Source organism: Desulfovibrio intestinalis (genome assembly GCF_014202345.1).
GTDB lineage: Bacteria > Desulfobacterota > Desulfovibrionia > Desulfovibrionales > Desulfovibrionaceae > Desulfovibrio > Desulfovibrio intestinalis.
Genome location: NZ_JACHGO010000003.1, coordinates 287,236 through 388,706, shown reverse-complemented (window position 1 = coordinate 388,706; position 101,471 = coordinate 287,236). Strand labels below are relative to the sequence as shown.

The following is a 101,471-nucleotide window of genomic DNA, read 5'->3' as shown; positions in this document are numbered from 1 at the left end:
AAGTTTCCGGCATCGCAAGTCAAAGTCATTATTCAGTTTTGTATGAGCGAGGGAGACTTATGCTCCTCTTTTCGAACCCCGTCAATCACTTTTTTCGACTTCGCGAAACTTTGTTTCGCTTGTGTGTCGTTTTGAAGTCACCGCCGTTGCGCGAAACGAGAAGATAGGAGAACAGCCCCAAAGAGTCAAGGCTAATCTTGCTTTTTTTCAACATTCCCTGCAATTGCCTTCAAATAGGCCCCATATCTCCCCTACGCAAGCGCAACCCGCGCAGCACAAGTACCAACCCACATCCGGCCAGCGCGCCCTGCCAGGGGGCTGCCCCACCATACATAAGGACGGCCAGCGTCAGCATTGCGCCCAACGCCGCAGCGGTTGCGTAAAGATCTTCTTCCACAAAGCGCGCACTGTCGCCCAAGGCCACATCGCGAACAACCCCACCAGCCAGGGCGGACACTACCCCTAATACAAGGCAGCCTGTAATGCCCAGACCAGAAAAGAATCCGGCAACGGCTGCGACTGCGGCTGCCAGCGACAAGCCCAGGCTATCCAGCCAGTAAAAGGCCCGCCACGAATGCCGGCTGCGGGCAGCAAGCACGCCAATCAGGCTTCCTGCAACAGAGATGGCAAGGTAATCACCACGGTTCAAGGCCAGCACTGGGTGCCCCAGCAAGCTTTCACGCAGAAGCGGCGCAGCAAGGCCAGCCAAACAGGCCAACACCGCTGCGCCGCTGAAATGTGCCCCGCCCGATCTTGCGCGGCAGGATGCGGCGGCGGCCAGCATAAAGCTGGCCGCCAGATCAAGAACATATAATAAAGGGTCTTGTGCCATACTATATGACCTGTGCCCTGCACCGCGCCAATTTACTTGGCAAGGCCCACAGCCCGCCGTTCGCGGATGACCGTAACGCGGATCTGCCCAGGGTATGTCAGATTTTTTTCAATTTTTTCAGCTATATCCTTACACAGGACATAGGTGGTGTCGTCATCCACCTGGTCAGAATTGACCATCACGCGGATTTCACGTCCGGCCTGAATGGCGTAAGCCTTGCTGACGCCGTCAAAGCTGGTGGCAATGCCTTCCAGATCTTCCAGCCTCTTCACATAGTTTTCAAGCAGTTCCTTACGAGCGCCAGGACGTGCGCCTGAAATGGAGTCCGCTGCCTGAACCAGTACAGCCAAAGCCGTGGACGGGCGCTGGTCTTCGTGGTGGGCGGCGATGGCGTGTATGATCTCCTGGCTTTCATTATACTTCTTGGCCAGGTCTGCACCAATGAGCGCGTGCGGGCCTTCTACTTCATGGTCCACAGCCTTGCCGATGTCATGCAGCAGGCCGGCGCGCTTGGCCTTCTTCACGTCCATGCCCAGTTCCGCTGCCATCATGCCGCACAGGGCGGACACTTCCAGCGAATGCTGCAACACATTTTGCGTAAAGGAGGTACGGTAGCGCAGCTGCCCGAGAAGACGCACGATTTCGGGGTGGATGCCGTGTACGCCAGCGTCGAAAGTGGCCTGTTCGCCAACTTCGCGCACCTGGGCGTCCAATTCCTGCTCGCATTTCTGCACAATGTCTTCAATGCGGGCGGGATGAATACGGCCATCCTGAATAAGACGTTCCAGAGCCATTTTGGCGACCTGACGCCTTAATGGGCTGTAAGCGGAAAGAATGACGGTTTCAGGAGTGTCATCAATGATGAGATCCACACCGGTGGCGGATTCAAGCGCGCGGATATTGCGCCCCTCACGGCCAATGATACGTCCCTTCATGTCTTCGCTGGGCAGGGCGACGGCTGTGACGGTCTGCTCGTTCACATAGTCCCCCGCATAGCGCTGGATGACATTGCAAAGAATCTCTTTGGCCTTGCGGTCGGCAGTTTCGCGGGCTTCCATCTCGATCTGACGGATCATTTTGGCGGATTCATGCCGCGTTTTGGCTTCTACTTCCGTAAAAAGCTGCGCCTTGGCTTCTTCAGCGGTAAAGCCAGAGATCTGCGCCAAGCGTTGTTCCTGCTCCTCTATACGGGTTTGCAGAAACATCTCGGATTCGGTCAATTGCCGTTCCTTGCGGGCCAAATCTTTTTCAGAAGCGAGCAATTCATGCTCTTTGGCAGTGGCTTTTTCAAGCTTTTCTTCAAGGCGGCCACCCATTTCTTCCAGTTTACGCTCGCGTGTTTTGACTTCACGCTCACGCTCTTTGAACTCATTTTCAAGTTCGCGTTTCTGGTTGAACAGGTCGTCTTGCCCTTGAAGCAAAATTTCTTTTTTCTGCGCCTGCGCCTCTTTGCGTGCCTCGGCCACAATACGCTTGGCCAGGTCATCGGCGTCGCCGATGCGCTTGGTTGTAGACCGCTTATACACCACCGCGCCCAGTGCCGCCCCCAGCAACACGGACGCCAGCAGCGCCACTATGAACAATGGGTCCATGAATCCAGCCTCTCTTTTATCAATACGGGACCAGCCCTAGAACCAGCCCGGCGAACACCGACAGCCCAATACAGGCCGACGTAGCAATGGAGCCCAAAGGGGCTGCTGAAACCCTGGCTGGATGCCGCGGACGCGGCAATGAGGATGGCGTTGCAAAAAGAAATGAAGGCCCCATAGCGGAAGCTGGAATCCCAAACTACTGCTGAAAGCGGCTTTCCCCAGAGAGCCGTGTCATGCATGCGGTACAGAACCTGGATAACCAGGTCGGGAGCCTGTATGCTCTCTTCAGGCGTCCCGGTCGTGGCCGGGCTTGCACACAGAGAACAGAGACGACTCCCTTTTACAATCTTGTCAGGTTAGCACCGAGGCATAAATCACGCGCTCCCCAGGGAAGCGCATAAGGAATCTAAAAAGATTCCTCTATCTTCGAAAGCAGGGTTCCGACGCGTTCATGCGCGTCAGCCTGCTCTTTCTGCGATTGCAACAAATCATCCGCCAGTCCAAGGGCCATAAAGGTCAGCAGAATATCCTTGGTCTGCCCTCCGTGGAACCTCAGCTTCTGGTCAGCAAACCGTTCTTCTACAAGCCGTACGGCTTCGTACACGCGGTCCATATCGGCACCGTGCTTGAAAGCTATGCTCAAGCCAAGAACGGTAAGGTTAATAGCATCCTGATTCACAAAAACCTACTCTACGCTGTCGTGCTCCTGAATGTTGCGCAGCACGGCATCAATGCGCGTAAGCGCCTGAGTACGCAGCTGTTCTTCATTCTCAAGAGCCTCACGCAGTCTGTGGTTTTCTTCTTCCAGAGCGGCCTTTTCCGCCCCCATAGCGGCAGACTCTGCGCTAATACGCGCGTTCTCCGCCTTGAGGCGGTCAAGCCTGGCCAAAAGAGCCCCAACTTGTGTTTCAAGCTGTTCCAGAAGTTCCATGCTTCATAGATAGCATCGCACCAGAGCCTTGGCAAGAATGGATGCGGCAAAATCCAAAAAAAACCGCGCCGTTTCTGACTTGACGGCGCGGGTATATTTTATGGGCCTCAATGGCGGCTTTGCGGCTTTTTTAGCTGAACAGTTTTCGCGTATTCGCCGTAAAATTCAGTCTGAAAACCGTGTGCGAGGCAAGCGCGTGCCTTTCATCGGCCTGGATGGAACGCCACCTTACCGCGCCTGCGATGCTAATACCGCGTCAGTTTTTTCTGCGCGGCAGGTTCTTCTGCTTTTCTCTGGCAATACCAAGCTCACCAGCAGGGACGTCCATTGTGATAACCGATCCGGCCCCCACAAGGGCGTCATCGCCCACGCTCACCGGAGCCACCAGTGCGGTATTGCTGCCAATGAATGCGTGTTTTCCTATCTTGGTGATATGCTTGTTTTTACCGTCGTAATTGCAGGTTATGGTGCCTGCGCCAATATTACTGCCAGCGCCAATATCGGCATCGCCAAGGTAGCTCAGATGGTTGGCCTTGGCGCCCTGCCCCAGTCGTGCCTTCTTCAACTCGACAAAGTTGCCCACATGCGATTCGGCCTCAAGCACAGCGCCGGGACGCAGCCTGGCATAAGGACCTACAAGAGCCCCTTCGCCCACCTGTGCACCCTCAAGATGCGAAAAAGAGCGAATCTGCGCGCCGCTGCTGACGACACTGTCGCGCAGCACGCAATGCGAGGCCACCGAGGCTCCACGCAAGACACGTGAGCACCCGTAAATTTCGCATGGGCCGGTAAGTTCCACACCGGGCTCCACCTCTGCAAGAAGTCCCACGCGCACGCTGTCAGCAGCGTGAATAATAACACCGGACGTCAGCAGGTCGCGCACGCGGCGCGAACGCAGCGTTTCTTCCATACGCTCCAGTTCCAGAGGGGAATTCACGCCCATGAGGCCGTCGTCACGCCCGCAACGTACGCCGAGAACATTATATTTTTCCGCCACGGCCAAACCGACGAGGTCGGTGATATAATATTCGCCGCTCTTGTTGGTGTTGCCAAGGTGGGGCAGCAGGCTTTCCACGGTATCAAGCGCGCAGTAATACATGCCCGCGTTGACTTCGTTGGTAGGCGGGCCATAGAGCGCCGGATCGTAATCCTTGGCTTCCACAATGGCGCGCACTTCGGCTCCTTGCCTGACAACCCGGCCATAGGCTCCGGGATTGTCCAGTTCGATGGTGGCAAAGGCCAGATCGGCCCCCACGGCTTCGGCCAGAAATTGCCGCACAAGAGATTCGGAAAGCAGAGGCGCGTCACCGTTGACAACCAGAAGATGCGTGCAACCTGCCTTGGTCAGGGCAGGCAAAGCCTGTATGAGAGCGTGCCCGGTGCCAAGCTGCTGTTCCTGAAGAACATGCGGCACTTCGGGAAAGGCGGCCTGCACCATATCAGCCCGGTGCCCGGTCACAACCCACACATCATCAGCAAATACGGGGCGCAAAGCCGCAAGCACACAGGCCAGCATGGGTTCGCCCAGCATGGTCTGCAAAACCTTGGGCTTGTCGGAATGCATGCGGGTGCCCTTGCCTGCCGCCAGAATGAGGGCTGCGTTCTTTGGCATTACTGTCTCCTTATCTCTGCACAAAAGCGGAATAACTTCACGCAGTGCAATAGCCTCTTGCGTGAAAAACGGCAAGGCAAATGCACGGGGGTTCTCAGCTGTCGGATGCAGCAAAACGCTGTAAAACGTTCGGAATTCCAGGAACCTGAAGATGCTGCAACATAGCAGAAATCTGGCTGTCGAGTTCCGCCGCGCTGCATTCCGCAAGATAGGGATGGTGGTTTACGAGCAATTTTACAGCCTCAACCGCATCAGGAGTCAGGTCTTCGGCCATAAATCCGGCAGCCTTGATAGCCTGGGCCGGATAATACCGCTCTATGCAGCGCAGATCCGCGTTGCTGCTTTTTGAGCATGCATGCAGACGCTCCGCTTCCTGAACCGCCCGAACAAACATGTCTTGCATTTTAAGCGCAAGCGCCTTGCTGAATGTAATCTGGCTTGCCAAACTGAGGCAGCCGCTGGCCAAGGCCAGCCAGCCAGCCAATTTTTCCTGCGAATCCGTCAGGCGCGACGAAGTCAGCATATTGGCTACAAGACTGCGAAGGGACACCTCATGCAGAAGCATATGTTGCCTGTTGGCGGTGGTGCTTGTTTGATGTCTACGGTAGATAACCAGCCCTTCAGCAGCCAGACCAGCGCGACATCCCGTACTGAAGCAGCGCAGCCAGTATTCATAATCTTCGCAGCCTGTAAGCGACACGTTGAACAGGCCCGCCTGCCGTATGACTTTTTCACGCAGCATGAAGCAGTGAAGGGGCGCAACATTGGAGCAACAGATATGGATGTTCCAATAGCCGCGCATGAGCGGCCACAGGCAATTGACCCCATCGCTGCCGGGTGTGTGATAATCAAAACAGCGGCACAATGACATGTCCAGATGGGGATGTGTTGCAAACATATTCAGGTGGGTAGCCAGAACGTCTTCCATCAGCACATCGTCAGCATCCAGAAAAACGACATAGTCGCCGCGTGCCTTCTGTATGCCTGTATTGCGCGCTATGGACACTCCGCTCTTTTGCTGTCGAACGTACACAATATCCCGCAGCATTGCATGGGCCACTTCCTGCGTATTGTCCGTAGAGCCATCGTCCACCACGATGATTTCCACATCAAGATTGTCAGCCTTTTGGCGCAAGACGCTACGCACGGCTTCTGGCAGAAACCGGGCATAATTATAGCTAGGGATAATGACGGAAACCAGCGGCGGAGATGGCATAGTGCGTCCTGCGGCGTAAGAGTGGCATAAGGGTGGGAATTTGTGCGCCAACGGGTCTCTAAATAGACTGCCGTTGGCGCACTGATAGGCTGGGCCCCTGAAAGGGGGTTATTCTAATCTTGCCAGATAAAGGTAAAGACCTGCTCGACGTCAGGATGCAGGGACAGGTGCACGGGGCAGGAATAGGCGCTCCGCTCTATGCTGGCCTTTTCCTTTTCGGAATAAGACCGCGCAGGCATTTTAAAAACAACCTCAATCTTGCCGATACGGCGGGGACTGGCGCTCATAGTCTTGGTAATTTCCACTTCAGTGCCTGTCACGTCCACACCGTGGTTTTTGCCATAAATGCCAATAATGGTCATGGCGCAGGCACCAACGGCAGTGGCACACAGATCAGTAGGCGAAAAAGATTCGCCTTTGCCCTGGTTATCGCTGGGGGCATCGGTAATAATCTTGGTGCCGCTCTGGTTATGCACGCATTCCATACGCAGATCACCAAGGTATTTGGCGCTCACAGTAGCCATAAGGCCTCCTTGTTCCACACGCGGCTTCGGCGGAACAAGCGAACCAGCCTGTAAGCGTAGCGGATGGATTTGATGTTAAAACACCTGATGCTCACGCAGAATGTTGCAGGCAATAACCAGTAGCGTCAAGCCTCCCACCAGCTCTGCCCAGCCGTTGAGCGCGCAAAGATTGGCCAGCGTCTTGCCCAGAAACACGCCGCCAGCCGTAATTCCCGCGCAAATAATGCCTATCAGGGCCGCCTCGCCCCAAATGGGAGTGCCCAAAATGGCGAGGGAAAGTCCCACAGCCAGGGCGTCAATACTGGTGGCGACGCTCAACACCAAAAGATTGCTTCCGGCAGTGGGGTCTACAGTGGGGCAAGCGCAGGATTCACGATGCCTGAGGGCGCGCAGTCCTGACAGAGCCATTTTGCCGCCTATCCAGCCCAGCAGAACAAAGGCGATCCAGTGGTCCCAGGATTCCATATACTCACGCACAGACAAGCCCAGGTACCAGCCGATAACAGGCATGGCGAACTGAAAGAAGCCAAAAGCGGCTGAAAGACGCACATAATGGCGGGGTTTGGGCCTTTGCAGAGCACACCCCGAAGCCACAGCAACGGCAAAAGCGTCCATAGACAGGGCCACGGCCAGCAGAAATACGGCGAAAAACGTCATACGAAATCTCGTGCGCAGACAGACCGCGCCTTCTGTTTATGGTTTTGACAAGACCCAAGCACTATAGGGTATGCCCCGCCGCCGGACAAGTATGCATATGCTGAAATACAAAATCGGCATACCCGAATCGGTGCCTCCAGTTATGAGGATTGCCCGGATATTCGGCAAGTTCAGCGCATTTACTGGCACGGCAATTCGCATCCTCGCCGGCCGACAGAGCGTGTGAAAGTATTGCTACGGCGCGCTTCACAGGCTACAAGACGGCATGCAAAACATACCTCTGGGACTTTTTTACTGGCAATGGGCCTCCAATATTCTGAGTATCGGCATGAGCGCAGCTGCGGCCCTGCCTGTCATCATGGCCCTGACCCTGCTGGCCGGAAGACGCGGCAACGCCCGCATGTGCATTATGGGTACACAGCGCCTTACGCGCCTTGCCCTGGGGCTCGGCCTGCTCGGCCCCCTGCTGACAGCCGCCGACCTTGCGGGTACGCTTATCAGCCTTGGCGGTTCCCTCAACGGCATGACCCTGTGGGACGATGCGGTGCTGCCCTACACAACCACCGTTCTCGCCTGGGTTGGCGGCCTGTGCTGCCTGTGGGTTGTGGCATATATGGATAAAAGCTCTCCCCTGACCGCCGGGCTGCCCGATGAAGACGCCGCAGCCAGCAAAAGCGGCAAAGGACATTCCTTGCGCAAGGGACGCCGCAATCCGGCCCCCATTGAAGGATCCGGCACATATGACCAGCTGGACGGCGAGGCCATGCGCAGCAGGATGTTCCTGTACCTGCTGGCCGGGGTCTGCTTTTTCGCGGCGCACGCCCTGCCCAACTGGTCCTTTTCCGGCCCGCCACAGGGTATGGAGTGGGGACGCATGGTTTCGGCCGTGCTGGGCACAGCCACCCACAACTACTTTACCAGCTTTGCCCCGGCGGGCGCGTTGGCGCTGCTGTCCATAAGCGTCTTTTACTCGGGGCGCGCACGCTCTTCCGCCGCTACCCCGGACAGCTTTCCCGCTGCCGTGGACCTTGAAAAAGCCGTTCGCTGGTGCGCGCTGTGGGCGTTGATAGGCTACATCCCCCGCTGCATCGACCGATGGGGGCTCTTCATTGGATTCTCGTTCAGCGGTCAGGGACTGCCCGACTGGCTCATGCCGCAGATCACAGGGCTGGTACCGCTGACCCTGGCCGTTGCCTGCTGGGCCATACTGTTTACCTTGCGCTCCCGTCTGCAGGTGCTGTGGCTCAACTGGCTGGCCCTGGCTTTGCTGGCTATTCGCCAAAGCCTTCCCTTCATTACATATTTGCTGAAGAGCACGGCCTGATCCGGCACTTTGCGCAGCCAAGACGTACCACATGAAGTTCATACAAAGTGAGGTTCCAATGCGCTTTTCCCTCTTTCTTCCGCTTCTTTTTGTCTGCGCCCTGAGCATCGGCGCTGGCGATCTGACCGCGCAGGCGGCCTCAGAAACGCCAGCGGCCACATCCAGAGATTTTACCCGCTTTAGCGCCAAGCTGCCCGCAGGTTGGGACGGCGAGGAGCGCACGGGCTTCCGTTCCGGCAATGATGAAGAATGCATGCTGATTCTGGGCCTCAAAGACGAGGCCGAAGACAACTACAGGGCTCTTGTAAGCATCTTTGTTCTGCCCAATGAAAAAGGGGCTACAAGCGAAAACCTTGCTCAAGACCTGACCCAGTTCCAGGCTGACGCCACAGAGCCGCAGCAGGATGGCCATTTCTGGTCTTTCAGCGGCGAGCCGCGCACCCAGGGCTTCAAAGCCTCTGCCCTTACCAGGGTTAACGCCACGAAGGACATGGTGCTTATAGCCATTATTCAAGACCCGGAAAATCTCGGCGCTCTGGAAGTTTTCGACAGTCTGAAGGGTCTCACCCCGCAAACCCGCGAACTTCTTGGCAAGTAATTCTTCAAAAAATGGACTTGGCCATAAGATAAAGCCGTTCATATGCACGATGCATGAACGGCTTTATCTGTTTTCTTGTCACATATAACATACTACTGGCCTGCCATTACAGGCTATGACAAGCCTTCTTTCTAGATGCTTGACTGTTTTTGCAAAATTACCTAGAGCTTTTCTGTCTTATTAATTCTGCTTCAAAGATAAGGACCGTATGGACAGTTTACCCAATAGTAGACAAAACACTGCAATCAGTTTGCCTGAAATAGCACGCCACGGCCAGTAACGGTTCCTTCCCGCTCGCCGCAGCCTGTTTCGGGCATCGGAGGCGAGCTATGAAAATCTCACTCATTCTCTGTATCGCGCTGGCCATAGCCTTTTTCGCCGGCAATCTCTTTCTGGTGCTGACAGCGTCGCCCCGGACTCTTCGTGTTTTTGGCACAGAGCCCGTGGCCTCTAGCGTCATGCCCGCACGGTAGCCATTTCGGCCAGAGAAACAATTTTTCCCTTAACGCGCCTGCGCGTAAACCGCCGCCACAAAGGCAGCACCCCGCAAAGGAGTTCCAAAGCTATGGACCATCCCCCTAGTAGCCCCGCAGCGAATAGCTCTCCAGCATTCGCAGCGGGCATGGCAACCAGAAACTTTTTTACCGCTGTTTCGGCCGCAAGGCTGCATCTCCTCTATTTTCAATAGACAGGGCATGCTTCCGCCGCGCGTCTGAAGCGGCAGGAGGCTATGCCAATGTTTTTCAATTTCTGCAAAAAAATCCGCCATGTGCACACCAGCACGACTCCTTTGGCCATCAATGCCGCTGAAAAAAGCCTCAGCGAACTCATGGCTGGCCTTGACGCAAGCAGCGAAGGCCTGACTGATTTTCAGGCCCAGGCCCGGCTGGAAGCCGAAGGCCGCAATGACGTCGCCCGCGAACGTGCGCCCCACCCTCTGGTTCAACTGGCCAGAGCCTTTAACAATCCCTTTATTTATGTGCTGCTAATCATCAGCGGCGTCAGCTTTTACAGCGACTACTGGCTGCCCCTGGGCGCTGGAGAAAAAACCGATTGCACCGGAGCCGCCATTATACTGGTTATGGTGTTTGTGAGTGGTATCATGCGTTTCTGGCAGGAATACCGCTCCAACAAGGCTGCCGAAGCCCTGCAAGCAATGGTGCACACCACGGCCACAGTCACCCGCCGCAATGAAGAGGACCAGCCCGAAACCAAAGAAATTCCGCTGGCTGAACTGGTGCGGGGGGATATTGTGCGGCTCTCCGCCGGGGACATGATTCCCGCCGACATCCGGCTCATTCAGTCCCGCGATCTTTTTGTCAGCCAGGCGGCCCTTACCGGAGAATCTCTGCCTGTAGAAAAGTACGACACTCTTGGCGAGGTGGCGCAAAAATCCGCCAACATCTCGGGAACCGCCTCTTCTTCCGGGCGCGCGCTTGATTCCGGCAATATGTGCTTTATGGGAAGCAACGTTGTCAGCGGCACGGCCACGGCCATTGTTGTGGCCACGGGAGCCAATACCTACTTCGGCTCACTGGCCAAGAGCATTGTGGGCAACCGCGCCCAGACGGCCTTTGACAGAGGCGTCAACAGCGTGAGCTGGCTGCTGATCCGCTTCATGCTCTGCATGGTGCCCATTGTCTTTCTTATCAACGGCTTTTCCAAGGGCGACTGGAGCGACGCCTTCATGTTTGCCCTGGCCATCGCCGTGGGCCTGACGCCAGAAATGCTGCCAATGATTGTCAGCGCCAATCTGGCCAAGGGCGCTGTGGCCATGTCGCGCCGCAAGGTCGTGGTCAAGCGCCTAAATTCCATACAAAACTTTGGCGCTATGGACATTCTTTGCACCGACAAGACGGGAACCCTGACGCAGGACAAGATTATTCTTGAGCGCCATGTGGACGCATTGGGAAACAGGGACGATGACGTGCTGCGCCTCGCCTGGCTCAACAGTTTTCATCAGAGCGGCATGAAAAACCTCATGGACAGGGCCATTGTTCACTTTGGCGAGCAGCACCCTGAAAACGGCCTGCCACGGCATCTGCACAAGGTGGACGAACTGCCCTTCGACTTTGTGCGCCGCCGCCTTTCGGTCATCGTGTCTGACGACGCCGGGGAACACCTTCTGGTGTGCAAGGGCGCGGTGGAAGAAATGCTGTCCATAGCATCCGGGGTGTATGTGCAGGGGCAAACCCTTCCGATGGACGCGCAGTGGCGGCAAAAGCTTACGGAACTGGCAGAAACCTACAATCGCGACGGCTTCAGGGTGCTGGCTCTGGGCACCAAAACCATCAACGAAAGCGACGCTCAGGAACAGTACACGGCAGAAGCGGAAAAAGATCTGGTCATCAGGGGCTTTCTCACGTTTCTTGATCCGCCCAAGGACAGTGCGGAAGCGGCCATTGCCGCCCTGCGCGAACACGGCGTGGGCGTCAAGGTGCTTACGGGGGATACCCCGGTTATTACGGCCAAAATCTGCCGTTCGGTGGGGCTTGATCCGGGCACGGTGCTCACCGGGGATGATGTGGACATCCTGAACGATCAGGAGATGCTTGTGGCGGCACGGCGGCACGACGTCTTCGCGCGTCTGACCCCCATGCAGAAGTCGCGGATTATCAAAATCCTGCAGCAGGGCGGACACACGGTTGGCTTTCTTGGCGACGGCATAAACGACGCACCCGGCCTGCGCGATGCGGATGTGGGCATTTCAGTGGATACCGCAGCAGATATCGCCAAGGAATCGGCAGACATCATTTTGCTTGAAAAAAGCCTGATGGTTCTGGAACAGGGGGTTATCAAGGGCAGAGAAACATTTGGCAATATCATGAAGTACCTTAACATGACTGCCAGTTCCAACTTCGGCAACGTGTTTTCGGTACTGGTAGCCAGCGCCTTCATTCCCTTTCTGCCCATGCTGCCCATCCAGTTGCTGCTCCAGAATCTTATGTATGATTTCTCGCAGCTTTCCCTGCCCTGGGACACTGTGGACAAGGAGTTTTTGCAAAAGCCCCGCAAATGGGACGCTAAAAACATCGGACGCTTCATGGTCTGGATAGGCCCCACTTCATCCATCTTTGACATCACCACTTACGCCCTCATGTGGTTTGTCTTTGGCGCCACCAGCATTGAGATGCAGTCACTTTTCCAGTCCGGCTGGTTTGTGGAGGGGCTTCTTTCTCAAACGCTGGTCGTACACATGCTGCGCACGCGTAAAATACCCTTTGTGCAGAGCACGGCGGCGCTTCCGGTTTTACTTTTGACCGCAACGGTTATGGCCCTGGGCATTTACCTGCCCTTCTCAGGACTTGGCGCAATTGTAGGCCTTCAGCCTCTGCCCTGGAGCTACTTTCCCTGGCTGGTGGGCACCCTGCTCTGCTACTGCTTTGTGGCGCAAGGAATGAAGGTCGTCTACATCCGCAAGTTCGGCCGGTGGTATTAGCCCTTTTACCTCTGAAAAAGGTTACATGCTCTAACGCGAGCATATGACAAAACCCGACAAGCCCGGAATGGGCTTGTCGGGTCAACAAACAAGGGGCCGCTATGCGGCCCCTTACGCGTTTCACTATCCATCGTACGGTTGGGTTGCCCCACATTCCGCAGCTTGTATGTGCTTTTAACCGAGGCGGCCAGTGTGCCGCCCTTTTGGTTTATTCCTCCCCAAGCTCGTGCTTGAGCCAGGACTTTACTTCAGGGGTTGGAGTGCTGATGCCGCGCCAGTCGCCATGCTCCTTGCGGAAATCTTCCATCAGGTTTGTAGGCAGGGGCAGGCTGATAAGGTCATCGGCCCTTTCGGAGTTACGTCGCACCAGTCGCACCATAGGCGGGCTCTGCCAGCTGTCGACCACAAAGTAGTGGGCCACGTCTTCCTTGGAGCGAACCGGAGGATACTCCGAATGCCAATCGTTATTGCCCCACTCAAGATACATGGTTACAGCATGTTCGGGGGTCAGATTCCAGTCTATATCAAAAAGTGCGAAGTCCTTTAATTGCGACATGGTGTCCTCCTCATTGGCTTATCTTATCAATAATCATTCTTGAAGAATTTGGCAAGACCCAACCCGTAAAAAATACCTCAACCTGCTTGAATATTGGATGAATAACGTGAAAATACCAACTTTCATCGTATTTACTATTTAATATATTAATTTATATATAATACACGCCGTTATGCCCCACAGGGCCGCCCGGCGCTTCCAGCGGCGGCCCCGGCCCCTATTGCCGCCCTATGGCAGCCATGCTAGGAGTAATAGTAACTTACCACCAACTGTGGAGGACATTATGGCTGAAACCATCCGCCAGGTTACCTTCAATCTCTTACGCAAGCTTGAACTCACCACCATATTCGGCAACCCCGGATCCACTGAAGAAACATTCCTTAAAAATTTTCCAAAAGACTTTCGCTACATACAGGTACTTCAAGAAGCATCCGCCGTGGGAGCCGCTGACGGCTATGCCCAGGCCACGCGCAGGCCAGCCCTGGTAAATCTGCACACATCGGCAGGCGTGTGCAATGCCATGAGCAATATTCTTTCGGCTAGCATGAACAAAACCCCGCTTATCATCACAGCGGGCAACCAGACCCGCGAAATGCTCCTTATGGAACCGTGGCTCACCAACGTGCAGCCTGCTGAACTGCCCAAGCCCTGGGTAAAGTGGAGCTACGAGCCGGTGCGGGCCGAGGACGTTCCGGCGGCTATCATGCAGGCCTACGCGATGGCTTTGCAGCCCCCGGCAGGCCCGGTGTTTCTGTCCATTCCCCTTGACGATTGGGACAAACCCGCCAAAAGCGAAGCCATTCTGCGCAGCGTCACCCGCCGCATTGGGCCTGACCCGGCGCGCATTGACGAGTTTGCCGCCTTACTGTCGGCGGCCCGAAACCCCGTTCTTGTTTATGGTGCGGCCATTGCGCGGGGCAACGGCTGGCAGCAGGCCGTGGATCTGGCTGAAAAACTTGGTGCTCCCGTGTGGGCCGCACCCGCCACGGAACGTCCGCCTTTTCCTGAAAGCCACCCCTTGTATGCCGGGACGCTTCCCTTTGCGGCCGCCCCTCTGGCCAAAAAACTTGAGGGGCACGACGTGGCTATCGTCATAGGCGCTCCCGTTTTTCGTTATTATCCCTATGTGCCCGGACCATACATTCCTGAAGGTCTGCGCCTTTTGCACATCTCTGACGATCCCAGTGAAACAGGGCGTGCCCCGGTGGGCGACAGCATGCTCAGCGACCCGGTGCTGGCGCTGGAGGCTCTTGCGGCCCGCGTGCATCCCAGAGATACCCGCCCTGCCCCGGCGCACGCCGCCCCGGTAAAACAAACCACAGCAGCGCACGATACAAGCGGCCTGCTGACCCCACGGGAACTCTACACAGCCCTGCGCGAAGCCGCGCCCGCCGAAGCGGTTCTTGTGGCCGAAACGCCCTCCAACCTTGGGGCTCTGCGGAAAGTATGGACCATCAACACCCCTGATTCCTTCTATACGTTCGCCAGCGGCAGTCTGGGCTGGGGTTTGCCCGCCAGTGTGGGCATTGCCCTGGCCGAACGTGACAGCAAACGCAACCGTCCCGTTGTGGCCGTCATAGGCGACGGGTCCATGCAGTACTCCATCCAGGGACTCTGGACTGCGGCACAGCACGGCCTGCCCGTGCTTTTTGTCATTCCCAGAAACGGACAGTACGCCATACTCAAGTCCTTTGCCGCGCTTGAAAATACCCCCGGGGTGCCGGGGCTTGATTTGCCGGGGCTTGATATTGTCTCACTCGCCAAAGGATACGGCTGCGAGGCTGTTCGCGCGGAAACGGCAGAGGATGTGCGCAAGGCTTGCGCTCAAGCCTTGACCCGCCCCGGCCCCACGGTGCTGGAAGTGCCCATTTCACCCGTGATTCCTCCTCTGATTTAACCCAGTTCACGTCGGAGCATTTCGGCTTTTTAAACTGAAACGCTCCAACGCTGCACAAAAGTGCAGCGCACGGCAACGCGGCGTTAATTCTGCCTAAAACTGCTCGGGCATATGGAATACCACCACAGCAGTACAAACTATAAAAATAGCCCCGGACTATACTGTATGTACAGTCCGGGGCTTTATTAATGAAATTTTCAGCTATTGAGACAGGCGCTTACGGATAGGCAGGATTTGCTTTTGATCCTCTTGCAAGGAAACCTGATCCCCTTGCAAGCCAGGCCGTGCATCGTTCCACAAGAGCACACAGCTTTCACCTGCCAAGTATCGCAGCCAGCCACATAGCATCAAGAAATAAACCGAACGCGATCCTTCAATGGCAAAGGGCCTGCGGCAGGCAGCTGCAAACCCTCGAAGGGCTTATGCCCCCTGCCGCTCTTTCAGCTTGCGCTGCGCCTCGCGGGCGGCAACGGCTTCCCGGCTTCGGCGGGCTTTTTCTTCTTCGGCCCGGCGCTGTCTTTTTACACGCTCAAGCCGTGCCTGCTGGGCCTGTTCCCGTTGCACCCTTGCCTGTTCCAGCAATTTTTCGCGCTTGCCGTCAAAAACAAGGGTAGTGCGCAAGGCCGCAAGACCAAAAGCTACCACAGACACAATGAGGATGAGCACTTTTTGTATGGACCACTGGTCGTCGCCCAAAATTTCGCGCAACCAGCCCAGGCGCAAACTGTCACCCCAGAAAACCACAACAGGCACGCCGATAAAGCAAAGCAGCAGACCTACGATTTCCAGCCACAAAAAGGTTTTGCCCATAGTAAGGCCAAACAGGGTACCATCGCGCACCATGCGCAAAAATTGCAGCCGTTTGCGAAGATTGCGCAGCAGTTCCGCCAGACGTGGCGTATCGGCTTGCGTGCGTTTAAAAGCAGCGGCTTCTTTAAAGTTGCAGGAAAAGGCCCGGTTGATGATGCCCGCACTCTCGTTGAAGTCACGACTGAAATCACGCAAGGCAGTGGGAAAAGGAAACCATGAGGCTTCGTCTCTGACTTCCTGAATAATATCGAGGTAATATTTATATTTATTGCGCAGTTCTTCAACTTCGTGGTTTATGCATTCCTCCAGTTCTTTTTCCAGAACTGGCCGCACTTCCACAACCTTGAGATAGGCAATGTAGTTATTGGTGTTGGCGAGCTTTTCCAGTTGCCGCACCTTTGCCCCAAGCTGCAACTGCACGGGATGCTCTGGCGGAAACCAGTCGTTGAGCCGTGAGTCAAGCGCGGTAATGGCCGCGCCGTCAGCCTCGGCCTTCTTTTTGGCTTCGGCCCACAAGTCATACAGGGAGGAAAGGATAAGCAGCCGCCCCCGCTCCAGAGCCGGGTCCACCAGAACCCGGTTGAAATACGTTGAATCTTCGCGAATAAGTTTGACCAACGCATCCAGTACCGCTTCAGCAAAGCCCATTTTGACCTTGCACACTATTTCGCGGTAGCGAACGTCCTGCCACTGAGGCATGACACGCCATATCTGCCCGTATTGCTCAATGGCCGCGCCAAAATGCCCCTGCTCTTCTTCCAGCCTGGCCTGTAAAAATTCGTTCCAGGCTTGCAGCATTGGGGAAGGCGCGAGCATGGCTGCTTCGCCAAAGGCGCTGGAAGCGCGGGCAAAGTCGTGCCGCTGCACATGACAAAACCCCAAAACCATGCGCAAGCGCGAGTCGCGCTGGTGCCGGCTTATGGCCTGGGTAATCTTTTTTTCAAGGTCAGTCAGTCCCTCGGGCGGGGTGGCAGCCAGTTTGTCCAGCAAGTCCCAGGCAGGGCTATCGTCACGGGCCGGAGGAGTTTCATCAAACTCGGGTTCGCGCATGCGGTACAGCCAGTGCCGGGGCACATTGCGCAACTGGCACGGGCCGTTGATGTCCAGCACCCCCTGCAACACAAGCGCCGCATCGCTGTCTTCGGCCAGCAGTGTGTCATAGCCCGCCACGCCTTGCGCCGTGAGCACCTGCTCGATATGCCGGAAACCCTCGTTAATGGCGTCCAGATCAAGACCGCCCACCTTTTCCCACAGATCCTGGGGGCTGGGCTGGCAGAAACGCGTGGGGCACAGTACAGCAGTGTGACTGTGAATACCGCAGTAAAAGCAACCAGTTTCGGCAGTATCGCCGCCTGTCAGCTGCGAAGGCATGAGCAGCGGTATGGAGCGCTCGCTGAGGCTGTTCTCATCCAGAAGAACATTGCACCAGCTGTCCATGCTCATCTGTTCGCCAGTGTAGCGCAGGTCGCGCACAGTGAACCCTTCGCCGAGCAGATAGGCGTTGCGGTAGCTCAGGTAGGGGAAGTCCGGCATGAGGTTATCCCACTGCAAGCCGATCTTCTTGGGCAAATCACTGTTGAAATTCAAATTATTGCGGTCAGCCACCACGCAAACGCAGGGCCAGCACGCGCCGCCTTCTCCGTTTTCTTTATCGAAACTGTGCAGATAGTCGCGTAAAAACGTGCGCAGCATCAACAGATTGTCCACAGCCAGCATCACAAAAGAGCCGCTGACGATAGATTTAATCTTGAGCCGCTGCAGCAGCACCTCGATTTTTTTGAACATGGAGCTCCAGCCACTCTGGAAGGCCTTGTCCAGCGGGCTGCCCAAGGGATGCAGAATGGCAAACCACGCCTGCGTGGAAGCATAGGGCATGCGCACGTCTACCAGCATGGTGGCCCAGTCCACAGGGCTCATGCCCTGACGGCCAGGGCTGCGCTCAAAATCAATGCCGGGAAGATTTTTTTTGCCTTCGCGGCTCTTGGGGTGCACCCATACTTCAAGGCTGTCGCGCACCAGCATTTCCTGCGCCTGAAGCGCAGCGTCCAGCAGCAGGCTTACATCGCGCTTGCGGCCGAACTGCAATCTGCCAGGAAAAAGCTCAATACTGACAGGAAGTTCATTAAAATTACCCCAGACCATAAGCCGGGCCAAGGCCAGAAAAACATCGTCAGTAAAGAAGAACCACAGGGCCTGCTCTTCTTCTTCGCCCACCAGCATGCCGCCGTAGTTAAGCAGGGTCTGCCCTACAGCCGGGGCCAGTTTGCCATGCCAGCAAACCCAGACAACATGCCCCATCGTGCTCATGCGCATGTCTTGAGTGTCAGGAAGACGGGACAATAACTGTGATAGATGGGCCATGAACAAAATCCTTTATGGAGGCATGGGCCTGGTGTATGCTGCCGGAATGCCACAATCAGATGTGGATCAAACCAAGGCGGTCCATATGGATATTAACAAAACTCTTCAGGAACTCAAAGCCCGTCCCGGCTTCGCCGATCACGTGGGCATGATGCTGGTTCACAACGGCGTGGTACGGGGCTGGTCCCGTAATGACCATGCGCCTGTCAGTGCGGTGCACATCACTCCTGACAGGGAAAAAATGACTGCCATTGTGCACGAAATGGAGCAGCGCCCCGGCATTTTCGCCATTGTTGCCGACGCCGAGGAAGGCTTGCTCAAACCCGGCGACGACGTGCTCTTTCTGGTAGTGGCCGGCGACATACGCGAAAACGTCAAGGCCGTCTTTGCCGAACTGCTGGACAGAATCAAGGCTGAAGCCGTTATCAAGCAGGAACATCTGCAAGCCTGAGGGCAGCATTTTCACCGCGCCAGCAAGCCAATGAAGGAGCGTCCCGCAGGAGGCTCCTTTTCTGTTCTATCGGCTGCAATAACAGAAAAATAAGCCCTGCCCCGATTTTTATCGCCGCATGACTGTGGCGCACGGCGCGCAGCATGGCGCTGGCCGTGCTGTACGGTTCTGCATCAGCAAATTTCATATTTTCCTGCCGGGCCCGCGCCCGCCTGCATTGCCAACCCGGCATTTATGTCTTATTTTAGTGAGATGCCGCCAGCCCCTCAGGCTGCTCAGGACCGTGGGTTCTGAGGTCGCGCTGACGCGCCCTACAGGCGTGCACATTCGGGCCAAAGGCGGTTTGCCAGTGCCCAACAGAGGAGACTTCATGTTCGGCTTTCTTTTCAAGAAAATCTTCGGCAGCAAAAACGAACGTTATTTGCGCCGTCTGCGCCCCCAAGTACAGCGTATCAATGCCTTGGAACCACAAATGCAAGAACTGGCGGACGAGGACTTTGCCGCCCGCATACTTCAGTACAAAAAGGCCGTTCAGGAAGAAGGCCAGAGTCTGGACGCCCTGCTGCCCGAAGTTTTTGCTCTGGTGCGCGAGGCCTCGCGCCGTGTGCTGGGCATGCGTCACTATGACGTGCAGCTCATAGGCGGCATGGTTCTGCACAAGGGCAAGATCGCCGAAATGAAGACAGGTGAAGGTAAAACCCTTGTGGCTACCCTGCCCGTGGTGCTCAACGCCCTGTCTGGCAAGGGCGTGCATGTGGTCACGGTCAACGACTACCTCGCCAAACGTGACTCGGCCTGGATGGGCCAGTTGTACGGATTTTTAGGTTTGTCCACGGGCGTTATCGTCCACGGCCTCGATGATGACGAGCGCAAGCAGCAGTATGCCGCCGACATCACTTACGGCACCAACAACGAATTCGGCTTCGACTACCTGCGCGACAACATGAAGTTCTACGGGCATCAGCTGGTACAGCGCGGCCACAATTACGCCATTGTGGACGAAGTGGACTCCATTCTTATTGACGAAGCCAGAACCCCGCTCATCATTTCTGGCGCCTCCGACGAATCTGTGGGCTACTACCGCGTTGTGGACGAAATTGTCTGCAAGCTTCAGCCCGAGCATTATACTGTGGACGAAAAAGCCCGCACCGCCATGCTTACTGATGAAGGCGTGGCCTACTGCGAAGAGATGCTCAAGCTCGACAACCTCTTTGACCCCGCCAATATTACGGCGCAGCATCACGTGATGCAGTCGCTCAAGGCGCACCAGATATTCAAGCGTGATGTGGACTACATCGTGCAGGAAGATCAGGTGGTCATTGTTGACGAATTCACGGGCCGCCTCATGGCGGGCCGCCGCTACTCCGACGGCCTGCATCAGGCTCTGGAGGCCAAGGAAGGCGTGACCATCGCCGCTGAAAACCAGACGCTGGCCTCCATCACGTTCCAGAACTACTTTCGCCTGTACGAAAAACTTTCGGGCATGACCGGTACGGCTGATACCGAAGCCGTGGAATTTCACCAGATTTACAATCTGGAAGTTCTTTCCATTCCGTCAAACCGCCCGATGGTGCGTAAAGACTATCCTGACCTGATCTACCGCAGCCGTCAGGAAAAATTCGACGCCATTGTGGAAGCCATTGCCGAGCTGCACAAAAACCGTCAGCCCGTGCTTGTGGGCACCATTTCCATTGAAACGTCCGAAATGCTTTCACACCGTTTGAGCAAGCTTGGCATTCCCCACAATGTGCTCAACGCCAAGCAGCATGAAAAAGAAGCGGAAATCGTGGCCCAGGCTGGTCAGGCCGGCAAGGTCACCATCGCCACCAACATGGCCGGGCGTGGAACGGACATTGTGCTGGGCGAAGAAGTGGTAGACCTGGGCGGTCTGCACATTCTTGGCACTGAAAGGCACGAAAGCCGCCGTATCGACAACCAGCTGCGCGGCCGTTCCGGCCGTCAGGGCGACCCCGGCTCCTCGCGTTTCTATCTGTCGCTTGAAGACGACCTCATGCGTCTCTTCGGTTCTGACCGCATCAAGGGCCTCATGGAAAAGCTGGGCCTGCGCGACGGCGAAGCCATTGAAAACGCAATGGTCACCCGCGCGGTTGAAGGCGCGCAAAAGCGCGTTGAAGCGCACCATTTTGAAATCCGCAAAACCCTGCTGGATTATGACAACGTCATGAACCAGCAGCGTGAAGTTATCTACGCGCTGCGCCGTGAACTGATGGTCGAGGAAGATCTTGACCCCGTCTTGGACGAATTCATGAACGACGTGCTGGACGATGTTTACAGCGCGCTGGACAGCGTGCCCGTGGACGATCAGGACGGCGTGCGCCACGCGGCCTTTTCCCGCCTTCGCGACGTGTTCAACCTTGACCGTGTGCTGCCTGAAAACGCCCGCCTGCCCGAACGCGAAGAATGCGGCCCCCTGGTTCACAAAATTCTGGAAGACCTCAAGGCAGAAACCAGCGACAGCTACCGTGATATCCAGCGCTACTTCATGCTGGAAGAACTTGACCGCTGCTGGAAGGAACATTTGCGCAATATGGACGCCCTGCGCGACGGCATTGGCCTGCGCGGTTACGGCCAGCGCGACCCCAAGCTGGAATACAAGCGTGAGGGTTTTGAGCTGTTCCAGGCCATGCTCTTCCAGATTCGCGAAAACGTCTTCCGCGCTCTTACCAGAATTCGCGTAGCGCCAGCCGAACCGATTGTGGACGCCATTGAAGTGGCTCCTGAAGCCGCCGAACCCCAGGGTCAGCCTTTGGCGCGTGAATTCCGCCATAGGGAAGACACCAGCCAGCTCTCCTACTCCGGCGGCGGCGAATCCGCAGAGGCGTCCAATACTCCTGCCAAGGCTGCGCCCCGCATAGGCCGCAACGACCCCTGCCCCTGCGGCAGCGGCAGAAAATACAAAAAGTGCTGCGGCGTGGACAAATAAGAGTTTGTTTTCAGGGCCATGCCTTCCCGGCATATTGGCCTGTTCGTAAGCCAGCAACGGGCGTGAGACAAAACATCACGAAGCCGAGCAGTTGATAGCAAAAGGGGGCCGCGCAAAGCGCGGCCCCCTTTATTTGTACCGAGGCTTGAGCATGGTTTACGGCTGTGTACTGCCAGGGAGGCCCAAGCTCTGGACATTCTGCCTCTGGGGCAGAAGATTTCCTGTAACAACTGCTGCGAAAGTACACGGTTTGGGCTGTGTCGTCCGTACAGCAACATCCCGACAGATTCGTCCTTGCAGTGTCGGGCCGGCAGTGTCTGGACGAATGAATTCTCAATTATATCATAAAATAACAACACGCCTTTTATGCAGGAATGTACTCTGATGGTACTCGACCGCAAAAAAAGCGAAGCTCGACGCAGAAGTATCGGGAAAGGCGTTCGTGACGGCGCTGCACAGAAGATGAAACAAGGGGGAGGAAATCCTTTTACAAAAGGATCCCTCCCCCACAAACCGTTCAAAAGGAAGAAGTTAGCCCATGTCTTCCGTAAGGATCATGTTACGGGCCGCTGCGGTTTCGTCCATACGACGGGCCGGCAGGGTCACAGGAGCATCCAGCAAGGCCTGCGGATTACTCCTGGCCTGCAGCATAATGTCTTGCAGGGCTTGGACGAAGGAGTCCAGAGTTTCCTTGCTTTCCGTTTCCGTGGGTTCGGCCATAAGGCACTCGTGCACGATCAGCGGGAAGTAGATGGTGGGCGCGTGGAAGCCGCGGTCCAGCAGGGCCTTGGCAATGTCCAGAGCGCGGGTGCCCTCGGGAGCCGAAGCTACGAATTCGTGGGCGCACAGCCTGTTGGCATAGGGTATGTCCAGAGTTTTTTCCAGACGCTTTTTCAGATAGTTGGCGTTAAGCACCGCGTATTCCGAAGCTCTGGTGAGGCCTTCGGCTCCCAGACGCAACATGTAGGCAAGCGCTCTTACCATAATGCCAAAGCTGCCATAGAAGGGGCCCATGTAGCCAATGGACTGCGGCACATCGTAATCAAGATAGAAGGCTCCGTCCTGTCCCTTGCGTACACGCGGAGCAGGCAGGAAGGGAACGAGGCATTCGCTCACGCCCACAGGGCCAGCGCCGGGGCCGCCGCCGCCATGCGGGGTGGACAGGGTTTTGTGCACGTTGAGGTGCACCACGTCAAAGCCCACATCGCCCACGCGCATCTTGCCCATAATGGCGTTCATGTTGGCGCCATCATAGTACAGCAGGGCGTCAATCTTGCGCAGTTCGGCCACAATGCGCGGCAGATGCACTTCCATAAGGCCCAGGGTGTTGGGGCAGGTCATCATGAGACCAGCCACATCGTCGCCGTACTTCTGTATGGCCGCCACAATGGCATCCGGGTCTACCATGCCGTCGCGGGATTCAATATTGATGGCCTCAAAACCCGCCAGCGCCGCCGAAGCGGGGTTGGTGCCGTGAGCGGCATCGGGAATGAGCATCTTTTTGGGATTGCGCCCCTTGGCCTTGTGGTAGGCGGCGATGAGCTTGACGCCCACAAATTCGCCGTTGGCTCCTGCCATAGGCTGCAGGGTGAAGGCCTTCATACCGGTCAGTTCGCAAAGCATGTTTTCAGCCTGATAAAGGCATTCAAGCGCACCCTGCGTGCAACCGACGCTGCGGCCCATTTGCGCCAGCATGGGGTGCAGGCGCGTGAAGCCGGGCAGCGAGGCCACGTATTCCGTAAACTTGGGGTTGTATTTCATTGTGCAGGAGCCAAGGGGATAAAAATTGGCGTCCACACAATAGTTGAGTTTGGAAAGACCGGTAAAATGACGCACCACGTCCAGTTCAGAGCACTGGGGCAGACGGGGTTCTTCCTTGCGCAGCAGGCCCGCAGGCAGCATGTCCGCAGCCTTGGGGGCTTCGGATTCTATACAAAAGGCGCTGCGACCGGGCACGGATTTTGCGAAGATGGTTTTCACAACAGACCTCCCACGGTTTCGGCCAGCATGCCGATCTGCTGACGGCTGTTGCGTTCTGTGCAGGCCAGCAGCAACACGTTTTCCATACCGGGATAGTATCGGCCAAGAGGATAGCCGGGCACGCATCCGTGCGCCGCCAGAGCATCTACCAGCGACTGCGCAGGCATGGGCAGGCGCAGGGCCACTTCGTTGCCGTAAGGCGCGTCGTTGAGCAGTTCGATGCCCTTGATGGCGGTAAGGCGTTCCACTGCATAGCGGGTAAGCGCCATGTTGTTTTCCGCCAGCCGCGTGAGGCCGCAGGGGCCAAGCAGCGACATGTAGATAAGGGAGCGCAAGGCGCACAGGGCCTGGTTGGAGCAGATGTTCGACGTGGCTTTGGCACGGCGGATATGCTGCTCGCGAGCTTGCAGGGTGAGCACGTATCCGGTCTTGCCGTCAAGATCGTTGGTGCGGCCCACAATGCGGCCAGGGAACTGGCGGATGTGCTCTTTGCGGCAGGTCATGATGCCCAGATAGGGGCCGCCGAACGAAAGGGGCATGCCGAGGCTCTGCCCTTCGGCCACGGCAACGTCTGCACCCATTTCACCAGGAGTTTTCAGCACCGACTGCATGACCGGGTAAACGGAAATAACGCCGAATGCCTTGTGTTCACGAGCTTTGGCGAACACCTGGGTGTAATCGGCCACAGCGCCGAAGAAGTTGGGGTTCTGCACAATGACGGCTGCAGTGGTGTCGTCAATGGCAGCCATGAGTGCGTCAAGACGGCTCACGCCCTTTTCCTGTTTCACGGTCTTGAGTTCAAGATCAAGGCTGGAAATGTAGGAAGCCAGCATGACCCGCCAGATGGGGTTGACGGCTTCGTCTACCACCAGCACGCGGTGGCGGGTGGCGCGAACAGCCATCATGGCCGCTTCAAAAATGGCGGAACCGCCGTCATAGACAGAGGCATTGGCGCAGTCCATGCCCATGAGGCGGCTTACGGCAGTCTGAAACTCAAAAATAGCCTGAAGAGTGCCCTGTGAGCATTCCGGCTGGTAGGGCGTGTAGGAGGTATAAAACTCGCTACGGCCAGAAAGCGCGTCCACAGCCTTGGGAATGTCGTGGGCGTAATAGCCCGCGCCAAGGAAGGACATGATATCTGGACAGTTTTTGGCGGCCAGCCCTTCAAAGTAGGCGCAAACTGCGGCTTCGGACTGACCTTTGGGCAGATTGAACTGTTTGGGGCGCATTTCCGGAGGAATATCGGCAAAAAGGCCGTCCAGATCGCGCACCCCAACCACGGAGAGCATCTCGTGCAACTCTTCCTGCGTATGGGGGATATATGGCATATCTGCTCCTTGAACATGTTACGCGTGACGTGTGCTTGAGGGGCAAGGGCGTATCCGCTGCAATCAGCTGCGGCTGCGCCCGCCCGCTCAGAGCTGGCGGGCTGGTGCACCGCATCGATAAATCCTGGGCCGCAACCCCGGGGCCGTTACCGGTTCCTCAAGGCGTTGGGTAAGCTCTGAAACAGCCTAGTGCCCTTCAGTGGCGCAAAAAGCTTCGTAGGCAGCCGCATCCATAAGGCCTTCAGGTTTGCGGGAATACTTGACGCGCATGAGCCAGCCTTCACCGTAGGGATCGCCGTTGCATTTTTCCGGGGCCTGCTCCAGAGCGGTATTGATGCCTACAACACTGCCGCTGACCGGAGAAACCAGATCGCTGGCAGCCTTGACGGACTCAACGGAGCCGAACTCCCCTTCTTCGCTCACTTCGTCGCCCACCAGGGGCAATTCCACATAAGTGATGTCGCCAAGGGATTCCTGGGCAAAGTGGGTGATGCCCACCACTGCCTCGTCGCCTTCAAGACGCAGCCATTCGTGACTCTTGCTGTACAACAGATCCGTGGGATTGGTAGCCATGTGTATTCTCCTGAAAGTTGTTGTAAACACAGTGCGCACCGTGGCGGTACGCCAACCATCACAAATTCAGCAAGGCGCAGACATGCGGCTCACCGGGCCGCTGCCCGCGCCACGTTGGGTCAGGCCAGTTTTTTGCGTGCCGTGCCATCCTTGTAGAAAGGAATTTCCACCTTCTGGGCGGGCAGTTCCGTTCTGGCGGCACGAACCACAAAATTTTCGCCGTTCGCATGGGCGGCATCCACCCAGCCAAAGGCAATAACATAGCCAAGGGAAGGCGCAAAAGAGCCACTGGTAACACGGCCCACCACCGTGCCGTCAGGCAGGGCGATGTCGTCGCCGTGACGGGCGGCGCGGCGGCCTTCAATCTTCAGGGGCACCAGAACTTCGCGCACTACCTGCGCTCCTTCCTTGCCCACATAGGCAGCCTGGCTTGTCATCATGCGGCCCATGCCAGCTTCGGCGGGGCTATGGTTTTCATCCAGATCATGCCCGTAAAGCGGCAGGCCGGATTCAAGGCGCAGGGTGTCGCGAGCGCCAAGGCCCACGGGTTTCACGCGCTCGTCAGCCAGCAGGGCCTTCCAGAAGTCTTCGGTTTTGCCAGCGGGCAGATACAGCTCATAGCCCAGTTCGCCAGTGTAGCCCGTGCGGCTGACTAGAACGGGTACGCCCTGCCACTGGGCTTCGCGGAACGAAAAATAGCCGAGGTCATGAAAATTCTCGCCCATGAGTTTTTCAAGCACATCCAGCGAATCCGGGCCTTGCAGGTCCACCTTGCCCGTTTCGTTTGAGATGTCGGTAATATTCACGCTTTCGGGCAACCGGGCGCGCAAGGTGGCCAGATCGTTGGCGGCGCAGGCGGCATTGACCACGGCCATGAAGGATTCCGGGCCAAAGCGGTAGATGATGCCGTCGTCAAGCACTCCGCCCTTTTCATTGAGTAAAAATCCGTAGCGGCATTTTCCGGGGGCCAGGGTTTCAAGGTTGTGGCTCACGGCACGGGACAGGGCTTCTGCAGCGCCCGGCCCTTCAATGCGGAACTCGCCCATATGGCAGATATCAAAAAGCCCGGCATGTTTTCTGGTATGCAGATGTTCCGCAAGAATGCCTTCATACTGAATGGGCATGAGCCAACCCGCGAAAGGAGCCATTTTCGCGCCTTGAGCTTCATGCCAGGAGGTCAGCGGGGTACGCAAATCCGACATGTTTTCTCCTTGATTGGGTGTGATTACAAATAACTGCGGCGTGTAATGCACCAAACGCAGCACCCTAAAGACACCGACAACGCACTGATGAACTAAGGATACCACCTGCGCAGGGCAGGCACAAGAAGCGTGAAAAAATTATCAGCATCCAACGCGGGGGCTGTTCTGGCCGCCAGCGCGAACTATGAGGAAACGCAGCACAATATTTTTCGCCGTAACAAGCTTATTGACCGATTGTGGAGATTAGCCTTGAAATGTAATACATTTCATAGTGGTCATTTTGCCGAAATGTGATTTCGGCAAAATCCACGCTGCGTTGCGGCGCGCCGCACTCTTGTGCCGCGTTAGAGCATTTAACCTTTTTTAACGTTAAAATGCTCTACAGCGCCGTAAAAATTAACAGGCTCTAAAGTTCTCACGGTTGCGCAAAAAACCGTGTCATCACGACAGGGTCACAACCGCTGAAATACCGGGCCATATGGGCCTGCTCCAATGCCTGCTCAAGCTGCGCAGGCTCGCGCGCGATCCCCACAAGGCTTTGCTCCAGATCCTGAATGCCCTCGCCTGCATTGCAGAAAAAGTCTCCCAGAATTTTGCAGGCCGCTATATGCCCGTCTTTTACATCAAGGCGCAACTCTACTGTGCCCCAATCAAACCGCTGCCGCTTGCGCTCGGTAAAATTGGGCATGGCCCCGTAGTTCCAGTTCCACTGCCGGTATTTTTCGTCAGCCAGCTTTTCGGCCTCGGCCATGACGGTTTCTGTCGCCGTGCCGGGCTGATGTGCGCAGTGGTGCAGCAGCGCTTCGGTCAACGCGGCAATATCGCTGCCTGGCCGCCAAAATTCTGAAATATTGCCCACCCGCGAGCGTACCGAGGCAACGCCCTTGGACCGCATCTTTTCCGGGTCTACGTTCAGAGCTTCCACAAGGCGCTCAAAATTGACATCTATGAGCAGCGTGCCGTGGTGCAACACCTTGCCCCGGCGCAGCATCTGCCCGCTGCCGGAAATCTTGCGGCCACCGACCTCAACGTCGTTGCGGCCCGATATTTCGGCCTGCACGCCAAGGTCAGCCAGCGCTGCGCACACAGGTTCCAGATAGCGCCTGAAGTCCACCTTTTCGCGGCCATTGGCGTGTTCAATAAAGGAAAAATTTAGGTTGCCCGTATCGTGGTATACGGCGCCGCCGCCGGTTATGCGGCGTACTACAGGCAGATTTTCGCGCCGGATGAAGTCTGCGTTCACTTCATCGGCAGTGCATTGATGGCGGCCCACAATGACGGAAGGACCATTTTGCCAAAGCAAAAAATAGCCGGGATGGCCGACGGGAAGGGTCTGAAGCAGGACTTCTTCAAGGGCAAGATTGAAGGCCGGGTCTAGAGTCGAAAAAGTCAGGTGTTCCATGCTTCCTCCTCAAACCGAGAATGCCGTGCTTCAGGTGCTGAGGTCAAGGGAGAGGCGGGATATTTCCAAGATTATTGACAAATTTCGCGAAAGCCCGAGGTTTTTCGCCGATCTGTAAAGCTCGCTGCCAGCAGGCGCGGCAAGACGCACATTACTGGCGGGGCAGAAAGGCAGATCAGACTTCATTGCTGCGGATTTGCCCCGCATCGCCAAGGGCACGGGCCAAAGTATCGGCATCTGCCTGCCCGCGCTCAAATGTCTGCCTAACCTGGCCGTCCGTCATGACTATAAGGCGCTCGCCCAACCGCACTGCCTGCTCCGGGTTGTGCGAAACCACCAATAAAGGATACTGGCTGGCAAGCCGCAAGAGCAGTTCTTCAATATCTGCCGTGGCGTGTACATCCAGCGAAGCCGTGGGCTCGTCCAGCAACAGCACGGCAGGCTCCAGCGCCAAAGCCCGCGCCAGACAAAGCCTTTGCTGCTGCCCGCCTGAAAGCCTCGCAGCGGGCATATCAAGACGGTCTTTCACCTCGTCCCACAAACCAACTCCCACAAGGGCTTCCTCAATTTTATGGCGCTGCGCCTTCTGCGGCAGGCCCGCCACCACCTCAAGGGGAAGCGCAAGGTTGCGCTCCACGCTGACAGGCAGCACGTTGGGCGTCTGAAAAACCATGCCCACAAGACGGCGAAGCTGGGCCAGCGGGCGTACGTTCACGCCGGGCGACGGATATATGGCTTCAAGCCCATGCCCCAGATCAAGCTCCACAAGGCCGGAAGTACGGCACTGAGGAAAGGCTTCATTGAGTCGGTTCAGAGCGCGAAGCAAGGTAGTCTTGCCCGAGCCGGAACGCCCGGCAAGCACGGTGATACCCCGCGCAGGAGCTTCAATGCCGATGTGGCGCAGCACCCGGCGCGAGCCGAAATCCACGCACAGGTCGCTGATGCGGACAGCCATAGTCATGATACCCCCTGCCAGCGGCGGCGGAAGCGGTTTTCCAGCCAGCGGGAACACAAAAGCAAGGCCGCTGACAGTAAAAGCAGCACCAGGGCCGCGCCAAAGCCGCGCAGCAGTTCATCATTGTCCTGATACTGCGCAGAGATGTAATAGATGGAAAAGGGCAATGCCTCGAACTTGTCTGCCAGCCCGGCGGGTAATCCGGCATTGGCTACCACTCCCGTAAGCATGATAACCGCCGTGTCTTCCGCCGCCCTGCCCGTAGCCAAAATGATTCCACCCCATATGCCGGGCCCGGCGGCGGGCAGCAAAACCCGGCGGGCGAGCTGCCGCCGCGTGAATCCCAGGGCCGCGCCCGTTATTCGCAGGCTGCCGGGCACAGCCTCCAGCGCCTCACTGGTTGTGGTCACAACCACAGGCAAAACCAGCAGAGCCAGGCAACAGGCCGACAAGAGCAAAGACGTGTTGGCTCCCGGCCAGACGGAGTGACGCAAAAAAAGTATCAGGGTAAAGCCAAACAGCCCCATAACAATGGACGGCGTACCCGCCAGCACGTCCATAGCCAGACGGATGCGCGCTGCCTGACGTGGCGGGGCGAACTCGGCCAGATACAGCCCGCAACCCACACCGGGAAAAAGCGCCAGCGCCATAGTCAGGGCCACAAGGTACAGGGTTCCGGCGCAGGCAGGCCACAGGCCGTCCCAAACAGGACGGCGGCCCAGCAAGGCATCCAGAGGGGGCACAGTATCAAAAAGCAGATGCAGGCCCAGTTGGGGCGCACCCTTAACAATCAGAAAGCCCAGCAAAAAAAGCACGGCCGCACAGGGAATCAGCGCGCAAAGGCGCAGCAGCCAGCGCAGAAGGGCCTGCGAAAAAACGCCGCGCCTCATGCTGTTGCCGCCTGTTTCGCACTGGAACCCGCAGGAGCCTCCCGGCGCACAAGGCGGCGCAAGGCCAGGCTTGCCGCTGTATTGACCGCCAATAGCACAAGCCCCGCCACAAAAAGGGAATTATAGGCAGCCCCGCCCACCTCGTTGGCAGTAACCAGAGCCATGTGCGCTGTCAGGCTGCGCATGCTTTCAGAAAGACCGCCGGGAACCTGCGTGGCGTTGCCAGCCAGCATAAGGGGAATCAGCGTGTCGCCCACGGCTCTGCCAAAGCCCAGAACAGCGGCGCTGGCCAGGTTGCGGCCAGACCTGGGCAGCACAAAGAAGCGCATCAGGTCAAAACGGCTGAACCCCAGCGCCAGCCCCCAAGGGCAAAGCCTCTCAAGCCGGGGGCGCAGACCCGCCATAAGAATCAGCGTCATTGTGGGTAAAACCAGCAGAACCAGCATAAGAGCCGCTGCGGCCAGACACATGCCCGTGCCGCCCAGCGTTGCCCGCGCAAAGGGCGTAAGCAGAAAAACGGCGGCAAAGCCGTAAACCACGGTGGGCACCGTGGTCATGAAACGCACCAGCCCGCTAATGAAGCGAACCAAGGGCAGAAACTTGAAATTTTCTTCGGTAAGCAGCCAGCAACTCAGGCCCACGGCCAAAGGCCAGCCAAGCAGTAATGCCAGAGCTGCCAGCGCCAGCGATCCCACGCACATTGGCAAGATGCCGTACCGCCCTTGCCCGGGCTGCCAGACCCAATCCAGAGGGCTGCCAGGGCCGGAAATCTGTATTGCGGGCAGAGCCGCGGCCACAATCATGACAAAAAGAAGAATTACGGCCAGCACTGCCAGCCAGGCAGACAAACGCAAGACCCAGCCGGGGCTGTCAGTATGGTCCGCCGTTTGCGGACCCGCAGGCGGAAGCGCCGAAGCGCTTCCTGCCTGACAAACTGCGGGCTTCCTACTTTTTGACATAGGGGATGTAGCCGGCCTTGGACACTATCTCCTGCCCGGCAGGCGTAAAGATGTAGTCCACAAAGCCCTTGGTGATGCCCTGAGGTTCGCCCTTGGTGTTCATATACAGCAGGCGGGTGACGGTGTACTGGCCGGAAGCGGCGTTTTCCTGGCTGGGAGCCATGCCGTCCACGTTCACGCCCTTTATGCTTTTGTCCAGATGCCCGATGCCCACATAACCTATGGCATTGGGGTCCTGACTGATGGCGGTTTTCATTGCACCGTTGGAATTGACAACATTGGCCCCGGCGGCGGATGTGCCCTTGTCCATTGCGCGCTCTTCAAAAGTTTCGCGGGTACCGCTGCCGTCTTCGCGCACATAGAGGGATATGGCAGCGTCGGCACCGCCCACGTCCTTCCAGTTGGCTACCTTGCCGGAAAAAATATCCTTGATCTGGGCCTTGGTCAGCCCCGCAACCTTGTTGGCCGGGTTGACCGCAACGGCCACGCCGTCAATGGCGAAAGGAAACGTTACAAGGCCGTATTTTTCCACTTCAGCAGGTTTGAGGGCGCGGCCAGTATTGCCGATCTGCACAATGCCCTCGCCCACTTTCTGTACGCCCACGCCAGAGCCGCCCCCGGCCACGGTAATGCGCACGTCGGGGTTGGCCTCCATAATCTGCTTGGCGGCTTCTTTCATAACAGGAATATGGGCGGTGCCGCCCGCAATGTCTATAACGCCCTTTTGCCCTTTAAAGGCGTCAAGGGGAGTGGCCGGGGCTGCCGCAAAGGCTGTGCCCATGCCGCACAAGAGCAAAAGAGCCGCAAGGATTCCACGTTTCATGACTGTCTCCTACGGTTAGCGTGAAAGGATGGCGCGCGTACGCCGCACTACTCAACAAGCTTGATTCACCTTGAAAAGGTACATCTTCAAAGTTTAGAGCATGTAAATTTTGAAAAATTCAGGTGCATTAACACTGCACAAGAGCGCAGCGCGCCGCAACACACTCTGGATTCAGGCAAAAATCGAATTTTCGGCAGAATGGCACCTTTGAAATGTGGTGCATTTCAAAGGTAATCTGCTCCAAGGCGTGCTTGTTGCCGCTTTTGCCGCGCCAATGAATCGCCCTTGGCCTTCACGGCGGGCGTCAGGCCACGCAGCCGCCAGAGCATTTCAAGCCGAAAATGCCCAAGAAGGCGAGACCACGCCGCCGAAAGTCAGGTGTAAGAAAGAAGCCGCCCTTGCGAACTGTATTTGCAGTAGTTCGCTAACCGAGCACGGGAGACATCCAGCCCCACCTGACAGACGATCAGGTGATGCCGGAAAAACAAGACAGGTATCCTTTGACGGCGGCAGGCTTCGCAAAAAGCGAAGCACTGCTCCGGCACGTTCTCCACAGAGAATTTACCAATGTGTTACAAAGGACAACCATAGCTAAAAGAGTATCTGATGGTTTTTGGCTGGTCAAGCAAGGCGGAAATCCATTTTTCCATACCATTTGTACAGTAAAATATCAGCAGCCCGCTTTTACAGCATGCAATTATACGCCGAAAAACCGACGGGCATTTTGCCCACACATGCGCCAGAGGTCTTCAGGCTCCTCGCCACGCGTTTCGGCCACGGTTCGCGCGGTAAACACCGTAAAGGCGGGTTCATTGCGTTTGCCGCGCCAGGGCAGGGGCGCAAGATAGGGAGCGTCCGTTTCCAGCATGAGACGGGCAGCCGGAATGACGGTCACGGCCTGCCGTAAATCTTCATTGGCTTTATACGTCACCGGGCCGGGTACGGAAATATGCCAACCATTGCGTATGATGCGTTGGGCCAGATCCGGCCCCTTGCCGAAACAGTGCCACAGCAGGGGATAATCTTTAAATCCCTGCGACTCCAGAACCATAAGGGTTTCTTCTTCGGCCTCGCGGCAATGGATGACCACAGGCCGTTCCACTTCGCGCGCCAGCCGCAACTGGGTGGAAAAAGTTTCATACTGCACCTCGCGGGGGCAGTCGTCCCAATAAAAATCCAGACCTATCTCACCCACCGCTTTCAGGCGGGGTTCCTCCCGGAAGGCGCGGCGCATGGCCTCAAGCGTGTCGGGCGTGCAGTCCTGCCCGTGGCATGGATGAATGCCCAGCAGAAAAAACACCTCGGGGTGGTCAGCAAAATAGTGCCGCCTGGAATTGAAATCTTCCGGCCCCAGAAAGACGTTGCCCACATGGGCCACGCCGCAGGCGCGGGCGCGCTCAAGCACGCTCTCCCGGTCCTGGTCAAACTCTTCGCCGTCCAGATGGGCATGGCTGTCCACACCTTCAAGCGGCAACGCCACGGATACGGGATCAATACGGTCAACGGATTTTTTGGACATGCTTACCTCGCGCCGATACATATCAATGCGCGTGGGCAAGGGCAAGCCGGGCCGGTGGAGGCTTGCCGCGAACGATTCCAGACGGCAATCAGCGCCATTGCCAAGCAGGGGCAATAGGACTATGGTTAAGCGTTTTTGTAATCCCAACGTATGATTTAACATCACCTTTCCGGGGGAAATATGCATCTCCGCAAACGTATATTGGTTACGGGGGGTTCAGGTTTTCTGGGCTCTCACCTGTGTGAACGGCTGCTCAACGAAGGGCACGAAGTGCTTTGCGTGGACAACTTTTTTTCCAGCGCCCGCGCCAATGTTGAAGAGTTTCTCGACAACAGAAGGTTTGAACTTATCCGCCACGATGTGACCTTTCCCCTCTTTGTGGAAGTGGACGAAATTTACAATCTGGCCTGTCCGGCCTCGCCCATACACTATCAGCACGACCCCGTGCAGACCATCAAGACCTGCGTTCACGGGGCCATCAACATGCTGGGGCTGGCCAAACGCCTCAAGGCGCGCATTTATCAGGCGTCCACCAGTGAAGTGTACGGCGACCCCGAAATTCATCCGCAGACCGAAGACTATTGGGGCCATGTGAACCCCAACGGCATCCGCTCCTGCTACGATGAAGGCAAGCGTTGCGCCGAAGCCCTGTTCTTCTCCTATTGGCGTCAGGGCGGTCTGCCCATCAAGGTGGGACGCATTTTCAATACCTACGGCCCCAAGATGCACCCCAACGATGGCCGTGTGGTGTCCAACTTCATCATTCAGGCGCTCAAAGGCGAACCCATCACCATTTATGGTGACGGCAGCCAGACCCGCTCCTTCTGCTACGTTGATGACCTCATCGAATGCATGGTGCGCTTTATGGCCTCGCCCGTAGACTTCATCGGCCCGATGAATATGGGCAATCCCGGCGAATTCACCATCCGCGAACTGGCAGAAAAGGTAGTGGAAATGACGGGCAGCAAGTCTGTCATCAGCTACGAACCCCTGCCCGGCGACGACCCCAAACAGCGCAAGCCCGACATTACCCTTGCCCGCGAAAAACTGGGCTGGGAACCTCAGGTCAAGCTGGAAGACGGACTGAAAAAAACCATCACCTACTTTGACGAGATGCTGAAACAGGGCATGGCCTAACCGCCGCCCATAACCCCGAATGCCATGACGCTCTTTATCATAACCCTGCTCATTCTGACGGCCACGTCCGCCGCCACGGCACTGCTGGCTCTACTGCCGCCAACGGCTGGCAGCGGACGGGCTGCCAACCTGCTGGGCTCCTGCGGAGCCACAGCAGGTTGTCTGGCAGGGTTGTGCGCGCTGGCATTTTCTCCGTGGAGCGAAACGGTTTCGTTGAGTCTGCCCTGGGGACTGCCCATAGGGGCTTGTACCCTGGGGCTTGACCCCCTGAGCCGCATCTTTTTGCTGCCCGTATTCGGCCTGGGACTGGTGTGCTCCATATCCGGCGGCATGGCCCTGCGCCACGAACGGCCGCAGGAGCACAATCTGGCGGCGCACTGGTTCTTCTACCTGCTGCTGCTTCTGGGTTTGACCCTTGTCATGGCTGCCCGCGACGCCGTGTTTTTCATGCTGTCCTGGGAACTCATGTCCCTTGCGCCCTTTTTTCTCATTGATTTTTACGACGGCGACCGTCAGGTGCGCGACGCTTCGTGGGTCTACCTTGTGGCAGCCCATCTGGGTGCCGTTGCCCTCATGGCCTTCTTTGTTTTGCTTTGGCAAAGCACGGGAACAACGTCTCTTGAAGTACTGCAAGGCGGCGCTGTCATGCAGGGGGTTGTGCGCGACGCAGGCCCCGGCGTGCTGACCGCCCTTTTTGTGCTGGCGGTTCTGGGTTTCGGGGCCAAGGTGGGCCTTGGCCCAACGCATGTATGGCTGCCGGAGGCTTATCCGGCTGCGCCCATACATGTGTCGGCCCTGCTTTCGGGGGCAATGATCAACGCTGGCCCTTATGGCATCATACGCAGCCTTGGCCTGCTGGCTCCGCCTGGCACAGCGCCCGAATGGTGGGGATGGGCCTTGCTGTTGATCGGCCTGGGCACGGGCGTTGTTGGAATTCTGAAAGCTCTGGGGCAGAGCAACCTCAAGCGCCTGCTGGCATACTCCAGCGTTGAAAATATGGGGCTCATATTTATGGGTCTGGGCGCGGGCCTCATCGGCCTGTCGTGCGGCAACGCCTGGATAGCGACCCTCGGTATGGCGGGTTGCCTCATGCATATGCTGAACCACGCAGGATTCAAGGGGTTGCTATTTCTGTGCGCTGGCGAAGTGCTGTACGCCACGGGCACCGTGCGTATGGAACTGCTGGGCGGATTACAGAAACGCCTGCCTCTGCTGGGGGCTTTTTTTGCTATCGGGGTGGCGTCCATTGCCTGCCTGCCGCCCCTGAGCGGATTTGCCAGCGAGCTTGTGCTGGCGCTCTCGTTTCTTGACGGCCCCAATCTTCCCGGTCTGGAGCGGCAGGTGGGCCTGTTGCTGGCGCTGGCGGGTCTGGCTCTTATCAGCGGCCTTGCCATCGCCCTCTACACCAAGGCCTACGGCATCACCTTTCTGGGGGAACCCCGCACGGGCTTTGCAGCCAATGCCCGCCCCCTGGGCTGGAAAATACTCTGGCCTCTGGCGCTGCTGGTCATGGTCTGCATAGCTGGAGGACTGGCTGCCCCGGCCTTTTTTGATCTGGCCTCCATGACGGGCCTTGCCGCCCTGCCCATGCCCAACGACATGCAGGCGGGAGCCGCCATGGGGCAGGAGCATGCACGCACCAGCCTGGCTATGGTCTCTCTTGTGGGTTCCATTGCCCTTGGGCTTTCTCTGGCTGGAATCATTCTGCGCAAGCGGATGCTCAAGCGGCGCAAGGTTGCTTCCATGCCTACATGGAGCTGTGGCTATCAGGGTGGAAGCCCCCGCATTCAATATACTGACGCCGGATTTTCAGAGCCGCTGGGCAAAGTATTTGCGCCGGGCATGGGCCTTAAGGTGCGTCTGGATCTGGATTCCCGGCTGTTTCCCGAAAGGGCCACTGCCAGCGTCACCGCGCCTGACCGCCTGCGTAACGGCTTTTACACCCCGCTGTTCGAGGGCATAGAGCGCGTGTGCAATGCCTGCAAAATTATCCAGCACGGCAAGATTCACCTCTACATCCTGTATATCCTGGCCACTGTTGTGGGCCTGCTTATATGGGGGTTGAGCGCATGAAACAGAGCATAATCGTTTATTTTGTGCAGTTTGTGCTGGCCCTTGTGCTTGCGCCTCTGCTGCCCGGCATCATCAACAGGGTAAAGGCCAAATTTGCGGGCAGGCACGGCAAACCCATACTGCAAACCTACTATGATCTTGCCAAGCTCATGCGCAAAGGCGAGGTCATCAGCCGCACCACCACCTGGGTTTTTGCCTGCGGCCCCGCCATATCCCTGGCGACAACTTTATGCGCCATAGCCCTGTTGCCTCTGGGCGGCGCAACCTCGCCCCTGGCCTTCACCGGGGACTTCATTCTGGCGGCGTATCTGCTTGGCATGGGGCGCTTTGCCATCATGCTGTCAGCTCTGGACACAGGCGCCGCCTTTGAAGGTATGGGCGCAAGCCGCGAAGCCACGTTTTCCGCCCTGGCAGAGCCTCTTTTTTTTCTGATTCTTCTTGTGCTTACCAGTGTGACTCTGGATATGGGACACAGCCCGTACACGGCGTTTTCGCTTTCGTCCCTGTTTGGCGGGCAAATCGCGGGAGCATGGCTTACGGGCCGGGCAGAGTTGCTGCTTCTGCCCTGCATTTTGTTCATTCTGCTGCTGGTTGAAAACTGCCGTATTCCTGTGGACGATCCCAATACGCATCTGGAACTGACAATGATCCACGAGGCTATGGTACTGGACCACTCTGGCCCAAATCTGGCCATGATCGTCTATGGCGCGGCTCTCAAGCTGTGGTTTTTCGCCGCGCTTATCGCAGGCCTGCTGACGCCCGCCCTGCCCCTGTGGCAACAGGCCGGGCTGCGTGTTGTCATTGTACTGTTGCTGGCAGTCATTGTGGGCATTGTGGAATCCGTCATGGCCCGCCTGCGTATGGACCGTGTGCCCTACCTGCTTGGCGGCGCATCGGCTATGGCAGCCCTGGCCCTTATCCTGACCCAGGCGAGGTAGAGGCATGGAATCCGCACTGCAAAGCTGCCTGTTTATGCTCATGCTGAACAACCTGCTCATGCTGGGTACAACACGGCTCATGTGGCTCATACGCCTGACCGCCTTTCAGGGCATACTGCTGGCGGGCATGCTGCTGAGTCTGGAACATGCCCTGTTGGCCGGAGCTGTGCTGCTTATCAAGGGCGCTCTTCTGCCCAGTCTGCTCTGGCGTACCCGCAAGCGGTTGCATTCGCACCAGCGCATGAAGCCCCGCCTGCATGTGGCAGTGGGGGTACTGGCTGGCATGGGCGGCCTTGTGCTTTCCCTGTGGCTTGAAGCGCGCCTGGTGAATTTGCCCGCCCTCTTTCCGCCGCAGCTGCTGCCCACGGCCCTGACGACCCTTTTTTGCGGGCTCATTCTGGTGGTAGGGCGCACAACGGCCCTGTCTCAGGTCATCGGGTACCTGATGGCTGAAAACGGAATTTTTCTGCTGGGCATGCCCCTCATGACTGCGGGTACCATGTGGTTTGAACTGGCCCTGCTGCTGGACGTGTTTGTGGCTGTTTTTGTTATGGGCATTGCCATCAACCATATCGGCAACACCTTTGAATCCATTGACGTGGGCCGTTTTCGCAGCCTCAGGGACTGATGGACATGCTGGAAGCATTGCTTTTTCTTCCGCTGGGTGCGGGGTGTATCATCCTGCTCGGCACCAAGGCCATGTGCCGGGTTCTTCTGCCTCTGACGGCTCTTGGGCATGTGATTTTGGCCGCCTGGACAACGCATGCCGTTGCCACAGGAGCCGAACCCAAAGCCCTGAGCGGCCTGCTGGCTCCCGACCCGCTAGGCACGCTTTTTCTCATGCTTGCCAGCCTTCTTTTTATGGCGGCTTCTGTTTACGCAGTCTACTACCTGCGTGAAGAAGACCGGCTGGAAGTTCACGCAGATATTCACGGCGGCCCCGGTTTTACCAACGCGCCGCAACGCCGTCTGGCCGCGTGCCTTTGCTTTTTTCTTTCATCCATAACGCTTGTGACCACCACTCCCCATCTGGGCGCTTTGTGGGTGGGCATAGAAGGCACCACGCTTTCCAGCGCGCCCCTCATATATTTTCACAGACATCAGCGTTCCCTTGAAGCCACATGGAAATATCTCATCATCTGCTCTGTGGGTATTGCTCTGGCCATGGTGGGCAACATTCTGCTTTCCGTGGCTTTTTATACGCCTGAAGGTATGGAAGCTATGGTGGAAGGCATGGACCAGCTAGGCTGGTTTGTCAGCCATGCCCGGGCTGCGGAAGAAACGTGGCTCAAAGCGGCCTTTATCTTCTTGCTTGTGGGTTACGGCACCAAAATGGGTCTGGCCCCGTTGCACAACTGGCTGCCCGACGCGCACAGTCAGGCTCCCTCCCTTGTTTCTGCACTGCTTTCCGGCGCGCTGCTCAACTGCGCCATGCTTGGCATCCTGCGCGGTCACCAGATCATGCTGGCCGCCGGACTTGGCGGATTCAGCGGCGGGTTGCTCAGCTTTTTCGGTCTGCTGTCGCTTATTACAGCGGCCATCTTTATTGTGGGGCAGGGCCATTACAAACGCATGCTGGCATACTCCAGCGTCGAACACATGGGCATACTGGCTCTTGGCGTGGGCGTGGGCGGGCTGGCCGTATCAGGGGCCATGCTGCATGCCGTTTGCCACTCGCTGACCAAGTGCATGCTCTTTTTGCTTTCCGGCAATATTCTGGCCCGCTACCATACGTTTTCAAGCTATGACATCCGGGGCATGCGCTGGACCATGCCCGTGACCGGGGCCTTGTGGATGGCTGGTTTTCTGGCCGTAGCCGGTTCGCCTCCCTTCGGCATCTTCATCAGTGAATTCATTATCTTCAAGGGCATGCTGGCAGCAGATTCTCCTCTGATTGCCACAACCTATCTGCTTGCCCTTGCTGTAATTTTTGTCGGCCTTTCCGTAGCAGTGCTGCGCATGGTGCAGGGCAATCGCCCCGTGGATATGCCGCAAAACCAAAAAGAGCCCCTGCTGAGCGTGCTGCCGCCCCTGATTCTGGGGGTAGCCGTTCTTACCCTTGGTTTGTGGATACCGGACTGGCTGTGGAATTTCTTGGGGCAGGCCGCAGCCCTCATAGGTGGTTAGGAGGATATCATGTCGTTCGACTACCGCGAGGCGGTTGATCTGAAAAAAGTAACGCGCTTTTCCGTGGCGGAACTGCGCGAGCATATCCGTCATGCCCTGGCTGGCGGCTGGCGCGTCTTGGCTTTTTTCGGCATACCGGAAGAAAAAACCGTGGATGCGCAGCGCGACGCGGGCATTGCACCCACGCGGCCCGTGCCCATTGTTTTGTGCTGCGTGCTGGCCCATGACGGCATACGCCGCCTCATGGCCCGCTGTACGAATGCGGTGACGGCCTTCATGTCGCTGACGCCCGATTTACCCCAGATGCACTACTTTGAGCGCGAAATTTATGAACAGTGGGGTGTGGAACCAGTAGATCACCCCTGGCTCAAAAGCGTACGGCGCACGCCTGACAGCGCAGAGGCCCAAGCCCGCAATGCGGCAACCGCCGCAGCTGACGGTGAGGCCAGCCCTTCGGCTGAAGGCCTGCCAACCGCCCCTGCAACGGAAAATGCGGCAACGTCCCAGCCCTCGCCGCAGCCCACCGCCCAACCCTATCCCTTTTACCGAGTTGAAGGGGCGGAGGTGCACGAGGTGGCCGTAGGCCCGGTACACGCAGGCATCATCGAACCGGGACATTTCCGCTTTCAATGCTATGGCGAAAATGTGCTGCATCTGGAAGTTGCCCTGGGCTACCAGCACCGCGGGCTGGAAGACATGCTTGTATATGGCCCCGCCGCCCGCCGTCTTCACCTGCTGGAATGCGCCGCTGGAGACAGTACCGTTGCCCACGCCACGGCCCATTGCGTGCTGCTTGAGCGCATGACGGGGCATGAGCCCGGCGAACGCGCCCAGTTGCTGCGACGTATTGGTCTGGAGCTGGAACGTCTGGCCAACCACACGGGCGACCTTGGGGCCCTTGCCGGAGATGCGGGCTTTTTGCCCACGTCGTCCTGGAATGGCCGTATTCGTGGAGATTTTTTGAACATGACCGCCAGCCTGTGCGGCAATCGCTTCGGGCGCGGCCTGCTGCGCCCCGGCGGCGTGGCATACGACCTTGATCCGCTGGAGAGCGCAAACCTGCTCAACCGGGCGCGGGCCGCCTGGCAGGATGTGCGCGGAGCAGTAGATGTCATGCTGGAAGCCGTGACAGTGCGCGACCGCCTTGTGGACATCGGCGTACTTGAAACTGGCACCGCCCGCCAACTGAACACGGTCGGAGTGCCCGCACGCGCCTGCGGTCTGGATGTGGACGCCCGCTTTCACGCGCCGCTCAGCAATTTGCCCTGTGAGGGATGCGCCCCCCGGCTGGAAATTACAGGCGACGTCATGGCCCGCGCCAAAGTGCGCAGCCGCGAACTGGACGACAGCCTGCGCCTGCTGGAACTTGACCTCGCCCGCTTGTCTGCCCTGTCAGCACAGGTAGACGCAACTTCCGACGCGCCAGCAGACCATCAGACGAATCCGCCCACCGCTGCGCCAGAAAAAATTTCTGGCACACCCCGCGATTTTACAGACCTGCCGCCGCACACGCTTGCCGTTGCCCAGGTGGAAGGCTGGCGTGGCGAAGTCTGCCATGTGTCTGTCACCGATTCGCAAGGCCGCTTGCTGGTCTACAAGGCAATAGATCCCTCCTTCCACAACTGGACGGGACTGGCCATAGCCCTGCGCGGCAACCAGATTTCAGACTTTCCCCTCTGCAACAAGAGTTTCAATCTCTCTTATTGCGGGCATGACCTGTGAGGTTTTGACATGCTGCGCATTATCAAGGAACGCATTCACCAGAAGTACCATACTCTGGACTATCCCCGTAAGCAGCCCACGCTGTCACCCCGTTTTATGGGCAGGCCCAGCCTCACGCCCGTTGACTGCGGCGACTGCCGCGCCTGCTACGCTGCCTGCCCCACAGGGGCCTTGCTGCCCATTGAAGGCGCGCCGCACAGCACGCCCACACTGGACATGGGACGCTGCACCTTTTGCGGAGCCTGCCGCGCCGCCTGCCCCAAGCAGGCTATAGCTTTCACGGGTGAGCACCGCATGGCTGCCTTCAAGCGTGAAGACTTGCTGGTAGTTCCGGGGCAGCCTGCGCCACATGAGACCACACCAACCGTGCCCGGCGAATTTTCCATCTTCCGGCGCTCGCTCAAGCTTCGCCAGATCAGTGCTGCGGGTTGCGCAGCCTGTGAGGCCGACTGCAATGTGCTCGGCACCCTTGTTTACGACCTGCCGAAATTTGGCATTGATTTTGTCGCCTCGCCGCGCCATGCCGACGGCGTTGTGGTGACCGGGCCTGTTTCTGAAAATATGCGTTTGGCCGTCCTAGATACCTACAATGCCATGCCCGAACCGCGTCTGGTGGTAGCGGTAGGCGCCTGCGCCATATCGGGCGGGCTTTTCCGCGACGGAGCACAGTGCAATAACGGCATTACGGATATTTTGGCCGTAGATCTTTTTGTGCCGGGCTGCCCGCCTAATCCCTGGACCATACTTGACGGTTTGCTGGCACTGAAAAAGTAACAGCCCGCCGCAAAAAACAGGCGGATCACCTCAAAGAGCATGATCCGCCTTATAGAGAATTTCAAAGTCAAAATGCTCAGGTGGCTGCAAGAGCAGACACCCGCCGTGGAGGCGCAAGCGCAGCGTCAACCCTTGCGGCGCGGGACTCTTCGCTGAAAACACCCCACCAAGACGGCATATCCTGTTTCAACCTTTTGCAGGAATTTTCCTGCCCTGAAACGGGATTTTCCAGGAAGCGACCCTGGTCGAAAAAGCACTTCCTACGCTGCTGCAAGGCCAAAACATTCCAGAGCTAATTAACGCAGACGAACTTTGCGGATACAGCCTTCAAAGTGCCCAAGGCGTTCACTGCGGCGCTTGCCACACCATACCTTGCCCTACTTCCCGTCGCCCAATTTTGCCAGCAGGGTTTTGCGGTTGATGCCCAAGCGGCGCGCGGCTTCACTTTTATTGCCGCCGACCTGTTCAAGGGTATCCTGCACGGCCAGACGTTCAATTTCATCCAGCGTCATGTTGGCAAAATCCAGCCGTGACGGACGCGGGCTTTCTTCTTCGGCTTCGGCAATGGTGGGCGGCAATTCACGCTCGCTGATATATTCGCCCACCAGCAGCACAACGGCCCGTTCCACGGCATTTTCCAGCTCGCGCACGTTGCCGGGCCAGGTATGTTTGACAAGGCGGTCCATAGCCGCAGGGGTGAACCCCTTGACCATCTTGCCGTTGCGCTCTGCAAAAATCTTCATGAAATGCATAGCCAGCAGGGGAATATCTTCGTGCCGCTCGCGCAGGGGCGGCAGCTGCAAGGAAACCACATTGAGCCGATAGTAAAGGTCCTGCCGAAAACGTCCCTCTTCTACCTCAAGAGCCAGATCCTTGTTTGTAGCCGCCAAAATGCGCACGTCTACCTTGAGCGTCTGGTCGCCGCCCACACGTTGCAGCTCACGCTCCTGAATGACGCGCAGCAGTTTGACCTGCATAGACAGGGGAATTTCGCCAATTTCATCCAGAAATATGGTGCCCTTGTTGGCCGCCAAAAAACGCCCTTCACGCCGCTTTTCCGCTCCGGTAAAGGCTCCTTTTTCGTGACCAAACAGTTCGGATTCCAGCAGGGTTTCCGAAAGAGCGGCACAGTTTACCGCCACATACGGCCCCTTGCCCCTGTTGCTGTTGGCATGGATGAGCTTGGCGATGACCTCTTTGCCCGTGCCGGACTCGCCAGTGATGAGCACAGTAGCTTCGGAAGGCGCAATGGCTGAAACCAGACCAAGCACCTGACGCATGGCCGGGCTCTGACCAATGACATTGCGGGAATCAACATTCGCAGCCAGCTCATGCCGCAAGGCGCGCACTTCATCCCGCAGGTTGGCGTGATCCAGCGAACGCTTCAGGGCCAGCTTGAGAGCGTCAAAGGCCAAAGGTTTAGTAAGGTAATCGTAAGCGCCAGCCTTGAGGGCTTCTACCGCGTTGGCCACGTCGGAGTACGCAGTCATAATCAAGACCGGGATAGCCGGATTGTAGCTCTTGATGGCGCGTGTGGCCTCGATACCGCTCATGCCGCCCATGCGCACGTCCATAAGGATGAGGTCAAAGGGGCTTTCCTGACACAAGGCCACGGCTTCTTCGCCGTTATCTACAGTGACGAGATCATAGCCCCACTCTTCAAGCAGGGCGCGCAACATTTCGCGGTGGTTGTGGTCGTCGTCCACCACCAGCAGTTTAACAGCCGAAGTTGCACTCATGAAGGTATTCCTCAATAGTCTTGGTTTATATCAAATGACGCCGGGCCCTTGGCCCGGTGCCCCGAATTTAAAGCAGAGCAAGCTTGAGAAGGTGCATTCGCAAACTTCAAAACACATTCACCACGGCATTTAAGCCCACAAATAAGCAGCCGGACTGGCTTCATCCGAATCTTTTGGAGCAACGGCTGAAGCTGCGCTCACTCAATGGCCAGTTTTTTTAATGTGAGTATACCCTACTTCTGATGCAGGCCCGCCGGGATCGCTTCATCCTTGCCGCGCACCGGAAGCACAAGAATAAATTCAGTGCCTTGTCCCGGTGATGAATTCACGCTGACGCTTCCGCCGTGGCCTTCAACGATCTGATAAACAATAGCAAGGCCAAGGCCAGTGCCCGAAGGCTTGGTGGTAAAATACGGCGTAAAAATGGCCGCCTGAATATCCCGCGGAATTCCGGGGCCATTGTCGCCCACAGTGATGCTGAAAGTTTGCCCGTCCGGCGACAGCCGTGCACCCACACGCAGCCGCCCGCCTTCGCCCATAGCCTGTACGGCGTTGAGAAAAAGATTGAGCAGGGCCTGGGTAAGGCGCTCGGTATTGACACGCACCGGGGGTAAACCGGAAGGCACTTCAAGGCTGACCTGTATATTTCTGGCGCTCACGTCTGCCTCGGCCAGACGCAGGGCACGGCTGATGACCTCGGCAAGGTCGGCATCCGCCGTATTGATGGCTCCCGGCCTGGCGAATTCCAGCAGTTCGGAAACCACACGGTCCAGTCTGTCGACTTCGTCAATCATGCGTTGTGCGGCTTCCTCTTCACGGCCACCCGGCATCATGCGCTTGGCGATGTACAGAGCCACGCCCTTGATGGTGCTCAGGGGATTACGCACCTCGTGCGCCACACCAGCAGCCAGATGCCCCAAGGCTGACAGGCGGTCATTGCGCTGCGCATCTGCCTGCAGACGCTTGACCTCGGTAATGTCACGCAGAATGAACACATTACCCAGAAAAACCCCGTCCTGATTGCTTATGGAGGCTGCGCTGAGGCTAATGACAACGCCCGTGCGCCCGGTGGTGAGCACGCATTCACGTTCAAGCACCTTGCGTCCTCCGGCAAGTTCAGCCACAAGGGCTGTCCAGTCCAGACCGGGCAGCCCTGTCAACGGAGCGTGCACAGCCGTAACACGGTCGAGTTCGAACATGCCGAGGGCTATATCATTGACCATGGCCACTCTGCCTGACGGATCGCTGGTCAAAAGCCCCAGCGGCAGATTGGCCATTACCTCCGAGGCCATCGCCCGCGAGTCGCGCAGCATGCGGCGCGAGCGCCGGTAGTTATGCGCCCAAAACAGGGACACAAAGCCAGCCAGCCCCAAGGCGGCCACCAGTAGGGCCGATATGATGTTGTACCGCAAATCGGCTGCCAGGGCCGCCTCAAAGGGTTTAAGATCAAGGCCGACCACAACGACGCCCTGTTGTTGCCTGGGTTGCCCCGGCTGCAGAGGGGCAGGCCTCCATACGCTGGCTCCCCCTGCGACTTCAGCGCCGCCTCCCGGTCTGACACCAGGCGGAAAACCGCCCATGCCGCCATACATATTTTCACCCATTGGCTGTGCCTGCTCCGAGGGGTCCATTCTTCTGGGCGACATGGGCCCGTGCGGCATATCTGTTCCCATCATCCCCCGGTTTCGGCCCATATGCTGTCCGTGCCCACGCATGGGCATGGGCATGGGAATGGGACGGTCGTCTTCCAGAGGCACAAAAGCCCGGTAAACCTCAAAAACTTTTCTGTCCCCCCACTGACGCAAACGCCACGCGGGCTTTTCCGTCACCTGCACTCCGGTAGGCATAATGAGTGCCAGAGCCTTTTCACCTTGCTGCACCTGCGCGCTGGTTCCGCTGCCGCCAGAGCCTCCTTGCCCCGGTATAAGCGCGTCGACACCGGCCCTGTTTCTTTCGCGAATGCGCAAGGGCACGCTGTATGCCTGTATTTCTCCTGCATTGTCGGCCACAGCCATAAAAACAATGCCGGGCTGTTTGGCTGTTTCTGTCAGCAGTGACTGCAAGCCGTCCGGGGTGCCCAGGGGCGTGCACAGGCCAGTGCGGGCGCCAGCCTCCAGAGCCCATATAAGGGCCTCGGCCCGGTCCATGAGGTTCTGTATCATATAGGTTTTGCCGCGCTGGTTGCTGCGCACGGCCAGGGCTGAAATGGCCAGACCAAGAATGATCGCCATGCCCACAACCATCCAGGGAGAAAGCCCCAAATGCAGGGCTCTTAATCCTCTGGCGGAAAATACTCTCGAAAATCTGCTTTTCATGGGCCGTCCTTACGAAGTGGGATGACTGTATTATGTATTTTTTACCCAGAGGGTCAAGCCCGATGGTAAAAATAGGACACAGGAAATGCAACCTGGGTAAAAAACGGACAAATTACGTTTTCCAACATAACGCCCTCATAGTGTCATATAAAAATAAAACCTTATATAACATTAATTTATAAAAAATGAACAACTTTGGCACGCGCTTTGCCTTATAGGGGGCAAGAGAGCGCGAAAACGCGCAAACAGGTGACAGCGCCACCCAGCCCGGATGCAGGGCGCGCCCGACCTCACCGGGAGGATATATGCATACTTGCAATTTTATGGATTTCTTCGGATTCGGATGGGGCGGCGGTTGGATAGGAATGCTTATTGCGGTCGCGGTACTGGCTCTGGCTATTTACTTTGTATGCCGACTTTTCAGCCGCAAACCCTGTAACTTTGACCGCCGGGATACACTGAACATTTTGAAACACCGCCTTGCTTCCGGCGAAATAACGCAGGAAGAATACGAAAAGCTCAAAAACGTGATCTGACCCTCCTGACAACTGGAAATGGTCAAGACCACCTAACATATAGATAGAACAAAGGAGACTGTAATGAAAACCTCTACCCTCAAGCCTTCCCTGCTTATTGCATCCCTGGCCTTTGTGTTCGCCCTGGCCCTCACCGCTCTGCCCGCCCAGGCCCAAAATGCCGCAAGCACCGGAACTGCCTCTCCCTGGTGCGGCAACGGCAACGGCAACGGTGGTAATGGCTCCCACGGCCCCCACGGACCCCACGGCGGAAATCACATGGGCTGGTAAGCCCCGGCTGCAGACGCCCTGCAAAACCAAGGACAACACATGAGACGCCTTAAAAAAGTTCTTGGCAGATACACACAACAGCGGCGTCACTGTCCGGCTGCAGCGGCCTTAGGGGGTCGGGCTGGCAAGGCAGAAACGGCATATACGGCCCCCGATATTACCCACTTGCAGACACAGTAACGACGCCTGATGGCGGCAACGCCCTCAACGCAAACAAAAAAACTTCGGCCTCTGCCGAAACCCATAAAGGACATCACCATGAAAAGATCCAAACTTGCTTCCACCTCCGCGGCCCTCGCCCTTGTAGCCCTGCTCGGCACCGCTGGCATCGCCAGCGCCCAGGATCAAGCCCCCATGGGACCGATGGGCGGCCAGATGGGTTCCCAGATGGGCCCCCACATGGGACCGCACATGAATATGACCACTGAGCAGATGAACGCCATGCAGGCTATCCATCAGGAATTTGGCCCCAAGATGCAGCCTCTGTTCCAGCAGAAGTATGGCAAACAGGCTGAAATCAATGCCCTTCTTTATCAGGGTGTGAAGGCAGACGACCCCAAAATCCTGAGCCTGCAGAAAGACGTGAAGGACGTGGACAACAAGCTGTATCAGCTTGACAGCGCCATGCGCAAGCAGATGCAGGACAAGGGCGTGCCCTTTATGGGTGGTCACGGCATGGGCCGCGGCATGATGGGTGGTATGGGCGGCATGGACTGCCCCGGCATGGGCGGCAAGGGCATGATGGGCGGCAAGGGCCACGGCGGCCACGGTGGCCCCGGCATACACGGTAACGGCCAGCACATGAACGGCATGATGGACCAGACCACAACCAGTGCGCCCGCTGACGCCAAGAAGAACTAACTTTTCCAGCCCAAGCAAAAAAAGGGCGGCTGTAAAAACAGCCGCCCTCCCAAACAGACCAAGCCAAACCGGACCAGCCATAATTTGCCTGCACTGGCCCGGAATAACAAACCCATAGCAATCCTGAGAAGGCCACTCTCAGAAGAAAAGTTCCCTGAAAGGCTCCGCCAGAACATACCAGCCCACCAATGACTGGCGGAGCCCATTCAAACATGAAGACCCTGACACGCAAGAATTGACACGCAAATCCCTTCACACTCCACTCCCACAAACCAAAAAAGCCGTGAACCCCTGATGTTCACGGCTTTTTTGCATTGCGATGCCAAGGAAAAGCTAGACGTTATAGTCCCCGCGGTTGAATTTGAACTTTTCTGTGGTGGCAAGCACCTCCAGATTGTTCACCAGGGTATCCAGGCCGGGATTTTGCCCGCGCAAGCCCGCAGTGTTTTCCTTCAGTGAGGCAACCTGGCCGTCAATGCCCTGCAAAAGGGCATATGCTTGGCGCAGGGAACCATTATTGCCGGCACTACCCAGAGTGCTGACGTAAGAATCCCACATATCCAATGTGCCGGAAGCCTGATTGAAGGCATCCTGCAGCACATCCTCAGTGGGATTTGTTTCGTCAGCTTCACCGGTTGCGCCCAGCAGCATCTGGCTTATCATGGACGCTTGGGAAGCCTGGGCCGTCTGCATGCTGCCAACAGAGGGCGTGCCCTCGGCAGTAGAAGACGCCCCAACGCCGCCAAACCCCAATTGTTCGGCCAAGGCGGCTTCAAAGCCTGCTCCCTGACCGCCCGGCTTGCGGACTGTGCCGGAGGACTGCTCCTGCTGGCGAAGCAGGGCTTCCAATTGCTCATTATTGATCTTCATGTCGCCTCCAGGGTTGGCGTTCCGCATTTGTCGCCATATTGTGCAAAAAGCCTGCCAAGGCCCTATATTACTCAACTGCCTGATTTTATAACCTTGCCGTGCATTTGAAAGGGAAATTTTTTCCCTTGCCCCAAGCATATGCTCTGCAAAAGACCTTGTCTATTGCTGTAAAAAAACCTAGAATTTAACAAAGATTACGAGAAACAGCCTCAACCCCGCCTGCATGGCGGCCAAACTGAACGTAATTCACAGGCTGTACTTTTTTAACCTTATCATCCCACGGGGAACAGGAGCTTGCCATGAAGGAAATCAAAAAGATTCTTTGCGCGGTAGACCTCTCCGAACACAGCAAGGATGTTGCAGAATATGCCGTGCTGCTTGCAAAGGGATTGAACGCAAGCGTCGTGGTTGTATACACCGCACCCTCGCTGAGCCAGTATGTTGGCTTTCATGTGCCGCCCAACACCATTGAGAACTTTGTGGGCGAAATAGTTTCTGGTGCCGAAAAATCAATGGAATCTTTCGTTGCCGAAAATTTTTCCGGCGTAACTGCCACAGGCAAGGTTCTCATCGGGTATGCCGCTGAAGAAATCCTGGCGCATGCCAAGGAAGAATCAGCTGACGTCATTGTTATGGGCACGCATGGCCGCAAGGGCATTGACAGAATCCTCTTCGGCTCCGTTGCTGAAAAGGTGGTCAAAAACGCCGACATGCCCGTACTGACCGTACGTCCTTCCTAGAAACTACATGCCCCTCCCGCCTGCCACGGCGGTGATGTAAGGCATACCTTTTCGCCGGGTAGTATATGACCCATACGCGGAACAGGGTACCCAGGCAAAACAGCAATCAGGGCCGTGTCTCTATACAAAAGAGGCACGGCCCGTAAACAATCCCCTTGTTGCCGAGAGCCCCGTGCCCGGCTGTGGAGAATACATGTCCCAGATCAGCGTACGGCAGGAAATTCTTGCCCTGAAGGCCTATGTTCCCGGTCTGTCCATTGCCGAAATCCAGCAGAAGTACAATCTTGCCCAGGTCATCAAGATGGCCAGCAACGAAAATCCGCTGGGCATGCCGCCTCTGGCGCGCGAAGCCGTGCAGCGCCACGCAGACATGGGCTTCCGGTATCCCCAGGGGGGCAATCCCCGTCTGGTGGAGGCTCTGGCAAAACGCCACGGGCTTGATCCGCGCCGGGTGGTTGTGGGAAACGGCTCCGACGAAATCATAGACCTGCTCATTCGCATTCTGGCCGAACCTGGCGTGCACAATCTGGTATGCTTTGAACCGTGCTTCAGCATCTACCCCATTCAAGGCCGTATCAGCGGTGTTGAAGTGCGCCGTCACCCGCTCAATGCTGATTTTTCTTTTGACTTTGACGGGCTGCTTTCCAAGGTGGACGCCAATACCCGTCTTGTTTTCATCACCACGCCAGACAATCCCACGGGCTACTGCCCGCCCCGTGACGAGGTGGCCCAGCTGGCAGCCAAGCTCGCCCAAATTGCGCCTGCCTGCCTGCTTGTGATTGACGAAGCCTATATGGACTTTGCTGAAAGCGAACCGGACTCTTCACTTCTTGCCAGTGGAGAACTGCCCGAAAATACGGCTTTCATGCGCACTTTTTCCAAAAGCTTCGGCCTGGCTGGCATGCGCGTGGGCTACGGCATATTGCCCCCAAGCCTTGCGGATTACTGCTGGCGCGCCCGTCTGCCTTTCTCTGTCAATATTCTGGCAGAAGAGGCCGCTCTGGCCGCTCTGGAAGACACAACCTTCTACTCCTTCACCATGCAGACTGTGCGGCAGGGCCGGAACGCCCTTACTGTCGGGCTTACTGCTCTGGGCTGCAACGTATGGCCCAGCGCCGCCAACTTTATTCTTTTCAGCCTGCCGGAAAACACGTTGAGCGCGCACGACTGCTTTGAAACCCTGTTGCGCAAGGGCATCATTATCCGCCCCCTCAACAGCTACAACCTGCCCGGGCATCTGCGCGTCAGCATTGGCAATGAGGCGGAAAACAGAACATTTTTGCTGGCTATGGACGAAATTCTTTTGCAGAACCGCCATGCCGAAGCTTCGGCTGCAAACAGAGAATGCAAATGAGCGCCCGCCTGTCAGTTGTAACGCTGGATGGCCCCGCTGGAGTAGGCAAAACCACTCTGGCCCGCCGCATGGCGGAAAGCCTGGGGCTGGCCTATCTGGATACAGGGGCCATGTTCCGCTGCATAGCCCTCAAACTGGGCCCCGGTGCTGAAAAACTGCCGGAAGAAGACCTGCGTGACCGCTGCGCTCAATGGGTTTTCACCCTTGGCGGTATGGGGCAGCAGTCAACCCTGTTCTGCAATGGCGTTGCCGTGCGCGGCGAAGTGCGCACCGAGGAAGTTGGTATGCTGGCAGCCCGGATTGCCACGGTGCCTGCAGTACGCGACATTCTGCGCCAGACACAAAGATCTATCGGCGAAATGTCGCCTCTGGTGGCTGAAGGGCGGGATATGGGCACAGTGGTTTTTCCTGACGCCCGTTTCAAGTTCTTTCTGGATGCAGCTCCTGAAGTGCGCGCCATGCGCCGCTTGCGCGATTTGAAAGAAAGGGGGGAAGCTGCAGAGCTGACAAGCCTTACCGAGCAGATCCGCCAGCGCGACGCGCTGGACCGCAACCGCGCGGTGGCTCCTCTGCGCCCTGCCCCTGACGCCCTTATTGTGGATACATCACAACTTGATATTGAAGGCGTGCTTGGCGTCATGCTGCACCATATCAATGTACACGGCGGGGCTCAAAGCCTGCACGCCTGAGCTCGGCCTATCTTTTTGCCAGACCCTCTGGCCTCAAGACCATGTCATAATGGAGCAGTCTTGCAGTTGCAGGGCTGCTCCTGACGTATAGGGAGCCATTAAGCCCGGACAGGCATCATTAGCGGCAAAACCTGCTGGCATTTCAAGCATAACGGTTCCAGAGCAGATAGTTGCCATTCTGCCTAAAAATGCGGTTTCCGGCGGCGCAGGAAACCTCTGCGCCGCATACTTCCCGGTACCCGCAAGCCACCCCACTTTTCAAACCAATCAGCTCGCGTCTATCTGCGCACCATCTAATGTAGTGAATAAAATTATTGCGCCCCTTCAAGCATGACAGGCGACCAGTAGGCATTGTCGACGTAGGGCGCCGCAGTAATTTTGGTTACCAGACGCTCAAAATATTCTGTGTCTGCTGAACCTGCCGCAAATGTCGCTTCAACCTCCACCTTTCCGTCTGCAAATGGGCGTACGTCAATATCTGTGGCGTCATAGCCCTCTGATCGAAGCAGGCCCTTCAGCATTGATAAAGATTCCCCGGTTTTCTCGCCAAGAATAATCATATGCACCGACACGGCGCTTTCCAGAGCTTTCATCTGTAACGGCGCGCGGTTGATAGCATTGGCTATGGGCCGCAACAGGGTGTTCGCCAGAAGAACGAAAAGCGCGGCCAGGCAAGATTCGCCCAGCAAGTCGGCCCCGGCGCAGGCTCCTATGGCTGCAACCCCCCAAAGTGTAGCGGCAGTGTCCAGCCCGCTCACCCTGCCCTGATCGCGCATAATAATGCCCGCGCCAAGAAATCCCACGCCGGATATGATGTATGAAATGGCCCTGGCTGCTCCATCCGGCCCAGCAATACAGGCCGCAATATCCACAAAAACAGAAGAGCCAATGGCCACAAGCACATTGGTTCTCAAGCCCGCAGTTCTTTGCCTGTACTGGCGCTCAAAACCGACAATGGAACCAAGAATAAAAGCAACCGTTACGCTGAGGCACGAATCAAGAAAAGACTCGAGCTGAAAGCTCTGTATCGCGGCCAAGGTCATTGCTCTCTCCCATACGGTTTGACTGCCTGCTCTATGAACCCGTTTGAGCCCATCAAGGCCGTAGCGTTTTGCCGAAAAGCAGGTTGCACCCGGCAGGGTGCAACCTGTCAGTACTTGTCAATTACGAGTTTCTCATACCCAAGATTGGCAAAGACTATTTTCAAGATACCAGCAAGCCAATAAAGGAAAGAGGTAAACGGGCATCAGAATGCCAAATTGGTGATTCATAGTCGAGGAAAAATGGCACGGCACACCACCTGAAGCGTTATGTACCGTGGTCGCCAATATGCTGTAACGCTGGGCGGGTTTAAAATGATAATGGGATATTTACCGTATGTGAATATCTATAGCAGCTCATAAAAAACACCGCCACCCAGCAATGAGCACAACACGATCTATCGCGCCACGTCTGCGCCAAGATTTTTGCTGTCGGGCTGCTATAAAAAAACTCCGTACTGGCATTTTTTATCTGGTAAACTCAAATGCGATGACATTTTCTCAAGGGGCTTTTCAAAATCTACCGCCCAGGACGGCAAATTCTGCCGCGCATGCCTGCCCTGCCGAAATTTTGGCGTTCCTAGTACGGCGGCCTTTGCCGCCACCCCCTGCACCACCGCGTACGCCCCAAATCAATACTTTGAATTGATTGCATAATTAAAAATTGGCACGCCCAATGCATATTATTGGGCAAGCCAAAGGCGCATACAGCGCCTTGCGCAAACCAGCTTTCGTTGGGGAGAAAAAAATGAGCAATCAACTGGATTACGAAATCAATAAAGAACTGGGCGAGTGCTATCTTTTCATGGGCGACTTTGACAAGGCCGAAGAATATTACCGCAAAGCCGCCAACAGCAACACCCAAAGCGCCGCTCCCTACATGGGTCTGGCAACTGTGGCTGTGCAGCGTTCCGAACTGGACAAGGCCCTGGTGCTCTACCAGAAGGCTGCCGCTGTGGAAGAAACCGACAAGGCCCTGTGCGGCATTGGCCTGGTTCTTATGGAACAGGGTCAGCACGAAAGCGCTTTTGAACATTTTTCCCGCGCGCTGAACAAAAATGCGGAAAATATCGTAGCCCTGAACTGCCTTGTACGCGAAGCTTATCAGCTGGGTTGCGTTGAAAACGTGCTGCCCTACCTGGAAGACACATTGCGCACCGGCACTGAAGCTGAAGCTGTTCGCGTGACCCTGGCCGGATGCCTCATTTACCTTGGCCGCAGCGAAGATGCCCGTCAGCATCTGGAAACCGTGCTTGGCGCCAACCCCGCCAACAACAGCGCCAAAGAACTTTTCGACACGATGGCTGCGTAGTCATGGCCTCCGGGCCAGGCCGCTGCCAAAACATACTCCCCTCCCCACATGATTTTCCGGCCCTTGGCGGGTGCCGGGGCCGGAAAATCTTTCCCCTGGGGAATGGGCGGCACCGTTTGCCTGCTATGGGGCTTTTTGGTTCCAGTTATGGCAACGCAGCCACAGCGAAAAATCCCTGAAAAGTATTTTCAGGGATTTTTGTTTTATTAGCGTCACCTGCATGCCATGCCTTCGGTTTTCATCGCGAAAAAACGATCACCGCTTCAGTGTCGCAAGCAGCACGCACATGCATTTGAATGAAATAAAAAATGGGCCGCATCCTAGAGCATTTCAACTTTGAAATGCTCAGGTGTCTGCGTGAGCAGACGCCCGCCGTGGAGGCGTAAGCGCAGCTTCAGCCGTTGCGACGCAGAAAGTTACGGATGAAGACAGCACTGCTATTTATTTGCGCGATTAAACGCCGTAACGAGCGTGTATTAAACTTTGAAAATATACATTTTCAAAGTTAATCTGCTCTGGGACACAGCCGTGATATTTTTGACCGCCAGTGCTCTGCAACAGCTTGTTGCGCTTTCAAAGCATAAGGTTCAATTGGCGAACCCTGCTCAAAACAGCCTCACCAGCCTAACGGCCCTGGAGCTGAACAATTTTGAAATACATTGTATTTCAAAATTGTCATTCTGCCTCAAAATACGATTTTCGGCAGACCCCACGCCGCGTTGCGGCGCGCAGCGCTTTTGTGCAGCGTTAGAACATTTAAACTTTCCCAAATTAAAATACTCTAAGAATTGCTGTTGAGCGCCTTAACACTGGGTTTAACTTCAAACCGGCATGTGCGGTCCCCAGTGCACCAGCAGTCAACCTCGCGCACCTCAAATTCCGTGCCGGTCTGGGCAAAAAGCACGCCCGCCAGAAAACCCTCGTCATAATGGCAAACCGTGTGTTCCATATCGGGCAGGCCAGAGCAATCCAAATCTTCAGCCACGGTCAACGTAAAGTGAGAAGCTTCATAATTGGCGCTTTCTACCCGCAGAATTCCTATGCCGAAATCCAGCAAGGCTTTCTGCACTGCTGCCACAAAGTCATCAAATCTCTCGCGGCGGCCAACAAATCTTTCGCAAAATTTGCGCCCTGCAAGTTTGCCGCTTTCACGCATGATCTCTTCAGATGCGGCAGTGCCATAGCGTGACTCAACAATATCACGCATGGTGTACTGAAAGAGCCTATACACTTCGATGCGCGCGTTATTGCCAAGATTGGGCCGGCCATCGTGAATATTGCCGACAAAATCCCAACTGAAAGCATATCGCCGGGTCAACATGAAAAACCGCCTTTGCAGAGTTTGTGCCGTGCAGGTTATGTAGCGATCACGTGCAGCAGCAAAATACTATAAGCTGGCGAGATATAAATTTTCAAACAGCTCGTACCTACAAAGCTACGAGCTGTTTTTCGTGCACAGAGCGCATGCCCCTTCGTATATTCACTCAGGCATGCGGCAGTGTGCGCAAGTATACGATCGACTAACGGCTTATGGGCGCCACATCGCCACTGACCTTGAGCATGGTGCCCAGGTGACGCCGGGCCAAAGCCAGTTCGCCTTCAGTAACTTCGGGCATATCCTTGGACCGCACGCCGTTCATGTCATTGCCTTCTTCAACAATGGCCAAGGCGGCAGCCATACGCCCCATAACACAGAAAAAGCGCACCGGGTCCCAGCCTTGCTGCTGCACCCAGGCTGCTGCCTGCGGCGAGTACATGAAATCCGGCTTGCCGTTGGTCAGTGTAGGATGGGCTTCTTCATTGTTGGCCTTGGCCCAGGCACGAAAATGCGGCAGCACGTCAAGAAAACTCAGCAGTTCCTTGTCAGTGACAGGAGGCTGCTTTTCATAGACAGTAGAAGGCTTGGAGGGTTGTTTTTTCCCCTGGCTGGCAGCCGCCAGAGCCTGCCCGGAAAAAAACTCACCGGGCAAACCGGAAGTCAGGGTCAGGCACAGGACGGCCATTCCCGCCAGCAGCGTACGCATGAAAGAGCCCGCTGCCCACGCCTGAAATTTGGTGGTCAGTGATGCCATCGGGCGCGTCTGCGCCCGAACATTCGACAACATATTATTCATTCAGTACCGAACCGCGCTGAATTTCGAGAGTCTGTCCATATTATGGTAAGACTCCACATACCGCAATGTACCCGTTTTACCGCGCAAAACCAAAGAGTGGGTCACTGCGTATTTTGAGCTGTAGCGCACACCGCGCAGAAAATCACCGCCTGAAATACCGGTGGCTGCGAAGAAACAATCATCGCTGCGCACAAGGTCATTAACGGTGAGCACTTCTCGTGCATCAATACCAGCCTCGTTGATGGCTTCCTTTTCCACATAAGACTGAGGATCAAGCCGGGCAAGTATCTGCCCGCCCATGCCCTTGATGGCGCAAGCAGCCAGCACGCCTTCAGGTGTGCCGCCTGTGCCCATCATGATATCCACTTCAGAGCGCGGGTCTACGGCCATAAGGCCGCCAGCCACGTCGCCGTCAGTCTGAAGCTGAATGCGCGCGCCCGCCTGGCGGATTTCACTGATAAGTTTTTCATGCCGGGGCTTATCCAGCACAAAAACCACAAGGTCCTGCACGCTTTTGCCCATAGCTTTGGCCACATTGGCCAGGTTCACCTTGACGGGCGCGTCCAGATCAATGACATCACGCGCCTCGCGGGCCACCACCAGCTTTTGCATATAAAAGCTGGGGCCAGGATTAAACATGCTGTCCTTGGGGGCCACGCCTACCACAGAAATAGCATTGGGGCGGCCATAGGCCAGAAGGCTTGTGCCTTCCACCGGATCCACGGCCACATCAAGGCTGGGGCCTACGCCCATACCAACCTTTTCACCATTAAACAGCATTGGGGCGTTGTCTTTTTCGCCCTCGCCGATGACTACCAGACCGTCAATATGAAGAGTGGCAAAGCTGATACGCATGGCGTCAACGGCAGCGCCGTCTCCGGCCTCCTTGTCACCGCGCCCGAGCCAGCGAGCCGACGCCAGGGCCGCCGCTTCGGTAATACGCACAATATCCAGGGCCAGATTTTTTTCCGGTGCTTCCACCATATCTTCCTCCACTCGTTCTTCGTTATCCAACACACTGCTCTTACCCCAGCGCGCTGCCGTCTTCAAGAAAAAACCCCTTGTTCTCCCAGCTCCAGGCAGGCCGCCACTATCCCGTGACCAATCTGCCCGTTGTAACAACCCCGCGATCTGATGAAATGAGTGGGACCGCCGGCAAGCTTTGAATTGAACATGTTAACCTTGAAAAAAGTTCACATGTTCTGACGCTGCAAGAAAGCGCAACGCGCCGCAACTGGCCAAGCCAACCCCGCCCCATCAGTTTCACTTAAGCAATAAAACATTGGTCCACACGGCATGGTAAAAAACACTTTTTACCCAGCCCTGTAGCCAGAATACACAGCTTCAACAAAAAAACCGCTACAGAAAGCATTATGGCAGGCGGTAACGCCCCGCAACAGGGGCCTGCCACCCGGCGCCAAAAGGCATACGGCTGATAAAAAGTGCCAAAGGTTCCTGCCTGCGTTTGAATTCCGCCATAAAGAGCTTGCTGCGCACCTCAAGCCGCAGGGGAGAAGAATTGTCACCCACAGGCGGCGCCGCCGGGAGCAGCAGATCTTCAAGCACGGGATCAAGCTCATCGTAAGGCGGCAGGCTGTCCTCATCTTTCTGCCCGGGGCGCAGTTCTGCCGAAGGGGCCTTGTCAAAGACCTGCTGCGGAATAATCTGCTCTCCCTTATGCGCATTGTACCAGCGCGCCACAGCGTAGGTCTGGGTTTTGGTCAGATCACCGATGACGGCCAGCGCGCCCACGGTATCGCCATACAGGGTGCTGTACCCCATAGCGGCTTCGCTCTTGTTGCCCGTATTGAGCACAAGCGCCCCGGCGCGGTTGGCCAGAGAAGACAACAGGGTTCCTCGAATACGGGCCTGAAGATTCTCAAACGTGGTATCTCCCGGGCGGGCTTCAAAAAGATCCAGACCGGGAGCAAGAACCTGTGCAAAGGCTGTCATGGCTGGCTCAATGGGCAGGGTTACCGTCGCGACGCCAAGATTTTGCGCCAGACTGAGAGCATCCGCTACCGAACCTTCGCTGCTGTACGGCGAAGGCATCAGCACGCCAGTGACATTTTCCGCGCCAAGGGCCTCCGCAGCCACGCAGCACACCACGGAAGAATCAATACCGCCGGAAAGCCCCACAATAACCTTTTCGGCCCCGCATTTGCGGACAAAATCGCGAGTGCCGAGGGTAAGCGCCCGCCAGCAGTCTTCCTCAACGCTGGCGCACAGGGGTTCTGGAGCCTTGCCGCCCGACGATGCGCCTCCGGGGGCGCTTGGGGCGGTATCCACCACAAGCACGTCTTCTTCAAAGGCTTTTCCCCGTGCCAGCAGTTGGCCCGTGGGATCAAAAACCAGACTTTGCCCGTTATAAACGCGGCTGTCGTTGCCGCCCACAAGGTTTACCGACAAGAGATGCACATGATGCCGCGCAGCCACATGCGAAAGCATGTGCTCGCCCGCCGCCTGCGCCCCCTCACTATAGGGAGCCGCGGCCATGTGGATGAGCGCGTCAACGCCGCGCTGCACCAGTTCCATAAGAGGATTGTGCCCGCTGGCGTAACGGGTTTTCCAAAAAGCTTCTTCTTCGCTGTGGGCGTCTTCACACAAAACCACGCCCATGCGCCAGCCGCCCAGGGTCAGAATGCCGCAGGAGATGCCCTTATCAAAATAACGGCTGTCTTCTGCATCAGGCCCAGAGCCTTGCGCGCCGCTTTGGCCGCCCTGATAAATCTTGCGCGAAGCCACCTGCCATGTTCCCTTGTGTACAAGCACGGCGGCGTTGGAAAGCAGGCCCGAAGCGTACACGCTGGGCACAGGCGCGCCCACCAGCAAGGCAGGCCCGCCCTTGAGGGTTTCTGCCATATGATCGAGCGCCTTGCGGCAGCCTTCGGCAAAGTCTTCGGCGCACAGGTAGTGCCCAGGGGCGACACCGCACAGCGCCAGTTCAGGGGTCACACACAGCTCTGCCCCGGCGGCGGCAGCCTGCTGCACATCTTCAAGAATGTGCTCCATATTTCCGGCTACATCGCCAGTGACGCTATTGCACTGCAAAAGGGCTATTTTCATGCCGCTGCCTCCCCCAAGTTAAAGGTATCCGTGTAATGGCCCGCCGGGTGCGGCCAGAGCATCCACCGCGCGGGTGGTGGCCGGGTCCTCTTCCAGGGGGGGAGCGTGGAAGGGCTTCAGGCGGGCGTCCATAACAAGCGGCACTTCACATGACCAGTGCTTTGCCCGCGTTTGCGCGCGAGCCCCGTACACATCTGTGGCCGGGTCAGACCGGGTGAAGGCCACCCACAGAAAATTATCCATATCCTGCGCGCAAAATGCCGCGTCATCGGCCACGACAACCAGCGGAAAAGCCTCGCGCCCCGGCCAGTGGGCCAAGGCATCCGCAAGAGTTTCCATCGCCGGGTCTGGTTCATTTCTGCCCAGCGTATGTTTGGGGCCACGCAGCACCAGCAGGCCGGGACCAGCCACGCGCGCGTCACCGAAGCCCTCGGGCAGGGGCGGCAAATCCGCAGCCGAACCTGTCAGTTCCAGGCCCAGTTCACGCCGTTTCTCGCCAGCGGCGGCCCATATGAGCTTGGAGCCCTCATTGAGGCCAAGCCCCGTATAGTCCAGGGTATCATTGGTGCTGTGCGTAATGAAATGCAGATCACGCGCGAAGTCAGTGCGTTCAAGCAGATGGCGTAAAAACTGTGGCGCATGGCTGGCGCTGAGGCCGGGGGCATCCTCATGAGCCGCCACAAGAACGTACTTGGCAAGGGCGGTCTGGGTGGTTCCCAGCAGGTGCAGAGCCATAGTCAGCAATTCACGCGGCCTGCGAGCTGCCTCATAAGGGGTGTAGCGCTCGCTGCCCAGGGCAAGCAGCAGAGGATGCACACCAGCTGCGTCCACAGCGTGGACCTCGCGAACGCCCTGAAATACCTGGGGCACCAGAGGACCGGTAAGCTCGTGGATGAAATCGCCGAAAACCGTGTCTTCCTGCGGTGGCCGCCCCACAGCTGTAAAGGGCCACACCGCTCCCTTGCGGTGATACACCGCATCCACCTTGAGCACCGGAAAATCGTGAGTGAGGCTGTAATAGCCCACATGGTCGCCAAAAGGCCCTTCGGGCTTGGGCGAAGGCATAATGTGCCCGCTGATGCAAAAATCCGCTTCGGCCAGTGCGGGCAAAGGCAGGCCTTCGGCCCGTGCCAGCTCCATGCGCCGCCCGCCCAAAAGTCCGGCGAAGCGCAGTTCGCTCAAGCCTTCGGGCAGGGGCATGACTGCGGCCACGGTAAGGCTTGGCGGGCCGCCCACATACACATGCACGGGCAAGGGACGGCCTGCGGCGATGGCATGGGCGTGGTGCACGCCGATACCACGGTGTATCTGGTAGTGCAGGCCCATTTCATCCGGCGTGTATTCATTGCCGCTCTGCTGTACCCGGTACATGCCAAGATTGGAGGAATCCGCTCCAGGTTTGGCGGGGTCTTCGGTGTAAACGAGCGGTAGCGTGATAAACGCGCCGCCATCCATAGGCCAGCAGGTCAACTGCGGCAAGTCCGCAGGCTTGCAACGGCATTCGAGCACAGGCACATTGCCTCCTTCGCCGCCATTGCCGCGCCGCACCTTGGGCAGCATGTGCCAAAGACCCGGCACTGCGGGCAACGCGCGCCAGGGCTTTTTAAGGGCAGCCACAGGATCGGCCTTGGCGTCCAGCACAGCTTGCACCGCTGGCAGGCTGTCTCTGAAAATATAGTGCAGGCGTTCGCGCGTGCCGAAAAGATTGCACAGCATGGGAAAAGACGTGCCCTTGACCCGCGTGAACAGCAGGGCCGGAGCCTTGGCCCTGAAGGCTCGCCGCTGGATGGCCGCCAGCTCCAGATTCGGGTCCACCTCCGCGTCGATGCGCTTCAGGTGGCCGTGCGCTTCCAGATCGGCGAGGCATTCCTGCATGTTGCGGTAGCCCATCAGCAAATCTCCTTTTCCTGTCCGGCGGGTTCAGTTGGTTTACCCGACTCAGCCAACCCGGCTTGTCCGGCCAACGTAGATTGTTCGGCCAGCGTAACTTGGTCGGCAGATTCTGTGCTTTTTTTCCTACAGCCCTGCATACCGGGCAAATGATGGCAAGCCAGAGGCTGCACCGCAGCCACGAAGCGTTGCCCGGACAACGTTTGCCTGAAATGCTCCAGAATTTCCGCATGATCGAAAACCAGCGGTTCCGGCAGGGCGTCCAGGGGATAGAACGCTGCCTGCGCCGCGTCGTCGCCAGCCTGAATGGCGTCGGGGTTGCGCGCCTTGCCTGTAAAAACCACCGTAAGCGTATGCTGGCGCGGGTCACGCTTGGGGCGCGAATACACGCCCAGCAAGCCTGTCAGCTCAACGTCCAGCCCGGTTTCTTCACGCATTTCACGCATGGCTGCGTCTTCGGCCTGCTCGCCTTCGTCAATAAACCCGCCCGGCAGGGCAAACCCTATGGGGGCATGCCTGCGGCGAATTATCACCACGCCCCTGTCCGGCTCATAGATAACCACATCAGCCGTGGGCGCGGGGTTGCGAAAGCAGGAGTAGGGCTTGCCGCAGTGCGGGCAAACAACGTCTTTTTTCATTCCAGCCTCAGGGTTCTTTGCTTTTGGCTAAAGCCGCAGGCAGACGCATACTAAGCCAGCACGGGCCTGGCCGCAAGAGTTAGCAGCCTGCGGGCTTCAGTTCTTGACAAAAAAGTATGGCTGCCATACACACATGCAATGCACGAAAAAGACATGAGAAAAACCTCTGTGGAACTTCGCATTCAGCAGGCAGTTCTGGACGACCACGACGACCCTGACATCCAGCGGCTGCGCAACAACCACATCTGCTTTGCCCTGCTTTCGCTGGTAAACCAGTTTTATACACTGGAACGCCAATGCCGCAATTTCGGTACTGATGTGGAAATTTATCTGGCTGAAATCCAGATGATCATGACCATCCACAATGCCGAAGGCATTCATGTGAACGGGTTGGCCCAAAAACTGGGAATAACCAAGGGCAGCGTATCTGAAATGCTGCGCAAACTTGAGCGCAAGGGGCTTGTGCGCAAGGAAAAAGATCCGCTAAAATTAACTCGGCTCAATGTCTATCTTACCGAAAAAGGCACTATCGCCCACCAGAGCCACATATCTTTTCACCAAAAACTGGACAGTCTCGTTTTTGAAACCGCGGCAGAACACGATCCTGAAACTGTTAAGGTTTTCGCGCAGTTTTTAAATAAAATTCTTGGCCGCCTTACCGCTTTCAGCAAGGCAGATGCGCAGCCTTTAGCAACGTGCGCAGAGCAGCACCACAAGATTGACGCCTGACGACCACCAGAATCCGCCAACAGGCTGTAGGAACGAACATGAGCGGGCACGATATGATCGGCAAAGGCGAAGCCTTCACTGGCCTGAAGTCGGGCAGACGGTACGAACTCATGGCCAGCGTGTTCGGACTGAACAGCGATTTTTACAGCCGCGCCCTTGGCGACCTGCGTCTTGAGGACGGTATGGCCGCTCTGGACATGGGCTGCGGTACGGGCGCACTAAGCTTCGCACTGGCGCAAAAATCTTCGCGCCGCTGCAACATACACGGAGTGGACCTTTCTGAAGACCAGATAGCCTATGCAAACAAGCGCCTTGAGGCTCAGGGCGGCCCGCTGCATTTCAGCACAGCCTCTATGGACGACGCGCTCTTTCCCGATGCGGGGCTGGACCTGATAATGACCTCAATGGCCTTGCACGAAGCCACGCCGCAAGTGCGCCGCGCGGCTCTGGCCAACACCGCGCGCATGCTCAAGCCCGGCGGCAAATTTCTTTTGGTGGACGTGGCAAAACCACTTTTACGGGGATGGGGCCTGCTGCTGCGCCCGGTCATAGCCATGAGGAAAAAGCACCGCGACAACTGCAACAATGTTTACGCGGATATTTGCGAAAATTTGGGGCTGATTAGGACAGAAGACAGCTATATTACCCCCATCGTGCGCAGACAAATTTTTGTGCGGTTTGAACAGACTGCCAGCAGCAGTCCGCACGCTCCTGAGTAGGGGTGTTGAACCCACGCACGCCAGCCTGAACAGCTGTAACAACAAATAGAAAAGCAGAGTAACGTTGAAATGCTCCACACTTCAAAACTATTCTACTAAAAGTATAAATCTCAAAAATATACGCTGTATTACGATACTCAGCATTCGTGCGCAGCGTTTGAGAATTTAATTTTTTTCAAAGCAAATACGCTCTATTCTTCGACAATAAATCCCGCAGCTTCCAAACACTTCTGACTTACTGCTCCGGCGCGGATTATGCGCAGACGCGGGGCGCGATCCCCTACCCCACCGCCCTCATTTGTCAAAGGTTCCACAAGGGTCGAAGGAAGGCCTCCCTGCGGGCGCGGGGTGTCTGCGACCACACAGGGCACTTGCCCCCTGCTTTCCAGCGCTGCCAGCAACTCGGGGGCCAATTTTTCCACTTCGCATACGGGCTGCCCGCCGTTCAGATTGGCGCTGCTTGCCGTAAGCGGGCCGCCTGCCTCACGGGCCAAAGCAGCCGCCACGGGGTGCGACGTCACGCGCACTGCCACCAGCCCATGCTCATTCACAAGGGCTGGGGGCAGCACGGCTTTCGCGGGCAGCAGTACCGTGAGCGGCCCGGGCCAAAAGGCGGCAAGAGCCTTGGGCATGGCCGCAATATCGGCCACGGTCCACACCTGCTCAACGTCTGCCGCCAGCAGCAGCAACGGTTTGTGGACGGGCCGCCGCTTCAACTGGTAGACTAGATCAACGGCCACGGTATCTGTGGCCAGACAACCAAGACCATAAAACGTTTCCGTGGGAAAAATCAGCGTATGACCGCTGCGCAGGCAGGCGACAGCCTCTTGCAGATTCTGGCAGAGCAATTGGAGAGACATGGCAGGTAAACCCTTACGATATATCAGTGTGGGCAAGGTAAAAACACCTTTCTGGAAGGACGCAGCAGCCCACTATCTTACACGCATCAACCGTTGGCGGCCCCTGGAATATACTGAAGTGCGCGACGGCGACGCCGCCCTGCCCCCAGACCAGCGCAACGCCCTTGAAGGACGCCGCATTATTGAAGCCCTGGCTCCGCAGGACGTGGCCCTTGTGCTGGACGAACGCGGGCAGCGGCTAACTTCGCCTGATCTGGCGGCCCTGCTGCAACAGCTGGATCAGCACGCTCGTGGCCGGGCCTGCTTTATCATCGGCGGGGCATGGGGGCTGGACGATTGCGTACGCCAGAAGGCGTTCAAAATGATTCGCCTTTCAGACATGACCCTGCCGCACGAACTGGCCCGTGTTGTGCTGCTGGAGCAGATCTACCGAGCCGAATGCATACTGCGCAAGGTTCCCTATCATCATTGATGCAATGAGGAACGGCAGTTCCTCTGCCCGGCAGCGGATGCAGCCATCCTGAACAAATATTTGAAGCGTGCGTAAGGTGCAGGAATATATAGCATAAAGTTCATGCACCTTACGCACGCGCTTTCTACAGAACTTCGTAAATTCTGGCAAACACGTTGTCGTACACCAGCTTGAAATATGGTGAAAAACGCGGGTTCTGCGGTTCGCCCATAAGCAGTTGCACCATAAGAGAATTGTACAATCCTTCGTCCATCGCCAGTTTTTCGTCGGTCACGCGATTGAAGAAAAAGTTGATATTGCGCCGCTTTGACAAAAATTCCTGCTGCTGTTGCTGCGTGGCGTTGGGATGTGCGTCGAACCACTCCTGCACATAGTTGCGCCGGGTGACTCCGGTTTCTTCAAACACATTAATGGACGACGCATAGATGGCGCTGGTGCTGCCCTCAAGGCGCACTTCGCCCGTGTCCAGCCGATAGGCCAGTTCCTGCGGCACAATGGAAAGCGCCCCGCCCTCACCCGTGTTTGTAACAAAATTCCAGTTGCCGAAGTTGCTTATCCAAAAACCGAGGCGCAGCATTTCAAAGCTTACCACCAAATAAAGCTTGCCCTTGGCCTCAATGAGCGGCGTTTCGTCAGAGCGAAGCTTATCCATAAGCGCCTGGGCCGAATTTCCGTCCAGCCCGTCAAAAACATTGCCCGGCTCGTTGCCGCGCAAAGCCGTATAGCGGATGAGCTGACGCGCAAAGCGGGCATTATCCGTTGCAAACACGGCGGCGGGCAGATAAAGCGACGGCCCGGCGTGCTGCGCGCCGTCAGCAATGGTGGCGCGGTGTGAAAAATAGTGGGCAGCATAGCCCCAGTCCCACCACAGCCAGAGCATGGAATCCTGGGGCGTCATGGTACGCGCCCGCGTGAGCGCCTCGGCGTGGCGGCGGTTAATCATGGGCCCCTGCGACATGGCGGGGATCATTTCCACAAAGGGAACCACCATCAGCGCTGTAAGCACTGCTGAGGTCAGCAGCCCGGCAACCGCCCCGCGCAAACTGGTACGCAGCAGGCGCTGCAATACCCAGTACAGGGGCAAAGCCAACCCCACGGCAACCACAGGCGCGCCAAACATGACCATACGCCCGCCGAGCTTGGTGCTCAAAATCCCCAGCGCCGCCAGCGGCAGCAAGAAGAGCGCTCCAGGCCGCCGCACTATCACCACAAAAAAGCCCACAAGGCCCAGAATGGCGGCTTCCATCCAGGGATGGAAATACGGGAACAGGGCTGCGAAGCTCAAATCCTGCACTTCGATAACGGACTGGTTCACCGAGGGGTACATGAGCGCCGCCCCTCCACCCGTGCTTTTAACGTCGCCCGCATGCTTCAGGTAGGCATTGACGTGATTCATGAGCGTGGCGAGAATTTCACCGCGCACCAAGAGGCCCGCCACGCCAACCCACAGCAGCGCCAGAACCCACGGGCGGCACAGAAAACGCCGCGCTTTCAGTCCCGGTCTGGTGCCTGCCAGCAACAGCAGCAAGCTGAAAATCAACCCTATGGGCCCGGTCAGGGTTGGCAGGGCATAAGCGAGACTGCCCAAAAGCAACAACGCCCGCCGCCCGCGCGGAGCCATGATAAGGCTCATAAAAGCCAGTAAAAGCACATTGTAGCGAATAAGATAGGGAAAAACCGAATGCCATTCCTGCGTCCACCACGAAATGACGCCGGAACAGCCCAAAAGCACCACCCACTGCCAACGCAGGGGATTGCCCAGATGTTCGGCCTGCCGCAGCCGCCCGGCCAGCACGGCATCGGGCACGCCACGGCTGAACAGCCGCCGGGCCGTCATAATGCCCGAACCAATGGCAAGACGGCGCAAAACCATCTGCGGCAGCAGCATGTAACGCATGGCCCAGCTTGCAGGGGCCAATGTCATAAGCAGCGGAAAAAACAGGGTAACAAGGTCGGTGTCATAGTAGCCGAGTAACGTACGGGCCAGAAAGCCCGGCGCAAGCGATGTGAGCAGCCCGGCGGCCACGCCCGCCTCCATGCTGCCCAAGGCCCATACCCAGGCGAACACAATAAGGGCCACAAGGCTTGCCAGCACCGCCGGAAACCAAAAAGCCACCGCAGCGGGATATGTGCCCAGCGCATCAGCCATCCAGCGAAGCATTTCCGCCATCGGATGCCCCACCGCCAGACCAATTCCCTCGGCCCCTGCTACCCAGTGGTAGGCATCATGCGTGGCCAGAAGCCACTGGCTGCCCAGGCGAAATTCAGGATTTTGCCAGCTGGGCCACTCCAGCATGCGCAGGGCGAAAGCCAGCACAAGCGTCACCACGCCCCAGAAAAATCCTCGCAACCAGTATCCGGCCACATCCGGCCCGGGGGGGAAGCCCAGATGCGTGGCACGCGGCAGGGCCCACGGATGCCCCAGGCCCTGTGCGTGCGTGAGCCGGACGCCCTCCACACTGCCCGCGCCGTTCACGGCATCAGAAGTGGCATGGAGGGTTTTAGGGCTTTCAGATTCTTGGTCCATGCCAGTAAAGGAACTGTTCTCCGTGCTTTCAGCCGGAACAGTTGTTGCGTGGGCATGGTCAGGGGCAGTGCTCTGCTGGGGCATGCTATGCTCCGTCTTCGTGGTGTCCGGTGCTGAATTTCTTGAGATCGCTTTCGGGCATATCAGGCGTGAGCGCCCAGAACCAACGTGCATTGCCCGCAACAACATAGCTGTGCTGCCCGGCCAGACGCCAGGGCGCAGGCAGTTTCTCCGGCGCGGGTTCAAGAGCCAGAATCACAAGAAGCCCCGCACGGCGCAAACGGGGCAGGGTCAGGTCCAGCAGCTGCCGCCAGGGCATGAAGGCCCGGCTTACTATGCAGTCGGCAGGATAGTATTGGCCGTGAAAAAAATGTTCCACCGGGCCACGAAAAACATGCGTGGAGGGCAAATTTGTTTGCGAAAGCACGCTGGAAAGAAAGAGCGCCCGTTTTTCGCGCACTTCAACCATATAGTACGCGCCCTTGCGCCACAACATCCGCAAGGGTATGCCCGGAAGGCCCGCGCCTGCGCCAAGGTCCCAGGTCAGCGGCGCATCGGGCATGGGCAGACTGTCCAGAAAGGACGCCAGATGAAAACTGTCTGCCACAAGGCGGCTGAGTATATCCTGCCAGGAGTGCGGCCCCACAAGATTCATAGCCTTGTTCCACTGGCAGAGCATTTCAAGATATACCCCCAGAGGCTCAATGGCTTCCTGGGGTACGTCCGCACCAGTGGCCGCTGCCAACCGGGCCAGTTCTTTTCTGTCTACCACTTTTCGCTGCATGATCTTGTGCTGCTCCTGTACTGTTTGCCGCCCGGCGTTTTACGATCGTGCCGGGTGCATACTCATAGCCCCGCCGACCGGGACTTGCAAGCCCCGCGCCGATAACGTAAAAAAGAGGGCTTGCGGTTACGCCGCGCCTTTTTTGACCACATGCGGGCCGCCTACCGCGCCCTTGGAGGATACCTTTCGATGTCACAAGCCGTTCTGCTCTTTCCCGGTCAGGGATCACAGGAAGCAGGCATGGGCCGCGATCTGGCCGAAGCCTCAGCCGATGCAATGAATCTCTGGAAACAGGCCGAGCGGGCCAGCAGCCTGCCCCTGCGCGAAATTTACTGGGAAGGCGACGATGCCGCCATGAGCGACACCCGTGCGCTGCAACCGGCTCTTACCGTGGTGAATCTTAACCTCTGGAGCGCCGTGGCTGGCCGCACAAAACCTCTGGCCGCCGCCGGACACAGCTTGGGTGAATTCAGCGCACTGGCCGCCGCCGGGGTGCTCTCGCCCCAAAGCGTGCTGGAACTGACCAGCCTGCGCGGACGCCTTATGGCCGAAGCCGATCCCGAAAGCAAGGGGGCCATGGCCGCCCTGCTCAAGCTGGACCTTGCCCAGGTGGAAAAAATTGTGGCCGATACGGCAGCCGAATGCGGCGAGCTGGTTATCGTTGCCAACTACAACACGCCGGGGCAGCTTGTTATCAGCGGAACCAAGGCCGCCGTGGCCTTGGCCTGCCAGAAAGCCAAGGAAGTAAAGGGCCGGGGCATCGAGCTCAAGGTCAGCGGCGCTTTTCACAGCCCTATGATGGCTGAAGCCAGCAAAGAACTGGCCCCGCAACTGCGCAAGGCCACCTGGAACAAGCCCAAATTCCCCGTCTACTGCAATGCCCACGGCAAGGCTGTTCATGAAGGCGAAAGCGCCCTTGAAAGCCTGCTGGCCCAGATGACGTCATCTGTGCAGTGGATCGACACCATGCGCAATCAGTATGATGCTGGCGCCCGCCGCTGGCTGGAACTGGGCCCCAAGGCGCTGCTCGGCAAGATGGTTTCTCCCTGCCTGGCAGACCGCGCCGAAGCGGACCAGTTGACTGTGGAACTGGTCAATAACGCCGAAAGTGCTGGAACTTTTGCGGGCTAGCCCCGCTGCTGAAAGTCTGCCCGCTTTGCGTGTGTGAAAAAACATGTGCGACTGCGGCAGGCAGGCAAATCCCTGCAGCAGCAAAACGGCCGGAATAGACGCATGGTTGCTACGCCCGCAAGGGTAATCAGGCGATCCCTGACTGGCATTTGAAGTTTTGATAGTGAAATGGTCCGGCCAATGCGCCGGACCAGGCTGACGGAAAAGGACTGAGCGTCCTTTTCCACCGTGGCAACCCGAATCAGAAGAACCTGTATACGTAAAGGATGCGAAAGCACTATGCGCGCCATTGAAACCCTGCGCACGGCCCTGGCGGCCATTATTGAGGAAGAAGGCCTGGCATGGCCCGTCAAGACTGTTATTGAGCCGCCCCGCGACCCCCGCCACGGAGACCTTTCGGTCAATTCGGCCATGCTGCTGGCCAAGGAAGCCAAAACCAATCCCCGTGAACTTGCGCAAAAGTTTGCCCAAAAGCTGCAAGAGCGCTGCCCCGATGTGGAAAAGGCAGAGGCCGCTGGCCCCGGCTTTTGCAATGTAACGTTCAGTCAAGCCTTCTGGCGTGAAACCGTTGCTGATATTGAAAGCGCAGGCCAAAGCTACGGCGAAAGCAAAGAACCCGGGCGCAAGGTGCTTATCGAATATGTTTCGGCCAACCCCACCGGCCCCCTGCATGTGGGACACGGGCGCGGCGCGGCCGTGGGCGACAGCCTGACCCGCCTGCTGCGCAAGGCCGGGCACCATGTGCACACAGAATACTACATCAACGACGCTGGCCGTCAGATGCGCCTGCTGGGCCTTTCTGTATGGCTGCGGGCGCTGGAACTGGCTGGCCGCCCTGTGGAATGGCCTGAAGATTACTACAAGGGCGACTATATTATTGATATTGCCAGGGAAATGCTTGAAGCCAACCCCGGCCTGCCCGATATGCCTGCCGCTGAAGGCGAAGACATGTGCTACGATAAAGCCATGAATGACATCCTCAACGGCATCAAGGACGACCTGCGTGACTTTCGTGTGGAGCACTTGCGCTGGTTTTCAGAAAAAACTCTTGTGGAAAACGGCGCCGTGGACGCTGCCTTTGCAGCGCTTGGCAAATCCGGCTATACCTATGACAAGGACAATGCCTTCTGGTTTGCCACCGAGCAGTTGGGCGACGACAAAAACCGCGTGCTCAAAAAATCCGACGGCACGCTGACCTACTTTGCTTCTGATATCGCCTATCACCACGACAAATTCGAGCGTGGTTTCGACTGGCTTATCGACATATGGGGCGCAGACCACCACGGCTACATTCCTCGCATGCGCGCGGCCATCACGGCCATGGGCAAGGATCAGAGCAGTTTTGACGTGGTCCTCATCCAGCTTGTGAACCTGCTGCGCGAAGGCCAGCCTGTGAGCATGTCCACCAGGGCAGGCACCTTTGAAACCCTTTCCGACGTTATCAAGGAAGTGGGTACAGACGCGGCGCGCTTCATGTTTCTTTCACGCAAGAGCGACAGCCCGCTGGACTTTGACCTGGAGCTTGCCAAACAGCGCAGCATGGACAACCCGGTCTATTACGTGCAGTACGCCCATGCGCGGATTTGCGCAGTGCTGCGCCGGGCAGCCGAACGCGGATTCGACCTTCCCGTCAAGACGGACGCCGCCCTGCTGGCGTCGCTGGACACCTCCGAGGACATGGCCCTGCTGCGCAAAGTCGCCGGCTTTGAAGACATGCTGGGTTCTGCCGCGCAATCACTGGGCGTGCACCACGTGAGCCATTATCTGACGGAACTGGCCGGGCTTCTGCACAGCTACTACGCCAAACATCAGGTTCTGCTGGCCGACGACGCGCCGCGTACCCTGGCCCGCCTGGCCCTGTTGCGGTCAGTGGGACAGGTCGTGCGCAACGGTCTGGACGTGCTGGGCGTCAGCGCGCCGGAAAGCATGTAACAACCAACGTATTTATATTTATATGATGCCGGGCGGGGCATGGGGATTTCCCCAGCCCGCCCGGCATGCCGCAGAAAGAAAGTAAACAAGGATCAGGAATGCCCCCACCGTTACGCAGACCCAGACAAAAAACCGCCGCCAGCCCCGCTGCAAGCGACAAACGGCGATTCACCCTTCGGCTGTCAGCCCCTATGGCCACCGTGCTGGGCGTTGTGCTCATGGCAGCTGTAGGCTGGTCTTTTTTTATGGGCTTTATGGTAGGGCGCGGTCAAAACCCGGAGCAGCGGGTGGAACAAATGACCGGGCTGCAACGGGACAAACAGACGCAACAAGCCCCACAGGGCGGCCCTGACACCCAGAACCCGCCCAGCGCAACACCGCCAGCAGCAACTGACCTGGCCGCCACAGCCCAGAACGGGCAAGGGGCGCAAGGCGCTGACGCCAATACGGCAGGCGCACAAACGGCGGCAGGCCCTGAAGCATCAGCCGCTCCATCTGGCCCGGAAGCTGCGGGCGCAGCAGACGAATCAGCGTATCCCTTTGAGCGGCCCAGCGGCAGCAGCTTGGCAGCCTGGGGCATAAAGCAGCCGCAGGCTGGAGCTCAGGCAGGCGGACAGGCCAGTGGGCAGGCAGCCCAAAAGCCAGCCAGTGCACAGGCTGCGGCGCAAGCCCAAAAACCAACGGCTCCGCAAGCCCCCATGTTTGATTTTGTGTATCAGGTCGCAGCTTTCAAAAATGTTGATGATGCCGACAGGCTGCGCAAAAAACTTGAAGAGCGCGGTATACGTTCACGGCTGCAAAAAAGCGGCAAAGTACAACTGGTCATGGTCAGCCTGCGCGGCACCGAAGTTGACGCAGCCAACCTGCGCGAAGAACTTGGACGTATGAAACTGGGCGCGCCCATGCAAAAGTCCAAAAAAGCGGTTGCTGGCAAAGGCCGCAGCACTGGCCGCTAAGGAGCCCTGATGACGCAGTCTCTATCCTTCACAGGCTTTTTACGCCTTATCGGCGGCCCCTGCTTGCGCGGCATTGAAGCCCTGGGCGGCACGGCCATCTTCATGTTCGATGGGCTGGCCCAGATATTTGCCAGCAGAAAAATCTTTCCGCGCACCATACAGCAGCTTTATATCATTGGTTCCAAATCGTTTTTTCTCATCATGCTCATTGGTGTTTTTTGCGGTATGGTGCTGGGGCTGCAAGGCTACTACTCACTCGTGCAGTTCGGCTCTGTGGGCATGCTGGGCTCTGCCGTGTCCCTGACACTCATACGCGAACTTGGCCCGGTGCTTACGGCCATCATGCTTACAGGCCGCGCAGGGTCTTCAATGACGGCGGAAATAGGCGTGATGCGCATCACCGACCAGATCGACGCTCTGGACGTGATGGACATCAACTCAATGGGCTATCTTGTCAGCCCGCGCCTTGTGGCCTCGCTTATCGCCTTTCCCCTGCTTACGGCGGTTTTTGACGTTATCGGCATCATTGGCGGCTATCTCACAGGCGTGCTCATGCTCGGCATCAACGGAGGCGCGTATTTCTACCGCATTGCCAGCTCCGTCACCATGACAGACGTGGCCGGGGGCTTTATCAAGGCCGTGGTTTTCGGGCTGCTGGTCACCACAATATGCTGCCGCCAGGGGTACTACACCAACAAAAGGCGCGACAGCGTGGGCCCCGAAGCCGTGGGTAACGCCACCACCTCGGCAGTGGTTATCTCCTGCGTGCTGATATTGGCGGCAGACTACGTTATCACGTCTTTCCTGCTGTAATATGCCTAACATCAATACCAAGGGTAACGTTACGGTTCTGGGCATAGATCCGGGTTCGCAGCGCACTGGCTGGGGCGTGGTGCGCGAAGTTTCAGGCGTACTGCAACTGGTGGACTGCGGCGTGGTGCGCACGGCATCGGCAGGCAAAGAATTTTCTGACCGCCTGGCCAAAATCTATCACGAACTTTCAGCCATATTGATTCGCCTCAAGCCGGAAGAAGCCGCCATAGAGCAGGTATTTACCGCCAAAAATGCGGCAAGCGCCCTCAAACTTGGGCAGGCCAGAGGCGTGGCCGTGGCAGCCTGCGCCGCTCAAGGCCTTTCGATAAGCGACTATGAACCCACACTGGTGAAAAAATCTCTGGTGGGTACAGGGCGGGCTGAAAAAGAACAGGTTTCCTTTATGGTGCAACGCCTGCTCAACGTCAAAAACGCCGACTGGGCGCTCGACACTTCAGACGCCCTGGCTGTGGCCATCTGCCACCTCACCATGCGGCGCTTTGCCGCCCTTGCGGGCAAGTAGCCAATTCTTATTTGTTAACACTGCCTGCTTCAGAATCCCGCCTGTCAGCAGCCTGATTTGCAAAAAACACCTCGCGCACAGGGTAGGCCCTAGGCAACTGCAACCCTGCGCTACCGAAAATTCATTTGCTGTTGTTGCAATGCTGGTAAAACAGCGTTGTGAAACAGCTTCCATCGCAAGTCCTGCGCCGCGCCATCAGCAGCAACCTCTGAGCATAACAGCATTGAAAAAGGGCCTTGCGGCCCTTTTTCAATGCTGCGCGCAGGCGCAGACAATCAACTTGCAAACAAATTATTCAACCACAACGGCTTTTTTCACGATGACATTTCCCATCGGCACGTCGTCATAGTAGCCCTTTTTGCCAGTGGTAACGGCAGCAATCTTGTCCACCACTTCCTGGCCCTTGATCACCTTGCCAAAAACCGCATAGCCCCAACCCTGGGGAGTCTGGCTTTTGAAATCCAGAAAATCGTTGTCCTTGGTGTTGATGAAGAACTGGGCGGTGGCCGAATGCGGTTCGCCAGTACGGGCCATGGCTATGGTGTACTTTTTGTTCTTGAGGCCGTTATCCGCCTCGTTACGGATGGCGGCGCGGGTTTCCTTCTGCTTCATATCAGCGGTGAAGCCGCCGCCCTGAACCATGAAATTCTTGATAACGCGGTGAAATACCGTGCCGTCGTAAAAGCCAGATTTGACGTACTGAACAAAGTTGGCTGTGCTGATAGGTGCTTTGCGGGCGTCCAGACGCACAATGATCTCGCCATAGTTGGTCTCAAGCTTCACAGCCGGGTCAGGGGTAGCGGCGTTAGCCGAAGAAGTCCCAAGCCCCGCGGCCATAAGGGGAGCCGCCATCAGGCAAAGAGCCAGAGCAAAAGCGCGAAACATGACGCCGGAACGGAAAAATTTCATATGTAACTCCTTACGTTGCTTCGGTATGAATACCAGACTCCAGTCCGGCATTCGTAAAGGCTATCACGGCAATCCCCGGCCATCAAGATACTGCCAAATAGCGGCGCTGTGCCCTGCCGCAATACAGTGTAACACAAATGTCACACACTGCCCCACGCGGCCCCAAACGCTGCCCTTTCGTTTTTCTGATGTATGCGCGTTCAGGATTACTGGCAATAGCGGAGGGGTGGGCACTTGCTAAACCGGGCTTGTGTCATATAGTATATGAAAGAAGACAGGATATACGGCTTGTCCGGCATACAGAAGGACAAAACCTCATGGCAGTGCCATGCGGCGGTTCTGAAAGGTGTACCGGAGCCGGTCAGGCTTCAACAGTTTTTCGGAGGATCTAATGTCGAATACCCGCAGTGTCGCGCAAAGCGGCGTCAATAGCGTTGCTTCCCTTTACATGCGCCAGGTTTACCAGTGGATGACCGTGGGCCTTGGCGTCACCACCCTTGTGGCCTGGTTTGTCGCAAGCACGCCCGCCGTGCAGCAGGTCATTTTTGGCAATTCGCTGATCATGATCGGCCTTATCGTGGCCCAGTTCGGCTTGGTTATTGCCATTTCAGCAGCCGTGCACAAAATGTCCGGCAGCACGGCCACTGGTCTGTTCTTGCTGTATTCGGCGCTGACCGGGGCTACACTGTCGTCCATTTTTGTTATCTACCCCATCGCGTCCATCACCAACGCCTTTCTGGTCACCACAGGCACCTTCCTGGCCATGACCGTGTACGGCACCGTGACCAAGCGCGACCTGACGGCTATGGGCAGCTTTTTGTTCATGGGCCTCATCGGCATTGTTATCGCGATGGTGGTTAATATCTTCCTGCAAAGCGCCATGATGGACTTCATCGTGAGCTGCCTTGGAGTGCTTATTTTTACGGGCCTTACCGCCTATGACACGCAGAAGCTGCGCCAGTTCGGCGAAAGCGCCCCTCTGGACGATGCTACGGCCCTGCGCCGTGGCGCTATCCTGGGTGCGCTGACCCTGTACCTGGACTTTATCAATCTTTTCCTCATGATGCTGCGCCTTTTCGGCGGCAATCGCGACTGATAGCCGCAACTTGGGCACAGCCTGAGAGCAAGTACGCAATGGGGGCGAAAGGTCTGGCCTTTTGCCCCTTTTTCGCGCCTTGCAGAGTGAATTAATTTTATGAAAAAACAGAAGAAACTTCGCGGTAGCACCAGTGCTGCCGCAAGCACTAATGGCTTTCCTTCTCATAACGAACTGCTGCAAACACTTGCCGCCCAGAACCGCCCTATGCGTCTGGACGGCCTTTTGCGCGTTATGGGCCTTGCCCGCCGGGACAGAAAGCAACTGGAAGCAACCCTTGAAGACCTTGAACAGCAAGGCCGCACCCTGCGCTTGCGCGGGGGTCTGTGGACGCGCCCGGAAAGTCTGAAAAGCATCACCGGGCGCTTTAGCGCCCTGCGTGAAGGTGCGGGCTTTGTAACACCTATGCGCCTTGCCAGCGATGAAGATCCCGGCGACTCACGCTGGCAGTTTTCTGGCGACAAGGACATTTACATCCCCGCTGCCCTGAGCGGCGGCGCATGGCACAAGGATATGGTGCGTGTGGCCCTTGCGCCCGGCGCGCAGCGTGGCCCTTCGCCAGAAGGCCGCGTCATTGAAGTGCTTGAGCGCGGCCTCAAGGAAGTGCCCGCACACGTCATAAGCCGCCACGGCAACAGCATCTTCTGCCGCCCGGCAGACAGCCGCCTGCCTGCCGACTTCAATGTGGAGCTGCCCGAGGGCACGCCGGCCCCGGCTCAGGGAACCCTTGTGCTGCTGGCTCCCATAAAATCTCTGGCCTCCGACCTGTGGAGCGCCCGCCTTTTGGGCGACTACGGGCGTGAAGACGATGTGGCTGTCCAGGAAGAACTGGTCAAGCTCAACCATGAGGTGCCACGCGACTTCCCCGCCGGCGTTCTGGCCGAGGCCGAAGCCCTGCCCGGCGAACCGGAAGAAGCCGACTTCAAGGGGCGGCAGGACGTGCGCCATCTGGCGCTCGTTACCATTGACGGCGCAGACGCTCGAGACTTTGACGACGCCATCCATGTGGAAGAGCAGCCCGGGGGCAAGGGCTGGGTTTTGCGTGTGGCCATTGCCGACGTAAGCCATTATGTGCGCCCGCGCGGACGTGGCTGCCCCGGCGCGCTCGACGCCGAGGCCCTTTCACGCGGCAACTCGTGGTATTTTCCCCGTTCTGTGGAGCCAATGCTGCCCGAAGTGTTGTCCAACGGACTGTGCAGCCTGCGCCCGCACGTGAACAGGCTGGCCGTGCTGGCCGAAATTCCTTTTACCGCCACGGGCAAACCGGGCAAGCCGCGCTTTTCGCAGGCAGTCATGCGTTCTGCGGCGCGTCTGACCTACGATCAGGTCAAGGCATGCCTGCTGGACAAAGATGCAGCGGCCCTCGCCGACCTGAGAGCGCAGGAACGCGGCGAAGAAGTGCTGGCCATGCTGGACAAGGCTTTTGCGCTTTACGCCGTTTTGCGCGATGTGCGCCGCCAGCGCGGCACGCTGGACTTTGATCTGCCCGAAGCGGAATGCAAGCTGGACGACCTTGGCCGCGTTGCATGGCTTGGGCACCGCCAGCGCCACGACGCCCATCGCCTTATTGAGGAATTCATGATTGCGGCCAACGAGGCCGTGGCCCGTCATCTGCGCGATGCGGAAATCCCCTTTCTCTACCGCGTGCATCCCGAGCCAGATCCCGAAAGGCTGGAAACCCTTTTTGACACGCTGGAAGCCGTTGGGTTTGAAAACCTGCCGCCCCGTCCAACAGCGGCCTCAATGCAGGGCGTGCTGGTCTCTGTTCAGGGCACGCCGCAGGAGTTTCTGGTCAACCGCCTCTGCCTGCGGGCCATGCCCCAGGCACGCTATATGCCCTTCAACGAGGGCCACTTTGGTCTGGCTTCCGTGGCCTACTGCCATTTTACCTCGCCCATCCGCCGCTATGCCGACCTTTTGACCCACAGGGCACTTAAAATGTCTTTGGGGCTGGATGCCGGACCATTGCCTGCTGGTGAAAAACTCCTGCGCATCGGCGATCAGCTGAACCGGCGCGAGCGAGCGGCTATGGCCTGCGAACGCGAGATGGACCGCCGCCTTGGCTGCCTTGCCCTGCTGCCTCGCGTGGGCGAGCATTTCAGCGGCATTGTGGCAGGCGTTATGGACTTTGGTGTTTTTGTGGAACTGACCGACATGCCTGTGGAAGGCATGGTTCGTGTGGAAGATCTGGGTGACGACTGGTACGACTTTGACGCCCGCACAATGAGTCTTGTGGGGCAGCATTCAGGCATCATCTGGCGCATGGGCCAAAAACTGGACGTCGCCCTGGCCGAAGTGAATCTGGGCCGCCTCGAAATCCGCCTCATGCCGCTGGAACTGCCCAAGGGAATCGGCAGCCGCGGCCCGCGCGGAGCGCGTGGCAAAGGTTCACCTACCAGCCGCGCTGCTGCAGGCCGCAAGGGTTCGTCCTCTGGCTGGAAGCTGGTTTCACCCGGCGACGGAGAAAGCCGTGGTAAAAACGGTAAATCAGGCAAGCCCGCCAGAAACGGTAAAAAGAACGGCGCAGACAAATCAGCCCAACCCGGAAGACCGTCGGCCCGCAAAGGCAAAAATGGTCAGGGCGGCAAAAATACCACGGGCGCACCCGGAAAATCCGGCAGGCCCGGCAAAAAATCAGCAGGAAAGCGCGGCTGATGGGTCTACTGTCTGCAAAGCAGCGTATGGGTGCGGCGGCCCTTATTCTGGCCGCCAGCACCATTATTTCGCGTCTTATGGGCCTTGTGCGCGACAAGGTCATCTCGTGGCAATTCGGCGCCGGGGGAGAGGCGGACATGTACTTTGCCGCCTTTGTGGTGCCAGACATCATCAATTACATGCTGGCTGGCGGCTTTATGTCCATCACCATCATCCCCCTGCTGTCACGCCGCTTTCAGGAGGATGAGGACGACGCCTGGAGCTTTTTTTCCTGCGTGTTCTGCTGGATGGCTACGGCTTCCATTGCGCTGACATTCGTAGGCATGCTGGCCGCCGAACCTTTGGCCCGCCTGATAGCCCCCGGCTTTACGCCGGAGCAGTGGCTGCGGCTCGCCTTTTTCATGCGTATTGTGCTGCCTGCGCAAATTTTCTTTCTCTGCGGGGCTTGTATAACGGCCCTGCTTTTTCTGCGGCGGCAGTTCCGCGTACCCGCGCTTGCTCCTATCATCTATAACGGCGGCATCATTCTTGGCGGCCTTGCCTTGCCCTGGCTGGCCGGGCTGGCCCCGGTGCAGAGTATCCTGTCTCCGGCCCTGCTCAAGCACCTTGAGGGCATGACGGGCTATTGCGCGGGCGTTACCGTTGGAGCCGCCATCGGCACCTTTGTTCTGCCGCTTATGGTTGCCATGCAGGACGGCATGCGCCTGCGCCCCGTGTGGCGGCACCCCCTTATGGGAAAATTTCTTGTCACTGCCCTTCCCCTCATGCTGGGCCAGACCATCATGATGCTGGATGAGCAGTTTTTGCGAGTCTTCGGGTCGCTGGTGGGCGATGGAGCCGTAAGCCTGCTCAACTACGCGCGGCGCATCACGCAAGTACCTGTGGGCCTTATGGGGCAAGCCGCCGCCGTGGCATCCTATCCTTTCCTGGTCAAACTGCTGACCGAAGGCGACAGAGAGGGGTTTGACCGTACCCTGCGCACGGCGTTGCGGGCAAGCCTGGGGCTTATCATCCCCTGCGCTCTGGCCATGACGGCCTGCGCCGGGCCTATTCTTGGTGTCATTTTTCAGGGCGGCCGCTTTGGCCCTGCCGAAACCCTGGCCGCCACGCCCCTGACACAAATCATGCTGGCCGCCACGCCCTTCTGGATTATCTATATGGTGCTGGTGCGGGCCTACTACGCTCACGGCGACACCATTACCCCGGCTGTCACAGGTACAATCATGACTGCGGTTTGCCTGCCCATCTACTATTACTGGGCTGTGCCGCACGGAGCATGGGCCATTGCCGCCCTTTCGGGCCTGAGCGTGAGCCTTTACGTGCTGTGGCTTATGGCTCTATGGGCACGTCGGCAGGGCAAAGGCGCTTTTACGGGCCTGCGTGACCTCACCTTGCGCGCCCTTGCCTGCTCGCTGCCCGGCGCTGCCGCCGCGTGGTGGTTGAGCGCCTACACCCTCAACCAGGCGGCAGATCTTGGCCTGCACGCCCTGTGGGCGGCCCTGCTGGCTCTTGCCCTGGGCGGCTGCGCCTTTTTGCTGCTTTTTTTGCCTTTATGCCTGTGGCTGGCTCCGGCCATTATGGAGCCTGTATTGCGAAGATTACGGCGTGTATAAGACAGCTCGTCTCCTAAAGACTCTACGGCTGAGAATTGAAGAGATAGCAGAGCCCATAGCCAAGGCAATAAAACCCGCAGAGCTGGTGCACAGGCAATTTCAAATAGTGAAGTTACCCGAATCCGCCTTGTCTGCACCCAGTGCCATTTTTTCAAAGATATTCCATGTACATATGACGAGCCCCCACTTGGTGGGGGCTCGTCATATGCGTAAAAAAATACGCATATTTTCTGGGGGGATGCCTTTAAATAATTTACGCACGGGCGAGGAAAAGGGCCTTTTTTGTGAAAGGAGCGTACTCTTACAGTACATGACCGAAAGAAAAAAGGGCCTTTTGGCGCGGTCATTTGGACAAAGGAATTATTAAATAACCGCTATGCTCTCTTGCTCAAAACCTGCAATCTGCCCGCCACGGCCTCACCGTAGCGCATGCGCCACCACCAGCGGCGCGCACGCAAGCGGGTGCGGTCAAGGCACAGGTAAACCACAGGCGTGGTATAAAGCGTCAGAATCTGGCTCACCAGAAGACCGCCCACAATGGTCACGCCGAGGGGCTGGCGAATTTCCGCTCCGTCGCCCTGGCCCAGCGCCAGAGGCACAGCGCCAAGAATAGCGGCTGCCGTGGTCATCATGATTGGCCGAAAACGCAGCAGGCATGCCTCATAAATAGCTTTATCCGGCGGCAGATTACGGCTGCGCGAAGCCTCAAGGGCAAAGTCGATCATCATGATGGCGTTCTTTTTGACGATACCGCAAAGCAGCAGCACGCCGATAAGCGCGATAACGCTGAACTCCATCTTGAAAAGCATAAGCGCCAGCAAGGCTCCACCCCCGGCGGAAGGCAATGTGGACAAAATGGTCAGGGGATGGATGAGGCTTTCGTACAAAATTCCCAAAACAATATACAGCGCAGCCAGGGCAGCCAGAATTAAAATTACCTGATTGCCAGCCGCATCACTGAACATTTTGGCGGTGCCCTGAAAACTGCCCACAATGGTTGAAGGCATGCCGATTTTAACCCGCGCTTCGTCAATGGCCGCCTGCGCCTGAGAAAGCGCCGCCCCCGGCGCCAGATTAAAGGATACGGTCACAGCGGCGAACTGCCCCTGGTGCGAAACTGAAAGCGGCGCAAAGGATGGGGCAACGGTGGCGACGCTCAAAAGAGGAACAAGCCCCTCCTTGCCGGACAGATACACCTTTTCCAGCGCTTCTTCGCTTTGCAGCCAGTTCTGCCCGTATTCGAGCACCACACGGTACTGGTTCTTGTCGCGGTAAATGGTGGATACCTGGCTTTGCCCAAAGGCATTGCCAAGGGCCGCATCCACATCCTTCATGCTCAATCCATGCCGCGCCAGAACATCGCGGTTGACCGTAACCGTTGTTTGCAAGCCGCGCTCTTCAATATCACTGTCCACGTCCTTGAAGAGAGGCAAGGACGAAAGCTCCTGCTGCATGCGGCGGCCCCAGGTGCGCAGGTCGTCCAGATTATCGGCCTGAAGAGTATACTGGTACTGCGAGCGCGAACCGCGCCCGCCCATCATGATGTCCTGCGCAGGTTGCAAAAAAATCTGCAAACCAGGTTCGCCTGAAAGCTTGCCGCGCAGCCTGCCTATAACGGCCTGAGAGCCCACTTTGCGTTCTTCGAGGGGCTTGAGGGCGATAAAAACCCCGCCGCCGCCGCGTCCGCCTGAAATATGCGCAGAAACCTGCTGCACCGCCGGGTCTGCCCGGATAACTTCCACAAGCTTGGCCAGCTTGGTCTGCATGGCCTGAAAGGACGCGCTCTGGTCAGCGCGGATGCCGCCCATAATGACGCCCGTGTCTTGCTCAGGAAAAAATCCTTTGGGTACGACGACATACATCCACACGTTGGCCGCCACCACAAGTAGCAGGGTGAACATTGTCAGACGCGGATGCCGCAGCACCACAGGCAGACTTTTGGCATATCCCGTCTGCATGCCTGAAAGCACCCGGCCCCACGCATCGCCTATCCTTGCGAAAAACCTGCGTACAGCGCCGCAAAGCCCGCCAGCACACAACCTGCGTGCCTGCGCCGCAGCCTTGGCTTCGTGCTCGCTCTGGTTCATTGGCCGCAAAAGCTTGGCGCACATCATAGGTGTGGTCGTGAGCGAAACCACCATTGAAACAAGCACCGCCGTGGTAAGCACCACGGAAAATTCGCGAAACAGCCGTCCCACCACGCCGCCCATAAAAAGAATAGGGGCGAACACTGCCACAAGAGAAATGGAAATGGATACTACGGTAAAGCCCACCTCTCGCGCGCCGCGCAATGCGGCTCGCAGGGGGCTTTCGCCAAGCTCCAGACGGCGAACGATGTTCTCAAGCACCACGATGGCGTCGTCCACCACAAAGCCCGTTGATACGGTGAGCGCCATAAGGGAAAGGTTGTCCAGGCTATAGCCGCAGAGATACATGACCCCAAAGGTGGCAATAAGTGACACCGGGGCAGCCACCGCCGGAATGCTGGTGGCGCGCCCGTTGCGCAAAAAAAGAAAAGTCACCAGCACCACAAGGGCCATAGCCAGTACCAGACTTTTCTCCACCTCATGCAGCGAGGCGCGAATGGTCATCGAGCGGTCCATGCGCAGCTCCAGATCCGCGCTCTCCGGCAGCCACGAACGCAACTGGGGCAGCATTTCCTTCACTCTGTCCACAGTCTCGATAATATTGGCTCCTGGCGAGCGAAACACGATCAGCAGCACTGCGGGTTTGCCGTTGGAAACAGCCATGTTGCGCACGTCCTGCGAACTGTCCACCACATCCGCCACGTCTGCGAGGCGAATGACCCTGCCGCCGCTGCGGCCCACTATAAGCGGTTTATAGTCTTCGGCCTTGTGCAACTGATCGTTGGCGCCCACCAGCCAGTAGTTCTGGTCGCTTTCAATCTGCCCCTTGGGCAGATAGGCATTGGCTGAGGCAAGCGCCTTGCGCACATCGGCCATGCTCAAACCTGCCCGGCTGAGCGCGTCGGGTATGACCTGAACCCGCACTGCGGGCAGTGCGCCGCCGCCCACAGTGACTTCACCAACACCAGCCAGCTGGGATATTTTTTGCGCCAGCACCGATGACGCCGCGTCGTACAGCTGCGAACGTGTCAGCACATCCGAGGTGATAGACAGGATCATGATGGGCGCGCCCGCCGGATTAACCTTGCGGTAGGAAGGGTTGGACGGCATGGTCGGCAGCGTGGACCGCGCCGCATTGATGGCCGACTGCACGTCGCGGGCAGCGCCGTCAATATTGCGGTCAAGGTCAAACTGCAAAATGATCTGGGTGGAGCCAAGGCTGCTGTTTGACGTCATTTCCGTCACACCAGCAATGCGCCCCAAGGCGCGTTCCAGCGGCGTAGCCACTGTGGCGGCCATAGTTTCCGCACCTGCGCCGGGCAAGCTTGCCCGCACCATCACAACGGGAAAATCCGTTTCCGGCAGAGGGGCCACGGGCAAAAGCCCAAAGGCCACAATACCCGCCAGGGTTATGGCTATGGTCAAAAGAGCTGTGGCCACGGGCCGCCGGATAAAGGGAGCGGAAATATTCAGGGGCAGTACAAGGGGGCCGAGCCGATGCCCAGGCTCCGCTTTTTTGCGCACGCGGGCTTTATCCTCCGGCCTGCCGCCTGCTCCGTCTTCAGGGGGGCGGTTCATGACCTGCCCTCTTGGGGCCGCGTGGATGCGCTGGGCCCATCAAATACACTGGACACCGAAGATGTGGGCGCAGCGGTATCTTCATTGTCACTTTCCGGTGCCGCATCCTGATCAGATGCGCCCTTGCCACGCACACGGCGGCTCAGGCGGTCGAACCACAGATAGATCACCGGAGTGGTGAACAGCGTCAGCACCTGACTGACAATAAGACCACCTACCATTGTCACACCCAGAGGACGCCGCAGTTCAGCGCCCATACCCCAGCCCACCATAAGCGGTAACGCGCCAAGCAGGGCCGCCATTGTTGTCATAAGGATGGGCCGCAAACGCAGCAAACAGGCCTGCCGGATGGCGGCCAACGGTTTTTTGCCCTCATTGCGTTCAGCATCAAGGGCGAAGTCTATCATCATGATGGCATTTTTTTTGACTATGCCGATAAGCAGAATAATGCCGATAATGCCCACCACGCCCAGTTCCATCCCGCCCAGCATAAGCGCCAGCAAGGCCCCTACCCCGGCTGAAGGCAGGGTGGAAAGAATGGTCACAGGGTGGATATAGCTTTCGTACAATACGCCCAGCACAATATACATGGTCACAATGGCTGCCAGAATAAGCCAGACCTGATTGTTGGTGGACGCCATGAAGGCCTGCGTGGCCCCCTGAAATTGAATGCGTAACGAATCCGGCAGTTGCAACTGTTCAAACGTGGCGTTGACCGCCTTTACGGCTGCGCCCAGTGAAGAATCCTGCGCCACGTTGAAAGATATGGTGGCTACAGGAAACTGCCCCTGACGCGCGATGGAAAGCTGCGTTGCGCGTTCCTCCACCGTGGCGATGCTCGTCAGCGGCACAGGTTTGCCGTCGCCGCCCTTGACGTAGATATTTTCAATATCCTGCGGTCCCTGGCGGTAGTGCGGGGCCACCTCGAGCACAACCTTGTACTGGTTGGTCTGGGTAAAAATGGTGGATATGAGCCGCTGGCCCAGGGCATCATACAAGGCGTTGTCGATGTCCGCCATGCTGATGCCAAGCCTTCCGGCGGCGTCCCGGTTGATATTGAGCCAGGCCATACGGCCAGGATTCTGGTAGTCGCTGGTCACAAGCTCCAGCTGGGGCTGCTGGCGCAGGGCATCTATCATGCGCCGCACCCAGGTATCCAGCTGCGCCCTGTCCAGAGCTTCCACAGTGAGCTGATACTGACTGCGCGACACGCGGTCTTCAATGGTCAGATCCTGCACGGGTTGCAGATAAAGCGTCATGCCAGGCAACGCCGCGGCTTTTTCCATAATACGACGGGCAATGGCAGGGGCCCGGGCGTCGCGGTCTTCCAGAGGGCGCAGTTCAATACTCAGGCGCGAAGTGGCCATAGTCTGATTAATGCCGTCCACCCCCACAAAAAAGACCACGCTTTCCACTGCCGGGTCTTCAAGAATCACCTGAGAAAGTTCGCGCTGCCGCGTGGCCATAGCCTGAAAAGAGGTATCCTGCGGAGCTTCGGCCATGCCCTGAATGACGCCCGTATCCTGCACGGGAAAAAATCCTTTGGGTACAAGAATATACAGCAGCACGGTCAGCACCAGGGTGCCCACGGCAACAGACAGAGTAAATTTTTGATGGCTCAGTACCCAGTCCAGCTTGGCTTCATACCACTGGAGCAGGCGCGTAAAAAAACGGCCTTCGCTTTTCTGGGTTGCATGGCGCTCCGGGCGCAGCATAACGGCGCAGAGCATGGGCGTAAGCGTCAATGATATGGCCGCAGAAATAAGAATGGTCACGGCCAGTGTGACGGCAAACTCCCTGAACAGCCGCCCCACCACATCACCCATAAAGAGCAGGGGGATAAGCACGGCCACCAGAGAAATGGTCAGGGATATGATGGTAAAACCAATCTGCCCTGCGCCTGTCAGCGCCGCCTGTAGAGGACGCATGCCCTGCTCCAGATAGCGGGAAATATTTTCAATGACCACAATGGCGTCGTCCACCACAAAACCTGTGGCGATAACAAGGGCCATGAGGGTGAGGTTGTTGAGCGAATAGCCCGCAAGATACATGACGCCCAGCGACCCCACGAGAGAGAGGGGCACGGCCAGTGCGGGAATTATGGTGGCCTGCGCATTGCGCAAAAAAAGCCAGATAACCCAGATAACAAGGGCCACGGCCAGCAGCAATTCAAGCTGCACGTCGTGTACGGTGGCGCGGATGGTGGTGGTTCGGTCCGTCACCACTCGCACTTCCACATTGCCCGGCAGAGTCTGTTGCAACACGGGCAAAAGCCGTGTCACGCTGTCGGCCACGCCAATGACGTTGGCTCCTGGCTGACGCTGCACGGAAAGCACGATGGCCGGACGAAAACTCATCGTATCGCCAGCTACATAGGCTGCCAGACGTGCGTTTTCAGCCCCTTCCACCACATCGGCCACATCCTGAAGGCGCAGGGGCGCGCCGTCCTTATAGCCAATGATGGCATTTGCATATTCTTCCGCCGAAGTGAGCTGATCGTTGGCGTCAATGGTGCTGGCGCGTTCCTGCCCGTCAAAGCTGCCCTTGGCGTCGTTAACGTTGGTTTGGGCAATGGCCGTGCGCACGTCAGCCAGGGTAAGCCCCGCGTTGGCCAAGGCTCTGGGGTTCATCTGCACGCGCACGGCGGGGCGCTGCCCGCCGGAAAGCGTTACCAGCCCCACACCCGGCAGCTGCGAAATTTTCTGGGCCATGCGTGTGTCCACCAGATCCTCAAGCCGGGTCAGCGGCATGGCGTCACTGGTGACAGCAAGGGTTATAACCGGGGGATCAGCGGGGTTGACCTTGTTGTACAGAGGCGGCGAGGGCAGGTCGGAGGGCAGCAGGTTATCAGCCGCATTGATGGCGGCCTGCACTTCCTGCTCCGCCACGTCCAAGGCCATTGACAAATCAAACTGCAAGGTAATGACCGAAGCCCCTGCAGAAGAAAGCGAACTCATCTGCACAAGGCCCGACATGGTGCCGAACTGGCGCTCCAGCGGAGCCGTCACCACCGAGGCGATCACGTCGGGTGAAGCGCCGGGATACAGCGTCTGCACCTGAATGGTGGGATAGTCTATCTGCGGCAAGGCTGCCACCGGAAGGTACCGGTAGCCCAGAAGTCCAGACAGCAGCAGGGCCACCATAAGCAGGGATGTGGCGATGGGGCGAAGAATAAAAATGCGTGAAAGATTCATGGCGGCTTTGTCCTGTAAGGCTGAAGCGGCAAGCCGCTTCTTTACGGAGCGTGTCTGGCTTCAGGCGGCGGCGTGCCCCCGGTGGACGGCGGTTGCCCTTGCCCGTTACCGCCAGCTCCGGCTGGCATGGCCGCCCCCGCCGTTCCCGCAGTCCCCGCCAATTCAGCAGATTTGGCGGTCCCTGTGCTTCCGGCTGCGGCAGCGCTTCCGGCAAGCCCGGCGGCGCTTGAGCCTGACTCGGCAGTTGCGTTCACAGATTCCGCCCTGGGCGTTTCCACTGTGGCGGCAACACGCACGGCAGTGCCGTCGCGCAGGCGGTCCAGACCGTCCACTACCACCCTTGTGCCAGCTTCAAGGCCTTTATCTATAACAGTCAGACCACCAGAACTGACGCCGGGCGTGACCAGACACAACTGTGCCTCATCCTGCCCATTTTCGCCCTGGCGAACCACATAAACATAAGACCCGCGCGTGCCCAGCTGCACGGCTGAAGCAGGCACTGTGACAGCCCCCGGCAAAATACGCACGAGCAACCGCGCGTTGACAAACTGATTGGGGTAAAGCGCGCCATCCTCGTTGGCAAAGCTGGCTTTGAGGCGCACGGTGCCCGTGGCGCTGTCTATCTGGTTGTCCAGCGAAAGAAGGTGTCCCACTGCAAGAAGGCGCTTCTGCTCCCTGTCCCACGCCTGCACCACCAGAGGGGGCGAACCGGGCAAAGATTCACTATGGCGCAGGGCCTGCACCACCAGCGGCACCTGGCTTTCGGGCAAGGTGAAAATGACGTCACATGGGCTGATTTCAGTAATACGCACAAGGCCGTTGGTGTCCGACGCCTTGATCATATTGCCCTCATCCACATTACGCAGGCCGAGCCGGCCACTGATAGGAGCGGTGATGCGGCTGTATTCCAGTTGCAGACGGGCCGAATCCACGGCGGCCTGATCAGCCCCGACGGTACCTTCATACTGCTTCACCAGCGCACGCTGCGTTTCATACTGCTGGGCCGCTATGTAGTTGCCCTGCGAAAGTTTGGCGTAACGCTCGAGATCTTTACGGGCGTTTCCGAGCTGGGCCTTGTCTTTGGCAAGGTTGCCCAAAGCCTGATCCAGGCTGGCCTGAAAAGGACGCGGATCAATCTCTGCCAGCAGGTCTCCGGCTTTCACACGCTGCCCCTCGGCAAAATGCAGGCGCTGCAGCTGACCGTCTACCCGGCTGGTTACAAGCACATCGCCAGAAGGCAATACAGTGCCGAGACCGTTAAGAAAATGCGGCACATCCTGAGCCAGAGCCGTGGCCACGCGCACTGGCGGAACATCCATGCTCATGCCGGGCCGTCCGCTTCCCTTGCCCAGCAGCTTCCAGCCCACCACAATAGCCAGCAGAACCAGAACCACCGCCACAAGTTTGCGGCGGTTCGAAAATATACTGGAAACAGGTCTAAATTGAGAACCTGACATTACACGTCTTCTCCTTGCGCTGCCGGGGGAAAAATGAGGCGAAAAACCGTTGTCTCTTCCGCTCCGGTATAGGCGGAGGGCAGCAGTTCAAGCTGCCAGCCAAGACGTTCGCAGGCTCGTTGCGCAAGGGAAAGCCCCAGCCCGTTGCCTGCGCCGTCCCGTCCGGCACTGAAATCAGTTTTATTATCGCGGCGCACTCCGCGCGCAAAAATATCAATATCGCGCGGGGCCCGCCCTTTGTTGCCTACCAGCAATTTGCCAGATTCCAGCATCACAAAGGCGCGGTCATTTTCCGTATACTTGCAGGCATTGTCCAGCAAATTTTTGAAAATGATTGTCGCCAGTTCCCTCTGAGTGCGCGCGGGCGCGTGAACAGGCATGGATGTCATCAGCGTCACAACAGGCCGCGTGAAAGCGTATGGCGCGGTGGATGGCCTTGGGGATGTCTTCCCGGATGCCTCAACGGTTACTTCTCGCAATGCCTCCACCGCTGGGGCAAAGGCTGAGGATTCGATGTTTTCCTGCGCAGGCGAAGCGTCGTTGCTCAGGATACGCGCCGTCATTTCCGACAGGCAGAGGGGCGCGTCAGCAGTATCGGGGGTACCAGTGGCATCAGGAATATCAGGGGCATCGGGGGTATCAGATCCCCCGGCTATTTTTGCATGGCGCACCAGCCCCTCGCGTTCCATTTCGCTAATAATATCCCGTAAAAGTACGGCACAGTCCAGAACCTGAAACAGTATTTCATCAGGGCGGCGGGCCAGCAGCAAAAGGGTACGCACCGTGTCGCTCATGCGGGATGTCGTGCGCAAAAGGCGGTTGACCACAGGCGCAAGTTCCTCGCCTTGAGGCAGGGTTTCCAGCCGCAGTTCCAATACTTCAAGCCCGCCTTGCATAACCGTCAACGGGGTGCGCAATTCGTGGCTCACATCGCCCGTAAAATGGCTTTCGCGCTGCACAAAACGCCAAAGGGCTTCTTCACGGGCGGCGATGGCGCGGGCCAGCACGCCCACTTCGTCATCCATATCTGTCATAGGAATGTCGGCGGGAGTGGAAAATGCGGCAATGCCCTGCCCGGCAGCCGATGCGCCCTGCGCTTCTGATTTTTCAGATTCTTCAGGACGCGTTGCCGCAGTGGCAGCGCCCACGCGGTGCATTCCCGCAGCAGGACGGCCTTCAACGGCCAGCGTGAGCCTGCGCAGGGGATCGGTAAGACGGCGGCTCAAAACCACTGCCAGAAGCACTGCCACGGCCAGACCAGCCAGTGCGCAGATCAGCAGGATGCCGTTGAGGCGGTCCTTGAGAGCCTGAAAGCCGCCTGTGCCGCCCCGCAGCATGTACTCCACGCCATCGCGGCGTTCCACAAGAACAAATTCGGCATCATTCTCAACAAAGTGCAAGCCGTCTGGCAGTTCACGCCATTGGGAAGGCACCTGTTTGCCCACCAGAAAGGTCCAGTGCATGGCAGTTGCCAAATCTTCGCCGTAGTACAGCTGGTCTCGCCCGCTGTCTTCAGCCTCCCATGCGCGCTTTTCAGCTTCAATAAGGGTTTCCATCACTGGCCGCGCGTGCCAGCCCACCAGATAGGTACCCAGATAATCAAAGGAAAGATGGCCCACAACACCAAGGGCAGTTCCCATGCCCAGAGCCAGAAACACAAAAGCCACCAGTATGCGGCGCGCAAAAACTGTGCGGCTGCGGGCTGGCGGCGTGGCTGAACAAGGTGCCGTGGCAGAAAATTTAGATGAAGTTGCCGACGAAGACGGCGATGGGGGAGCCATCAGGCATCCTCCCCATCAGAGTTGGCGCTGGCCTGCCGGGCGTCGCCTGACGGCGTGCTATTTTCCGCAGTACAGTTCGCGCCGCCGTCGGCAGGATCCGGGCTCAGGCGGTAGCCCACATGGGGCACAGTGTGCAACAGGGGCAATACAAAAGGCTTGTCCAGCTCGCGCCGCAGCTCATGAATATGGGTGCGCAGGGCGCTGCCTTCCGGCGGTTCGTCGCCCCACAGCAGATGCTCCAGATGCTGACGGCGCACCAAGCCCGGAGCAACGCGCAGCAATTCCTTTAAAATACGAAATCCCGTCGGGCTCAATCGCAAACGGCGCCCCTGGCGCTCGGCCCAGTGCTCTTCTTCGTTAAGGACGAGATCAGCGCAGGTCCACAGGCCTTTGCCTTCTGTGCCCGAACCGCTCTGCATGCGGACCCGCCGCAACAAGGCCCGGATACGGGCTTCCAGTTCCTTGAAGGCGAATGGTTTTACCAGATAATCGTCGGCCCCGGCCTCAAGCCCCGTTACCCTGTCGGCCACAGTATCCCGCGCCGTGAGCATGATGATGGGCGTGACACTCCTGTGTTCTTCGCGCAGGCTGCGGCACAGGCTTATGCCATCCAGACCCGGCAGCATGACATCCAGCACTATGCAGTCAAAGTCGTGCTCAAGGGCCATCTGAAGTCCGGCTTTGCCGTTACGGGCGCAATCCAGCGTGTAACCCAGCGGTTCAAGATACGCATACAGATTGGCGAGGATGTCCTCGTTATCTTCCACAAGCAAAAGAGAGCGCGACATGATTACCGCCCGGACGTGTCCCGCGCGTCCACTGTGCCGATGATTGCCAGAGCGTCGACCTCAACTTCGTTGGGGCGCTTGCGGTTCCAGTCCACATGCCCGAGCAGGCGCACCTTGTCACGCGGTGTCACCGTGAGATGCCCGAACACTTCGTTCTTTATTTCCACCACCACTTTGCCGCTGTGATCCTCAAAAAGATAACGGTTTTTGCGGCGAGGCAGTTTTTCAAGAATATGCCCTTCCAGTACGCAAGGGGCATCGTCCTGCGCGCCCAGCACATCGGCGGCGCGAGTAACGGTTGACGCCACGCCCGGCCCTTCAAAGCCCGCAGCCGACGCGCGCGCGTCAGGAAAAAATCCTCCGGCAAAACCGAGGGCCAGAACCAGCAGCACTGCCAACACACGCATACGCATTCTCCACTCTGGCGCGGCCGGACGCATGCCCGGCCACGCCGCACAGTCAATTCAGAATTTCCAAAACTTTCACGTCAATTTTGGCGGGTTCCATCAGGTCCTTGTCGACCTTGCCGGAAAGCTTCACCGTGCTTTCGGGAGTGACGGTGCGGCCCACAAAAACCTTTTTATCTATATCCACCGTCATTTCACCCGTGGCGTCTTTGAAAATATATTTATCGTCGCTGCCAGCCTTGCGGCCAGTGATGCTGCCTGTGAGCAGTACCGGAGTGTCGTCCTTGCTGTCCAGCGCCTGTTTTACAGTGGTGACTTCAACCCCCACGGTGGGGCCTTTGAAGCCGCCATCAGAAGATCCTGGCCCATGAAAGGCCGCCTGGGCTGGCATGGCCAGAAGGGCCAGCAACAGCAGTAAAAGTGCTATGCGCATGGTGTTCTCCTGTATATTTTGCTTCCGCCTTTCTGAATGTTTTCAGCCTCAAAGGCCTGATGGCGGTAGCTGTTACGATAATTTCCGGCGGCAGAGCATTTGCCTATGAAAAAGTTTGAATGCTCTACCTCGGCACGAGAGTGCAGTATGCGCTGTGTTGCGGCAGCGATGGCCTGCAACGCTTGGTGGCTGTATTGCCGGAATCCACCGGGCAGATCTGCCGCTGATTTTCGCCCCAGCGGCCCGTGTATGACCGGAAGCCCCGGCAGGCCGCCTTGTTTGAACGGTTCTTCAGCGCAAATTTTTTGAAGGCGTGTATAGGCAGTATTTTAATGCCAGGCGGCTCTGAAACCTTCACGGCAACCACAAATAAGTGGATTCTGTCTTTGCATGCCCTGCGGTTTATGGCGGACCGCAGGGCAGGAGGCATCCCGCCCGCCACGGGACAGATATATCAAACTACTTCACAAGGTGCAGAGCCCTGACACCCACAACAGGAGCCTTGCCTTGCTTGGCCTTGACTTTGCCCATAAGACGCACCTTCATATCAGGGGTCAGTTCCGTACCCTTGAGGGTTTTTGTGCCAATAACCACGGTCATGCGGCCAGTGCCGTCGTCCACAACGTAGTGGTTCTTTTTGCCGTCGACCTTTTCCACAATATTGCCCACAATCATGACGGGGCTTTTATCAGGAGCTTTCAGAGCTTTGGCAACGGTATCCACCTCATGAAGATTTGTCATCCCCTGCCCCTTTTCGTGCTGGGGCTTGGCCTTGTGCGGCGCGGGAGAGGCTATGCTCTGGGATTCTCCAGCGGGAGCGGCCTTTTCTGCGGCATGGGCGGGAATAGCCAGAGCGGCAGCCATAATCAAAACGAGAAGATAACGCATGATTCCTCCAAAAATTTTATTTAATAAGCGCTGGGGCGCGTACCGCGCCTCGCAAGAAGAATCTGCGCTTCGGGGTGTCAGCAAAGCGTTAAGAAGAAAAATATCCCGTCCCTGGCGGATATCCGGCGATAAATGCTCCACTGCAATCTGCGGCATACAAGGCATTGCGAGCACGTCTCTTCTTGTGAACGCGGCCCAAAGCTGCTATACTTGACGATATGAAAGAGCTTGATCCGCACACGATCCGCCCCTGCCTGGCCTGTGGCGGCACTAATGTTCATTTGGAATCCCTGTTGCCGCCAGGAAGACGACAGGAAGTCTGGCGCGTAGTCTGCTCATGCGGACAGACTTCACAGCAGTGGTCGGTTTCGCAAGCTGCAGCCATCCGTGCCTGGAACCGTAACCTGGCAAATAGTAACGAGCAGGACGCCAGCCCGGCGCCAGAGGCCCCCCCGAGACCTTCGCTCAAAAACTAGAGCCTTCTGACGTTGAAATACTTCATATTTCAACGTTGCCACTCTGCCGGAAAATACGTTTTCGGCAGAATTCACAGCGTGTTACGGCACGCTGCTCTCGGGTTCGGCGCTTGGCATTTGAGCTTTTTTAAGGCTAAATACTCAAACCGTGCCGCCACAAGACGAGCTTTCTATTATATCAAGGCGAGCAAGCTTTTTATGTGGAAGTGTATTTTTACGATACTCGACCCAAATAAAAAGAAAGTTCACCGCTGAAATACCAGAAAAAACGCTTGCTCCTTCCTGCCTAGTCCAACTCCCGTCCAACCCACACGGCGCGCCCGATAACGCGCACAAGGTCTGCCAGTTGCTCGCCGGTATCAGCCTCTATGGGCGCATAATCCGGGTTGAAGCTGGTAAGAATAAGCCTGCCCGGTCTGGCGTTGACAACTTTAAGATACACCATATCCTCCACGCCCACAGCGTATATGCGCCCCGGCACAGGATCGCGCTGCCCCTGATCTATCAGCACCACGTCATTGTGCATGATCTGCGGCTGCATGCTGTCGCCAGAAACACGCAAAAGCACCATCTGCGAAGGGTTGCCCTTGCGGTGCAAGAAATCCCAGCGAAAGGCGTAGTGCCGCAACACTTCCCCGCCAGTTTCAAAACTTCCCGTTCCAGCGGAAAGCCTGGCCTCCACCATAGGCACCATAACAAGCCTGGCTTCGCCTTCCCCCAGATTGCCGCCGCCTTCCGCCTCCTTACCTGACAAAAGCCAGTCGAGAGAGCAATCCAGCACATCAGCAAGGCGCACCGCAAATTCGCCCTTGGGCATCTGCCCCTTTTCATACTGCTGAATGGTAGTAAGGCTTACCCCCACCCTGCTGGCAAGATCCTGCTTGTGTATGCCCAGTTTCTCACGCTGCTGGCGCAGCCGCTGCGCAAAAGCTTTGGCCAAGCTCGCCCTTGTTGTTGTTTTCATGTCGCGTCCATCGGCAGTACTTACCGGTTTAAAACTTTTCTTTTAAATCCAGACCCCTAAAAAGGGGTTTTATTCACCCTTTCTGACTATATTCGCCATTATCTTTTTTTACAAGCTTTTCTTTTTACAAACTCTTATAATCACACTAATAGCCTACGTTTTACAGTATAATTTTCTAAAAATTTCATTGAAATACTTATGATTAAATCTTTTCTTTCAATAAAAAACTTTTCCCTTGATTCAAGAAATAAAACATTATAAATCCTCCAATACGCCCCGACACATCATATTCATTTCAGGGAGCATAGCATGTCCGAACTTCACAATACTATCGATAACTTAAGCGCTGTGCTGGATATCTTGCAACATACGGCCCATCCAGACCAAAAACCTGTGCTCCGTCTGATGGGCGACCACCTGCGTCTTCTTGCTCGCTGCATAGACGACCCCGCTGTTAATCTGCCTCATATACCGTCGGCCACATCGCCACAAAACGCATGCCAGGCCACAGCAGAACTTGCAGGCATGCCTGCGCCTGCCGGAATCGCACAGGGCATTCAGGAGATTCGTCATGTGCGCCAATAGTTCCACGCAGGCGGGCATTGGCCGCATACGCGCCGCCGCCCGCACGGCCAGCGCAACGCGCAGGCCCCTGCTTGCCGAAAAACCGAGCTCTTCCGCAAATGGGCGGCACTCCTGGGGGCAGGCCATGCAAAAGGCGGAACAGAAAAAACGCTGGCAACAATTGCTGGAGCATTTGCCAGAAAATATACGGCAGCTCTGGCATGCGCTGGGCGGGCACGAAAAGGGGCAATTGGAAGACCTTTGGCGACTGTTTGAAGCCTATGGTGGCCAGACCCTACGTGTGCCCGCAGCCGTACCCGCGGAACGGCACCACCCCCTGCTGCGCCGCTTGGGAAAACGCTGCGCAGGTAAGCTGGTGGCAGCCTTCGGTGGGACACCTGTTTACGTTCCACGCTGTACTTCCATTCTCACCAAGTTGCGCCAGCAAGAAATTATCGAAACCTTTTCACGCCATACCGCGCGCGGTACCAGCAGTACAGCAGCCGTAGCCAGTCTGGCCCGACGGCACGGACTGTCTGACCGTCAAGTATGGAAAATACTCAAAAAAACCACATCAGCTCCATCGCAAGGCTACCTGCTGCAAGAGCTCAGGGATATTGGCCCGCACAAAAGTAACCAGCATAACTACATGTAATACAATACAAAATATACAAATTACACAAGCAGAAAAACTTTTATGCCCGCGAAATAGCGGGCTTTTTTATTTCAATTTTCGCCTGCGAAGGGGCTCTCAGCAGCGCTGACCCCCGCCATACAAGGAAATAGCGGTGCTGAACCCGTTCAGTCTTACCGCAAGCGCTCTTTTTGGCATGTTGTACCCACGCCGCCAATGACGACGGCGCAACGCTTTCAGCAGCCAGACCGGGAGACCATGCCATGACCGCATTTTTTCAAAAAGCTCACGACTTCACCGCCCGCTGGGAAGGCGGCCTTTCTGACCATCCCGCTGATCCCGGCGGTCTGACAAAATACGGCGTGTCGCTACGCTGGGTGCAGGATCTGGCCCGTCAGGCGCGTGAAGACTGCCTGCACCAGGCCCGCAGCTGTGACGGTTGCACCGACGCGCGTACCTCCAAGTGCGGCTACCACAGCCTTGATATGGATATGGACGGTGACGTGGATGGCGATGACATCCGCGCCTGCACCAAGGCTCAGGCCGCCGCCCTGTTCAAAAAACATTTCTGGGACAAACTCGGCTGCTCCGGCTTGCCGCTGCCGCTGGCCGTGACCCTTTATGACGCGGCTGTGAATATGGGGCCGGCGCGGGCAGTGCGCCAGATGCAGAGGGCCATGAATACTGTGGGCGACGCGGAACTGGATGCCTACGCCGCCATTGCCGAAGACGGCGTTATAGGCCCCCGCACGGCTCAACTGGCAGAAGCGCTGGAACAAGGCGGCAAGCACTGGTTTGCAGCGCGCCAAACACTGCGCCTGCGCGACACATTTTATCGCGACCTCGCCGCGCGCAGACCCTCGATGCAGGTTTTTCTTGCGGGCTGGCGCAACCGGGTCAAGGCCATGAACCAATACCTCGCGGAACTTGAAAGGGAGGACAGCTGATGTGGATGCTGCTTGGCAAACTGTTTGGCGGGCTTTCCGGGTTGGCAGACAGATTCGTGCCCGACCGCAATCGGCAAAACGAGGCCCAGAGCCGTATCAATGAAGCGGAAGTTTCGGGCGCGCCCGCCAGCCGCATGCGTTTGTGGCGTTCCTTTCTTGGCTGGGTGCTGGCCCTGCTGTTTTGCTGGGAAGTTGTGGGCCGACTGGTCATTGTGCCGCTGTTCTTCGCCCAATGGGCCAAAAACCTGCCGCCTTCGGCTCTGGATCAGGTGATGACTCTGCTTCTGGGCATGCTGGGGCTGGGATTCTGACTGCAGTACCCTGCAGCCTTTATGGAGATATGTATGACAATGGACATTTTTTCTTCATCCGGCGCATCTCTGCTGGTGCTTGGCGTTCAGGGACTTTTTGCCTGGGCGCTCTGGAGCCTGCGCCGCGCTTTTGTGCGTCAGGACGACTACCTGCTGCATGTGCAGCGTGACGCCCGGCGTGATGCAGCCACCTGCCGCCGTCTCGGCGCTCTGGAAGAAACTCTGCGCCTTACGCCGGGCAATGCCGACCTGGCTGGTCTGCACAACGAACTTTCTACTTTGCGGGGTGAAATACAGGCGTTGAATGTTCGCATTTCCGGCCTGGACCGCCTTTTGGAAAGGCTGGAGCACGGCTTGGAGCGGCAGGAAGACCGCCTGCACCTCATCCCGCCCGTCAGCCAGAACACCTTTTTGCGCAAATCCGGCCTTGCCGCAGATGGAGAAAACCACTGATGCCTCCGGTGTCCCCACGCAACAGAAAGAGCAAAAAAAGCGCTCGCCTGCTGGACAGTCTGGAGCAACGCCTTGACCTGCTCACAAGCACCCTTGGCGAGGCTGAAGTTGCCGGAAAAAGCATAGACATCGTCAAGGAAATAAAAGAGCTGCACGCCATTTTACGCTCCTTGCGTGAAGAAGATGCGCCCGAAGCGCCGCCGAAAATTATGGTGGTATGGGGCGGGCCCGCCAGCTCGTCGTCGGGCAAAGGCACGCATCTGGAAAAAAATGTGGCGTCCTGACGGGCAATCCCGCCGCCTGTCAGACAACCGTGCAGTTCATTTTGATGTACTCCTGGCGGATGTGTAAGCAGCCCCCGGAGTAGAGGCCAAGCGCTATCTATTGGCCCCGCTATGCGCAGCAGTGCGCCGCAAGGAACGGGATTCAAACTTTAAGCATCCATATTTTCAAGGATAATTAGCTCAAGATCACGCAGGAGGCTTCACGCACATGCCGCATGTCATTCCCTACAGCCCACGCCCCCTGCAATGGCAGTTTCACGAAGAACGCAAGCGCTTTTGCGTGCTGCTCTGCCACAGGCGCTTCGGCAAAACCGTGGCTGCGGTCAACGACCTCATCAGGCAAGCGCTGATTTCTGGCCGTGAAGACTGGCGGGCAGCCTATGCCGCGCCCTTTCAGGGGCAGGCCAAGGCTGTGGCCTGGGATTACTGCAAGCGTTTTGCCGGGGTCATACCAGGTTCGCGCTTCCTGGAAAGCGAGCTCGTGTGCATTCTGCCCACCGGGGGCCGCATACGCCTGCTGGGCACTGAAAATGCCCCGGCCCTGCGTGGCCTGTATCTGGATGATCTTGTGCTGGACGAACCAGCCGACATGCCGCGTCAGGTCTGGACGCAGGTTTTCCGGCCCATGCTGGCTGACCGTTTGGGCCGGGCGTTGTTTTGCGGCACGCCGCAAGGCACAGACAACCTTCTCTACGATGTCTGGCAGCAGGCCGGGGCCGACACGGAGGGATTATGGTCCCGCTTCCGGTTTCCCGCCTCGCAAACGGGCTATCTGCCTCAAAGTGAACTGGCGGCGGCGCGGCTCAGTATGGATGAAGCCGAATATCAGCAGGAATTTGAGTGCTCCTTTGCCGCCGCCGTACGCGGTTCCTACTACGCACCTTTAATGGATACGGCAGATCGTGAGGGCCGTATAATTCCCCTCCCCCATGCGCCGGAACTCCCCGTGCATACGGCCTGGGATCTGGGCATGGATGACGCCACGTCCATCTGGTTTTTTCAGGTGGAGCCTTCAGGGCACTGGCGGTTTGTGGACTACTACGAAGCCTCGGGCGAAGGGCTTGCCCACTATGCGCATGTTCTGGCCCAGAAAGCGCGTCCCGCCGGGCAGCCCGCCCTTGAAGGAACATCAGAGGGTGGCATTGCTGGCCGGGGCTTTACCTACGGCACGCATCTGGCCCCGCACGATATCCGGGTGCGGGAACTGGGTACAGGCCAAAGCCGATGGGAAAGCGCGGCCCAGCTTGGCATCCGCTTTACCCTGGCCCCGGCGTTGAGTCTGGCAGACGGCATTGACGCCGTGCGCCGCCGCCTGCCCCGTTGCTGGTTTGACGCCAGCTTTTGCGCCGCAGGCATCAAGGCCCTGCGGGCATACAGACGGCAGTGGAGGCCAGGGCAACAGGCTGCTGGTTCCGGCCCTCTGCACGACTGGACCAGCCACGCGGCAGACGCCCTGCGTTATGCGGCCACGGGCTTTCGCCCGCCGCAGGACACACAAGGCGGCCAACGCCGCGCCAAAACCCATTATGATGTCTTTGGAGGCTCCTGATGCTTTTTCACTACGCACCTGCCGTCAGCCGGGCCACACGGGACGCCATTTTTTTACGCATGCAGGCAGAAGGCCTGCTGGGTTGCGCCATGAGCGCATTCAACGCGCCCACGCTGGCTGATTGGCGGCGCATTACCTCTCCGCGCCGCGGCTTGCTGCTCTGCTGCTATGCCGCTGACAATACTACCGACAACGAAGCCATGCTGAGTTGCGCCCTTTTTACGCCCCGCCGGGGCAAGGTTTGGGAATTCGACTGCACCACGTTCCGCACGGCCGCGCGGCTGGCCGTCCACATGGCTTACGGTGGTCTGGCCTGGGCATTCGCCCATCTGGACTGTGCCGCCATTGCTGGTTTGTGCCCTGCGCCCAACCGTCACGCATGGCGTCTGGCCGAGGCCTGTGGTTTTCGCGTCATGGGCCGCTTGCCGCAAGCCTGCTGGCATGCGCGCAAACAACGTCATGTGGACGGTGTGATGGTGCTCTGCACGCCACAAGATCTGGCTGAACGCGCAGACGCTTAAATATCAGCGCATACACGCTGCCTACGCGCAGCGCGCCAATAAATCTTACACAAGCAACAACCAAGGAGTCCGTTATGGGATTTGGTGGAGGCTACAGTTCCCCCAGTGTTCCTGAGGTAACACCCGTTCCCAAGCAGGAGGTGCAAAAACCTGTTACCGAGGCAGCCACCGCCGCCCGGCAGGCCCAAAAAGACAAGGCCAGCAAGGCCGCAGGCATTGGCGCTTCGGTCTACACCAGCCCGCTCAACCAGACGGACGGCGTGCGCAAAACCCTGTTGGGGCAATAGGCATGCTGCGCCCGTCACACAGCACAACAATGCCGCCGCCTCAGGCTGGGGACGCCAATGACTGCACCGATAATGCACGAGAGTACCCGGCCATCCGTGCAGATGTGCCAGCCTTGGCCCGAAGGTATCAGGCGCTCATGCGCCGCCGCGCTCCCTGGGACACGGCGTGGCAAAGCCTTGCCGACCACTTTTTGCCCACACGCTGCCGTTTGCGCCAGCAAGGGCAGGAAGATCAGGAAGGCCCCATGCTCAACAGCGGTCTTGTGGACGCAACGGGCATACTTGCCATGCGCACGCTGGCCGCAGGGCTTCAAGGCGGCCTAACCAGCCCGGCCCGGCCCTGGTTTCGGCTGGGGCTGGACGACGCGGATCTGGCCCGCAGCCGCCCCGGACAGGCTTGGCTAGACGAAGTGGCCGCGCGCATGCGGGCCGTTTTTCACCGCTGTAACTTTTACAATGCCATGCACACGCTCTACGCGGAACTGGCGACCTTTGGCACGGCCTTTACCTTTGAACTGGCCGATCCACAGCAGGGCTTTCGCTTTATGCCGCTCTGCGCTGGCGAATATGTGCTGGACTGCGACGCCAGCCGCAAGGTGGATACGGTTTTTCGCCGCTCAAACATGACGCTGCGCCAGATTGTGCAAACCTTTGGCCTGTCTGCCCTGCCGGAATCCCTGCGCGAGGCGGCCAGCCGCAATGCTGACGAACGGCGCAGCGTCATACAGGCCGTGTATCCCCGCATGGACTGCCAGCCCGGCATGCTCGCGGCCATGCACATGCCCGTGGCCTCTGTCTATTGGCTGGAAGGACGCGACGGCGGCGAACACCCCCTGAGGGAATCGGGCTTCAGGCATTTTCCCGGTTTTGGCCCGCGCTGGGATGTGGCGGGCAATGACGTTTACGGGCGCTCGCCAGCTATGGATGCCCTGCCCGACTGCCGCATGTTGCAGCAAATGGGCATCACCACGCTCAAGGCTATTCACAAGGCTGTGGACCCGCCCATGAGCGTTTCAGCGGGGTTGCGTTCCGTGGGGTTGGATCTCACCCCTGGCGGCATCAACTATGTGGACAACGCGCCGGGGCAGAGCCCGCAGGCGGCCACGCCGCTGCTTCAGGTAAATCCTGACCTGTCCACAGCGCGCCGGGCAATGGAATCTGTGCAGAATCAGATCAGGTCTGGCCTCTACAACGATCTTTTCAAACTCATTCTGGAGGGCAGAAGCGGCGTCACCGCAAGCGAAATCGCCGCCCGTGAGGAAGAAAAACTGGTGCTCATCGGCCCCGTGCTGGAACGCCTGCACGACGAACTCTTTATCCCTCTTGTGGACCGTACCTTTGAATGCATGCGCGAACTGGACATGCTGCCGCCCTGCCCGCCCGAACTGGCTGGCCGCCGCCTCAAGGTGGAATTCGTTTCACTGCTGGCACAGGCGCAAAAACTGGTGGGCGTAAGCGCTGCGGATCAATATCTGGCCCTGACCCTCAGAGCTTCTGCAGCCTGGCCCGAAGCTCTGGACACCCTTAATGTCGATCATTTGCTCGACAACTATGCCGACAGTCTCGGCCTGCCCGTAAGCCTCACCCGCTCCCCCGAAGAACGGGAACAGCTTCGCGCCGCCAGAGCGGAAGCCGCGCGTAATGTGGCTTTGACCGACACTATTAAACAGGGGGCAGATCTTGTGCAGCAGCTGGCCCAAAGTCCTCTTACTGACCCGCAGGGCAGGCAAGGCAGCGTGCTTGACGGTCTGGTGAACTTGCTGGGCCGCATGACAGGGGCGAACTCTGATGCAATGGGCCGTCAACAGACTGAAAACACTACTTCTTCTGGTCGTGCCTCGGATGACACCCGGCATAGCCAGCCGCAGGAGAAACCCTGATGGACATATTCGCGCCTTACGAACAGGCGCACAAACAGGAAGGAGAAGCACGTCAGCGTATGGAAGAAGCTGAACGGCAACTGCTCGATGCCGTCAGCAGCCTCATGTCCCAACGGCAGGGACGATTGTTTTTGCGCTGGCTTATCCACCACTGCCAGTGTTTCAGCGCCCAGAATCTTGCTGCCGGAAATTGCGGCCCGTCAGCTACAACTGACGCAGTACGCCTTGGCTTTGCCGAAGGCCGCCGCTATGTGGGCATGACCTTGCTGCATCTTGTGCAACGGTCTGACCCCGGCAACCTGCCACAACTGCTTCAGAACAGAGAGGATGAACATGACATCTGACACTTTCGGCACCGGGTTCAGTCAGGAAAGCGCCCCCCACAACGCAGCCCCGGCGGGCACTGCAACAGCATCAACCTCCTATCTTGGCGCTTCGGGCGGGTTCGGCAATTCGGGCAATTCTGTCAACGCTGGCGGCTCGTTCAGCTGGGGTGGTGCAAACGTCGCCGCCAACAGGGGCGCTACGGGGGGGCAAGCCAATGTGAACGCGCAGGGCGAGGCAAGCACCGCCGCAACGTCCGCCCAAAATATTGGCCCAAATAGCGGGCAGAATGCGGAACAGAACACGGGGCAGGAACTGCTGCACAACCAGATTGAACAGCATATGCGCCAGCAGGAAGCCGCCCG

Annotated in this window: 87 protein-coding genes and 1 other RNA gene (1 of these 88 running past the window's edge); 44 read left to right on the top strand and 44 right to left on the bottom strand. The window is 57.6% G+C overall.

Annotated features, from left to right (window positions below):
• Positions 1–229: 229 nt before the first annotated feature.
• The 9 genes from HNQ38_RS06860 to HNQ38_RS06820 all read right to left on the bottom strand — a co-directional run bounded on the left by HNQ38_RS06860 (position 230) and on the right by HNQ38_RS06820 (position 7,364).
• A complete protein-coding gene (locus HNQ38_RS06860; RefSeq protein WP_183718742.1) occupies positions 230–832 on the bottom strand; it encodes a trimeric intracellular cation channel family protein in 603 nt (200 codons plus the stop codon).
• Positions 833–864: 32 nt separating this feature from the next.
• Complete coding sequence (gene rny / locus HNQ38_RS06855) at positions 865–2,424, bottom strand: ribonuclease Y (protein WP_183718740.1); 1,560 nt, start codon at positions 2,422–2,424, stop codon at positions 865–867.
• A gap of 211 nt (positions 2,425–2,635) precedes the next feature.
• Positions 2,636–2,819, bottom strand: a non-coding RNA gene (gene ssrS / locus HNQ38_RS06850) — 6S RNA.
• Between the two features lie 11 nt (positions 2,820–2,830).
• The gene (locus HNQ38_RS06845; RefSeq protein WP_183718737.1) at positions 2,831–3,103 is read right to left on the bottom strand and encodes a cell division protein ZapA; all 273 of its coding nucleotides are present in this window, start codon (positions 3,101–3,103) and stop codon (positions 2,831–2,833) included.
• Between the two features lie 6 nt (positions 3,104–3,109).
• Positions 3,110–3,355 (bottom strand): cell division protein ZapB, encoded by a 246-nt coding sequence (locus tag HNQ38_RS06840; RefSeq protein WP_183718735.1) that lies wholly within the window; start codon positions 3,353–3,355, stop codon positions 3,110–3,112.
• A gap of 256 nt (positions 3,356–3,611) precedes the next feature.
• Positions 3,612–4,967 (bottom strand): bifunctional UDP-N-acetylglucosamine diphosphorylase/glucosamine-1-phosphate N-acetyltransferase GlmU, encoded by a 1,356-nt coding sequence (gene glmU / locus HNQ38_RS06835; protein ID WP_183718733.1) that lies wholly within the window; start codon positions 4,965–4,967, stop codon positions 3,612–3,614.
• Positions 4,968–5,061: 94 nt separating this feature from the next.
• Entirely contained in the window at positions 5,062–6,183 is a 1,122-nt protein-coding gene (locus HNQ38_RS06830) for a glycosyltransferase family 2 protein (RefSeq protein ID WP_183718731.1), read from the bottom strand.
• Positions 6,184–6,296: 113 nt separating this feature from the next.
• Positions 6,297–6,707 (bottom strand): OsmC family protein, encoded by a 411-nt coding sequence (locus HNQ38_RS06825; protein WP_183718729.1) that lies wholly within the window; start codon positions 6,705–6,707, stop codon positions 6,297–6,299.
• A gap of 75 nt (positions 6,708–6,782) precedes the next feature.
• Positions 6,783–7,364, bottom strand: a complete 582-nt coding sequence (locus tag HNQ38_RS06820) for a manganese efflux pump MntP (RefSeq protein WP_183718727.1) — start codon at positions 7,362–7,364, stop codon at positions 6,783–6,785.
• 265 nt (positions 7,365–7,629) lie between these two features.
• On the opposite strand from HNQ38_RS06820, the gene HNQ38_RS06815 reads away from it, so the two are divergent.
• The 4 genes from HNQ38_RS06815 to mgtA all read left to right on the top strand — a co-directional run bounded on the left by HNQ38_RS06815 (position 7,630) and on the right by mgtA (position 12,725).
• Complete coding sequence (locus HNQ38_RS06815; RefSeq protein ID WP_183718725.1) at positions 7,630–8,688, top strand: spidroin-2; 1,059 nt, start codon at positions 7,630–7,632, stop codon at positions 8,686–8,688.
• Between the two features lie 58 nt (positions 8,689–8,746).
• The gene (locus HNQ38_RS06810) at positions 8,747–9,286 is read left to right on the top strand and encodes a protoporphyrinogen oxidase (RefSeq protein WP_183718723.1); all 540 of its coding nucleotides are present in this window, start codon (positions 8,747–8,749) and stop codon (positions 9,284–9,286) included.
• Positions 9,287–9,615: 329 nt separating this feature from the next.
• Positions 9,616–9,759: a hypothetical protein gene (locus HNQ38_RS06805; RefSeq protein ID WP_183718721.1), complete on the top strand. Its 144-nt coding sequence runs from the start codon at positions 9,616–9,618 to the stop codon at positions 9,757–9,759.
• Between the two features lie 263 nt (positions 9,760–10,022).
• A complete protein-coding gene (gene mgtA, locus HNQ38_RS06800) occupies positions 10,023–12,725 on the top strand; it encodes a magnesium-translocating P-type ATPase (RefSeq protein WP_246388028.1) in 2,703 nt (900 codons plus the stop codon).
• A 208-nt stretch (positions 12,726–12,933) separates the two neighbouring features.
• Here the strand turns inward: mgtA and HNQ38_RS06795 are convergent, their stop codons facing one another.
• The gene (locus tag HNQ38_RS06795) at positions 12,934–13,281 is read right to left on the bottom strand and encodes a DVU0772 family protein (RefSeq protein WP_183718717.1); all 348 of its coding nucleotides are present in this window, start codon (positions 13,279–13,281) and stop codon (positions 12,934–12,936) included.
• Between the two features lie 283 nt (positions 13,282–13,564).
• Between HNQ38_RS06795 and mdlC the strand changes: the two genes are divergently transcribed.
• Positions 13,565–15,178: a benzoylformate decarboxylase gene (gene mdlC / locus HNQ38_RS06790; protein ID WP_183718715.1), complete on the top strand. Its 1,614-nt coding sequence runs from the start codon at positions 13,565–13,567 to the stop codon at positions 15,176–15,178.
• Between the two features lie 420 nt (positions 15,179–15,598).
• Here mdlC and HNQ38_RS06785 read toward each other — a convergent pair whose 3' ends face one another.
• Positions 15,599–18,349, bottom strand: coding sequence for an MAP7 domain-containing protein (locus HNQ38_RS06785; protein WP_183718713.1), 2,751 nt, complete (start codon positions 18,347–18,349; stop codon positions 15,599–15,601).
• Positions 18,350–18,434: 85 nt separating this feature from the next.
• Between HNQ38_RS06785 and HNQ38_RS06780 the strand changes: the two genes are divergently transcribed.
• Complete coding sequence (locus HNQ38_RS06780; protein ID WP_183718796.1) at positions 18,435–18,800, top strand: molybdenum cofactor biosynthesis protein MoaE; 366 nt, start codon at positions 18,435–18,437, stop codon at positions 18,798–18,800.
• A gap of 370 nt (positions 18,801–19,170) precedes the next feature.
• Positions 19,171–21,744 (top strand): preprotein translocase subunit SecA, encoded by a 2,574-nt coding sequence (gene secA, locus HNQ38_RS06775; RefSeq protein WP_183718711.1) that lies wholly within the window; start codon positions 19,171–19,173, stop codon positions 21,742–21,744.
• Between the two features lie 531 nt (positions 21,745–22,275).
• Here secA and gcvPB read toward each other — a convergent pair.
• From gcvPB to HNQ38_RS06725, 10 genes are all read right to left on the bottom strand, one after another.
• A complete protein-coding gene (gcvPB, locus tag HNQ38_RS06770) occupies positions 22,276–23,724 on the bottom strand; it encodes an aminomethyl-transferring glycine dehydrogenase subunit GcvPB (protein WP_183718709.1) in 1,449 nt (482 codons plus the stop codon).
• Positions 23,721–25,052 (bottom strand): aminomethyl-transferring glycine dehydrogenase subunit GcvPA, encoded by a 1,332-nt coding sequence (gcvPA, locus tag HNQ38_RS06765; protein ID WP_183718707.1) that lies wholly within the window; start codon positions 25,050–25,052, stop codon positions 23,721–23,723. Before gcvPA ends, gcvPB begins: the two co-directional genes overlap by 4 nt.
• Positions 25,053–25,238: 186 nt before the next feature.
• Positions 25,239–25,625: a glycine cleavage system protein GcvH gene (gene gcvH, locus HNQ38_RS06760; protein ID WP_183718705.1), complete on the bottom strand. Its 387-nt coding sequence runs from the start codon at positions 25,623–25,625 to the stop codon at positions 25,239–25,241.
• Positions 25,626–25,744: 119 nt separating this feature from the next.
• Positions 25,745–26,827 carry a glycine cleavage system aminomethyltransferase GcvT gene (gcvT, locus tag HNQ38_RS06755; RefSeq protein WP_183718703.1) on the bottom strand — a complete coding sequence of 361 codons (1,083 nt, stop codon included), beginning with the start codon at positions 26,825–26,827 and terminating at the stop codon, positions 25,745–25,747.
• A gap of 415 nt (positions 26,828–27,242) precedes the next feature.
• Positions 27,243–28,229, bottom strand: coding sequence for a lipoate--protein ligase (lplA, locus tag HNQ38_RS06750; protein ID WP_183718701.1), 987 nt, complete (start codon positions 28,227–28,229; stop codon positions 27,243–27,245).
• A 175-nt stretch (positions 28,230–28,404) separates the two neighbouring features.
• Positions 28,405–29,190, bottom strand: coding sequence for a phosphate ABC transporter ATP-binding protein (locus HNQ38_RS06745; RefSeq protein WP_183718699.1), 786 nt, complete (start codon positions 29,188–29,190; stop codon positions 28,405–28,407).
• Positions 29,187–30,074, bottom strand: a complete 888-nt coding sequence (gene pstA, locus HNQ38_RS06740) for a phosphate ABC transporter permease PstA (protein WP_183718697.1) — start codon at positions 30,072–30,074, stop codon at positions 29,187–29,189. Before pstA ends, HNQ38_RS06745 begins: the two co-directional genes overlap by 4 nt.
• Positions 30,071–31,033 (bottom strand): PstC family ABC transporter permease, encoded by a 963-nt coding sequence (locus tag HNQ38_RS06735; RefSeq protein WP_183718695.1) that lies wholly within the window; start codon positions 31,031–31,033, stop codon positions 30,071–30,073. Before HNQ38_RS06735 ends, pstA begins: the two co-directional genes overlap by 4 nt.
• A complete protein-coding gene (locus HNQ38_RS06730) occupies positions 31,020–31,856 on the bottom strand; it encodes a phosphate ABC transporter substrate-binding protein (protein WP_183718693.1) in 837 nt (278 codons plus the stop codon). The genes HNQ38_RS06735 and HNQ38_RS06730 overlap by 14 nt, the downstream gene beginning before the upstream one ends.
• A 697-nt stretch (positions 31,857–32,553) precedes the next feature.
• Entirely contained in the window at positions 32,554–33,375 is an 822-nt protein-coding gene (locus HNQ38_RS06725; RefSeq protein ID WP_183718794.1) for a TatD family hydrolase, read from the bottom strand.
• A 180-nt stretch (positions 33,376–33,555) separates the two neighbouring features.
• On the opposite strand from HNQ38_RS06725, the gene HNQ38_RS06720 reads away from it, so the two are divergent.
• From HNQ38_RS06720 to HNQ38_RS06690, 7 genes are read left to right on the top strand one after another with little or no spacing between them, the layout of a single operon-like run.
• A complete protein-coding gene (locus HNQ38_RS06720) occupies positions 33,556–34,512 on the top strand; it encodes a UDP-glucuronic acid decarboxylase family protein (protein ID WP_183718691.1) in 957 nt (318 codons plus the stop codon).
• A 24-nt stretch (positions 34,513–34,536) separates the two neighbouring features.
• Positions 34,537–36,585, top strand: a complete 2,049-nt coding sequence (locus HNQ38_RS06715) for a proton-conducting transporter transmembrane domain-containing protein (RefSeq protein WP_183718689.1) — start codon at positions 34,537–34,539, stop codon at positions 36,583–36,585.
• Positions 36,582–37,523: a respiratory chain complex I subunit 1 family protein gene (locus HNQ38_RS06710; protein ID WP_183718687.1), complete on the top strand. Its 942-nt coding sequence runs from the start codon at positions 36,582–36,584 to the stop codon at positions 37,521–37,523. The genes HNQ38_RS06715 and HNQ38_RS06710 overlap by 4 nt, the downstream gene beginning before the upstream one ends.
• Before the next feature lie 4 nt (positions 37,524–37,527).
• On the top strand, positions 37,528–38,151 hold the full coding sequence (locus HNQ38_RS06705) for a hydrogenase-4 component E (RefSeq protein ID WP_183718685.1): 624 nt from the start codon (positions 37,528–37,530) through the stop codon (positions 38,149–38,151).
• Between the two features lie 5 nt (positions 38,152–38,156).
• Positions 38,157–39,650, top strand: coding sequence for a proton-conducting transporter transmembrane domain-containing protein (locus HNQ38_RS06700; protein ID WP_183718683.1), 1,494 nt, complete (start codon positions 38,157–38,159; stop codon positions 39,648–39,650).
• A 9-nt stretch (positions 39,651–39,659) separates the two neighbouring features.
• Entirely contained in the window at positions 39,660–41,372 is a 1,713-nt protein-coding gene (locus HNQ38_RS06695; protein WP_183718681.1) for a hydrogenase large subunit, read from the top strand.
• Positions 41,373–41,381: 9 nt separating this feature from the next.
• The gene (locus HNQ38_RS06690) at positions 41,382–42,146 is read left to right on the top strand and encodes an NADH-quinone oxidoreductase subunit B family protein (protein ID WP_183718680.1); all 765 of its coding nucleotides are present in this window, start codon (positions 41,382–41,384) and stop codon (positions 42,144–42,146) included.
• Between the two features lie 377 nt (positions 42,147–42,523).
• Here HNQ38_RS06690 and HNQ38_RS06685 read toward each other — a convergent pair whose 3' ends face one another.
• Positions 42,524–43,885: a sigma-54-dependent transcriptional regulator gene (locus HNQ38_RS06685; protein ID WP_183718678.1), complete on the bottom strand. Its 1,362-nt coding sequence runs from the start codon at positions 43,883–43,885 to the stop codon at positions 42,524–42,526.
• A 233-nt stretch (positions 43,886–44,118) separates the two neighbouring features.
• The gene (locus HNQ38_RS06680; protein ID WP_183718676.1) at positions 44,119–46,200 is read right to left on the bottom strand and encodes an ATP-binding protein; all 2,082 of its coding nucleotides are present in this window, start codon (positions 46,198–46,200) and stop codon (positions 44,119–44,121) included.
• Positions 46,201–46,505: 305 nt separating this feature from the next.
• Here HNQ38_RS06680 and HNQ38_RS06675 point away from each other — a divergent pair, with 305 nt between their 5' ends.
• The 3 genes from HNQ38_RS06675 to HNQ38_RS06665 all read left to right on the top strand — a co-directional run bounded on the left by HNQ38_RS06675 (position 46,506) and on the right by HNQ38_RS06665 (position 47,867).
• The gene (locus tag HNQ38_RS06675) at positions 46,506–46,736 is read left to right on the top strand and encodes an SHOCT domain-containing protein (RefSeq protein WP_221277838.1); all 231 of its coding nucleotides are present in this window, start codon (positions 46,506–46,508) and stop codon (positions 46,734–46,736) included.
• 63 nt (positions 46,737–46,799) lie between these two features.
• A complete protein-coding gene (locus tag HNQ38_RS06670) occupies positions 46,800–47,006 on the top strand; it encodes a hypothetical protein (RefSeq protein ID WP_183718674.1) in 207 nt (68 codons plus the stop codon).
• A 258-nt stretch (positions 47,007–47,264) separates the two neighbouring features.
• Positions 47,265–47,867, top strand: a complete 603-nt coding sequence (locus HNQ38_RS06665; protein WP_183718671.1) for a hypothetical protein — start codon at positions 47,265–47,267, stop codon at positions 47,865–47,867.
• Between the two features lie 333 nt (positions 47,868–48,200).
• Here HNQ38_RS06665 and HNQ38_RS06660 read toward each other — a convergent pair whose 3' ends face one another.
• Entirely contained in the window at positions 48,201–48,737 is a 537-nt protein-coding gene (locus HNQ38_RS06660; protein ID WP_183718670.1) for a hypothetical protein, read from the bottom strand.
• Between the two features lie 299 nt (positions 48,738–49,036).
• Between HNQ38_RS06660 and HNQ38_RS06655 the strand changes: the two genes are divergently transcribed.
• The 3 genes from HNQ38_RS06655 to cmk all read left to right on the top strand — a co-directional run bounded on the left by HNQ38_RS06655 (position 49,037) and on the right by cmk (position 51,520).
• The gene (locus HNQ38_RS06655) at positions 49,037–49,477 is read left to right on the top strand and encodes a universal stress protein (protein ID WP_183718668.1); all 441 of its coding nucleotides are present in this window, start codon (positions 49,037–49,039) and stop codon (positions 49,475–49,477) included.
• A gap of 193 nt (positions 49,478–49,670) precedes the next feature.
• Positions 49,671–50,831, top strand: coding sequence for a histidinol-phosphate transaminase (gene hisC, locus HNQ38_RS06650; protein ID WP_183718665.1), 1,161 nt, complete (start codon positions 49,671–49,673; stop codon positions 50,829–50,831).
• Positions 50,828–51,520, top strand: coding sequence for a (d)CMP kinase (gene cmk, locus HNQ38_RS06645; protein ID WP_183718663.1), 693 nt, complete (start codon positions 50,828–50,830; stop codon positions 51,518–51,520). Before hisC ends, cmk begins: the two co-directional genes overlap by 4 nt.
• Before the next feature lie 311 nt (positions 51,521–51,831).
• Here cmk and HNQ38_RS06640 read toward each other — a convergent pair whose 3' ends face one another.
• On the bottom strand, positions 51,832–52,563 hold the full coding sequence (locus tag HNQ38_RS06640) for an MgtC/SapB family protein (RefSeq protein ID WP_221277837.1): 732 nt from the start codon (positions 52,561–52,563) through the stop codon (positions 51,832–51,834).
• A 745-nt stretch (positions 52,564–53,308) separates the two neighbouring features.
• Between HNQ38_RS06640 and HNQ38_RS06635 the strand changes: the two genes are divergently transcribed.
• Positions 53,309–53,872: a tetratricopeptide repeat protein gene (locus HNQ38_RS06635; RefSeq protein ID WP_183718661.1), complete on the top strand. Its 564-nt coding sequence runs from the start codon at positions 53,309–53,311 to the stop codon at positions 53,870–53,872.
• A gap of 781 nt (positions 53,873–54,653) precedes the next feature.
• On the opposite strand, the gene HNQ38_RS06630 is transcribed toward HNQ38_RS06635, so the two are convergent.
• The 6 genes from HNQ38_RS06630 to HNQ38_RS06605 all read right to left on the bottom strand — a co-directional run bounded on the left by HNQ38_RS06630 (position 54,654) and on the right by HNQ38_RS06605 (position 61,580).
• Positions 54,654–55,193 carry a V4R domain-containing protein gene (locus HNQ38_RS06630; protein WP_183718659.1) on the bottom strand — a complete coding sequence of 180 codons (540 nt, stop codon included), beginning with the start codon at positions 55,191–55,193 and terminating at the stop codon, positions 54,654–54,656.
• 199 nt (positions 55,194–55,392) lie between these two features.
• The gene (locus HNQ38_RS06625) at positions 55,393–55,977 is read right to left on the bottom strand and encodes a serine/threonine protein phosphatase (protein WP_246388027.1); all 585 of its coding nucleotides are present in this window, start codon (positions 55,975–55,977) and stop codon (positions 55,393–55,395) included.
• 9 nt (positions 55,978–55,986) lie between these two features.
• Complete coding sequence (gene glpX, locus HNQ38_RS06620; RefSeq protein ID WP_183718788.1) at positions 55,987–56,967, bottom strand: class II fructose-bisphosphatase; 981 nt, start codon at positions 56,965–56,967, stop codon at positions 55,987–55,989.
• Positions 56,968–57,357: 390 nt separating this feature from the next.
• Positions 57,358–59,052, bottom strand: a complete 1,695-nt coding sequence (locus HNQ38_RS06615) for an NAD+ synthase (protein WP_183718657.1) — start codon at positions 59,050–59,052, stop codon at positions 57,358–57,360.
• A gap of 18 nt (positions 59,053–59,070) precedes the next feature.
• The gene (locus HNQ38_RS06610; RefSeq protein ID WP_183718655.1) at positions 59,071–60,942 is read right to left on the bottom strand and encodes a UbiD family decarboxylase; all 1,872 of its coding nucleotides are present in this window, start codon (positions 60,940–60,942) and stop codon (positions 59,071–59,073) included.
• Complete coding sequence (locus tag HNQ38_RS06605) at positions 60,942–61,580, bottom strand: NUDIX domain-containing protein (RefSeq protein ID WP_343060118.1); 639 nt, start codon at positions 61,578–61,580, stop codon at positions 60,942–60,944. The genes HNQ38_RS06610 and HNQ38_RS06605 overlap by 1 nt, the downstream gene beginning before the upstream one ends.
• Before the next feature lie 153 nt (positions 61,581–61,733).
• Here HNQ38_RS06605 and HNQ38_RS06600 point away from each other — a divergent pair, with 153 nt between their 5' ends.
• Both HNQ38_RS06600 and HNQ38_RS06595 read left to right on the top strand, forming a co-directional pair.
• Positions 61,734–62,309, top strand: a complete 576-nt coding sequence (locus HNQ38_RS06600; protein ID WP_183718653.1) for a MarR family winged helix-turn-helix transcriptional regulator — start codon at positions 61,734–61,736, stop codon at positions 62,307–62,309.
• Positions 62,310–62,347: 38 nt separating this feature from the next.
• Entirely contained in the window at positions 62,348–63,028 is a 681-nt protein-coding gene (locus HNQ38_RS06595; RefSeq protein ID WP_183718651.1) for a class I SAM-dependent methyltransferase, read from the top strand.
• A 191-nt stretch (positions 63,029–63,219) separates the two neighbouring features.
• Here the strand turns inward: HNQ38_RS06595 and HNQ38_RS06590 are convergent, their stop codons facing one another.
• Positions 63,220–63,888 (bottom strand): L-threonylcarbamoyladenylate synthase, encoded by a 669-nt coding sequence (locus tag HNQ38_RS06590; RefSeq protein ID WP_183718649.1) that lies wholly within the window; start codon positions 63,886–63,888, stop codon positions 63,220–63,222.
• Here HNQ38_RS06590 and HNQ38_RS06585 point away from each other — a divergent pair.
• The gene (locus tag HNQ38_RS06585) at positions 63,887–64,360 is read left to right on the top strand and encodes a 23S rRNA (pseudouridine(1915)-N(3))-methyltransferase RlmH (protein WP_183718647.1); all 474 of its coding nucleotides are present in this window, start codon (positions 63,887–63,889) and stop codon (positions 64,358–64,360) included. The two genes, HNQ38_RS06590 and HNQ38_RS06585, sit on opposite strands and share 2 nt — an antisense overlap.
• A 124-nt stretch (positions 64,361–64,484) precedes the next feature.
• On the opposite strand, the gene HNQ38_RS06580 is transcribed toward HNQ38_RS06585, so the two are convergent.
• A complete protein-coding gene (locus HNQ38_RS06580) occupies positions 64,485–66,971 on the bottom strand; it encodes an STT3 domain-containing protein (protein WP_246388026.1) in 2,487 nt (828 codons plus the stop codon).
• Between the two features lies 1 nt (position 66,972).
• Entirely contained in the window at positions 66,973–67,671 is a 699-nt protein-coding gene (locus HNQ38_RS06575) for a 16S rRNA (guanine(527)-N(7))-methyltransferase RsmG (protein WP_183718645.1), read from the bottom strand.
• Between the two features lie 189 nt (positions 67,672–67,860).
• On the opposite strand from HNQ38_RS06575, the gene HNQ38_RS06570 reads away from it, so the two are divergent.
• The 5 genes from HNQ38_RS06570 (at position 67,861) to ruvC (ending at position 73,026) form a co-directional block, all read left to right on the top strand.
• Positions 67,861–68,802: an ACP S-malonyltransferase gene (locus HNQ38_RS06570; RefSeq protein ID WP_183718643.1), complete on the top strand. Its 942-nt coding sequence runs from the start codon at positions 67,861–67,863 to the stop codon at positions 68,800–68,802.
• Positions 68,803–69,081: 279 nt separating this feature from the next.
• Positions 69,082–70,734, top strand: coding sequence for an arginine--tRNA ligase (argS, locus tag HNQ38_RS06565; RefSeq protein WP_183718641.1), 1,653 nt, complete (start codon positions 69,082–69,084; stop codon positions 70,732–70,734).
• A 98-nt stretch (positions 70,735–70,832) separates the two neighbouring features.
• Positions 70,833–71,690, top strand: a complete 858-nt coding sequence (locus tag HNQ38_RS06560; protein ID WP_183718639.1) for an SPOR domain-containing protein — start codon at positions 70,833–70,835, stop codon at positions 71,688–71,690.
• A 9-nt stretch (positions 71,691–71,699) separates the two neighbouring features.
• On the top strand, positions 71,700–72,503 hold the full coding sequence (locus tag HNQ38_RS06555; RefSeq protein ID WP_183718637.1) for an MlaE family ABC transporter permease: 804 nt from the start codon (positions 71,700–71,702) through the stop codon (positions 72,501–72,503).
• 1 nt (position 72,504) lies between these two features.
• Complete coding sequence (gene ruvC, locus HNQ38_RS06550) at positions 72,505–73,026, top strand: crossover junction endodeoxyribonuclease RuvC (RefSeq protein ID WP_183718635.1); 522 nt, start codon at positions 72,505–72,507, stop codon at positions 73,024–73,026.
• Positions 73,027–73,317: 291 nt separating this feature from the next.
• Here the strand turns inward: ruvC and HNQ38_RS06545 are convergent, their stop codons facing one another.
• Positions 73,318–73,935, bottom strand: a complete 618-nt coding sequence (locus HNQ38_RS06545) for a peptidylprolyl isomerase (RefSeq protein ID WP_183718633.1) — start codon at positions 73,933–73,935, stop codon at positions 73,318–73,320.
• A 391-nt stretch (positions 73,936–74,326) separates the two neighbouring features.
• On the opposite strand from HNQ38_RS06545, the gene HNQ38_RS06540 reads away from it, so the two are divergent.
• The 3 genes from HNQ38_RS06540 to murJ all read left to right on the top strand — a co-directional run bounded on the left by HNQ38_RS06540 (position 74,327) and on the right by murJ (position 79,299).
• The gene (locus tag HNQ38_RS06540; RefSeq protein ID WP_183718631.1) at positions 74,327–75,031 is read left to right on the top strand and encodes a Bax inhibitor-1/YccA family protein; all 705 of its coding nucleotides are present in this window, start codon (positions 74,327–74,329) and stop codon (positions 75,029–75,031) included.
• A 99-nt stretch (positions 75,032–75,130) separates the two neighbouring features.
• On the top strand, positions 75,131–77,686 hold the full coding sequence (gene rnr / locus HNQ38_RS06535; protein WP_183718629.1) for a ribonuclease R: 2,556 nt from the start codon (positions 75,131–75,133) through the stop codon (positions 77,684–77,686).
• Positions 77,686–79,299 (top strand): murein biosynthesis integral membrane protein MurJ, encoded by a 1,614-nt coding sequence (gene murJ, locus HNQ38_RS06530; protein WP_183718627.1) that lies wholly within the window; start codon positions 77,686–77,688, stop codon positions 79,297–79,299. The genes rnr and murJ overlap by 1 nt, the downstream gene beginning before the upstream one ends.
• Positions 79,300–79,673: 374 nt before the next feature.
• Here murJ and HNQ38_RS06525 read toward each other — a convergent pair whose 3' ends face one another.
• From HNQ38_RS06525 to HNQ38_RS06485, 9 genes are all read right to left on the bottom strand, one after another.
• Positions 79,674–82,964 carry an efflux RND transporter permease subunit gene (locus HNQ38_RS06525; protein WP_281377817.1) on the bottom strand — a complete coding sequence of 1,097 codons (3,291 nt, stop codon included), beginning with the start codon at positions 82,962–82,964 and terminating at the stop codon, positions 79,674–79,676.
• Positions 82,961–86,158 carry an MdtB/MuxB family multidrug efflux RND transporter permease subunit gene (locus HNQ38_RS06520; protein ID WP_246388025.1) on the bottom strand — a complete coding sequence of 1,066 codons (3,198 nt, stop codon included), beginning with the start codon at positions 86,156–86,158 and terminating at the stop codon, positions 82,961–82,963. The genes HNQ38_RS06525 and HNQ38_RS06520 overlap by 4 nt, the downstream gene beginning before the upstream one ends.
• A gap of 41 nt (positions 86,159–86,199) precedes the next feature.
• Positions 86,200–87,615 carry an MdtA/MuxA family multidrug efflux RND transporter periplasmic adaptor subunit gene (locus tag HNQ38_RS06515; RefSeq protein WP_246388024.1) on the bottom strand — a complete coding sequence of 472 codons (1,416 nt, stop codon included), beginning with the start codon at positions 87,613–87,615 and terminating at the stop codon, positions 86,200–86,202.
• Entirely contained in the window at positions 87,615–89,396 is a 1,782-nt protein-coding gene (locus tag HNQ38_RS06510; protein ID WP_183718625.1) for a sensor histidine kinase, read from the bottom strand. The genes HNQ38_RS06515 and HNQ38_RS06510 overlap by 1 nt, the downstream gene beginning before the upstream one ends.
• Positions 89,396–90,184, bottom strand: a complete 789-nt coding sequence (locus HNQ38_RS06505) for a response regulator transcription factor (protein WP_183718624.1) — start codon at positions 90,182–90,184, stop codon at positions 89,396–89,398. The genes HNQ38_RS06510 and HNQ38_RS06505 overlap by 1 nt, the downstream gene beginning before the upstream one ends.
• A gap of 2 nt (positions 90,185–90,186) precedes the next feature.
• The gene (locus tag HNQ38_RS06500; protein ID WP_183718622.1) at positions 90,187–90,591 is read right to left on the bottom strand and encodes a YgiW/YdeI family stress tolerance OB fold protein; all 405 of its coding nucleotides are present in this window, start codon (positions 90,589–90,591) and stop codon (positions 90,187–90,189) included.
• 52 nt (positions 90,592–90,643) lie between these two features.
• Entirely contained in the window at positions 90,644–91,024 is a 381-nt protein-coding gene (locus tag HNQ38_RS06495) for a NirD/YgiW/YdeI family stress tolerance protein (protein ID WP_183718620.1), read from the bottom strand.
• Positions 91,025–91,483: 459 nt separating this feature from the next.
• Positions 91,484–91,912 (bottom strand): NirD/YgiW/YdeI family stress tolerance protein, encoded by a 429-nt coding sequence (locus tag HNQ38_RS06490; RefSeq protein ID WP_183718618.1) that lies wholly within the window; start codon positions 91,910–91,912, stop codon positions 91,484–91,486.
• A gap of 762 nt (positions 91,913–92,674) precedes the next feature.
• Positions 92,675–93,352 carry an XRE family transcriptional regulator gene (locus HNQ38_RS06485; RefSeq protein WP_183718616.1) on the bottom strand — a complete coding sequence of 226 codons (678 nt, stop codon included), beginning with the start codon at positions 93,350–93,352 and terminating at the stop codon, positions 92,675–92,677.
• Positions 93,353–93,661: 309 nt separating this feature from the next.
• Between HNQ38_RS06485 and HNQ38_RS06480 the strand changes: the two genes are divergently transcribed.
• The 12 genes from HNQ38_RS06480 to HNQ38_RS06425 form a co-directional block, all read left to right on the top strand.
• Positions 93,662–93,937, top strand: coding sequence for a hypothetical protein (locus tag HNQ38_RS06480; protein ID WP_183718614.1), 276 nt, complete (start codon positions 93,662–93,664; stop codon positions 93,935–93,937).
• A complete protein-coding gene (locus HNQ38_RS06475; RefSeq protein ID WP_183718612.1) occupies positions 93,924–94,571 on the top strand; it encodes a Mor transcription activator family protein in 648 nt (215 codons plus the stop codon). The genes HNQ38_RS06480 and HNQ38_RS06475 overlap by 14 nt, the downstream gene beginning before the upstream one ends.
• Before the next feature lie 242 nt (positions 94,572–94,813).
• A complete protein-coding gene (locus tag HNQ38_RS06470) occupies positions 94,814–95,497 on the top strand; it encodes a glycoside hydrolase family 108 protein (RefSeq protein ID WP_183718610.1) in 684 nt (227 codons plus the stop codon).
• The gene (locus tag HNQ38_RS06465; RefSeq protein ID WP_183718608.1) at positions 95,497–95,808 is read left to right on the top strand and encodes a 3TM-type holin; all 312 of its coding nucleotides are present in this window, start codon (positions 95,497–95,499) and stop codon (positions 95,806–95,808) included. Before HNQ38_RS06470 ends, HNQ38_RS06465 begins: the two co-directional genes overlap by 1 nt.
• Positions 95,809–95,841: 33 nt before the next feature.
• A complete protein-coding gene (locus HNQ38_RS06460) occupies positions 95,842–96,261 on the top strand; it encodes a hypothetical protein (RefSeq protein WP_183718606.1) in 420 nt (139 codons plus the stop codon).
• Positions 96,261–96,545, top strand: coding sequence for a hypothetical protein (locus HNQ38_RS06455; protein WP_183718604.1), 285 nt, complete (start codon positions 96,261–96,263; stop codon positions 96,543–96,545). Before HNQ38_RS06460 ends, HNQ38_RS06455 begins: the two co-directional genes overlap by 1 nt.
• Positions 96,546–96,753: 208 nt before the next feature.
• The gene (locus HNQ38_RS06450; protein ID WP_183718602.1) at positions 96,754–98,094 is read left to right on the top strand and encodes a terminase large subunit; all 1,341 of its coding nucleotides are present in this window, start codon (positions 96,754–96,756) and stop codon (positions 98,092–98,094) included.
• Positions 98,094–98,615, top strand: a complete 522-nt coding sequence (locus tag HNQ38_RS06445) for a GNAT family N-acetyltransferase (RefSeq protein WP_183718600.1) — start codon at positions 98,094–98,096, stop codon at positions 98,613–98,615. The genes HNQ38_RS06450 and HNQ38_RS06445 overlap by 1 nt, the downstream gene beginning before the upstream one ends.
• Before the next feature lie 74 nt (positions 98,616–98,689).
• The gene (locus HNQ38_RS06440) at positions 98,690–98,902 is read left to right on the top strand and encodes a hypothetical protein (protein WP_183718598.1); all 213 of its coding nucleotides are present in this window, start codon (positions 98,690–98,692) and stop codon (positions 98,900–98,902) included.
• A 2-nt stretch (positions 98,903–98,904) separates the two neighbouring features.
• On the top strand, positions 98,905–100,782 hold the full coding sequence (locus tag HNQ38_RS06435) for a portal protein (RefSeq protein ID WP_246388023.1): 1,878 nt from the start codon (positions 98,905–98,907) through the stop codon (positions 100,780–100,782).
• The gene (locus HNQ38_RS06430; protein ID WP_183718596.1) at positions 100,782–101,126 is read left to right on the top strand and encodes a Bbp19 family protein; all 345 of its coding nucleotides are present in this window, start codon (positions 100,782–100,784) and stop codon (positions 101,124–101,126) included. The genes HNQ38_RS06435 and HNQ38_RS06430 overlap by 1 nt, the downstream gene beginning before the upstream one ends.
• A protein-coding gene (locus HNQ38_RS06425) for a hypothetical protein (RefSeq protein WP_183718594.1) crosses the window boundary here: on the top strand, positions 101,116–101,471 show its 5' portion. The gene runs 310 nt beyond the window's last position; only the first 356 of its 666 coding nucleotides appear in the window; the start codon lies at positions 101,116–101,118; the stop codon falls past the right edge of the window. The genes HNQ38_RS06430 and HNQ38_RS06425 overlap by 11 nt, the downstream gene beginning before the upstream one ends.

What these genes read in the sequence shown, in the direction of transcription:
- HNQ38_RS06700 (WP_183718683.1), top strand. Translation starts at nt 38,157, where the DNA reads ATGCTGGAAGCATTGCTTTTTCTTCCGCTGGGTGCGGGGTGTATCATC.
- gcvPA (WP_183718707.1), bottom strand. Translation starts at nt 25,052, where the DNA reads ATGCCATATATCCCCCATACGCAGGAAGAGTTGCACGAGATGCTCTCC.
- HNQ38_RS06655 (WP_183718668.1), top strand. Translation starts at nt 49,037, where the DNA reads ATGAAGGAAATCAAAAAGATTCTTTGCGCGGTAGACCTCTCCGAACAC.
- HNQ38_RS06540 (WP_183718631.1), top strand. Translation starts at nt 74,327, where the DNA reads ATGTCGAATACCCGCAGTGTCGCGCAAAGCGGCGTCAATAGCGTTGCT.
- HNQ38_RS06555 (WP_183718637.1), top strand. Translation starts at nt 71,700, where the DNA reads ATGACGCAGTCTCTATCCTTCACAGGCTTTTTACGCCTTATCGGCGGC.
- mgtA (WP_246388028.1), top strand. Translation starts at nt 10,023, where the DNA reads ATGTTTTTCAATTTCTGCAAAAAAATCCGCCATGTGCACACCAGCACG.
- HNQ38_RS06435 (WP_246388023.1), top strand. Translation starts at nt 98,905, where the DNA reads ATGCTGCGCCCGTCACACAGCACAACAATGCCGCCGCCTCAGGCTGGG.
- HNQ38_RS06430 (WP_183718596.1), top strand. Translation starts at nt 100,782, where the DNA reads ATGGACATATTCGCGCCTTACGAACAGGCGCACAAACAGGAAGGAGAA.
- HNQ38_RS06805 (WP_183718721.1), top strand. Translation starts at nt 9,616, where the DNA reads ATGAAAATCTCACTCATTCTCTGTATCGCGCTGGCCATAGCCTTTTTC.
- HNQ38_RS06450 (WP_183718602.1), top strand. Translation starts at nt 96,754, where the DNA reads ATGCCGCATGTCATTCCCTACAGCCCACGCCCCCTGCAATGGCAGTTT.
- HNQ38_RS06780 (WP_183718796.1), top strand. Translation starts at nt 18,435, where the DNA reads ATGGATATTAACAAAACTCTTCAGGAACTCAAAGCCCGTCCCGGCTTC.
- secA (WP_183718711.1), top strand. Translation starts at nt 19,171, where the DNA reads ATGTTCGGCTTTCTTTTCAAGAAAATCTTCGGCAGCAAAAACGAACGT.
- HNQ38_RS06590 (WP_183718649.1), bottom strand. Translation starts at nt 63,888, where the DNA reads ATGTCTCTCCAATTGCTCTGCCAGAATCTGCAAGAGGCTGTCGCCTGC.
- HNQ38_RS06570 (WP_183718643.1), top strand. Translation starts at nt 67,861, where the DNA reads ATGTCACAAGCCGTTCTGCTCTTTCCCGGTCAGGGATCACAGGAAGCA.
- HNQ38_RS06640 (WP_221277837.1), bottom strand. Translation starts at nt 52,563, where the DNA reads ATGACCTTGGCCGCGATACAGAGCTTTCAGCTCGAGTCTTTTCTTGAT.
- HNQ38_RS06520 (WP_246388025.1), bottom strand. Translation starts at nt 86,158, where the DNA reads ATGAATCTTTCACGCATTTTTATTCTTCGCCCCATCGCCACATCCCTG.
- HNQ38_RS06675 (WP_221277838.1), top strand. Translation starts at nt 46,506, where the DNA reads ATGCATACTTGCAATTTTATGGATTTCTTCGGATTCGGATGGGGCGGC.
- HNQ38_RS06575 (WP_183718645.1), bottom strand. Translation starts at nt 67,671, where the DNA reads ATGCAGCGAAAAGTGGTAGACAGAAAAGAACTGGCCCGGTTGGCAGCG.
- HNQ38_RS06605 (WP_343060118.1), bottom strand. Translation starts at nt 61,580, where the DNA reads ATGAAAAAAGACGTTGTTTGCCCGCACTGCGGCAAGCCCTACTCCTGC.
- HNQ38_RS06630 (WP_183718659.1), bottom strand. Translation starts at nt 55,193, where the DNA reads ATGTTGACCCGGCGATATGCTTTCAGTTGGGATTTTGTCGGCAATATT.
- HNQ38_RS06485 (WP_183718616.1), bottom strand. Translation starts at nt 93,352, where the DNA reads ATGAAAACAACAACAAGGGCGAGCTTGGCCAAAGCTTTTGCGCAGCGG.
- HNQ38_RS06665 (WP_183718671.1), top strand. Translation starts at nt 47,265, where the DNA reads ATGAAAAGATCCAAACTTGCTTCCACCTCCGCGGCCCTCGCCCTTGTA.
- argS (WP_183718641.1), top strand. Translation starts at nt 69,082, where the DNA reads ATGCGCGCCATTGAAACCCTGCGCACGGCCCTGGCGGCCATTATTGAG.
- HNQ38_RS06830 (WP_183718731.1), bottom strand. Translation starts at nt 6,183, where the DNA reads ATGCCATCTCCGCCGCTGGTTTCCGTCATTATCCCTAGCTATAATTAT.
- pstA (WP_183718697.1), bottom strand. Translation starts at nt 30,074, where the DNA reads ATGAGGCGCGGCGTTTTTTCGCAGGCCCTTCTGCGCTGGCTGCTGCGC.
- HNQ38_RS06585 (WP_183718647.1), top strand. Translation starts at nt 63,887, where the DNA reads ATGGCAGGTAAACCCTTACGATATATCAGTGTGGGCAAGGTAAAAACA.
- HNQ38_RS06500 (WP_183718622.1), bottom strand. Translation starts at nt 90,591, where the DNA reads ATGCGTGTGTTGGCAGTGCTGCTGGTTCTGGCCCTCGGTTTTGCCGGA.
- HNQ38_RS06515 (WP_246388024.1), bottom strand. Translation starts at nt 87,615, where the DNA reads ATGTCAGGTTCTCAATTTAGACCTGTTTCCAGTATATTTTCGAACCGC.
- HNQ38_RS06860 (WP_183718742.1), bottom strand. Translation starts at nt 832, where the DNA reads ATGGCACAAGACCCTTTATTATATGTTCTTGATCTGGCGGCCAGCTTT.
- HNQ38_RS06580 (WP_246388026.1), bottom strand. Translation starts at nt 66,971, where the DNA reads ATGCCCCAGCAGAGCACTGCCCCTGACCATGCCCACGCAACAACTGTT.
- HNQ38_RS06610 (WP_183718655.1), bottom strand. Translation starts at nt 60,942, where the DNA reads ATGGGCTACCGCAACATGCAGGAATGCCTCGCCGATCTGGAAGCGCAC.
- mdlC (WP_183718715.1), top strand. Translation starts at nt 13,565, where the DNA reads ATGGCTGAAACCATCCGCCAGGTTACCTTCAATCTCTTACGCAAGCTT.
- HNQ38_RS06445 (WP_183718600.1), top strand. Translation starts at nt 98,094, where the DNA reads ATGCTTTTTCACTACGCACCTGCCGTCAGCCGGGCCACACGGGACGCC.
- HNQ38_RS06465 (WP_183718608.1), top strand. Translation starts at nt 95,497, where the DNA reads ATGTGGATGCTGCTTGGCAAACTGTTTGGCGGGCTTTCCGGGTTGGCA.
- HNQ38_RS06680 (WP_183718676.1), bottom strand. Translation starts at nt 46,200, where the DNA reads ATGAAAAGCAGATTTTCGAGAGTATTTTCCGCCAGAGGATTAAGAGCC.
- HNQ38_RS06595 (WP_183718651.1), top strand. Translation starts at nt 62,348, where the DNA reads ATGAGCGGGCACGATATGATCGGCAAAGGCGAAGCCTTCACTGGCCTG.
- HNQ38_RS06705 (WP_183718685.1), top strand. Translation starts at nt 37,528, where the DNA reads ATGGAATCCGCACTGCAAAGCTGCCTGTTTATGCTCATGCTGAACAAC.
- HNQ38_RS06525 (WP_281377817.1), bottom strand. Translation starts at nt 82,964, where the DNA reads ATGAACCGCCCCCCTGAAGACGGAGCAGGCGGCAGGCCGGAGGATAAA.
- glmU (WP_183718733.1), bottom strand. Translation starts at nt 4,967, where the DNA reads ATGCCAAAGAACGCAGCCCTCATTCTGGCGGCAGGCAAGGGCACCCGC.
- HNQ38_RS06710 (WP_183718687.1), top strand. Translation starts at nt 36,582, where the DNA reads ATGAAACAGAGCATAATCGTTTATTTTGTGCAGTTTGTGCTGGCCCTT.
- HNQ38_RS06440 (WP_183718598.1), top strand. Translation starts at nt 98,690, where the DNA reads ATGGGATTTGGTGGAGGCTACAGTTCCCCCAGTGTTCCTGAGGTAACA.
- HNQ38_RS06545 (WP_183718633.1), bottom strand. Translation starts at nt 73,935, where the DNA reads ATGAAATTTTTCCGTTCCGGCGTCATGTTTCGCGCTTTTGCTCTGGCT.
- gcvT (WP_183718703.1), bottom strand. Translation starts at nt 26,827, where the DNA reads ATGTCGGATTTGCGTACCCCGCTGACCTCCTGGCATGAAGCTCAAGGC.
- HNQ38_RS06670 (WP_183718674.1), top strand. Translation starts at nt 46,800, where the DNA reads ATGAAAACCTCTACCCTCAAGCCTTCCCTGCTTATTGCATCCCTGGCC.
- HNQ38_RS06455 (WP_183718604.1), top strand. Translation starts at nt 96,261, where the DNA reads ATGCCTCCGGTGTCCCCACGCAACAGAAAGAGCAAAAAAAGCGCTCGC.
- HNQ38_RS06725 (WP_183718794.1), bottom strand. Translation starts at nt 33,375, where the DNA reads ATGTCCAAAAAATCCGTTGACCGTATTGATCCCGTATCCGTGGCGTTG.
- HNQ38_RS06730 (WP_183718693.1), bottom strand. Translation starts at nt 31,856, where the DNA reads ATGAAACGTGGAATCCTTGCGGCTCTTTTGCTCTTGTGCGGCATGGGC.
- HNQ38_RS06795 (WP_183718717.1), bottom strand. Translation starts at nt 13,281, where the DNA reads ATGTCGCAATTAAAGGACTTCGCACTTTTTGATATAGACTGGAATCTG.
- HNQ38_RS06600 (WP_183718653.1), top strand. Translation starts at nt 61,734, where the DNA reads ATGAGAAAAACCTCTGTGGAACTTCGCATTCAGCAGGCAGTTCTGGAC.
- HNQ38_RS06820 (WP_183718727.1), bottom strand. Translation starts at nt 7,364, where the DNA reads ATGACGTTTTTCGCCGTATTTCTGCTGGCCGTGGCCCTGTCTATGGAC.
- cmk (WP_183718663.1), top strand. Translation starts at nt 50,828, where the DNA reads ATGAGCGCCCGCCTGTCAGTTGTAACGCTGGATGGCCCCGCTGGAGTA.
- HNQ38_RS06615 (WP_183718657.1), bottom strand. Translation starts at nt 59,052, where the DNA reads ATGAAAATAGCCCTTTTGCAGTGCAATAGCGTCACTGGCGATGTAGCC.
- HNQ38_RS06460 (WP_183718606.1), top strand. Translation starts at nt 95,842, where the DNA reads ATGACAATGGACATTTTTTCTTCATCCGGCGCATCTCTGCTGGTGCTT.
- HNQ38_RS06745 (WP_183718699.1), bottom strand. Translation starts at nt 29,190, where the DNA reads ATGACTATGGCTGTCCGCATCAGCGACCTGTGCGTGGATTTCGGCTCG.
- HNQ38_RS06720 (WP_183718691.1), top strand. Translation starts at nt 33,556, where the DNA reads ATGCATCTCCGCAAACGTATATTGGTTACGGGGGGTTCAGGTTTTCTG.
- lplA (WP_183718701.1), bottom strand. Translation starts at nt 28,229, where the DNA reads ATGGAACACCTGACTTTTTCGACTCTAGACCCGGCCTTCAATCTTGCC.
- HNQ38_RS06635 (WP_183718661.1), top strand. Translation starts at nt 53,309, where the DNA reads ATGAGCAATCAACTGGATTACGAAATCAATAAAGAACTGGGCGAGTGC.
- HNQ38_RS06625 (WP_246388027.1), bottom strand. Translation starts at nt 55,977, where the DNA reads ATGTTGTCGAATGTTCGGGCGCAGACGCGCCCGATGGCATCACTGACC.
- HNQ38_RS06815 (WP_183718725.1), top strand. Translation starts at nt 7,630, where the DNA reads ATGCAAAACATACCTCTGGGACTTTTTTACTGGCAATGGGCCTCCAAT.
- HNQ38_RS06470 (WP_183718610.1), top strand. Translation starts at nt 94,814, where the DNA reads ATGACCGCATTTTTTCAAAAAGCTCACGACTTCACCGCCCGCTGGGAA.
- HNQ38_RS06505 (WP_183718624.1), bottom strand. Translation starts at nt 90,184, where the DNA reads ATGTCGCGCTCTCTTTTGCTTGTGGAAGATAACGAGGACATCCTCGCC.
- HNQ38_RS06715 (WP_183718689.1), top strand. Translation starts at nt 34,537, where the DNA reads ATGACGCTCTTTATCATAACCCTGCTCATTCTGACGGCCACGTCCGCC.
- HNQ38_RS06785 (WP_183718713.1), bottom strand. Translation starts at nt 18,349, where the DNA reads ATGGCCCATCTATCACAGTTATTGTCCCGTCTTCCTGACACTCAAGAC.
- gcvH (WP_183718705.1), bottom strand. Translation starts at nt 25,625, where the DNA reads ATGGCTACCAATCCCACGGATCTGTTGTACAGCAAGAGTCACGAATGG.
- HNQ38_RS06560 (WP_183718639.1), top strand. Translation starts at nt 70,833, where the DNA reads ATGCCCCCACCGTTACGCAGACCCAGACAAAAAACCGCCGCCAGCCCC.
- HNQ38_RS06695 (WP_183718681.1), top strand. Translation starts at nt 39,660, where the DNA reads ATGTCGTTCGACTACCGCGAGGCGGTTGATCTGAAAAAAGTAACGCGC.
- HNQ38_RS06490 (WP_183718618.1), bottom strand. Translation starts at nt 91,912, where the DNA reads ATGCGTTATCTTCTCGTTTTGATTATGGCTGCCGCTCTGGCTATTCCC.
- HNQ38_RS06685 (WP_183718678.1), bottom strand. Translation starts at nt 43,885, where the DNA reads ATGAGTGCAACTTCGGCTGTTAAACTGCTGGTGGTGGACGACGACCAC.
- HNQ38_RS06480 (WP_183718614.1), top strand. Translation starts at nt 93,662, where the DNA reads ATGTCCGAACTTCACAATACTATCGATAACTTAAGCGCTGTGCTGGAT.
- HNQ38_RS06735 (WP_183718695.1), bottom strand. Translation starts at nt 31,033, where the DNA reads ATGTCAAAAAGTAGGAAGCCCGCAGTTTGTCAGGCAGGAAGCGCTTCG.
- ruvC (WP_183718635.1), top strand. Translation starts at nt 72,505, where the DNA reads ATGCCTAACATCAATACCAAGGGTAACGTTACGGTTCTGGGCATAGAT.
- rnr (WP_183718629.1), top strand. Translation starts at nt 75,131, where the DNA reads ATGAAAAAACAGAAGAAACTTCGCGGTAGCACCAGTGCTGCCGCAAGC.
- murJ (WP_183718627.1), top strand. Translation starts at nt 77,686, where the DNA reads ATGGGTCTACTGTCTGCAAAGCAGCGTATGGGTGCGGCGGCCCTTATT.
- HNQ38_RS06510 (WP_183718625.1), bottom strand. Translation starts at nt 89,396, where the DNA reads ATGGCTCCCCCATCGCCGTCTTCGTCGGCAACTTCATCTAAATTTTCT.
- HNQ38_RS06475 (WP_183718612.1), top strand. Translation starts at nt 93,924, where the DNA reads ATGTGCGCCAATAGTTCCACGCAGGCGGGCATTGGCCGCATACGCGCC.
- HNQ38_RS06690 (WP_183718680.1), top strand. Translation starts at nt 41,382, where the DNA reads ATGCTGCGCATTATCAAGGAACGCATTCACCAGAAGTACCATACTCTG.
- HNQ38_RS06660 (WP_183718670.1), bottom strand. Translation starts at nt 48,737, where the DNA reads ATGAAGATCAATAATGAGCAATTGGAAGCCCTGCTTCGCCAGCAGGAG.
- rny (WP_183718740.1), bottom strand. Translation starts at nt 2,424, where the DNA reads ATGGACCCATTGTTCATAGTGGCGCTGCTGGCGTCCGTGTTGCTGGGG.
- HNQ38_RS06810 (WP_183718723.1), top strand. Translation starts at nt 8,747, where the DNA reads ATGCGCTTTTCCCTCTTTCTTCCGCTTCTTTTTGTCTGCGCCCTGAGC.
- hisC (WP_183718665.1), top strand. Translation starts at nt 49,671, where the DNA reads ATGTCCCAGATCAGCGTACGGCAGGAAATTCTTGCCCTGAAGGCCTAT.
- HNQ38_RS06825 (WP_183718729.1), bottom strand. Translation starts at nt 6,707, where the DNA reads ATGGCTACTGTGAGCGCCAAATACCTTGGTGATCTGCGTATGGAATGC.
- HNQ38_RS06840 (WP_183718735.1), bottom strand. Translation starts at nt 3,355, where the DNA reads ATGGAACTTCTGGAACAGCTTGAAACACAAGTTGGGGCTCTTTTGGCC.
- HNQ38_RS06495 (WP_183718620.1), bottom strand. Translation starts at nt 91,024, where the DNA reads ATGCGCATAGCACTTTTACTGCTGTTGCTGGCCCTTCTGGCCATGCCA.